This is a genomic window from Candidatus Chlorobium masyuteum, from assembly GCF_011601315.1.
In the GTDB taxonomy this organism is placed as follows: Bacteria; Bacteroidota; Chlorobiia; order Chlorobiales; family Chlorobiaceae; genus Chlorobium; species Chlorobium masyuteum.
The window spans coordinates 288,357-403,699 of the sequence record NZ_JAAORA010000002.1 but is presented as its reverse complement, the minus strand read 5'-3'; the positions used below and the strand labels follow the sequence as shown (position 1 = coordinate 403,699).

The window sequence follows — 115,343 nt, the reverse complement described above, 5'->3', positions numbered from 1 at the left end:
AAATAGTTCATTGCCCTCAACCACCGATCCTGCCGCATGCTTTGGCCGCTCAGCATTCCGAATGATCCCGGGCCTGCACTGGGCAAGCGAAGCAATGAGGTCCATCCCGGTCTCAAAGACCGCCCTGTCGGCATCACTGCCCGGCCTGAGCTGCACGACAGCCTCGACGTTGTGGGGCACACCGAAAAGTGAGCGAAGGCTCCTGATCTCGGAAACCACCTTCTGGATAAGCGTAAAGCTGCCGGTATCAATTCCGGCGAGCACCGTATCGGCAACCGGCATAGAGGACGAAGCCATGCTCTCCTCCGAAGTACGGGGAAGGATGTGGTGCCAGATTTCATCGGTAATGAAGGGCATCACCGGATGGAGCGCTTTGAGGGTTCCCTCAAGCACATGAACGGCAAGGCATACCGTCTCCTGTACCTCCCTATCCGTCAGCGCCCCTGAAAGCCTTACTTTCATGGCCTCAAGATACCAGCCGCAGTAGTCGTTCCAGAAAAAGTCATAGACATTGCGGACAATATCGTTAAGCCGGAACTGGGCAAAGGCGGTTTGATAGCGCTCAAGCATCGCGTGATAACTTGCAAGCAGCCACTCTCCTGCCAGATCGTTCTGGAGCGAGCGGGGGTCAAACTCCCGGTATACGGCGGCAAACGCTTCGGAATCAGCAAAATACTTCTCCCGCTGCATAAAGACCAGACGGGTGGCGTTCCAGATTTTGGTGGCGAAATTGCGGCCCAGCTCACACTTCTCCTCGCCGAAGAGCACATCCTGACCGAGGGGGGCAATATAGATAATGGTAAAACGGAGTGCATCGGTGCCGTAGGTATCGATCACCTTGAGCGGGTCCGGCGAGTTGCCGAGTGACTTAGAGAGCTTGCGCCCCTTCATGTCGCGGATAATGCTCGTAAAATAGACATCCCGGAAGGGGACCTCCCCTTTAAAGTAGAGTCCGGCCATAATCATTCTGGCAACCCAGAAGAAGATGATGTCGGGGCCGGTTACCAGCGTGTTGGTCGGATAAAATGCTCTGAGGTCGGCATTGTCACTGTGCAGATCGCTCCATCCGAGGGTCGTCAGCGGCCATAACCACGAAGAGAACCAGGTATCGAGCACATCATCATCCTGCACCAGCTTGTCGGTTCCTGCAAGGTGGCATGCCTCCTCGAAAGTCGCTGCAACCCATACACGTCCTTCAGTGTCATACCATGCAGGAATGCGGTGTCCCCACCAGAGCTGACGGGAGATGCACCAGTCGCGGATATTCTCCATCCAGTGGCGGTAGGTGTTGATCCAGTGCGGAGGATGGAAGCGGATCTCTCCGTCGTTGACCACCTGCAGAGCCTTTTCGGCAAGCGGCGCCATTTTGACAAACCACTGCTCGGAGAGGTAGGGTTCAACCACCACATCGGCACGTTCGGAGTAACCGACATTGTGTTCATACTCTTCGACGCGGACAAGGTTGCCGCTCTCTTCAAGATCCTTGAGAATTTTTTCACGTGCATCAAACCGGTCCATACCGCCGTAACCAAACGAATCGGTCATCCGGCCATCCTTGCCGACCACCGAGATTGCCGTCAGGTTATGGCGCTTGGCCACCTCGTAGTCATTGGCATCGTGGGCGGGGGTAATTTTAAGGGCACCGGTACCGAACTCGATATCCACATAGCTGTCGGCAATAATGGGGATATGCCTCCCCGCTACCGGCACAACCGCAAGCTCCCCGACGAGGTCCTTGTAGCGCGGATCCTCCGGGTTGACCGCAATGGCAACATCGGCAAGAATGGTCTCGGGTCTCACGGTTGCAATGGTGATGAAACGGCCGGGATGATTGACAAGCGCGTACTGCACGTAGACCAGCTTGTCACGACGGGGCTTCATAATCACCTCCTCGTCAGAGAGCGCTGTCTGCGAGACGGGGCACCAGTTGATGATCCGGGTTCCGCGATAGATCAGTCCGTCGCGATAAAGCGTAATAAAGGCGTTGATAACCGCCGTCGAAGCACTCTCGTCCATGGTGAAGAGGTTGCGCCGCCAGTCGCATGAAATGCCAAGCCGGCGAAGCTGGCGAAGAATAAGACCGCCATACTCATCCCTCCACTGCCAGACATGATCGAGAAACTCCTTTCGACCGAGATCGTGGCGGGTAACACCCTCTTTTTTCAGCTTTTTCTCCACCACCGTCTGCGTGGCTATACCGGCATGATCGGTACCTGGAAGCCAGAGCGCCTCCTTGCCGGTCATTCGGCTGTATCGGATAAAGATATCCTGCAGGGTATGATTCAGAACATGGCCGAGCGTCAGACTGCCGGTTACATTGGGCGGGGGCATCAGAACGCTGTAGGGCGTTTTTCCCTCATCCAGTACACGGGTGCTTTCGGCGTGAAAGGTGCCGAGTGCCTCCCAGTGTGAACTTCTCCACCGCTCTTCTACATCGTGATGGTTATAGGTTTTCTCAAGATTGAACAGGGTGGAGTTATCGCTCATGATAAAAAAATCGGTTACAACTGAATGCGTATAGCTGTTTAAAAAAATTCATTGCATTAATTTGGGCCTCTAATTTATTGTCGTGAGCGGTTTGAGTGCGAGGCGGACGGAGCAGAGAAACCGGAGTGTACACGAAGTACATGAGGATTTCGAGCACCGCCCAACAAAGCAATCAAATCGTGCAATAAATAAAGAGAGGTCCATAGCTTAGTCTTTCTTTTCCGGCATCGGCCGTTTCTCAAAGACCGAGTCAATGATGCCGTATTCAAGCGCCTCCTCGGCGTTCATCCAGCGATCACGCTCGGAGTCCTCCCGTATCTGCTTGACATCCTTGCCGGTATGGCGGGCAAGCAGTTCATCGAGCAGCTTGCGGATCTTCTCGATTTCACGCGCCTGGATGATAATATCGGTCTCCTGGCCATGTGCGCCGCCTGAAGGCTGATGGATCATGATTCTTGAATGTGGAAGCGAAGCTCTCTTGCCTTTGGCGCCGCTGGCAAGCAGAAAAGCACCCATGCTTGCCGCCATGCCGACACAGACGGTCGAGACATCGGGGCGGATGTACTGCATGGTGTCGTAGATACCGAGACCGGCAGAGACGCTTCCTCCCGGAGAGTTGATATAGATGTAGATATCACGCTCGGGATCCTCGGACTCAAGAAAAATGAGCTGGGCCATGATCAGTCCGGCCACATGCTCATCAATACCGTTGCCGAGAAAAATAATCCGTTCACGCAGCAGCCTTGAAAAAATATCGAATGCCCGCTCCCCGCGGCCTGAAGTCTCTATAACCATGGGAACAAGGGTATTGGTGATCCCCTGTTCTATAGCTCCGGAATACAAGGTTCTGGCATGATGCTCAAAACCGAAATTGATATTTGCCATAGTTTCCCTGACGTTTGATTTAAGTTACTCTCGTTAAAACCACCGCAAGAGATTGCAGAGCACCATTTGATTCGACTCTTTTTCAATCCCTGCCACAAAATTTTAAAATACATAGTGATAACAACAAATCAAGAACTCCGGTTCCAATTAGCAAAAAAGGATCCGTTTTCGCAAAAGGCCGGCACTTCTGTATATTCACGCTTGGAAAAATTTAACCCTTACCCGACATGCAGGTACGACTCATTGCGGTTACCACACCGCTTATCCAGGTTGATAACGTGCAGCTCACCCCTGAAGGATTGATAGCCTATTGCGCAAGAGTATCAAGCCCTCATCAGGAGACACCTGACTATCAGAAACTGCTTACCTACTGTATCGCCCACAAGCACTGGAGCGTCTTTGAGATGGTTGACATGACGGTGGAAATTGTAACTTCGAGAGCCATCTCTCCGCAGATCCTGCGCCACCGGAGTTTTCAGTTCCAGGAGTTCTCGCAGCGCTATGCACGGGCCCAGGAGATAGAGCGCTATCAGCCCCGGCGCCAGGACAGCAAGAACCGTCAGAACTCTCTGGAAGATCTGGAGAGCGAAACCGTTGCCTGGTTTGATGCGGCCCAGGAGAGGGTGGCCCGGCTGACGCTTGAAGAGTACGACAAGGCACTTGAAAAAGGGATTGCCAAGGAGTGTGCAAGAGTACTTCTGCCAATGGCAACACAGACAAAACTCTACATGAAAGGGTCGGTAAGAAGCTGGATTCACTATCTGGAAGTGAGAACGGATAGCAGCACACAGAAGGAGCACCGGGACATTGCCCTTGCAATCAAAAAGATTTTCATAGCACAGTTCCCGGTAACCGCGTCGGCGCTTGGCTGGAGCTAAATTTTCATCATGGCAAGCAGTGATGCCAGCTGGTTTTTCAGCTCCTTGCGATGCACGATCAGATCGACAAAGCCGTGCTCAAGCAGAAATTCAGCTCGCTGAAACCCTTCAGGCAGATCCCGTTTGATGGTATCGCGGATAACCCTTGGACCGGCAAATCCGATGAGCGCTTTCGGCTCACTGACATTAATGTCGCCGAGCATGGCAAATGATGCACTGATACCGCCCATGGTAGGATCGGTCATCAGGGAGATAAAGGGAAGTCTGCGTTCACTGAGGCGGGTAAGGCGGGCGGCGGTTTTGGCCATCTGCATGAGACTGAAAGCACCTTCCATCATGCGCGCGCCACCGGACTGGGCAATCACCACAAGCGGAGCGTCAAGTTCAAGGGACTTGTCAACCGCACGGGCTATTTTTTCACCGACAACAGAGCCCATTGAACCGCCGATAAACCCGAAATCCATAGCGGAGATAACAAGCGGACTGCCTCCGCACTCTCCGTGGGCATTGCGGCATGCTTCGGTTTTTCCGGTTTTTTCAATGATAGCCTGAACACGGTCCGGATATTTTTTGGTATCGGTAAAGGTGAGCGGATCGGCTGAACGGAGATGATCGTCAAATTCAGTGAATTTGCCGTTATCAAGAAGAATTGAAAAATATTTATATGGAGAGATCCTGAAATGATGGCGGCACTCCGAACAGGTGAAAAGGTGATCTTCAAGCTGTTTTTTATGGAGCATCGCTCCGCATTCATCACACTTCCACCATAAGCCTTCCGGCATATCACGCTTGTGGGTCGTACGTATTGAAGGTTTTACCCGCTGGAACCAAGCCATTTTCTGAATTTGGACTAAAGGTTATACATTAAAGCTCAAGATATAAAGTCCGCATGAGATCTCAAAGGCAGCCTGAAAGAACCATCATTACCGACACATGAACAGGGAGCTTCACCATTGCTGAACGTCAGAAAACTTCTCTCTTCGGCTGCACTCGCTGCTGCTCTGCTCTCCATCGTGACAGGCACGGCCTTAGCCGCACCATCTCCGACCACTACACTCTATCCTGATACGCTTCGACTCCCGATGCACCGCCTCGAGCTTTTCCACTCCATGCGGCCTGCAAGAAAAACGGTCGGTCTGGCACTCTCCGGTGGCGGAGCAAACGGAATCTCGCAGATCGGCGTACTCAAGGCTTTTGAGGAGGAGGGTGTTCCGATTGACTTTATCGCCGGAACAAGCATGGGCGCAATTATCGGCGGACTCTACAGCTCGGGCTACACCCCCGCTGAACTGGAAAAACTTGCTCACACGCTGCAGTGGCAATCGATATTATCTATTAACGACGATTACTCCCGCTCAAATATATTCCTTGAACAGCAGCGTATCCGCGACCGTGCCACCATAGCGATTCGTTTTGACAAACTGAAACTGCTTATTCCAAAATCGCTGAGTTCATCGCAGGCAATGACCGAAACGCTCGACCAGCTTGCACTGAACAGCATCTACAAGGCGGATGGCAACTTCTCAACACTGCCGGTCAACTACCGGGCGATATCGACGGACCTGGTCTCGGGAGTGCGCATAACCCTTACATCAGGCTCCCTCTCTGAAGCGATGAGAGCGAGCAGCACCATTCCGATTCTTTTTGAACCGGTCAGGCTCAACGGTTATCAACTGGTTGACGGAGGACTCGTGGCAAATCTTCCGGTCGATGAACTTGATTCGGTGAACGCAGGGTATAAAATTGCTGTCGATACCCATGGCTCCATGTACTCCACCAGCAGTGAGCTCGACCTGCCATGGAAGGCTGCCGATCAGGCGATGAGCATCCTGACCAAACTGCAATACCCAGCACAGCTTCAAAAAGCCGATATCGTTATTACTCCTGATCTTGACAAGCACAAGGCTACCGATTTTTCTGATATCCAGGCACTTGTTGATGCCGGATATGCAAAAGGAAAATTTCTTGCCGCAACCATCAAGCGGAGTATCGAACAGAAAACAGGCCGGGGCCCGTCGATTGCCGGTTACAGCAAAACCGTGCTCTTCCCGAAAGAGAGCCCGGAATTCCGTGAACACTATCTCATTGTATCCGGCATCATCCGCAACGCAACCGATCCCTCACAAGCCCTTCATGAGCTGCTTGAAACCGACCTCTTCACAAGCGTTCACGCAGAACTTGACCATCACCGCAAAAAAGCGGTTTTTCATCTCGACCCGCTTCCGGGAATAAAAAAGGTTTTGGTAACGGGGGGGCCTGACAAGGCAGTTACACCCGAAGAGATCACAACCGCGTTCAAGCCGGTAACAGCATCACTCTATACCAACAGAGCCGGTTCCCGTGCACTTGAATCACTCATAAAACAATACCGGGACAGAGGATTCAGCCTGGTAGCGATAGAAAGCACCACCATCGATGATAACGGGACACTGCTGATAAACCTCTCCTCGGGCAAACCAGACGGCATTACCATAGATCAGAGCCGGAACATTACCGGAATAACCGCCATAAAGAGAGAGATCAAAATTGATACCACCAAAGCGCTCCGCATGGAAAAGGCAATTGAATCTGTCGACAACCTTTATGAAACGGGCTCCTTCAACAGGGTCTCCATATCTCCGGAGTCTGCAGGAACTTCTGAGAGTAAAAACAACTCACGGCTTCGGTTTACCCTCGAAGAAAAACCCTCATCGGTCCTCCGGCTCGGGGTGCGTTATGATGAAACAAACAATGCCCAGATTCTGCTTGATGTAAGAAACGAAAACGTCGGCGGCACAACAAGCTCTGTCGGCGGCTGGCTGAAGGCAGGAAGACAGAACAGCCTCATGAATCTTGAGTTCAGCATCCCAAGGATAGGTCCCTCACACCTGACCCTCTCCTCCCGTCTTTTTTATGACCAGCATCTCTTTGAAATCCATAATCTCGAATTCTCCAGAGAGTTTTTCGGTGCCCACTCCAACGATCTGAACTATTATGGTATCCAGAAATATGGCATAAACACCGCATTCGGGGCGAGGATCAGAAAAAACGGCCAGCTCATGGTTGATCTGACCCTCCAGAACTCCCTCTCCTACGCTGCACAGCGGGGAGGCACACTTCTGAAAACAGAGCGTACGGATATGCTCTCCTTCGGCACACAGTTTACGCTTGATTCAAGAAACAACACCCTGATTCCCTCATCGGGAAACTATACCAACCTCAGATATTCCTTCACGCCATCACTGCAGGAGAGGGGTGATGTTGCCTGGCAGATATCGGGCGCCCACGAAGCAAACATTCCCCTCAAAGATAACACCACCCTGCAGCTCTCGGCGCTGATAGGTTTGAGCAGCAGCTATACACCGCTCTCGGAGAAATTTTTCCTCGGAGGACCCGGTACAACCTACAGCCGCCGATTCATCGGTTTGCGTGAAAACGACCTTCCGGGTAACAATATGGCCTCTGCAGGCATCCATATCCGCTACAAGCCCTCATTCGTCCTGCTCTTCCCGACTTCGTTCATCCTGCACTACAATGCGGGAAATGTATGGGAAAGCCGGAGTGATATTGATCTGGGCTCACTCATCCATGGAGCCGGAACCAGTATGATTTGGGAGACCCCTCTCGGACCGGCAAGATTTACCCTCTCAAAGGCATTTGCTTTTCTTGAAACAGTTCCCGGCTCCGTACCCTCATCGCTGAGATTCTCCGACACCCTTTTTTATTTCAGTCTTGGTCATGACTTTTGAGTCGAACTATTTTGTATTTTTACACGCCGGCTGGAGCTGCGGCACTACCACAATTTTCACTTCATAACAAAGGAAGCCTTTAGCGTGGAGAGAGCGAAAAGACCCCATATTCTGGTCTGTAACGATGATGGCATTGAAGGCGAAGGGATACACGCGCTTGCTGCGGCCATGAAAAAAATCGGCCAGGTGACCGTTGTTGCTCCGGCAGAACCGCACAGCGGGATGAGCCATGCCATGACTCTGGGTGTGCCGCTGAGAATAAAAAAGTTTTTCAAAAACAGCCGTTTTTTCGGCTATACGGTATCCGGAACACCGGTAGACTGTATCAAGGTTGCGCTCAGCCATATACTGCCTGAAAAACCTGACCTGATCGTCTCCGGCATCAACTACGGCAGCAACACAGCGACCAATACCCTCTACTCCGGCACGGTAGCCGCGGCACTCGAAGGGGCAATTCAGGGAATAACCTCTCTGGCTTTTTCACTGGCAACCTATGAGCATGCCGATTTCACCTATTCCGGAAAATTTGCCCGCAAACTGGTAAAAAAAGTGCTGCTTGAAGGCATTCCTCCGGACACCGTTCTCTCCGTCAATATTCCCAATGTACCGGAATCCCTGATTTCCGGGGCTGTTATCACCCGGCAGGGTCGATCCCGATGGGAAGAGAGTGCCATTGAACGAAATGACATGTACGGCAATCCCTACTACTGGCTGAATGGCACCCTTCGGTTGCTTGATGACGATATGCGCGACGATGAATTTGCCGTGCGGCAGAACTATGTGGCTATCACACCGATCTCCTGTGACATGACCAACCACAGCCTTATCGGCACCCTTGAACAATGGAACCTGCAAAAATAACAACGTGAACACCTTTCTTCTCGACTACCGCCATATCCTGACACCCAAAAAGGGATTTTCAAAGCTTTTCCGCGACTATACCTCAGAGGGTCCTGAACGTGCGGCCCTGATTGCCGACTGTTTTCACCTTGACTACCAGAAGGAGTCGGACTACTACCGTCAGCTCGGCATGCTCGGGTCGAGAAGGTTTGACCGTGATACCCTTGCCGCCATGCTTTCGCGACAGAATACCCGCTTCGGCTGCAATGAGCTTCACCTCAGGGAGATCGAAAAGCTCCGCTCGCCGCGATGTATGGCCATTGTAACCGGTCAGCAGCTCGGACTTTTTACCGGACCGCTCTATACCATCTACAAAGCCCTCACTGCCATTGTGTTTGCCGAACGCCAGAAGGTACTCTTTCCCGAATATGACTTTGTACCGATCTTCTGGCTCGAAGGTGAAGACCATGACTACGAAGAGTCTGCCCATACCGCGCTTTTCTCGGAAAACAGGGTGACTCATTTCCGCCAGGAGCCCTGGCGCCGGATGGCGGACCAGATGGTGGCCAACAGCTCTTTTGGAGAGGATATCAGCCACACCGTCGAGGAGTTTCTCCGGCTCCTGCCGGACTCCACACACAAGGAGCGTGTCACAAAAATCCTTACGGAGTGCTATTATCCGGGCAATACCTTTGAGATGAGCTTTGCATCCACCATGATGCGACTCTTCAGCGATCACCCCCTGATACTGCTTTCCACCCAGGATCCCGATTTCAAAAGGCTCTCCGCCGATATCTTCCTGAAAGAGCTCTCAACGGCGCCGGCATCATCCTATAATGTTGTTGCCCAGAGTTCCCGACTTGAAAATCTCGGCTATGCAGCCCAGACAAAACCAAGAAGCGTCAACCTCTATTTTCTTAACACACACGGACAGCGTCAGAAAATCGAGCATGGCTCAGACGACTCCTTCTCGATTACCCCCGACAGACAGCGCTACTCAAAACACCAGATCCTTGAGCTCTGTCAGGACCATCCGGAACTGTTCAGCCCCAATGTTGTTCTCCGGCCGATTGTCCAGGACTATGTTCTGCCGACATTTGCAACCATTGCAGGCCCCGGAGAGATAAGCTATCTGGCACAGTACCGTAAAAATTACGAGCACTTCGGTATCAGCATGCCGTTTATCATTCCGAGAGGCAGCTTCACGCTTGTTGAGCCGAAAATCAGCCGCATTATGGACAAGCTGCTTCAGGTAACCGGCAAACCCGGATTCTCACGAAAACAGATATACAATGCCGTCTTCAGCGACCTGCAACAGCTTAAAAAAAATGCGGTTGGTATAGCTGAAAATCCTCAGCTTGACGCCCTGTTTGAACAGAGCAAAGAGGAGATTCGCCGGACATTTGCCGCCCTCAGGCCAATACTCTCCAAGATTGATCCGACCCTTGAACCGCTTCTTGCGGCATCAACCGTTCAGTCAGAAAAAATTGTCGAAGTCATTGAACAGAAAGCCTGGAAGGCAAGCCGAAGAAAGCACGAGGAGCTGCTTGAGCAGATCCTGAAAGCCGAAACATCGCTCTTTCCGGAAGGAGTACCCCAGGAGCGGTTGATCAATATTTTCTACTATCTGAATAAATACGGTACAGAATTGATTGATACCCTGAAAAATCTGCTGAGCGGGCACTCAACAGAGTCACACATTATTGTTGAACTGTAGACAGAGCTTCACGCAAATGAACTATCCCGACACGTCGGGACTCCGTCCGCCGCGCTCTCAAACCGTGCATGACAACCATTAGCGCTGTTCATAAAACAAAAGCGGCTCACACCTCCGTCTGATCCTCTTTCTGCAGGATGTGACAGCATTTGCAAACCATGACCTGAAGCTCTTCATTGGCGGCCTCTTCACAGATTCTGTTCACTGCAGCCTTGATCTCCTGACGGTAGGGCCTGCTTTTTTGTGATTGCTGCCCCCGTTTTTTATGGATATACTGAGAAACAGCAGCAGGAGTCACGCCAAGTTTTTTGGCCGCCTGGGACTGGGTCATGCCGCTTTTCACCAGCTCAATGGCAAGGTCGGCCCTGATCTGCGGAAGATGGTACCAGACAGCTTTTTCACAGGGAAATATCACGATAAAAAATCTTGAAAATTAAAAGAAATCAGAGAAACAGCTTACCGGCTTTCAACTATGAATGACTCCATAAAAACCATCGCCAGCTGGACTGTTCTTTTGCTCATGATAATACAATTCATACCGTTACGACGCATCAACCCTCCTGTACACAGCGATCTTCAGGCTCCATCCGCAATAAAAAACTCTCTGAAAAAGGGCTGTTATGACTGCCACTCCAACGAAACCACGTGGCCGGCTCTTGCCTATATCGCACCAGCCTCCTGGCTTATATCCGGCAGCGTCAACTCCGGACGCAATGTTCTGAATTTTTCACTCTGGAACAATAATAAAATTGAAGAAACCGGCAGGCTGAAAAGAAAAATTATCAGTGTCCTCTCAAATGGCCGGAATCATCAAAACCTCTACTACTCCCTGAAACCGGAAAAAGCATTAAGCACGAAAGAGAGCCTTGCCGTGGTGAGCTGGCTTGACTCATCGTACTGATAAGCTTGAACCCGGAACTAAAAATTAAGCGCATACCCATCAGGATAAAACCCTTTGATGATCTCCACCACCGCTTCCGGACTCTCTTCAAGATAGATAAATCCAAGATCCTCTTCGCTTATATAGCCCTTCTCCTGCAGCATGGTCTCCTTGATCCAGCGGTAAAAACCATCCCAGTAGCTCTTCCCCATCAGAATGACCGGAAACCGTTCGCTTTTGCCGGTCTGAATCAGTGTTATGGCTTCAGATACTTCATCGAGCGTTCCAAAACCACCGGGCAGGGCTATGAACGCCTGCGCATATTTCAGAAACATCACTTTCCGGACAAAAAAATATTGAAAGCTGACCAGTTTATCCTGATCGATATAGCGGTTGGGATTCTGCTGGTTGGGGAGCTTGATATTGAAACCGATAGATACACCTCCGGCACTCTGCGCGCCCCTGTTTGCGGCCTCCATAACCCCCGGTCCTCCGCCGGTAATCACCGCAAACCCTTCGGCGGCAAGCAGTGTTCCGAGCTTCTCGGCCAGGAGGTACTCAGGGCTGCCTTCAGCCACTCTCGTAGAGCCGAAAACAGTTACAGCCGGACCGGCATCGGACATCGTCTCAAAACCGCTGACAAATTCCGCCATAATTTTGAAGACCCGCCAGCCGTCAACCATGAAATCACTTTCACGGGTAAACCCCGGACGTTTCGATACAGAGAGCCCGCGTTTTTTTCCTTCATCCTCTGAAGAACCTGGTGCACCTGCCATACGCTTCAACTCCTTTCAGCCGGATACTACAGTTCAAGAAAATTTCTGATGATCTTTTTCCCTTCGGCAGTCATGATCGATTCGGGGTGAAACTGGACACCATAGAGGAGAAACTCCTCCGAATCCATTCCCATAATAACCCCGTCCTCCGTCCAGGCCCGGATGGCAAGGGTAGCAGGAAGAGTCTCCCGTTCAACAATAAGCGAGTGGTACCTGGTAGCAACGAAAGGATTGTCAACCCCGGCAAAAATCCCCCGGTTGTCATGATAGACCAGAGAGGTCTTGCCATGCATGATACTGGCAGCACGCACCACCTTTCCGCCAAGCGCTGCACCGATTGACTGGTGACCGAGGCATACTCCGAGGAGAGGAATGCGACCCTTCACTTCGTGAATCAGAGGCACTGAAACGCCGGCGTCATCAGGAGTGCCCGGTCCGGGAGAGATCACAATTTTGGCCGGAGATCTTGCTATAATTTCCTCGACAGAGAGCTCATCATTGCGATAGACCTCAACCGTTTCACCGGACTCTCCGATATACTGAACAAGGTTATAGGTAAATGAATCATAGTTGTCAACAACAAGAATCATGGATATCCGCTTAAACGTTATACAAATAGCTGAAGTGTACGTTCCGTTCCGGCGACAAAACGGAACATGGCCTCATAGGCGCTGCTCATCACAACCTGCCTGCGCTCCATAACCTTTCTTGCCGTCTGAACAGCCCGCTCAATCTCATAGGGCACAAATCCGCCGTGACCTCCCCAGGAAAAAGAGGGCACCTCTTTCGGGGGAAACCCTCCATCAAAAACATTTGCCCCGGTTCCGACAACGGTTCCGGTGTTGAACATGGAGTTGATGGAGCTTTTGCAGTGATCCCCCATCAACAGTCCGAGAAACTGCATGCCGGTCATCTGTTCGCGGCCATTGAGCATAAGGGTGATCCGGCTGTAGTTATTTTTAAGATCGCTTGTATTGGTACCCGCCCCGAGGTTGCACCATGATGAGATATAGGAGTGACCGAGAAAACCATCGTGCTGTTTGTTGGCAAACGGCTCGATAATGGAGTCTTCAACCTCTCCGCCGATTCGGGAGGCGGTCCCGATAAAAACATTGCTGTATATTTTAGCCCCGATTTTAGCCCGTGACCAGGGCGACAGAAAAACGTTCTGCATCAGCACGGCCTGCGGATCCACAACCGCACCGGCACCGATGGCAACAAAACCCTCATCGGCATCAAGCACCGCACCGGCGCGTACAACCGCACCGGGACCAACATAGATATTCGAACGGTTAACAATAGCGGCCGCCGGGTGAACATCGCCTTCAATACGACCGAGTTCCAGTGTTGCGGCGTCCCGCTGCAGTTCATCGGTGTGATAGGCGATGACATCCCAGATGTTGCTGATCAGCCTGAACCCCGTAACCGCCTCCGTAACAAGCTCTGCAGCAATCCTGCGGGTATCAAGGAGGTCCGGCATCATACCGGATTCATCGGTAATGAGACTCCTCGGCACTCTGGCAAAAAGCAGATCACTGCCCTGCATATAACCCCTGCCCGGTTCAAGGGCACCATCAATAACTATCCCGGCAGCTGTCTCCTCACAAACCAGCCGGCCATTGACCAGCAGCAGATCATCCTCGACGACTCTGTTGATAACACATTCGGGGTGCTGTTCAGCATAGAACGGGGCAAGATAGCGGCGAAGATGCCAGCCAAGCGTCACCTCACCCCGGGTGAAGTGCTCAAACTTTTCGCGAAGAGAGCGGAAACCGGTATGGAGGCCGTAAACCGGCTTGAGATTGACAAGCGGCTTCAGTTCATGAACCCTGGTGTCTTCAAAAATGATAACCTGCATTCTGCAAAGGGCGTATTTTACTATTTACCGTCAGGATATTTACAGCAGCTCGTGTTACTCGATGGTGTGCAGGTAACAAAACTGTGACAAAAACGCGGCAAAAATTCGAGAAAGAAAAAACGGCTGCTGATGGTAAAGGTAAATCCAACAAACCGTAAAGTAAACAGAAAGCCAAAAATGAGGCTATTGACTAAGGTACGACAAATAGAGAAAGTTTTGCAATTTGAGCGCATCGGAAGCTGTCGGAAGGAACGCAAGACGTTACGCTTTTTTTGGCTCAGAGTCCTCTAAAAGGTCACAGAGCATCGTAATGCCATTTGGTAGGACCGATATGGCAACCCTGCCATGAATGTCATCATAGACCTCCCCGTCCATATGCATGACATCGGGTTCCGTCAGGGTGACGTCAACAGCTTTCGCCTTGCAGTAAATCACTTTAGGATCGTTGATCTGTGTTCCGTTGAGGTATTTGAACACGTAGGGGAAAAACTCGAGTTTCGTGATCCCCCTGAGAATACACACATCCAGCAAACCATCCGTGATTTCGGCATGAGGTGCAATCCGGAACTTCCCGCCCTCAACTTTACCATTCGAAACCGAAAAAGCAAAAACCGGCTCATCAAGCTCCAGAACAGAGTTTTCAAGCGTGATGGAAATCTTCATTTTCGGTGCCGAATAGCCTGCAAGCACTGTCAAAAGCGCATAGAGGTAGGCAAGCTCTCCTTTCAGCCAGGGCGCACCCTTGACACTTTTGGCAACCCTGCCGGTAAAACCGATACCGAGGGAGTTGATGAAAAAACGGTTATCAGAATTTGCGAATGCCACTCTGCCGAGATCAACCTCCCGGCTAACGGAATCAAAAAAATGGCTGATACCACGCCGCTGCCTCCTGTCAGGATTCAGGGTTTTGATAAAATCATTACCCGAGCCGAAGGGCAATACCCCGACCGTACACCCTTCGCCGGCAACAGCATTGACTACTTCATGAAGCGTACCGTCACCACCGCAGGAAATGATGCTGGTACTCTGACGGTGTTCGGCCCGGGCAATCACTCCTGCATGGCCTGCATGAGTGGTCCTGACCAAAACGGACTCCTGACTTGCAGTCACAAGGGCTTCAAGCCATTCTGACTTTCGGGAGGCCCGGCCCTTGTCAGCCGCGGGATTGAAAATAAAAAGGTAACGGGAACGGTTTGTCATCCTGAGTACATAAAAAAAACATCTGAAATTCAACTCCTCCCGGAATGCTGTGCAAGATACGGGTATTGCTCGAACATCCGCTCAAGAATCTGTTCACATGCGAGAGAGAGCTCCTCTGCGACACCTTCAAACTCCCTGAACGCTCCGTAATAGGGGTCTGCAACCTCGTCACCGGAACGGCCCTCAACAAACTCCAGAACCCTGTGTATACGGGGCTGCTCGTGAGACGGAAAAAATGTGAGGATCTCCTCATAATTCTCGTGATCCATGGTAAATATCCAGTCATACTCATGCAGATCAAGCTCCCGGACACCACGGGCCCGCACTGAAGAGATATCAATCCCAAGCGGCTGAAGCACCGCTATGGCACGATCATCAGGCGGTGAACCCTCCTGGTAACTGACCGTACCAGCGGAACTGACTGAAAAAAAGTGCCGGAGATCATGTCGAACAAGCAGATCACAAAAAACACCTTCCGCCATTGGAGAACGGCAGATGTTTTCATAGCAGATAAATACAACCCTGATTTTATTAATAATATTTTCGTTTTATTATTCAGACAAGATGATTTAATGCAATAATAAGAACAATCACTCTCCTGCAGGTAAAATCACATGCAAGTATGAATACAATATCTTGCAAAAAAAGGAAATACCGGCACTGCTCATGAAGCGATCCGCTCAACGATATCAACATGAAACTGTTGCTATCTTTATCAAACAGCGCGCAGATCACCGGTACGAAAAAGCCTCAGGGGGAGTTTTGATAACAAGCGTTTTGGACTGAAACATGAAAAAATGCCCGGTATCAAAATTGCCCGTACAGGAAAAACCTGAATGGATCTCTCCGCATAGTGAAGATGGCTATAACACCATATTCAAGTGCATCGGACACGACATCGTACTGATGTCACACCAGGCGAACAGGGATATTACTCTTGCCGGCATTAAAATCAATCGGTTTCAGGATGTGCTCACTGATCTTGAGCTGACCGATAAACCCCTCTATATCATCGCGGACTTTGAAAATGTAAGAGCCATAGCATACCGGTACAAAAAAGATATGCTCAACTTCATCTACAATTGGGGCCGCAATATCCGGCTTGCCGTACTCTACAACATACATCCCGATATCGCTATTGAGATGGAAACCTTCCAGTCTCTTTCTTCTGAAAAAACCAGGCTTCTCTGTGCTGAAAACTATAGAGAAGCCATAGAGACCGTACTCTCATTCAAATCAGGAAAGCCCTTCCCTTCCTCCCAGGAAAACAGTAAGGACAAAAGCTATGAACTGCTCAAAAACGAGTTTCTCGCCGTTACTGCCCGTATGAGTCTCCTGCAGATGACAAACCAGCAGATCAATATACCGCCTGCTGAAAACATCCTTCATCCTTTTTTCAGGGCAATTAAAAGCCTGCAGAGTGATCTGCATGCCCTCAACAAAGAACATCAGCTGCAGATGGAACAGTTGAAAACCGAATATGAAGAACAACTATCCAAAACAAATATCCGGCTGAACGCAGAGATCGAACTGAACAGACAAACGATCTGTAATCTCGATCAGGAAAAGAGCTCCCTGAAAGGGAAAATTGCCGTTCAGGAAATTGAGCTCAACAGGATATCAGCTGCTGTCAATAAAAACAGTACGGTGGCCGAGAAGCTGTGCAGCACCATTCATATACTTGACATTGACCCTGAAGTAAAACAAAAGATGTTAACGTATTGCAGGGCGCTGATGGCAGCGGAAACAGTTGAAACACGTTACATCAATCCGCCGATTGACGTAAACGATTCAGAATTTCTTCTGCAACTTCAGAAAAAATACCCTGGCCTGAATCATCGGGAACTGAGGCTCGCACTGCTGGTAAAAATGAATTACAACAACACGCAGATTGCCCGTACACTCGGCATATCTAAACGTGGTGCTGAAAGTATCCGTTACCGCATGCATAAAAAACTGGGCATCAAAAAACACCAGTCAATCAAGAACTGTCTTCTTGAGATTACAGCACCATAACATCCACTGATCATTGACGATCAGTGGCGTATAGCCTCCAGTGCGGCTCTCACTGAAATACCGGATAAAGTGATAGTTAATGGCGTGAATATCTTATAAAAAAGAGTACTTCTTAAAAAAAAGAGTAAAATATGTTCGTTTTAATGAATTTATTACACATATTACACTCACCAACACGTCAAAGCGAACGGCAGTAAAATAATGAAGACGCAGCCGGTTGGGTCCTGGATTTGAGTCTCTTAGCGTTATCGTTACAGATCAAGTCGAACATCGAAAAAAACCAGATAAGTATTACAATGACTACCCATGCAGAACTGAACAAAAAGTCCACTCTCGAATTCGAAAAAGAGATCGCAGAGCTTAAAACCCGGATTGCCACACAGGATATGGAGCTCACAAGAGTCTCGACCGCAATCGCCGAAAAAACCACAGCCCTTCGTAATCTGCTCGACCAGATATACGCTCTTGAAATAGATACCAATATCAAAAGAGAGATGACCGACTCTTGCCTGAGCCTGATCGAGACTGAAACAATTGAAAAACGCCTGAACATCGAACTGACCGAATCAGACTCTTTCTTTTTATCCAGGCTTCAGAAAAAACATCCCAACCTCAACCAGCGTGAACTGAGAATAAGCCTGTTGGTAAAACTTAACTACGACACAAGGGAGATTGCCCGTTCTGTCGGTATAACGACCAGAGGCATGGAAAGCATCCGCTACAGAATGCACAAAAAGCTTTCCCTTGGAAAACACCAGTCAATAAAAACCTACCTCTCCGATTTCGCTGTATCACTGTAAGCGAGAGCATGACATTTTATACCATAAAAAGCTTCAGGTTATACTGAGGCTTTTTATGGTTGCCTGAAAAGCCTCTCTTCCGGTGCCCCCCGACAACGAATACGAATCATATGCACCCTCGCCGATGGCGGCCAACTCCCGGTACAGTAACCGCGAGGCGTTCGGTTTTACCGAAAAAAAGTGTTAACCTAAGTGTAGATATTCTCCTTTTTTGAGGCTACCGGTAAACTCACGGCGCAATGCTGACGAGCAGTAACTCCCGAAATTTTCCTGACAGCAACAGCTGAACAACCATTGGCTCTATCCGGGTCAATCACCTATAACAGTGAACGACAGGGGGCAGGTTACTATGTCAAACCATTATGTAGGCGTTGGGTTCAGTTCCCATGCCGACTCCTTTTCTGCGGGAAAAGAAGCTGCACTTCAGGCTATAGAAAAACTCGACAGAAGTGCCAAGGTGCTTATAGTACTCGGCGCCATGCGGTTTGATCATCGTGAACTTCTGGCGGGCATCTCTTCTGTTACAGGAGATCTCCCGATGGTTGGAGGAACAACTGCCGGTGAAATTTCAACAAATGGCTTTTCAACGGGATCAGTCGTTATCATGGCGTTCGGTAATGATGATCTTGAATTTGTTACCGGTATTGGCCATAACATGAGTGCTGATGAAGCGGCATGCAGTATAGAGATGGTCCGCGATATTCTCAACAAGGTCCCGCTGCCTTCCAATGCATCCCTGCTTATTTTTCCTAATGGTATGGGGGGTGACGGCCATAAGGTTCTTGATGGCCTGCAGTCAGTTTTAGGAAAGGATTTTGAGATTACCGGCGGCTACCTTGGCGATGATGAAAGATTTGAAAGCACCTATCAGTACTATAATGGAATGGTCTACAAGGATGCCATCGCCGGACTGATGGTAATCGGAAACAACCGGTTCAGAACAGGCATCGGTGTGCGAAGCGGCTTCACCTCGATAGGCAACAGCTTTATGTGCACCTCATCTGAGGGTAATGTCGTCAAAGAGTTCGAACACACCAATGCTCTTGAACTCTACAAGGATTTTCTGGGTGAAGAGCGGGCGGCAAGACTGCCTGCCGTTTGTCTTGAATACCCGTTCGGTATCATTGACAATACCACCACCGGCAACAGTGATCACCTCTTTCAATTGCGATGCGGATTATCCGTCGATCATGATAAAGGGACGATTTCGCTCGCAGCATCCATTCCGGAAGGGAGCGAAGTAACCCTGACGACCGCCTCAAGAGGCGATATCATCAACGGAGCAAGAGAAGCTGCAGAGCAGGCCATGCAGTCGCTCGAAGGTGCAACTCCCCTGGCGGTTATTATGTTCAGTTGTGTTGGACGAAAACTGGTACTCGGACGGCGAATCCAGGAGGAGGTTGATGCCGTGCGGAATTGCATCGGTCTGGATGTGCCCCTGGCAGGATTTTATACCTATGGAGAGATCGGCCCTGTTGATAAAACAAACAGACAGCTTTCATCCGTAAAATTTCACAATGAGACCGTTGTTCTGTGGGTGCTTGGAAAAGCATAGAGAGTTGTGCCCTGCACTATAACTTTTTTCCGAAAAACAGGTCATGATAGAGACAGAATACCATAATCTGAAAAAGCGGATCAGTGAACTTGAGGCGGCCTCGCTTCGAAGCAACCGTATCGAACAGGAGCTGCGGCAGAAGCAGGCAACTCTCCTTGAGCAGAATATCAAGCTGATCAGGAAATCCATTGAACTTTCAGATATCAAGCGCCAGCTTGAAGATAATAATTACGAGCTGGGACTGTCGCAGTTAAAACTGGAAGAGGCATTAACCTCTCTGCGTGAAAGCCAGAACACGCTCAATTCTGTTCTTGTCAACAGTCCCGACACCATTATTGCCGTTGACAGCGAGCATCGCATAACCTATATCAACCGGAGCCTGCCCGGTTACCCGGACTCTCTGAGGATCGGAGAGCATCTCTGTGAACATCTCACGGAGGCTGATCACAGCAACAACTACCATAAGACCATAAACAAGGTGTTTGCTGACGGCCGGCAGGCACTTCTTGAATGTAAACTCTCGGTTCCGAACGGAGTGACCCTTGATATCGAATCCCGTTTCGGCCCATGCATGATCCAGGGAAAGGTCACCTCCGTTACCATACTCTTTTCAGATATTACCGAGCGGAAGCACATGGAAAATCAGCTTAAAAAAATGCTGAATGATCTCGAACGCTTTAACCGTGTTATGATTGGCCGTGAGCTTCGCGTACTGGAGCTTAAAAGCATTATTACCGGGCTGCGCCGTACGCTCGGGCAATATACCGGCAACATTGCCGAAACATCACCTCACAAACATGATGACCTGCCGCAGGGTTACATGATCGATTATGAGTATTTGCAGAAAGAGGAGCATGGCGAAGAGATGAATCCCGGTCAGGATATGAACCTCTTCAAGGAAAATCAGCGGGCTGTACTGCTCAACCTCATTGAAGATGCGAACATGGCAAGAAATGAGTTGCAGGAAATCAACAGAAAACTTGAAGAGAAAGTCAGGGAAGCACGAGAAGCCAATGCGGCCAAAAGCCAGTTTCTGGCCAATATGAGTCATGAGATCCGCACACCGATGAGTGGCGTTATCGGCATGTCTGACCTCCTGATTGACACAAAGCTTGATTCCGAGCAGCGTAAATATGTGAAGACCATTATCACCAGCGGCCAGAACCTGCTGGAAATCATTAACGATATTCTTGATTTCTCCAAGATTGAAGCCAACTGCCTTGAACTCGACAGTGTTGATTTTGATCTGCTCGAACTCCTTGAAAATGTCTGCGGAATGCTTGGCTTTGAAGCACAGGCCAAAGGACTTGAATTAACCATTGTAACCGGAAGAGATTTACCGCTTGCCCTTAAAGGCGATACCGTAAGAATCCGGCAGGTGCTTGTAAACCTTATTGGCAATGCCATAAAATTCACCCATCATGGCGATATTGTCGTAAGCGTGATGAAGGCGGAGGAAACCCCAACGCATGCCGTGATCCGGTGCACGGTCAAGGATTCCGGTATCGGTATAGAGCCTGAAAATATGCGTTCCATATTTAAGCCATTTATCCAGGCTGATGGCTCAACGGTAAGAAAATACGGAGGTACCGGCCTCGGTCTCTCCATCTCAAGCTATCTTGTCAATAAAATGGGCGGAGGAATTACCGTTGAAAGTGAGCCTGGAAAAGGGTCACGTTTCAGCTTTGACATCATGCTTGAAAAGCAGGATAAATCAGCGGAAATACATTTACTGCCACAGACCGGAACGGCAACTGCCCGAATCTTGATTGTCAACAGCAATCAGAATGCGCTTTCTATGCTCGGCGATCTTCTTGATTCCTGGCACTGCCAATACCGTTCAGCAGAGAGTATCGAATCATGCCTTGCATTGATCAAAAGCGACCGGAACACCGGGGACATCACGCAACCATGGACGGCAATTCTGCTTGATATCAACATCCAGAAAAACGCTGATGCATTTGATCTGCTGCTGAATGCACTGAACACGCTGAGCCCATGCCCGATCATCATGCTTGCATCAACCCTCAAGTACGGCGATATCAAACAGCATTTCGCATCAAAAGTATTCAGAATCCTGCAGAAGCCTGTCCGGCGTATGGAGCTGTTCAATGCCATCAGCGATGTGCTCAATTCCGAAAACAGGGAGAGTGAAACCCCGGATGAACTTCGCAGCATAACGGAGCAAACAGAGAAACCCGCATCAGGAATATTCAAAATCCTGCTCGTTGAAGACAGCCCGGTCAATCAGAAGGTTGCCATCTCCATGCTTCGTAAACTGGGACAATCTCCTGATCTGGCTTCAAGCGGAAAAGAGGCTTTGGTGGCAATGCACGATAAAGCATATGATCTTGTGCTGATGGATTGCCAGATGCCGGAGATGGATGGCTATGAAACAACAAGAAATATCCGGACAAACCGCCTGCTCTGCAAAACCCCTGATGTTCTTATTGTGGCCATGACCGCAAATGCCATGATCGGTGACCGGGAAAAATGCATCAACTCCGGAATGGATGATTATATCTCCAAACCGATCCGCACCTCTGATCTTGAGGCAATTCTTGACAAATATCTGCGAGAGAAGCGTGATTGATTGATTGATCGCTGAAATCACCCGCCGGTCACGCTGAAGCTTTTTACGTTTACGAACTCACGAATCCCGTACAGGGCGAGCTCACGACCGTATCCCGACTCCTTGATACCCCCGAAAGGCATTGCCGGATCCGATTTCACCATACTGTTGATAAAGCAGTTCCCGGCATCAAGCTGATCAGCAACCGCAAGCGCCCTGTCGGCACTGGCGGAAAAAACCGCCGAGCCCAGTCCGTAGGGTGTGTCATTGGCTATACGAACCGCTTCATGATCATCGTGAGCTTCAATAAGGGTTGCAACCGGCCCGAATGTCTCTTCACTATAAGTCACCATCCCCTTGCAAACTCCGGAGAGAAGTGTCGGCGGATAGAAAAATCCGCGCCCTGAAGGGAGTTCTCCGCCGCAGAGCAGCCGTGCACCCCCGGAGAGAGTCCGGAGAACCTGCTGGTGAAGCTGAAGGCGAAGATCCGCGCGTGCAAGCGGACCGACCTCAACTGCAGGGTCGAAAGGATCACCCGTCACGGAGGATTGCATCCGCTGCAGCAGAAGGTTTTCAAACTCACTGAACACTCTGGAGTGCACAATAAAACGTTTGGCGGAAATACAGCTTTGACCACTGTTCAGAAGACGGGACGCCGCACAGAGCGAAACGGCCCGATTCAAATCGGCATCATCAAGCACGATATATGGATCACTGCCGCCAAGCTCAAGAACAGTTCTTTTCAGCGCCCGCCCCGCCTTTGCGGCAACAGCACGTCCGGCAGCGGTGCTTCCGGTGAGCGATACCCCCTGCACAGAAGGATGGTCAATCATGAAACCGCTCAGACGGTCAACATCCTCAAGATCTGTATGAACTGCCCGGTAGAGATGTTCCGGAAACCCTGCATCACGGAAAAGCTGTTCAATGGCAATCGCTGAACCGGTGACATTGGGAGCATGTTTAAGCAAAACACCATTGCCGGCCATGATTGCCGGTACGGCAAACCGGAAGACCTGCCAGAAGGGGAAATTCCAGGGCATGATACCGAGCACAAGACCGATCGGCTCAAATTTAACCACACCCTTTGCTCCGCCGTCAAGCTCACTGCGTTCCGGCTTTAAAAACGACTCGGCATGCTCTGCATAGTAGTCACAAACCAGGGCTGATTTCTGCACTTCGGCAACCGCCTGTGAAAACGGCTTGCCCATTTCGAGACTTATCTGTGCTGCATGCCGCTCTTTTTCAACACGAAGAAGTGTTGCCAGCCGCTTCATCAGTTCACTGCGCCTGAAGAGGGACTCTTTTCTCCAGAAACGGTACTCCCGGTCGGCAGAAGTAATGACTTCTTCAATCCGGGCGGATGTCATAACGGAATATTCGGCAATCGGTTCTTCCGTAGAGGGATTGACGGTAATGATCATGGAACGTAAGGGTTCAAAATGGGTAAGGTGCTGTTCGATAAACAAGATGATCCGGAGCGACGGGAACCAGCTGAACCGGTTTCAGTCACTCCAGGCTGTAGTATATTGCAAGATAACTCTCATAACGTGCCGGATCAATGCCTCCTTCATGAACCGCCCTCTGGACTCCACACCCCGGCTCCCCGGTATGCGAACACGAAGAGAACGAGCAATCAGGCATAAACGCAAGAAACTCCCTGAAATAAAACCGCAGATTTTCCCTGGTGATGTCGGAAAGATTAAACTCCCGGATTCCAGGAGTATCAATCACATAACCGCCATCGGGAAGCGGGAGCATCACCGAATTGCTGGTGGTGTGTACCCCTTTTCCGGTCTTCAGGTTGGTTCTTCGCGTTTTGAGCTGTTTCTGACCAAACAGCAGATTGATCAGTGTTGATTTTCCGACTCCCGAATGGCCGCTGAAGGCAGAAAGTTTGCCGCCAAGAGCCTCCATGAGCGGCTGGAGTGAACCCTGCTCACAGACACTGGTATAAAAAACAGAGTACCCGAGTTTATGGTAAGGCGCCATCAATTCTGCAACAAGCAGGGGGTCTGCAAGATCCATCTTGTTGACGACAACAAGTACATCAAGCTGCTCGGACTCTGCAAACACCAGATAGCGATCAACAAGACGGGTGCTGAGGGGCGGATCAAAGGATGAAACAACAACAACCAGCTGATCAATATTGGCAGCGATGACCTGAATTTTCTCCTTGCTGCGGTTGCGGCGAATATCCCTTTTTCTTGTCAGGGCGCTCCGGCGCTGCTTCACCAATGTAACAACCGCTTCAAACTGCTCTGTACCGGTCTCGGTCACCTTGAGTTCAACCCGGTCACCGACAGCCACAAGAGAGGTCTCCTCATTTTCCGTCTTCGTTCCGGGATAGGTGCGGCTCCGGAACGCTCTTCCATCATCAGCAATTACCGTATAGGTTGATCCGGTCGCTTCGGTAACCAGACCGCTGCATGATCCGGGCTGCTCATTTTTCTGTTCCATAGAGTTTTACAATAACACAATAACGTATTGCCAGTTTCCCCTTGAATTATCCGATATCAGCCAAGGTAACCCTGTCCTGGTAGTAACGGAGGTAGTGCTCCCGGATAACGCCATGCTCCGGTGCCCTCAACTGGGTATCCTCTGCGATAACCCTGAAGGCAGCAATGCGGGCCGACTGCATGATATCAAAATCTCTCGTCAGATCAGCAATCCTCAGCCCGCTTAACGTGCCGGACTGCTCTTTTCCCAGGACATTGCCAACCCCCCGAATTCTTGCATCAATTTCTGAAATAATAAAGCCGTCATTTGTCGATACCATTGCCTCAAGGCGTTCACGGGCCTCCACTGTCGGCATGGAACAGATCAGAAAACAGGAGGAACTGTGTTCGCCACGACCGACACGACCCCGGAGCTGATGCAGTTGTGCAAGCCCGAAACGCTCTGCATGCTCGATAACCATAACCGTGGAATTCGGAACATCAACACCCACCTCGATAACCGTTGTACCCACAAGCAGATCAAGTTCACCCCGGCGGAACTGATCCATCACCATCTCTTTACGGTCGGGGGTCAATTGACCGTGAATCAATCCCAGACGGAGATCAGGAAATACCGAAGATGAAAGCTCCTCAAAACTCTCAACCGCAGCTTTCAGATCCATCTTTTCCGACTCCTCCACAAGAGGATAGACAATATAACCCTGCCGTCCTGCCGCTACCTCTCTGCGGAGAAAATCATAAACCTTTGTACGCTCTTTTTCATAGCATAGCGATGTCCTGACCGGGCACCGTCCGGCGGGCATCTGGCGGATAACCGATACATCAAGATCGCCGAACACCCCCATACTGAGGGTTCGGGGAATCGGAGTAGCAGTCATCAACAGCACATGGGGGTTGACACCCTTTTCACGCAGAGCTTTACGCTGAAGCACTCCGAAGCGGTGCTGTTCATCAATGATAACCAGCCCGAGCCCTGCATAGCTCACCTCCCCTTCAATCAGTGCATGAGTTCCGACAGCGATATGCACCTCTCCTGTACGGAGTGCCTCAAGGAGTGCCTGACGCTCTTTTTTTCGCTGTTTGCCGGTCAGAAGTCCAACCCGCAAGCCGAGCGGCTGAAATAACCGTTTCATCGAGAGAAAGTGCTGCACGGCAAGAATCTCGGTAGGTGCCATAAATGCCGACTGCAGGTTATTATCGGCGGCCAGCGCCATGGCAAACATGGCAACAATGGTTTTGCCTGAACCGACATCACCCTGCAACAGCCGGTTCATCGGGCTGCCGGTTTTAAGATCGCGATATATTTCACGTACAGCCTGCTTCTGGCCGTCGGTCAACTCGTAGGGAAGACTTCGATAGAGCTGCTCGGTCATAACCCCGGAGTGGGTAAAAATCGCAGCACTTTTATTTGTTCTCAACTCGCTCTGACGCAGGGCAAACATCAACTGGGCATAAAAGAGTTCATTCCACTTCATCCGGTAACGGGCAAGTTCGAGGGCTTCATGCGAAGAGGGAAAATGAATTTCACGGTAAGCCTCCCGAAGCGGAAAAAGATGATAATCTGAAAGGATAGCCGGGCTGAGATTCTCTTCACTCTTCACCCTGTACTCATCAAACGCTCGGGCAACAAGGGTACGCAACTGCTTTGAGGTAAGGCCGGCCTGCTTCATGGCATCACTTGTCGGATAGATCGGAATGATCCTGCCGGTATGGTAGAGATCAAAATCACTGATCTCCCCCTCTCCCGGCTCATGAGGAGAAGCGGTCAGGCGGTCATAATCGGGGTGCTGCATCTGTGCCTGACGTCCGAAATAACTCACCTTGCCGTGCACGGCAAGCGCCTCACCTGAAACAATGCTTCTGGAGAAAAAGCGCACTCCCCGGAACCAGGTAAGCTCAAGCTGACCCGTAGCATCACCAAGCCAGACCTTGAAGCGCGCCCGTCCCGGATGAGCGCCTTCAAGCTGTGTTTTCAGAACGGTACCCACAACCGTCACCGTTTCACCATCGGCAAGATCCCTGATGCTTTTCATGGCACTCCGGTCGAGATAACGGCGGGGAAAGTAGTTCAGGAGATCATCAACCGTCGAGATACCGATCTCTTTTAGAATTGAAGCCTTTTTTGAGCCGACACCCTTCAGATAGATTATTGATGCAGTAGCGCTCATATTAAAAGGTTGTATCTGGAGATGATTTCTTGTATATTTGCACCTTTACCATTTTACATGGCAGGCCATTTCATTTATTGTACGATAAAGTCAACGAAAGTCATGAAACAAGATATTCACCCAAAGTATACAAGCGTCACCGTCAACTGTGCAAACTGCGGCAACAGCTTTGAGACCCGTTCTACCAGACCGACCATCAAGGTTGATATCTGCAATAACTGCCATCCGTTCTATACCGGCAAGCAGACCCTTGTTGACACCGCCGGACGCGTTGAACGTTTCAACAAACGCTTCGCAAAATCCACCGCAGCACAGGCCGGCGCCAAGTAAAGGGCTCCTGTCGGCAAATCAGCACTAACCCATAGGAACAGTTATGAGTGTCAGGGATGTTGCTCAGAAAACTGAGCAGAAAATGAAAAAGACCATTGAGGCGTTTCAGCATGAAATCGCTTCAATCAGAACGGGAAAGGCAACAACAGCACTGCTTGACCGTGTCAAGGTGGAAGCCTACGGTCAGCAGATGCCGCTCAAACAGGTTGGTAATGTCGGAGTGCTTGATGTTCACACCCTCATGGTTCAGGTCTGGGACAAATCAATGGTTTCAGCAACCGAAAAAGCCATCCGTGACGCAAACCTCGGCCTCAATCCGTCCGCCGATGGTCAGAACATCCGGGTAAGCATTCCGCCTCTTACTGAAGAGCGCCGCAAAGAGTTTGTAAAGCTCACCAAAAAATTCGGAGAGGATTCAAAAGTGTCACTGCGTAATCTCCGCCGCGACATGATTCATGAGATTGAAAAACTCGAAAAGGATAAAGCCATCAGCGAAGATGACAAAAATCGCGGCAAAAAAGAGGCCGATGAGCTGCTGCACAAATCCGAAAAACAGCTTACCGATATCATGACAGCCAAAGAGAAAGAGATCATGGAAGTTTGAGCTGCATAAACAGCTACTGAACATAAAAAAAGCCGGGGAACCCCCGGCTTTTTTTATGGACTCAAACTCTATTCACTCTTCAAAGTACTCCTTCATCTTCATGAACACCTCTTTTTTGCCGAGAAGTCCGCTGATCATGCCGAGTACCGTTGCCGCTCCCGCTGCAAAAAAGAGCGGGCGGGCGGAAATATTGTTAGTATAGTAGATTGCCGGAATTCCCCGCTCTTTGGCAAAACTGTCGAGTGAGGTTGTGCCGATCACCAGATCCGGATGGTACTCCTCTACAGCCTGCATATCCTCTTCAAGATATTTGCGGTATCGGATCTCGGTTCCGAGCATGGAGAGCACCCTGTGATCCTCCTCGCCGAGCGCCATCCGCGAAATAGAGGTTGATGCATAAGGAACTTCAAGCCCGGCTTCCAGCAGAAGACGCACAACCGGCAGTTCATTGCCTTCATAACCGGCCACTATAACCTTTCCTTTAAGGTGCTTGAACTGATTAAGTACCTCTCTTGATTTCCGGGCCTCCTCTTCCGCAACAGCCTGAACCGTAGAGGGGTCAAGAGCAAGCGCCTCACCGATACGGCCTATCCACTGCGCTGTAGCGTTGGCTCCGATCGGGTTTCCCTTGACAATTTTTACCCCATGCTCTTCAAGCAGCGAAACGGATTTTTCATAAAAGGGATGCAGCACGGCACAAGCCTCGGCCTCTGCGGCCTCGATATAGTCCTCAAGCGATGTTCCGGGGAGCACAATCACCGATTCGACACCGATTTTCTGCAGCACCGATCCAATGGTCATGGCATCAACCGGAAAAATCTCTCCAAGTACCACCAGCGATTTTGCTTTTTTCGGTGCGGCGAAATTCCCGAACCGCTTTATGAGTGTGGCTACAGCAACATCCTTTGCCTCGGGATGGGTTCTGATCTGAAATGCAGGGAGGCGGACAAGCAGCACTTCAGCATTTCCGGCCTTCCGGGGCAGCAGCTCCTCGGCAATCCCGGCCGTTTCAGCAACACAGGTACTGACAACCGGAATGAACCGAACCGCAGGGTCGCGGGCGATCTCTTCAATGGTACGGCGAAGATCATCAATCATGGTTCCGCCGGAAATCTGCACATTCATCAACTCCGGAGAGATGATGGATTTGCGGGCCGCATAGAAATGGGAGACAAACGTCAGCCCGTAAAGACAACCCTGGTCGGCAGCCAGACAGACCTGAACACCGTCAATTCTTGTCAATACCCTCAGCCCGCCGAAAGCCGGACACATGGACTGCGGGTGCAACGTGCTACAACTCTTTTTCTGCATGAAGAACAACCCTCTTGATAACATGTTGGATATATGCGCTGCCAGCCGTTTTTTCAGGCAGCCTTTTAAGATGTGCTGAAGCTTCTTCTCTGCCTGAAAACCTGCCCGTCGTGACCCTGTGGTATTTCACTGCCCCGGAGAATGCAGGCCAGACAAATGCTGTAATGCCCTTTGAACGCAAAGGGCTGATCTCTTTACGGGCGGTACTCCCGGAACGGAAGGTTGCCAGTATGATCGTATAGTCCTCTTTTTCAAGAACAAGAGAGTCTGCACCCCCGCCCTGAGCGGGTGTAACCGTTTCAGAACTGACCGGAGGATTGCTGTTCGGGCTGACTGAAGCTGAGCGTTGTGAAAAAGTCGCAACAGAGAATGGAATGCTTTCAGCGAACTGTCGGCCATAAAGAAAAACAAGCAGCACTCCGGCAGCGATCGCTGCCGAAACGAGAATCAGGAAAGGCGCTGCTTTACGTCTGCTGCCGGTCGGAACCCGATCCTGCGGCAAAACAACAACCTCCTCCAGATCCTGATACTCCCTGTTCAACAGAGCTTCCAGAGTGCTCTCCGCAACAAACCCGTAACCTCCCTCCTGAAGAGTGAAACGGCCAAAACCGTTGAAAACCAGCTCCCGTTTCTCCTTGAATGCTCGGACAAGAACTTTGGCAAGAGTCCGGCCAAACCGGTTGGCATCGTCCGGACTCATCGAAACTCTCGAAACAGCTATACGCACGGTATCATCACCCCCGAAACTCCCTCGCTCGAATATCATCCTGTTACAGGGGGGAGTATAAACCGTACCGGAAACCGTAATCTTTTTAACCGGCGCAAGCTTCCTGACAGAAAATCTGCCGAGACCCTTCACGGAGAGCTTTCCGCAAGCAAGAAACTCGGCGACCATGGCGCCTAAAAAACTGTTCAGAAGAGCATGAGCCTCTTGACTTTCCATAGCAAGCAGACCCGCCAGCTCCTCAATAAAATCATGGTTGGTCATAACATCGCCCTTAAGCAATTGAGCGGTAAACGCTTTGCTGTGAATAAAAAACGAATATAACACTTCCCGCTGTAAATACGTGACCGCCTCCATATCTGACAGCTTTCTGCTGCCCATCTTCCCTGTCGCCCCGGCCAATCATCCCGCCCGCCCCTTTTTTAGCATCCCCAACAACGAGAGGGATCTCATCTTCTTTATCTGACACGCATGAGATTTCTCACCCGAGCTGCTCGGGATTCGAAATGACACATCGGAACTCTCATCCATTAAGAGCAAAGAATCAGCGGGTATTAGAGAATGATTTGTTTTATTACAGCATACATCTTTATGATCACCTATCCTGTTTGCCTGCATGAGCACAGAGATTCTTTCGGTCAGTGAGCTGACTCAGCAGATCAAGACAGAGCTTGAAATGACTTTTCCTGCTGTCAAGGTCAAGGGTGAAATATCAAACTACAAGCGGCACAGTTCGGGTCACAGTTATCTGACACTGAAAGACGATGGAGCCCAGATTCCGGCCGTCATCTGGAAAAACACCGGAATCAGGCTTGCCGTTGAACTCAGGGATGGCATCAATGTTGTGGCCGAAGGGCGACTTGAGGTCTATCCTCCATCCGGACGCTATCAGCTCATCTGTACCGCTGTGACTGCGGCCGGAGAGGGGGCTCTTCAGCAGGCATTTGCCGAACTCCTGCAAAAACTCGCAAAAGCCGGCTATTTCGCCGCAGAGCGGAAAAAGCCGATTCCCGCCATACCCGAAACTATCGCGCTCATCACCTCTTCCACAGGAGCGGTCATCGAGGATATGAGCAAGGTGCTTGAACGAAGATTTCCTGCTGCAAGAGTTCTTCTCTATCCGGTCAAGGTTCAGGGAACCGATGCCGCCGAATCAGTAGCAGCAGGTATCGCCTGGTTCAACGAAACAAAAAATCCTGCACACCGGCCGGATGTTATCATTATCGCACGTGGAGGAGGTTCACTTGAAGATCTGCAGGCCTTCAACGGAGAGGTTGTGGCCAATGCCCTTTACCACTCATCTATTCCGGTAATCAGTGCCATCGGTCACGAAACCGATCTGACCATTGCTGATATGACCGCAGATCTCAGGGCCGGAACTCCCTCGATTGCGGCCGAACTGGCCGTACCTGACACAGGAGAGCTTCTCCGCCGGATTGAGACTCTGCAGTCAAAACAGGATCGGGCGGTACAGAACAAAGTTGAGGGAGCAGAACGTCAGATCTACTCTATCTGTAGCAGCTATGCTTTCAACCGCCCTCCGCTTCAGATGGAGCAGTTTGAAGAGCGGATCACCACCCTTCTTGACCGAACGACAAAAACAATCCGGAACAGGTACACGGAAAAGGCGGAGCGCTACGCATCCCTGCTTCAGCAGCTTGCACTGCTCGATTACCGAAAAACGCTTGAACGCGGCTATGTACTGGTAAAAAAAGAGGGGAAATTCATGACCGGCATAGCAGAACTGCACCCTGACGACAGGGTCGATCTGCTCTTTCACGAAGGAACGTTGCCCGCCGTGATAAGCCGTGATCAGAAATGATTATGGATTTTAGATTTCGGATTGCTCTTCGTCGTTGTTGCTGTTGAACTCCTTTTGGTCCTATTCTTTTTCTAAAAAGCACGCACTGGACGAACACGACTGTAGTAGGACTTTGTTCCTCCACCCTGATAACCATCGCTGAAGTACTGGTACCATGCCGTATCAGAGGTCATTTCGGAGGAGCTCCAGTAGTAGTCTCCGGCAAAGGAACCGCATAGCGCCCTGTTGATGTAGAGCTGGTTCAGTTCATCCTTGCTTGGAAGAAACCAGTCACTGAAACCACCACCCCGATATGCCCGAACGATAGCTGCTGCGCTCCTGGGATAGGTTACTGCAGGATATTTCGCCAGAATCTTTGCGGTATTAGCTCTGCCCTGACCAAGTTCGTGTCTTGTATCAGAGAGTAGCTGCATAGCATAATCACTGTTATTCACGGTTTCTTCCTGTCCGGTACTCCAGCGATATACCCCCGCCCATGGTGACTTATTCCAGACATCAGTATATCGGATAACGATGTCTTCAGGAGCAGCAATCAGGCCGTGCTGGCCGGTCACATCGACGTAAAAAATGATACCTCCCCCGAACTTGTCACCAATCCTGTATGAAGCAGCCCGGGATACCTCCGACACCATCACCATACCGAAACAATAAATCAGAAACACAATCCATAATCGTATGAAAAGTGTGTTTGGTATGCTGTTCATGCTGGTTTCATAATGAAGAAGGGATAAAAACCATATCTGTCCGTTTTAAAAAATAATAATATCCTCGATAAAAAAACAGATCGCCTTCTCAAGGTGTTCTGCAGCAATCAACCGCCCCCCCCCCCCTGATAATGGCACGAACCTGTTCAAGCTCTTCAGGGGTATTGACACCGGGGTTATCAACGCTTGTTGTGATGCACCGGATTCGAAAACCATTCTCCAGCAGCCGGAGCTGCTCAAGCGACTCCTCCTCTTCAAGCATCGATGGCTGAAGTGCTGCAAATTGCTCAAGAACTGCTGCACTGAACGCATAGAGCCCTATATGACGATAAAAGGTTGTCGTCGGCATCTTTGTTCTCGTGTATGGTATCGGACTGCGTGAAAAAAAGAGCGCAAACCCCTTGCGATCCATAACGACCTTCACCACATGAGGGTCCTCAATCTGATTCCGCTCATCGGGCTGCATGGGAAAAACAAGGGTAGAGCAATCCGGGGGATTTGCAGAAAAAAATGGCTGAAGCGCAAGATCGATATTTTCAGGACTGATAAGCGGTTCATCACCCTGCAGATTGACAAAAACATCTCCGCCGGTCACTCTTGCTGCTTCAGCAATCCGCTCCGTGCCGCAGCGTGCCGAGGGCGAAGTCATAACAACTTCAGCTCCCCGCTCTTCCAGAACAGAAGCGATCTCCAGACTGTCGGTAGCTACAACAACGCGTGCTGCAAGCCGGGATTTAAGAGCCTGCCGCCAGGTACGGACAATGAGCGGTTCCCCCTCAAGATCGGCAAGCATTTTTTTTTCAAGACGGCTGGAATCAAGCCTGGCAGGAATAAGGATAACAGCTTTCATGTGGAGAGTGGAGAATCAAGAATCAAGGTTACCGGGCCGTCATTGACCAGAGCGACCTGCATGTCCGCCCCATACCATCCGGTCCTGACCGGCTTTGCAATCTGCAGGCCAACCATCCGGATAAAACTTTCGTAGAGCGGCTGAGCAACGTCAAAACGGGCTGAACCTGAAAAACCCGGCCGGTTGCCCCGGCTTGTATCGGCATAGAGTGTAAACTGTGAAACAACCAGAAGCTCTCCCTCACTCTCAGTGAGCGAAAGATTCATTTTACCCTCACCGTCATTAAAAATCCGCAAACCGGCAAGCTTGCGGCACATCCATTCGACCTCCGCCATACCGTCACCGGGAGCAATACCAAGAAGAACAAGCATACCCGGACCGATCCCGGAGTATCGAGCTTCACTTGCAGAGACACTGGCCGATAACACTCTCTGAACCACAGCTCTCATAGCGCACCTTTTTTAATCTGTTCCGCAGTTCGATGACTACGTTGGACGGTGCTCAAAATCCTCATGTACTCCCTTGTACATTCCGGTTTCTGCGCTCCGTCCGCCTTGCCTTCGAATCGCTCACGACAATTAAAAACGGTGCCTATATTTTTTAAGCGTTTACTCATAAGCGTTGAACGCCAGAGTCGCGGCTTCAAGAGTGACCCCTTCCAGCATCACGGTTTTTGTCCGGGAACTCTTCCCTGCAATAATATGCACCCGGGAGGGGGGAATATGGAAAACTTTTGAAAAAAGGTCACAACACTCCCTGTTGGCGGCATCATCCACAGGTGCCGCTTTCAGACTAACCTTCAATCCTCCGTTATAGAGACCGCATACCCTGCTTTTCGATGACCGGGGCTGTGCCTTGACGACAAAAACCGCACTTCCGTTTTTTTCGCGAAGCTCAACCATTGCAGGGTTACCCGATAACCTTGGGTACTTTGAAAAAACGATCCTGCCTCTGAGGGGCATTCTTCAGGACATCCTCCGATGTGAGCGGCTGAAGCTCAACATCCTCACGGAGTACGTTGATCTGGTCATGGATACTGCTGAGCGGTTCAACACCTTCAGTATCAACTTCATTGAGCTTCTCGATATAGTGAAGAATGTTGTTGAGCTCGCTGGTCATGACAATTGTCTCCTCTTCATTGAACCTGAGGCGGGCCAGATCGGCGATATAGGCAACATCTTTGGACGTAACCGACATAATTATTTGGTCGAAAATGTGATAAAAAACCTTTATAGTCTGCAGATCCCTATTTTCTGCTCATCCAGCCTGTTTTTCGGGCGCATCTCCATCGGTACAAAATCCCGCGTTTCCTCTCCGAGGTAGATCTGACGGGGTCTCGCAATTTTCTGCTCAGGATCCTTAACCTGCTCAATCCACTGTGAAAGCCATCCGGGTATCCTTCCGATAGCAAAGAGAACCGGAAACATATCCATCGGAAATCCCATCGCCTGGTAGATCAGACCGGAATAAAAATCCACATTCGGATAGAGCTTCCGATTGATAAAATATTCATCCTCAAGAGCAATTCTCTCCAGCTCAAGAGCAATATCGAGCAGAGGGCTGCGACCGGTCTCTTCAAAAACCTGGAAAGCGATCTCCTTGATAATTTTTGCCCTTGGATCATAATTTTTATACACCCTGTGGCCAAAGCCCATAAGACGGCCTTCCCCGCTCTTGACCGATGCAATAAACTCCGGAACCTTGTCAACCGATCCGATTTTCAGCAGCATATGGATAACCGCCTCGTTTGCACCGCCATGCAATGGCCCGTAAAGAGCCGCGCAACCGGCAGCAATTGCTGTATAGGGATCGACTCCGGAACTGGCTACAGCCCGGACGGCATTGGTTGAACAGTTCTGTTCATGATCAGCATGCAGGATAAAGAGCACATCGAGGGCACGTTCAAGCACCGGATTTGGCTTGTAGTGTATTTCAGTCATCTTGAACATCATGGAGAGAAAATTGCCGGTATAGCTCAACTCATTATCAGGCAGAACATAGGGAAACCCGAGACTGTGACGGAAGCTCATTGCCGCCAGCGTGGGTATCTTGCCTATAAGACGCCGCACCTGGAGTTTACGGGACTCTTCATTACCGATATCCTTCGCATCACGATAAAAAGTAGAGAGCGCGCCTACTGTGCCGACAAGAATCCCCATCGGATGAGCATCGTAGCGGAACCCGTCCATGAACTTGACCAGATTGGCATGGGTCATGGTATGATGGCGGATATTGTAAGTCCATACCGCCAGCCTCTCCTTGTCGGGAAGCTCACCCTTGATAAGAAGGTATGAGGTTTCCAGAAAATGGCTGTGCTCTGCAAGCTGTTCGATTGGATAGCCTCGATAACGCAAAATACCTTTATCACCATCAATGTAGGTAATACGGCTTTTGCAGGATGCTGTATTTAAAAAACCGGGGTCATAGCCCAAAAGCCCGAAATCCTCAGCAGAAACCTGTATCTGACGAAGATCCATGGTATTGATGGTACCGTTCTCAACCGGAAGTTCATAGGTTTTTCCGGTCCTGTTATCAGTAACGGTCAGGGAATTTCTTGGGTCTGTAACGGCCATGTTGATACCAATCTTGTTGATTGAAGATTACACGTAACAAAAATCAGAAACCATGCTGAAAGTGTTAAAAAACAAAGGAGTGCAGAAACATTTCTCTGTTTTCCGAACTCAATATAAACAGAAAAAAAACGAAAATACTTTTTGGATTTTAGGGTCGTGCTCTATACATTTACAACTCTTTGAATGGAGCTGTAGCTCAGTTTGGTTAGAGCGCCTGCCTGTCACGCAGGAGGTCGCGGGTTCGAGCCCCGTCAGCTCCGCAGATACATAAAAAAAGGCTTCACTCCGGTGAGGCCTTTTTTATGTGCTCAATCTACTCATCCTTTTTTGCGCTTGTCACGCACATAGATAGCCCTCGATTGTCCGTTACCGAGAACCCTCTCATCAAAATCAAACAGCTTTGTTGCTTCCAGCAACTCTCCAAGCCTGATATAACCGTAGTTTCGTGGATCAAACTCCGGAGATTGCTTGGCGATGTTGCCGCCTGTCGTTGCAAGATGCGCCCAGCCGCTCTCATCAGAGGAGGCTTCAACCGCATTTCTCAGTAACCGGACCAGACGGGTATCCTGTTTAAGCTCAGCCATCGACTTGCGTGCAATCGGTTCGTTTTCATTGAGTTTCAGGCGAAGAACCTCCGTATAGATGAACTTGTCACAAGCTGAAACAAAAGGGCCCGGGGTTTTTTTCTCTCCGAATCCGTAGACCGTCAGTCCGGACTCCCTGATCCGCGAGGCCAGTTTGGTAAAATCACTGTCACTTGACACAATGCAGAACCCCTGAAATTTGCCGGTATACAAAAGATCCATGGCATCAATAATCATGGCACTGTCTGTTGCATTTTTCCCTTTGGTATAGCCGAACTGCTGGATCGGCTGGATGGAAAACTCAAGAAGTACCTCCTTCCATCCCCGCAGTGCTGTAGTCGTCCAGTCACCGTATATTCTTTTGACATTTGCCGTTCCGTACTTGGCAACCTCAGCAAGCAAACCTTCAATAATTGCCGGCTGGGTATTATCTGCATCAATAAGAACCGCAAGCCGTTCCGTTTTCTCGACTGCCATGTCACACTCCTTTCTTTTTTTCCGATAGATGCACCTTTTTTCCGACAGCTCGTTACCCCTTAACCGTAAAGCCCTCTGCCTGAATAGTTTCCGTTATTGCAGCAAGAGTGACCTTTGACGGATCGCACTCAACCGTAACCCTGCCTGTAGAATGAGATGCCTCGGCTTCCAGAACACCGTCAAGCTCTTCAAGAGCCTCCTTGATGAGCATCTCACAACCGCTGCAGCTCATGCCGCTTACCTCTAAATCATGTTTCATGGCTCTTTTATTTCATATGATTACCGGCATTCTCGATCGATCAGATCTAAACCTTCCAAAGAATCCTGACCGCTCAAGTTACGGACACTGCCTGCAATTCTGAAATATTTCAGCCAAATCAGAAACGTATCCAAATCATGATTGGCAGATCATTCATCAAGTGATTATATTGAATTACTATGACTCCTTCACTACCCTATTCAAGGTCCGGACTGTCTCGCTTCATTGCTTGCGCTCTGCTGGCCAGCCTCACCATTTTGACATCCTGCAACCGTAAATCGGATGAAATTGCAAATCTGCAGCAGCAGGTATGGAAAAATCCTCAGGATGCCGGCGGTTTTATGCTTCTCGGCAACGCTCTGGCCCGTAAACAGCGTTATAATGAAGCAACCGAAGCATTCAAAAACGCTCTTGCCTTAAATCCCGGGCTTGATCATGCAGAACAGGCCCTGGGGACGATCGCTTTCAATCAGAAAAACTATGCCGGAGCACTGGGATATTTTCAGAAACACCTTGAACGCGCGCCAAAAGACTCAATGCGTCTTTATGATGTCGGCAATGTCTATATGCAGATGCAGCAGTATGAGAAAGCTTCCACCGCATACAGTGATGCCATAGATAACAGCGAAGCATTTGCAGAGGCCCACTACAATCTTGCAATCTGCTATATTCATACCGGCAGAAGGGCTGAAGCCGAGGCGATTTATGAATGGCTTCTTGTGAAAAACAATTATCTTGCCGTCTCGCTGCAGCGCCATTTCAATAAGGAAAAATCTGGTAGTAGTGAAAAACGGTAACCGGATTTTTTGAAAACCGGTACCGATTTTCCTTCGTTTTTTTATTTCAGGAAACTGATATTGATAACTTGTTGTACTGTTTGTTTCTGTAAGTATGAAACAAACATATTGGAGCGTTATAATGCCGACAAACGCATATGATGAGTGAGCATTACCATACCATTACACCTTCAGCGGAACTCCTGTCTATCGAAAAGGCTGTTGCAAGCCTGAAAACTGCTTTAAGCCTTTACGATGACAAGCTTGATGCGGGCAGAGATCACAAGAACCATCTTGTAACCTTCTCGCAGCCTGTTCATCCTGCAGACCTGCCAGAATGGCTCTCTGTGCAGACGATATATCCCAGAGTGTTCTGGATGAACCGTGAAAAGGATTATGCTGTAGCCGGAATCGGCATTGCTGACACCATTACGTATGACGGAGAAGGCAATAACGACGAGATGTTCAGGCAGTTCGAACGCTCCCTGGCCCGCAAAACTCCCCACGCCCGCTATTTCGGAGGGTTCCACTTCAACAACAGCGAGAGACAGGATCCAATCTGGCAGGAGTTTTCCACCTTCTCTTTTGTACTGCCACTTGTCCAGCTGACATTCGAGAACGCACACTACTCCCTTTCATGCCATCTCTGGATTGAACAGGGTGATGTTGTCATAACAAAAATCCGTGAGCTGACCGATGTGCTTGACCGGCTCGTAACCAACACCGACTGCTCTGCGTCGAAACTCCCGGAACTGCTCAACATCTCCTATAATCCGGATGAAACCCGATGGATTGAGCTTTGCAGAAAAGCGCTCCGGACGTTTACCAGCGGGGAGATGGAGAAGATAATGCTGGCACGGCAGACCATACTGGAGTTCAGTGCGACACTCTCTCCGCTCCTCTTCCTGCTTCGCTATCCCTATCCGGAAAATGCGATCTACAGATTCTACTTTGAGCCGGCTGAAAACCGGGCATTTTTCAGCTTTTCACCCGAACGGCTCTACCGCAGAAACGGCAACCAGCTCCTGACTGAAGCGCTTGCCGGAACCTGTTCGAAAGAGATGATCAAAGGCGGTGACCATCACGCTTCAGAGGCACTCCTGAATTCAGAAAAAGATATCCGCGAGCATAACTTTGTCAGGGCGATGATCTACGAAGACCTCTTCCCGATATGCAGCGAAATTGACATGGAGGAGGATGTCTGTGTTATGCAGTTGAACCGACTTGCACACCTCTATACCCGCTGCTCGGCAACACTCAAGCCGGAATTCGAAAATGACAGCGATGTACTGAAACGCCTCCATCCAACTCCTGCTGTCGGCGGCGTCCCGAAGGAGCCCGCACTTCAGCATATCATGGAGCTCGAACCCTTCAGCCGGGGCTGGTATGCCGCACCTGTCGGCTGGATCAGCCGTGATGCTGCTGAATTTTCCGTAGCCATCCGCTCGGCGCTTGTCAACGGACGCTTCACCTATCTCTACTCCGGTGCAGGACTGGTAACAGGATCGGATCCCCTCTCTGAATGGAACGAGGTTGATCAGAAAATCGGCGACATACTGACTATAACCCGTCAGGAAGCATGAACAACCGCCAGATCACCACACTCTGGAGCAGCATCATCATTGAAGAGCTGATCCGGCAGGGTGCTGATTTTTTCTGCATCTCTCCAGGCTCACGCTCAACGCCGCTCACAGCTGCCGTTGCCGGAAATCCTAAAGCCCGGTGGAAAATCTTTCCGGATGAACGCTCTGCAGCCTTCTTTGCGCTCGGGCATGCCAGAGCTACCGGAAAACCGGCTGTTCTCATCTGCACATCAGGCACCGCCGTAGCCAACTATTTCCCTGCCGTTGTTGAGGCATCCATGGACTCTCAGCCGATGATAGTGCTCTCTGCCGACCGCCCCTTCGAACTGCTTGAATGCGGAGCAAACCAGACTATCCGCCAGGAGAACATCTTCGGCAGCTATACCCGGTGGCACATGCAGCTCCCGGTTCCGTCAGCGGAGCTGCCACCGAAAGCCCTGCTCTCCACTGTTTCCTATGCTGTAGCGAAAGCTGTCGGTTCACCTCCCGGCCCGGTACACCTGAACCAGCCGTTCCGGGAGCCGCTGGAACCGGAAGCACCCGATCCGGAAGATCCCTGGCTCAACCCTCTACATGAGTGGCTTGGAAGCGCAGAACCCTCAAGCCGCACACTTTTCCCGGAAAAGCGACCGGATATTGAAGCTCTCTCGATACTGCGTGGACTGCTTGCAAAAGCTGACAGGCCCCTCATTATTGCGGGAAGCATGCAGCGCGCCGAAGAGGCGGAAGCGGTTGCCGAACTTGCCCTTGATCTTCAGATACCACTCTACGGCGATCTCTCTTCAGGAGTTCGCCTGATGAGCACAACACTTCCATGGCAGCAGGCCTTTGCAACTCCGGAATTCGCTGAACGCTTCATACCCGACCTGGTGCTCCATTTCGGCGGTCGCCTGATCGCAAAACACCCGGCAGCCGCCATCCGGAAGTGGAATCCGAAACACTATATCGTCATCAGACCAGATGCAGAGCGCTACTCCCCCGACCACAACGTAACCATGAGCATTGAGCGTTCGATTCTCCTGACCGCCAAGGCTCTCAAGGGGTGCCGCTCTGCCACTTCCGGAATCAATATGGAGCAGGCCAAAACATTCTTCCGCCACGCAGGAGAAGCCATTGACAGTGAAACCACAGGCAACCTTCCGGTAACAGAAATTTCCGCTGCACGACTGGTTTCAACGCTGATAAGCAGCAGCCAGCGACTCTTCCTCTCAAACAGCATGCCGGTCCGAGATATGGACAGCTTCGCATACAACATTCAGACAGAATGCGTCATAACCGGCATCAACCGCGGAGCAAGCGGGATTGACGGCATTATCTCAACCGCAGCCGGATTTGCCTCAGGCGGACAAAAGCCGGTGACGCTCCTGATCGGCGATATCGCCTTTCTGCACGACCTGAATGCACTCTCGCTGCTCGGCTCCATGGATGTCCCCCTGCAGATTATTGTGCTCAACAACAACGGCGGAGGCATCTTCTCGTTCCTGCCGGTTTCCAAATGCAAAGAGATCTTTGAAACCCATTTCGCCACCCCGCAAAACTACAGTGTCAAATCCGCCGCCGAAACCTTCGGTGTAGAGTACACGAATCCGAAAACAAACGACGAATTCATGGCTGCTTACACAAAAGCATCCGCCAGCCCCCGAAGCACCGTGATAGAAGTCAATGGCACAAGAGAGGATAATCTGCTCCGCCACCGCTCACTCCAGGCCAAAATCAACACCCTCGCCGCAGAATATCTTACCGGGCTGTGATCGCAAGCCGGATAATGATAAACACCACTATCATTACTGAACCGCTCAGATAGATACGGCGGATATCGTTGATTCGGTCTGGTATCTTTGGATTGAGCAGCCGTCTTGCGGAATAGATAATGACTCCATCGAAAATGACAATTGGAGGCAGATAGAGCCATTCAAGCCAGCCGAACACAAAAGGGATGGCGCTTCCTGCTATAACCAATGAAAAAATACCCGCTGCAATTCTCATTGCTCTCTCCGGGCCGAAACGAACAGCCAGCGAACGCGATCCGGTTTTGCGGTCACCCTCAACATCCAGAGCATCGGCGGCGATCTCTTCTCCAAGGTCAACAAACATGGTTGTGAGTGCAAGAAACCAGACTATTTTTTCAAAAGGATTTCCAACCATAATACCCCCGAACACAAAGGTCATTCCCACTGAAAAGCCAACGATGAGATTGCCAATTATTCCTGACTTCTTTAGCCTCCAGTTGTAGAGAAATCCGGCAATCCAGACGACCAGCACAAGAGCAAACGCCTCCACACCAATCATCCAACCGGAAAGGAAGCCGAGGAGTGCAACGACTGTGGCAAGAAGAAGCGCTTCGGCTTTTGACACAAGGCCGGAAGGCAGTGGACGGTAAGGCGCATTGATCCGATCTGTCTCGATATCGAAAAAGTCATTGAGAATAAGAGCGGTCGCCGAAATGCAGAAGATTGTCAGAAAACCAAGTGCTGCCTGACGAAAAGAAGGAAGGTATCCAAGTGCAAGGAGTTCGCCAAGGAGCGCACAGGCACCTGCGGTGCTTGAGAGTTCAAAACGGAAAAGCCGGTACAACCCGATTAATGTTGGCTTGGTCATTGCAAAAAAAGCGTAAGTGACACTTCACGCGGTCAAACCCGACTTCACAATACCCTCAGCATAAAACGGACAGGTGAAACCCCCGAATAACCTTTCTGCTGCGCTCTTCAGTGACAAACTAAATCTGAACCGATATTGTTATATTACGGCAATAAACATAGTCAATGCAAAGGGTGAATTCCCCTGTTTTCAACATTTCAAACCATTATCAATGCCAAAGATTGAGAACATTGACGCGGAATACGTAACCGATAAAAACGGGGTCAAAAAATCGGTTATTCTACCCCTGGACGATTTTTATGAGTTACTTGAAGAGCTTGAAGATCTGGCCGCTGTTGCCGAGCGCAAGGATGAACCAACAATCTCTCATGAACAACTTGTTGAAGATCTGAAAAAAAATGGGCAGCTATAGCATTCACTGGAAAAATTCCGCTGTCAAAGAGCTGAAAAAGCTTGCCAACGAGATTATTCCTGAAATTGTGAACACAGTAAATGATCTTGCAGTTGACCCATTACCACCTGGATGTAAAAAGATGCGAGGATCAGTACAAACCTACAGAATTCGTAAAGGTGATTACCGGATTATCTATTCAATCGAGCATGAACAACTCGTTATTCATGTTATAAGAGTTGGACATCGCAAAGATATTTATGAAAAGTTCAATCCTTGAGAGAAAATGGAACGTATAGTTTGTTGTGTACGTCTCCATTCCACAGATACAAAAAGCAAATACATGACTTTCCCGCATTTGCAGATCAGTAATAGTCATCTTCTTGCTGGTAACGCAAGGCAAGAACGGTAACAGTACTTTGATCCTCGATTTCGAAAAGGGCGACATAACCCGATTTTCCGTCTGAAACAAGGAGTTCACGAAGCAGTGGATTTTCGGGAAGCGCTTTACGGCAACTGAAAGGAAAATCCCTTAAAAAACCGAGTCCATTGGCAATTGCGTTGAGTGCCTCTTCAGCCGTCTTCGGATCTTTTTCAAGAAGAAATGCATAAAGCCGCACAAGATCTTCTTCGACTTCAGGAGTAAAGCGGACAGTGTACTTCAATGCCTTTTCTTTTTGGCTTCAAGGAGCATCTCATGAAGCCGATCAACTACAAGATCAGCATCCTTGTATACCCCGGTAATGCGGGCATGGTCCCGCGATGCAAGCCCCCGAGTAATGAACTCTTTCTGATTGAGCCTTCGGTCAATATTCGCCCGGATAGATGACTCAATAAATGAAGAGAGGCTTTCCCCCTGCTGCAAAACCTCTTCGGCTGCATTGCGGAGCTCGGGTTTAACGCGAAGGGATGGGAAGGATGCGCTTTTCATAATTTATCAATCATTATTCATGCATTGCAATTGCAACACAATATACTCTTCCTGAACGGATATCTGCAAACCGCTCAAACATTCACTCTTCTCCGGTTATACGAAAATAACTTCCTGCAGGTGAAAGAGCTTCATATATTGTTCCTGCAAGAGAATCTAAAGTAGAGTTAGTCATGAACGTCCCCTCATTGCTCATCGGAGACCAGGCTTTGCCGCGGATTGTGTTTTTGCACGGGTTTCTCGGGTCGGGGAGCGACTGGCTGGCTGTCGCAAGGGAGCTTGAACGGGATTACTGCTCTGTGCTGGTGGACCTTCCGGGTCATGGAGAAACGCCGATACCCAAAGTACCCAAAGAGGGCAACCCTGAGCTGTTTTTCATGGAGACCGTTGATGCCCTGGCGGCGGAGTTGAGGCGTTCTGCGGCGGCTCCCTGCTTTCTCGTGGGTTACTCCATGGGTGGGCGTGTGGCGCTTGCCCTCATGATGCGCCACCCGGATCTCTTCACAAAAGCGGTTATTGTCTCCGCCTCCCCCGGTCTCAGAACCGAAGAGGAGCAGGCTGCCCGCCGCAAAAGCGATGAAGGGATTGCCCGAAAAATCGAGAAGAACTTTGAGGGGTTCATTCAAGCCTGGTATGAGCAACCGCTCTTTGCAACCCTGAAAAACCATCCCCTCTTTCACGAGATTGAGCGCGAACGGAAAATCAACAATCCCGGAAACCTCGCTTCAGCGCTCAGGCTCCTCGGAACCGGAGTACAGCCCTCACTATGGGATGCACTGGCGCAAAACAGGGTGCCGACACAATTTTTTGCCGGTGAAAAAGACCTTAAATTCGTTGAGATTGGGCGCCAAATGGTTAATTTATGCCCTGACTCCACGCTTGAGATCTTTTCCGGCTGCGGCCATACGCTGCACATTGAAAACCGGGAGCTGTTTCTCGACCGCCTGAAAACATTTTTCAACAAGCAACAACCATCCTGATATGAGCGCTGTAAACTGGATACCGGCCGGTGAATTTACCGACATTCTCTACCATAAAGCCGAAGGAATCGCCAAAATCACCATCAACCGCCCTGAAAGACGCAATGCATTCCGCCCGCAGACGGTTGACGAAATGATCGAGGCCCTTCAGAACGCTCGCAATGACCAGGAGATCGGCGTGGTCATCCTGACCGGTCAGGGCGACCTGGCCTTCTGCTCGGGAGGCGACCAGAAAATAAGGGGAAACGCCGGTTATGATGACGGCAAAGGGGTGAACAAGCTCAACGTGCTCGACTTCCAGCGTGACATCCGCACCTGCCCGAAACCGGTCATCGCCATGGTTGCAGGCTACTCAATCGGTGGCGGTCATGTGCTGCATATGCTCTGCGACCTTACCATTGCGGCTGAAAATGCCATCTTCGGCCAGACCGGTCCGAAAGTCGGCTCTTTTGACGGCGGATGGGGTGCAAGCTACATGGCCCGTCTTGTCGGCCAGAAAAAAGCCCGCGAGATCTGGTATCTCTGCCGCCAGTACAATGCAGCTGAAGCCCTTGCCATGGGCCTCGTCAACACTGTTGTACCGCTCGATCGACTTGAAGAGGAGACCGTAAAATGGTGTCGTGAGATTCTTGCCAACTCACCGATGGCCATCCGCTGCCTGAAGGCTGCGCTGAATGCCGACTGCGACGGCCAGGCAGGCCTGCAGGAGCTGGCCGGAAATGCCACCATGCTCTACTATATGAGTGAAGAGGGACAGGAGGGCAGAAACGCGTTTGTTGAAAAACGCAAGCCTGACTTCAGCAAGTTTCCCAAAAGACCGTGAAAGCCTCCCATGTAACACTCTACAGGTATGCCATTCCCTTTACGGAACCGGTAACCGTCAAAGGCGTCAGGCTTCTGCAACGTGAGGGCATTATCCTTGCCCTCACGAGCCGGGAAAGCGGAAAAATCGGCTACGGTGAAATAGCTCCGCTTCCCGGACTGCACAAAGAGCTGTTTCAGTCCGCAGAAGCCCAGCTGGTTGAGGTGCTTGCCAAACATAACTTTGTTGCCTCCCCGATAATGCAGGAGCAGCTCTACCCTTCAGTGCGAACCGGTCTGGAGATGGCGATGATCAACCTTGAAACCGCCAATAAGGGGGGCCGTTCCGCCTTTTCGCCGTTGGAAGAGAGTGCAAAAGAGGTTCCACTCAACGCCCTGCTCTTCGGTGATACAGCAAAGATCATTGAGCGGGCAGAGCGCTTGTTCAGCCTCGGATACCGGACATTCAAGCTCAAGATCACAGCCGGAAAAACCGACGATGCCCTGCGGAGCATTGAAGCGCTTCACCGTACTTTCGGCCAGCAGATCAAACTGCGTCTTGATGCCAATCAGTCGCTTTTGATGGATGAAGCTCTCGATTTTGCCCGAAGCGCTCCTGCCGGCAGCATTGACTATATCGAGGAGCCGCTGCAGGACCCTGAACTGATCGGGGAGTTCCATGCTAAAACAGGGATTCCCTCGGCTCTTGATGAAACACTCTGGCAGAAACCTGAGATGCTCAGCTATATTCCGGTGGCCGCTCTCAAAGCGCTCATCCTCAAGCCGAACCGTCTTGGAGGGATCTCGGTGGCCCTCCATTTTGCCCGGTATGCCCAGGAAAACAGGCTGAAAGCGGTATTCAGCTCGGCTTTTGAGAGCGGAATCAGCCTGAGCTTCTATACCATGCTCGCCGCCTCGCTCTCTTCTCTGCCTGCCGCATGCGGCCTTGACACCTACCGCTACCTGGAGTACGACCTGCTTGAAACCCCGTTCGGGAGTAAGAACGGTCTGCTCGATGCAGAAACCATCTATCTGAACGCCCAGAAGGTTAACCTGCGAATGTTAAAGCGCACCTCACTATGGACCTTGTAGGCAGAGCTGCAAAACGTTTCGGCAGCGCTCCTGCAATCATGATGAAGGGAAAAAGCCTCTCATTCCTGGAGTGTGATGAGAGGGCCCGCCATATTGCCGGGCTGCTCTGCAAGGAGGGATTTCGGGCGGGCGACATAGTCGCACTGCTCTCGGTAAATACCCCCGAACTGGTCATCACCCTGCTTGGTCTGCTTAAAGCCGGAATGATTGCCGCTCCGCTCAACAGCCGGTTTCCCGAAGAGCTGATCCGGACTACCGTGCAGAACCTTCGCCCGAAACTGCTGCTGACCGGCAGCTCTGCTCAACTCCTTTACTTCGGATGCAGAACTTCGCCGCTCACCTCACTGCTTGAAGATGCCTCGCGCTTTGCCGCTGGGGAGAGCATGGTGCCACCCGAAGAGATGTCGCGCCCGGTTACCATTATTCATACCTCGGCCAGCTCGGGAAAAGCAAAAGCCGCCGTTCACACCTTTGCCAATCACTGGTACAGTGCTCTCGGCTCCGAAGAGAACCTCCCTTTCGGACCCGGAGATTGCTGGCTGCTCTCACTCCCGCTCTATCACATCGGGGGTTACGCCCTGCTTTTCAGAGCATTTGTTTCGGGTGGATGCCTTGCGATTGCAGAATCCGATGAGCCGCTTGCAAGCTCACTCGGGAACTTCCCGCTCACCCATCTCTCGCTGGTACCGACTCAACTCTACCGCCTGCTGGCCCAAAGCGAAAGCGCCCTGCGCCTGAGCCGACTGAAAGCTGTGCTGCTTGGCGGCAGCTCTGCTCCGAAGTCACTGCTTGAGGAGAGTGTACGGCAGCATATCCCCCTCTATCTGAGCTACGGCTCAACCGAGATGAGCTCACAGATTGCCACTACTCCAGGACCGATAAATAGCCCGGAACAGAACAGCGGAATGGTTCTGCCCTGGAGAGAGCTGCGCAAAGCGGCAGATGGGGAACTGCTGGTCAGGGGGGCAACCCTTTTTTCAGGATACCTCACCAACCGGGGTATTCAGCTGCAAACCGACAGCGAGGGATGGTTTCACACCAGCGATATCGGCACGCTCTCTGAAGAGGGAGTGGTGACGGTAATCGGACGCAAGGATAACATGTTTATCTCCGGAGGAGAGAACATTCACCCCGAAGAGATCGAGAAAGCGCTGATGATGATCGAGGGAATACGCGAAGCTGTTGTAGTGCCTATTCCTGATCGTGAATATGGCGAGCGGCCGGTGGCATTCATTGAGAGTGAAGAGGAAAACGCTCCCGATGAGGGAGCTATCAACCTTGCGATGAACTCGGGAATCGGTAAACTCAAAAGCCCTGTACGGTACTGCCGGGTAGAAGCGTGGAGAACCCTGCCGGGTTCGCAGAAGATTGACAGGGGGTGGTACAAACTGCAAGCTCTACCAATATCCCGCTCCTCCGGAGCTTAAAACAACCTTTCCGTCACGCTTTTCTTGCTTTGCGTTTGAGCCTGAGCACGGCAAAAGCAGCGCCAAGACCGGTCATGGGGGCATAAAACACACCTGAAAAGGCCATATTCATCAGCAGCTCCCTGAAACTCAGCTTGACTGGTGCCAAAGCAAGCTTCTCTGCTGTTACAAGTGCCTGTACCTGATCCTGTAGTTCAGGCTTCCCTTTTGCCATTTCAAGTGCCCAGTCGATGATCAGCGAGAGGCTTTCTGCTCCGGGGCGATAGTTGAACTGCTGCATCAGCAGAAAGGTTACGCTCTCGGAAAGCACCCCGCCCGCCATACCGGCAACACATCCCAGAAAAAAGGCCTCACTGTAGGGAAGACGGACCTGAAAACGGAGAATGGCGTGGTTAAGCGCAATCGTACCGGCAAGAAATACCCCGGCAAAGAGAAAAACATTCAGCAGGGTAAGATAGGGTACCGTTGTTGTCAGGAGAATGATCGCAGCACCAAGAAGAACCGTATAGAGCTTTCCTGAAAATGAGAGGGCACTTTGCGTTGAACTGTCGGCTGCCATAGAGTTCAGGAGAGCTTTTCGTTTAAAAAATCATCCATGGTATAAAATCCCGGCGTTGTTCTGTGACGCCCTGCAAGCCACTCGGCAGCTTCAACCGCTCCGGCGGCAAACCCTGCGCGGCTTTTGGCCGTATGGGAGATCACGATCTCATCCAGCTCGGAATCAATAAAGGCGGAGTGCTTGCCGAAAACTGTGCCAAGCCGTATTGCCGCAACGTGCAGCTCTTCAGGAGCAAGTTTCCGCTCATCCGACAGCTCACGCACAACCGTTGTTTTCCGCCGGTTCGCCTCAAGAATCATATCTGCGGCCCTGAGCGCTGTTCCACTTGGAAAATCAGCCTTTCCGGTATGGTGTTGTTCAGCTACAGCAATATCAAACTGCGTAAAAGGAGAGATCAGCCGGGCAGCTTCGCGAACGGTTCGGAGAAAAATGTTGACCCCGAGTGAAAAATTGGACGACCAGAGCAGCGAAGCCCCGGCATCGGAGACCTGGCTTCTGACCTTTTCGCGAACATCGTCCCAGCCGGTGGTACCGACAACAACCGGCACACCCGAACTGAGGATGGCTGGCAGATTAAGCAGAAAAGCCTCCCTTACGGTAAAATCTATGATGGCATCGCTTCCGCGAAACAGGTCGGGAGTAACGGGAGTATCGATATCAAGAACGGCGGCTATTTCGTGCCGGCCCGACTGACCGATCACTTGGGCAACCTGTGTTCCCATCCTGCCGTTGCCTACAAGGGTAAACCTCATGATTAGTGTTCTGTTGAATATTTGTCTCTCTATCCAGTGGAGCAGGAGATACTGACGACTACTCGTGATTCAGAATTTCAAGTACCCTGTCGAGATCATCATTGGAGAAATACTGGATATGAATCTCCCCCTTGCCCCCCTTCTTTTCAACTATGCGAACCTTGGTTGCAAGCTTGTCTCTCAGAAGTGACTCCAGTTGGGTAATATGCAAAGAGCGGTCCGGAGAGTTAGCCTGTGCCGGTTTGGACTGCTCCTTGAACATGCGGTTCACCAGCGTCTCTGTCTGGCGAACAGAAAGCTCATGACTGAGTACCTGCTTCCATACCTTCAGCTGCTGCTGCTCGCCGGGGAGATTGATAAGCGCCCTGGCATGACCGGACGAGATCTCCCTGTTTCGTATGCTGTCCTGAATCTGGAGGGGCAGTTTGAGAAGACGGAGAAAATTACTGACCGTTGAGCGGTTTTTTCCCACTTTCTGGGCGATCTCGTCCTGTGTCAGACGGCACTTTGTGGTGAGGCTTTTCAGGGCAAGAGCAACCTCAATGGCATTGAGATCCTCACGCTGGATATTCTCGATCAAAGCCAGCTCCAGCTTGCTTGAATCATCATGTGCCTCGATAACATAAGCGGGAATAAACTTGAATCCTGCCAGGGTGACTGCCCTCAGGCGCCGCTCTCCGCTGATAAGCTGATACCCCTCCCCGTCACGGCAGACCGTAACCGGCTGTATGACACCGTTTTCAATAATGGAGTTCTTCAGCTCTTCAAGGGCTGTTTCATCAAACTCCTTGCGGGGCTGAAATGGATTAGCCCGGATTTTCTCAATCGGCAGGCTGCCAATGGATCCGTCCCGGGCAAGCTCCTCCTGCTCCTCCCTGGAACCCGAATCAAATCCCTCATCCGGAATAAGTGCTTTCAGACCTCTTCCCAATGCATTTTTAGACATATCACCCCGCCAGCTTGCCCTGGTCAGCTACCGCTGCCGGACTTTAAATTTTTTAATATTTCCATCCCGTTCAAATATCTCCTGAGCCAGATCGAGATAATCTTTCGACCCGATACTCTGGGCGTCATAGAGCAGAGCCGGCTTGCCATGGCTCGGAGCTTCGGAAAGCCTTACATTCCTGCGGATATAGGTACGGTAGACCTTCTCCTTGAAAAATTTCTTTACCTCTTCAGCCACCTGTGTAGCCAGACGAAGCCGTGAATCATACATGGTCACCAGAACCCCTTCAATTTCAAGCTTCGGGTTCAGGTGCTTGCGAACAATGCTGATGGTGTTGAGCAGCTTCCCCAGCCCCTCAAGGGCATAATATTCGGCCTGGACCGGTATCAGCACCGAATCGGCAGCCGTAAGCGAATTAAGGGTGATCAGACCAAGCGAGGGCGGACAGTCGATGATAATGTAGTCATAAAGGGAACGGACACCCTTGAGTGCTTTCTGCATAACATACTCGCGCTCCCGCATGTTCACCAGTTCAACCTCCATACCGACAAGGTTGACATTGGAAGGAAGAACATCGAGATACTCAATACTGGACTGCTTGATGGCATCCTGTATGTTGCCACCCTTTACCATAACCTGATAAAAGGTGTTATCAATCTCGTCACCGGTCTCAATGCCAAAACCGGATGTAGCATTAGCCTGGGGATCGATATCGATCAGCAGTGTTTTAAACTCAGAAATAGCAATTGAGGCAGCTATATTAACGGCAGTGGTTGTCTTTCCAACCCCCCCCTTCTGGTTTGCAATCGCAATAACTCTGCCCATGTACTAACCAGGGAAATTTACAGCAGTTGAAGTTCAGTCATGAATTGATACATTATAATACATACATGAACTATTACAAATTATAATCGTTCGGTGGATGGAGCGGCTTGAAAAGCAATTCTATGAAATACCTACACTTGAACTTGCAGAAAAACTTCTCGGGAAAATTTTCGTCCGTACGCTGCCGGGAAATTTACAACTGAAAGCAAGAATTGTTGAAACTGAAGCCTATCTCGGTGTAGATGACGAAGCCTGCCATGCCTGGCGGGGCAGAACAGAACGAAACAGTACCATGTTTCATCGTCCGGGCACCATCTATGTCTACTTTACCTACGGCTGCCACCACCTCATCAATATCGTCAGTGAACCGGAAAACCGTGCCGGTGCGGTTCTCCTTCGGGCAATGGAACCGGTTGAAGGCATCTCCTTCATGCAGATGCAGAGAGGAAAAGCCGTGGAGAGAGAGCTCATGAGCGGTCCGGGAAAGCTTGCCCGGGCACTTCAGATTGAGCGACGTGACAACGGACGGGATCTTTTCGGTGAAGAGTTTTATCTGGAAAACGCACCCCCTGTTCCGGAAAGGATGATCGGAACCACAACAAGAGTTGGTATTTCAAGAAGCCGTGATCTTCCGTGGCGCAAATTCATCGTAAACAATCCTCACGTTTCAAAAGCAAGGATCTCCTGATGCATCAAAAAATGCAGTCTGCGTTATTGGAAAAGTTGAAAAAAAAATCCTTTTTTAGGCTGAGTTCATAACCTGGAAGGGCCTTCGAGCTCAGCCCAACCAAGTAATCGAAGCGCGGAACAAATCAATAGGGTTGCCCTTATTTAACCATCAAGCATCATGATCGGAACCCCTTTACTACCTGAAATCAGGGAACTGATCGAACAGCGCAACTTCAGCGCGCTGCAAAGAATTTTCAATGACTGGATGCCGGTTGATCTGGCAGAGCTCATCTCCGACCTGCCGGAAAACGAACAGGCAATCCTCTTCCGGCTGCTTCAGAAGGATGTGGCAACCGAGACCTTCGAATATCTTGAGCTCGACTCCCAGCAGAACCTGCTGACCGCACTGACCCAGAGAGATGTCACCCATATTCTCAACAGCATGTCGGCAGATGACCGTACAGCGCTGCTTGAAGAGTTGCCGGGAACAGTGGTTCAGGAGCTGCTGAAGCTCCTCTCGTTCAAAGAGTTCAAGATTGCCAAAACCCTGCTGGCATATGCTGAAGACAGTGTCGGCAGGCTCATGTCGCCTGACTATCTGAGTGTCAAAAAAGACTGGAACATCAATCAGGTACTCGACTACGTTCGCACCTTCGGTCATGAGAGCGAAACCCTGAACGTCATCTATGTTGTTGACGACTACGGAAAGCTCAAGGGAGAGCTGCTTGCACGAGAACTCCTGCTCTCTCTTCCCGAAAAAAAGGTGAGTGAAATCATCTCCGAAGAGAAGATCATCACCCTCACCGCCTCACAGGATCAGAAGGATGCACTTGATGCCTTCAAACGCTATGACTCGGTAGCGTTGCCGGTGGTCGACTCCAGCGGCTACCTGATAGGAGTCGTTACGGTTGACGACATGCTTGACGTGGCAGAAGAGGAGGAGACCGAGGATATCCAGAAGTTCGGCGGTATTGAAGCCCTTGAAGAGCCATACATGGATCTCTCGATTCCCCAGCTCGTTAAAAAACGGGCCGGCTGGCTGGTAATCCTCTTTATCGGTGAGATGCTGACCGCCTCTGCACTGGCCTATTTCCAGGATGAACTTGCAAAAGCAATTGTGCTTGCAACCTTCATCCCGCTGATTATCTCAAGCGGAGGAAACTCCGGTTCACAGGCCGCCACGTTGATCATCCGCTCACTCTCGCTCGGAGAGATCACCATCCAGGACTGGTGGGGCGTCATGCGCCGCGAAATTCTTTCAGGACTCGCGCTTGGTGGTCTGCTCGGCCTGATAGGAGTCTTCAGGGTTATCATCTGGGCCATGATACTCGGTCACCTGACCACGACATGGATCTATGTCGGCGTAACTGTTGGCGTATCACTGGTAGGTATTGTCCTCTTCGGCACCCTTACCGGCTCCATGCTCCCCCTGCTTCTGAAACGGATGGGCCTTGACCCTGCCACCTCATCAGCACCTTTTGTTGCCACACTTGTCGATGTCACCGGAATTGTGATATACTTCAGTGTTGCCTCCCTGATTCTGGGCGGCATACTGCTCTGAAAAAAGCCTTCTTTTCTCACTGAAAACAGCGCGGCCGTAATGCAGGAACGTGAAGCACTGGAGTTTGATATTCTGTTTGTCGGGGCGGGACCGGCAAACCTCGCCTCAGCCATTCACCTTCAGCGGCTGCTGCAACGTCAGAGCCTTGAATGCTCAATTGCGGTTATCGACAAGGGGCGCTACACCGGAGCCCACCTGCTTTCCGGAGCCATACTCGACACAAGAGCCCTTGAGGAGTTTTTTCCCGACTACAGGGAGAAGGGGTGCCCCATTGAAGCAGAAGTTATCAGTGAGAACATCTGGTTTCTCACCGGCAAAAAAAAGTTCTCCTTCCCCTTCGTTCCCGCAGCATTCAGTAACGAGGGTAATCAGCTTGTTTCGCTCAGCCGGTTTGGAGCCTGGATGGCTGAACAGGCGGATAACGAGGGCATACAGCTCTTCGACAACACGGCCGCTTCAGCTCCCTATAGTGAAAACGGACGGCTGACCGGTATCATAACCGATAACAAGGGGCTCGACAGAGAGGGCAACCCGAAAGCAAACTTCGAGCCGGGGCTTCTGCTCAAGGCAAAAGTGATCGTCATCGGAGAGGGCTCGGATGGCTCACTCCTGCGTCAGCTCGCTCAACTCTTTCCCTCAGAGCAAAACGCCGCGCCCCAGCGTTACGGCACCGGAGTCAAGGAGACATGGAGAATACCGGAAGGAGGGCTCAAACAGGGAGAGGTGCACCACATCTTCGGCTACCCCCTTTCGCCCGATACCTACGGCGGAGGGTGGATCTACGCCTTCTCTCCGACACTCATCTCTATCGGATTTGTCACCTCTATCGGTCCATCCTCCCCTGTGTGCGACCCCCACCTGAACATGCAGCGCTTCAAGCAGCACCCCCTGCTTGCAGAGATCCTCGAAGGGGGAAGCTTGATCGAATCGGGAGCGAGAACCATCACATCGGGAGGTCTTGACTCTATACCACCGCTTTGCGGCCCAGGATTTCTTGTTACCGGCGAATCAGCCGGGCTGGTGAACACGCAACGCCAGAAAGGCATTCACCTCGCCATGAAATCGGGCATCGTTGCAGCAGAGACCCTCTTTGAAGCGCTGCTTCATGATGATTTTTCTGTGGAACGGCTGAAAAGCTATGAGGAGCGGTTCAAGAGTTCATGGGCTTATGAAGAGCTTCATGCCGCACGGAACTACCGCAAAGCGTTTGATCAGGGGCTCTATACCGGTCTGCTCAACGCAGGGCTGCAACTGAAATTTCCCGGCCTCTCGATTGCGACAGGTATCGCTAAAAACCGTGATGAGAAAACAAAAAGTGGCGCAAAAAAGCTTCAGCGCTTCATGCTTGAAAAAGAGGGGTTCAAACCTGACGGCATACTCACCTTCAGCAAGGATCAGAACCTCTATCGCTCAGGCACCATGCACGAAGAGAATCAGCCCTGCCATCTTGTTATAAAGCCTGAAGATATTGCCGCGATCTGCCTGAAAAGATGCAGAGAAGAGTTTGCCAACCCTTGCCAGCACTTCTGCCCGGCTTCAGTCTACGAAATCGTCACCGAACCGCAGCCTGCGCTCAAACTCAACCCATCAAACTGCCTGCACTGCAAAACCTGTGAAATCGCCGACCCCTACGGCATCATCACCTGGACCACCCCCGAAGGCGGCGGCGGCCCCGGCTATAAACTGAGCTGATTCAGCCTGAACTTCCCCGTAAGAAAACTTTGTTATTATCGTTTACATAACTTTGTTATTCCCTGAATTCTAAGGCGTAATGGCATGCTTAAAAAGAAGATAAGTAAGGGTAGATATCTTTGTTTTGTGCTACCAATATCGCGTCCCTACGGGACTGGAATTCATAATTCTTTCAATGCCGTAGGCATGGCATATTGGTAGAAATCAGCGTAACCCTCATTCCCCCATTTCTTTCTTTCAAACCCGGAAAATCAGGTAAAAAAGTAACTCTGAAATAAAGCATCATTTTTCATATCCATTCTTTGTCGTACAGCATTTTGGTTCATTGACAGCAAAAGGTAGACCAATAAAATAAAAGGTTAGACACGTTCATGCCAGTGCATAAAATATAAACTGCCGAACTCAGCAACTGTCATTGCATCACAAAGCATTTGGGGGTGAAGCTGGACAGGTTTCGAGGCTTCTTCATCTTCGAATGAATGAAGAAAAACTGTGGATGCAGTACCGAGTGACGCTTGTTCAGTGCGAATTTCATCAAATCTGTCGAGCTGACTTTTATTCAGACACTCGAACTTCTCTTTTTCCAGTGCATTGATTCGTTGAGCCTCATCCTGAGTAAGCTCAGATGGGGGAATGTAAAGTGGAATTCGGTGCGCCAAGGAATCCCGATAATTTTTCAAATAGTCGTTGTGCCAAGCAACTATTGTTGTAGATGTCAGGTAGTCGCTTAAAACTTTTGGGAGGTGTTCTTGGGTACTCCTCAGGAACATCCCGATTTTTCTACGATCACCTATTACTTTTACCAAATCATGCCTAAAGACATATGCCCATGCGAGATTCTCGAAAAAACCATATAGGTTCATCACGAAAGCATGAAGACTTATCTGAACCTCTTCGAGAGCTTCAGATGTGATCGGCTTTGTTGCGTCGGGCGGAAATTGCTTGAACACATTGGAAAGACAACCACGTAACAGCCTAACCCGCCTTTCAGCGCCATGAAGCAAATATTCTCTAGCTCTGGTATTTCCCACACTATTTCCGGCTTGACAGGTTTTAATATAAATTTCCACCAAATCCGCCTGTACCATGGAGTGTTCCTGTTGAAGTTTGTCAACAGCTGTTAATTGATAGACCATGGCGTTGATTCCAGAAAACACCTAAAATTGCTTAGACTGATCTGCCTGTTTCAGACGAAGCAGACACTTTCAAAATCATATCAACAGGACTGCGAACACTTGTCAGCACTATCCCGGAAATACTTCTGTTAATGTAACTAACCGCCTGAGGTTATCAAAAATATACACCATCACTGCCGGGCGAAACGGAAAAAGTGGTGTGCCGGATAAATCGGGAAAAAGATGTAAGTTTCAGCCAATTCGGTTTCGCACTCAAAACCACGATTGAGATTTTGACAAATTAATTGACCCGCAGGAGTTACCTACACGAGAATGAGGAACTTACAGTCACTTCTATTAATTGTCATGAGCGGTTTTGTTTTCAAGCCCCGGAGGGGCGAAATATTGGTAGCACAGTCCCGATGCAGTCGGGGCTGGTAAAGGATTTCGAGCACCGCCCAACGAAGCAATCGAATCGCGCAATAAATTAATAGTGGTGACTTATGAGTGAAAAGAAGAAAGTTGTTGTCGGCATATCCGGCGGAGTGGACTCTGCAACGACGGCCTGCCTGCTTAAAAAAGCGGGCTATGCGGTTACGGGACTGAACATCAGGGTGCTTGACTCTCTTGAGGATAGCCCCTCACTCCAACCCTCTCCGCTCATCATCAGCGACCATCCCGATTTTCAGATTCCGGTGCTGACGCTCAACCTCAGCCGGAAGTTCAGGGAGGATGTGATCACCTACTTTCATGATGACTATCTCGGAGGCCGGACACCGAACCCCTGCATGGTCTGCAACAAGAAGATCAAATGGTTCGGGCTTTTTGAAGGGCTGAAACTGCTCGAAGCCGACTTTATTGCTACCGGCCACTTTGCCTCCACCTCATTCAGCGATGGCCGTTCCCGGCTCTATAAAGGCGTTGACCCGGAAAAGGATCAGAGCTATTTTCTCTGGATGCTCTCGCAGAGCGACCTTGCCAAAACCCTGCTTCCGCTCGGTGAGTTTCTCAAACCGCAGGTGCGCAGCATGGCCCGTGAATTCGGCGTCAGGGCGGCGGAGAAAAAAGAGAGCCAGGAGATCTGTTTTGTGCCGCAGGACGACTACTGCAGCTATCTGGAGGGAGCAATACCCGGCCTTACAGAAAAGGTTTCAGGCGGTGAGATTGTGGACGAAGCAGGCAACGTTATCGGGAAACACCGGGGCTACCCCTTCTACACCATCGGCCAGCGCCGTGGTCTCGGAGTTGCGGCCAAAGTACCGCTCTATGTCACAGAAATTGACCCGGAACACAACCGAATCCATGTTGGCCAAAAATCATCGCTCGAAACAACCAAGCTCATCGCTTCAGGGCTCAACTGGATCGGGATTGAAGAGCTGAACGCGCCAGTCACTGCTCTGGGGAAAATCCGCTATCGGGATAAAGAGACCCCGTGTGCCATTGAGCCTCTCGCAGACAATGCTGCTTCGGTTACCTTTGATGCACCGAAAAACGGTGTTTCAACCGGACAGGCTGCGGTCTTCTACCGGGAGAGCGAAGTGCTCGGCGGAGGATTTATTACCAAAGTCATTCACGAATCCAATCAGTAAACTGTAATCTTTCCTATGCTTCAACGAAAAGAGCTCTCACTCTCCTACATGGAACAGGCTCCGGAAAAACTGGAAAATGCACCACTCGTTCTTATGCTGCACGGCTACGGCAGCAATGAAAAAGATCTGATCCAGATCGCTCCCGCGCTTCCGCCCGAATTCCGCTACATCAGCCCCAGAGCACCCCAGGTTATGGATTACGGCATGTACGGATGGTTCCCGCTGGAGTTTACCCAGAACGGCATTATTGTTGATCATGCCGCCGCAGAGCGGGCCCTGTATCAACTGATCGGCTTCGTCAAAGAACTTATTGATGAGTACCGACCGGCAGGAGAGAAGGTGTTTCTGATGGGATTCAGCCAGGGCACGGTGATGAGCTACCTGACCGCATTCAACGCTCCGGAACTGCTCCACGGAGTGATTGCACTCAGCGGTCAGCTCCCCGAAAAAAATATGCCGACCGAAAAAGCCCTGCTTCTCCTGCGCAAGATTCCTTTTCTCTTGATGCACGGCCTCTTTGACGAAGTGCTGCCGATTGCCAAAGGACGTGCCGCGAATGCATGGCTTGAGCAGAATATTGATAAGCTGATCTATCGGGAGTACCCGGTTGCGCATCAGATATCGGACAGTGGCATAGAACTGATTCGCTCATGGCTGGAAGGGCACCGCGATTAAATTGGTAGCACCTCCGGGGCTTAAGAATAAAACCGTTCACGAAAAGTAATCACTACACATTGAATTAGAGAGCGCACCGGAAAGTGAGTGAAATCTGTGCCTTCGTCACAGCCGGAGCAGGCAGATTTATAGAGTTAATCGTATATTGGCAACCTGTATCCTCTTTTTCAAAAAAACGCAGTCATGCATAAAGAATGAAAGACACTCTCTTTACCCTGCTCGAAAAGCGTATCCTTGTTCTCGATGGTGCAATGGGCACCATGATCCAGCGCCATAAATTACAGGAAGAGGACTACCGGGGCGCGAGGTTTGCCTCCCACTCGCATCCGCTTATGGGTAACAACGATATTCTTGTTCTCACACGCCCCGACATCATCTATGCACTGCACTGCGACTTTCTTGAAGCAGGATCAGACATTATAGAGACCAACACCTTCAATGCCAATCCGATCTCCCAGTCAGACTACAGTGCTGAACATCTGGTAAAGGAGCTGAACGTAGAAGCGGCAAAGCTTGCACGAAAAGCGGCGGATGAGTACACTGCGCGAACTCCTGATAAACCCCGTTTTGTTGCCGGCTCAATCGGCCCGACCAACAAAACCCTCTCTATGTCACCGGATGTCAACAATCCGGGATACCGGGCTGTCAGCTTCGAGGAGGTGGTCGATAACTACACCCTCCAGCTCGAAGGGCTCATGGAGGTTGGCGTCGATATGCTGCTTGTTGAAACAGTTTTTGATACCCTGAACTGCAAGGCGGCACTCTTCTCCATCGAAGAGTTCTTCAATCGCACCGGGCTCCGCATCCCGGTCATGGTCTCCGGAACGGTAGTGGACGCAAGCGGACGTACCCTCTCCGGCCAGACCACCGAGGCCTTCTGGATCTCCATCGCCCACATGCCCGACCTGCTCTCCATCGGCCTTAACTGTGCCCTCGGTTCAAAGCAGATGCGCCCCTTTATCGAATCAATTTCAGGTATTGCCGAAAGTCTGGTGAGCGTCTATCCGAATGCTGGTCTGCCAAACGAGTTCGGAGAGTATGACGACTCTCCGGAGTATATGGCTGCGCAGATTGCCGACTTTGCCACCTCCGGCTTTGTTAATATTGTAGGCGGATGCTGCGGCACTACCCCCCAGCATATCAAGGCGATTGCCGAGGCGGTCAAAGGGCTGACTCCGCGCCCGCGCCCCGTAAAAAAACATGAGTTGCAGCTATCCGGTCTTGAACCGCTCTTTGTCAACAGCACAACCGGCTTCATCAATGTCGGCGAACGAACCAATGTAACCGGCTCGAAAAAGTTCGCACGGCTCATCAAGGAGGGCAACTACGACGAAGCGCTCTCCATTGCCCGCCAGCAGGTGGAGAGCGGCGCACAGGTGATTGACGTCAACGTTGACGAGGGCATGCTTGAGAGCGAAAAGGTGATGAAAGAGTTCCTCAACCTTATCGCCTCCGAACCCGAAATCTCAAGGGTTCCGGTGATGATTGACAGTTCAAAATGGTCGGTTATAGAGAACGGCCTGCAGTGCGTTCAGGGCAAAAGCATTGTCAACTCCATCAGCCTTAAAGAGGGTGAAGAGCTTTTCCGTGAGAGAGCGAGAAAAGTATTGCAGTATGGTGCTGCAACCGTTGTTATGGCTTTTGATGAAAAGGGACAGGCGGATAGTCTGGAACGGCGCAAGGAGATCTGCAAGCGTGCCTATGACATTCTTGTTGATGAGGTGGGCTTCCCGCCTGAAGATATTATTTTCGACCCCAATGTACTGACCGTTGCCACCGGTATTGAGGAGCATAACAACTATGCTGTTGACTTTATTGAGTCGGTCCGCTGGATCAAAGAGAACCTTCCCTATGCAAAGGTTTCGGGAGGAATAAGCAACGTCTCCTTCTCTTTCCGGGGCAACGAAGCGGTCAGGGAGGCGATGCACGCAGCGTTTCTCTACCACGCAATCAAAGCCGGGCTCAATATGGGCATCGTCAATGCCGGCCAGCTTGCCATTTATGAAGATATTGAACCGGAACTGCTGCTGCGTGTCGAGGATGTTCTGCTCAACCGCCGTGAGGATGCAACTGAACGACTGGTAAGTTTTGCCGAAACCATACAGGGTGGCGGCGAGAAAACCGAAGCAAAAGCGGCCGAGTGGCGGAATGCCCCGGTTGAAGAGAGGCTCCGCCATGCTCTGATCAAGGGAATTGTCGAGTTTATCGAAGAGGATACCGAAGAGGCCCGCCAGCTCTACCCGAGCCCGCTGCAGGTCATAGAAGGGCCGCTGATGAATGGCATGAACGCCATCGGTGATCTCTTTGCCGAGGGCAAGATGTTCCTCCCGCAGGTGGTTAAAAGCGCACGCGTCATGAAACGCTCGGTAGCCTGCCTCATTCCCTACATTGAAGAGGAGAAAGCCAAAAACAAGGATACCCGTGCCGCAGCAAAAATATTGCTTGCGACCGTGAAAGGTGACGTGCATGATATCGGCAAGAACATTGTCGCCGTTGTGCTTGCCTGCAACAACTACGAGGTTGTGGATATCGGCGTCATGATGCCCTGCGAAAAGATTCTTGAAGCCGTAGAGCGTGAAAAGGCTGACCTGCTCGGCCTGAGCGGACTCATCACCCCTTCGCTTGACGAGATGGTGCATGTTGCTCGTGAAATGGAGCGGCTTGGTATGAAGATTCCGCTGCTCATCGGAGGTGCCACCACCTCAAGAATGCATACGGCAGTGAAAATTGCACCGGTCTATTCAGGAACAGTGGTTCAGGTGCTTGATGCCTCGCGAAGTGTTCCGGTGGTCAACAGCCTGCTCAATCCGGCACTCAGCCCGGATTACATCGCAAAACTCATTGAGGAGCAGACCGGACTGCGGGAGAGTCACGCTTCACGCTCATCGGCAAAAAGCTACATCTCACTTGCCGAAGCACGAAGCAACACCCCTTCGCTCAAGTGGGACAGCTCTGCCGTTTACAAGCCGCTCAAGCCGGGCATCACCCTGCTGGACAATGTTACAGTAGAAAACCTGCGCCCCTATATTGACTGGACTCCCTTTTTCATGGCGTGGGAAATGCATGGCCGCTACCCGCAGATTCTTGATGATGCGAAGTATGGCGTTGAGGCAACAAAACTCTTCAATGATGCCAACGCCCTGCTCGACAGAATAGCAGGCGAAAAGATGCTCGGCCTGAAAGGTGTTGCCGGTATCTTCCCGGCCAACAGCACAGGGGATGACATTGCTGTCTACAGTGACGAGAGCCGCACAACCCTGCTCGGAACCCTCCACACACTCCGCCAGCAGGAGAAAAAAGCGGGCGGCGAACCGAACCTTGCGCTTGCCGATTTCATCGCACCAGTCAATTCAGGTATTAAAGACTACATTGGCGGTTTTGCCGTCACGGCAGGGCTCGGAATAGAAAAGGCACTCAAACAGTTCAGCCTGGAGCAGGACGACTATCACAAAATCATGATGCAGGCACTTGCCGACCGTCTGGCTGAGGCATTTGCCGAGATGCTGCACGAAAAAGTGCGCCGTGAACTCTGGGGTTATGCTCCCGATGAAGCGTTCAAACCCGAAGAGCTCTCGGGGGAAAAATACCAGGGCATCCGCCCGGCGCCAGGTTATCCTGCCTGCCCGGATCATACCGAAAAAGCAGAGCTCTTTACCCTCCTGAATGCCGAAGTGAGCACTGGAATCACCCTGACTGAAACCTTCGCCATGAATCCGGCAGCTGCAGTCAGCGGAATCTACTTCGCTCATCCGGCGGCAAAGTACTTCATGCTTGGAAAAATCAGCAGGGATCAGGTTGAGGATTATGCCCGACGCAAAGGGATGAGCCTCGCGGAGGCTGAAAAGTGGCTGGCGCCCGTACTTGACTACGAACGCGACTAAAGCTTCATCATCGGCAACGGACTGAAGGGATGGCTTTTGAATCGTTCAACGGCAAGCTGCACAAGCTTTCTGTGGAATCCGGCATTGGGGAAGGCCTCAAGCACATCGGTCACAAAATCATCCTTCAGCCTGAAGCGGAGCAATCCGCCCGTCATATCTATCCAGTCCGCTTTCCGGAACAGTTCAACCAGCCACTCCGGATGCTCCTTGTATCGGGTCAGCTTGTGATGCTCCCCGATCATGGCCTCTATTTCACTCTGCCAATCGCCTTTACCGTTTTTTTCAAGATAGCTACGGGCAAGAAGCTGTGAAGCGGGCAGATAGTCAAAACTCTTCTCTGTCCAGATGCCGAGATCATGAAAAAAGACCGCAACGGCAATTTTATCCAGGTCAACCTCCCGCTTCCTTGCAAGGGCACAGCAGAAGTTGAAAACCCTCAGACAGTGGTTCCGGTAAGCATCGTAATCCTCCCCCAGCACCTCCTGATAACCGGAAAACAGATCGTCAAGCAAAAGAGAATTTATAACGCTCGTTGTATCATACATATATATGCCGCATTACCGTGTTTTTTTATTACCTATAATATATGTAAATATAGGGTTTATAGCCGGCTTATCAGCGATATGAGATGGTGTTACACTCATGAATCCGGCAGAGATTATCCCCCCCTGTTGTTTCTGGTAAAAAATAACAGTGACTGTCATAACAAGAGCTCTGGCAATCGACGCGGGATGATCTTGCAAGTAACGCAGAGGTTGCATCTACAGCCGGAATAATGGCTTTGGTAAAGCATAAAGATTAGTATTTCTGATGCAGATACTTAAAAACAAAGCCAGAGAAATTATAGAGCATGCCGAGCCGAATCTCGGCGTTGTAGGCCTTTTCGGCTTTCTCGGATATCCGGTTTATTATCTCATTTGGACCTATATCTTTCCTCAACCTTACGAGAATCTGCCGCTGCGCATTTTCTGCGCCTTCATCAGCATCCCCTGGGTACTCTACCGGTTTATTCCCAAAAAGCTGAAAGATATTTTCCCCGTCTATTTTTTCATTTCGCTCTTTATTGTTATTCCTTTCTTTTTCAGCTTTATGATGCTGAAAAACGAATTCTCAGTGGTATGGGCAATGTCCACTATGGCCGGTTTATTCCTGCTGACACTGCTTATTTCAGACCGGATCCTGGTCAGCATCATGACCGGAGCAGGATTCATGGCTGCCTATGTCACGGTTCTGACGCTTGACGGCAGGGTCAGCTTCACCTACTTCATACCTGAGTACATTCCTATTTTCATCTTCTCCATTGCAGGAAGCATTATTGCCAGCCATAAGCAACAGCAGGCCTACAAGTCGAAAATTGCTCTCATGAAAAGCCTGAGCGGCAGTATCGCCCATGAGATGAGGAACCCGCTCAATGCCATTACCAATGCCATTGCTTCTGTACAAAACACACTGCCCGTAAAACCGGGTGTTGATGCCGCAGCTAAAAGCTACTACCGTTTGAGCCATTCCGGACTCATCAATATTCATAATATCATTGAGGATAGTTCGCACACGCTGAGCAGTGCAAACAAGATCATTGACTCCATCCTCACCAGCCTGCAGGGCGGAGAGGTGGTTGTTGATGAATTTATCCGGATCAAATCCGAAAACGCAATTGAAACCGCACTGAGCAGATTTCCTTACAATGATGTCAAAGAAAAAAAGGTAATCAGCTTCGAAAAATGCATGAACTTTGATTTTCTGGGAGATCGTGATCTCTTCTTCTTTGTCATCTTCAATCTGCTTAAAAATGCTCTTTACTATAAGGATAGAAATAACTTCCATATATCGATCACTACTGATGTAACCGCTTTGTCGAATATCATCAGGGTCAAAGACAATGGGCCGGGTATAAAAGCAAAAAATATTGAGCAGATTTTTGAGAGTTTTTATACGTCCAACAAAAAAGGAGGGAATGGCCTGGGTTTATCCTTCTGCAGAAGGGTGGTTGATTCGTTCGGAGGTACTATCGTCTGTAACTCAAAGGAGGGGGAGTGGACTGAATTCACCATAACTCTGCCAAAGTATTATTCCAAAACCGTTCGGGAGATTAAAAGAAACATCCTTCGTAAAAAAAGGATTCTTGTAACCGATGATGACAGCAGCAACCGCCTGATTATCTCAAAATATCTTTCGGAACTGCATTGTCAGATCGATCAGGCAGAAAACGGTCTCCAGGCAGTCGCGATGGTTTCAGAAAAACGGTATGACCTCATTTTTATGGATTTCGAAATGCCGTTTCTTAACGGAGATCGTGCTGTTAAACTTATCCGTTCGGCACAGAACATCGATCCGTCACTTGCTCTTCATTATCGTGACGTACCGATTGTCGGCATTACTTCTCTGCCGATGCCCGAGGCAACAGAAAGAGCCGAAAGAAACGGAATGAATGAAGTACTTGCAAAACCGGTGAGCGTTGCAACCACAAAAAAAATTATTGAAAAATACTTTTTTTCCGATGCCTCACCGGACAGGTATGAATCCGAAATAACCGTCAGCAACAAAAGAATTCTTCTGGTTGATGATAACGAGACAAGCCGAAGAATCATGAGGGCCCTGCTTGAAAACTATGGCTACCACATCGAGCAGGCATTCAATGGCAGGGAAGCCCTCTCGTTGCTTGAAAAAGAGGATTTCGATCTGATTCTCATGGATGTGGACATGCCGGTTATGGACGGTATTGAAGCAACAAAAGCCATCAGGAGCGGTAAAAATTTCTTCCGTTTTCGCGCCGGTAAAACCATACCGATTATTGCAATCACAGGAAATAACGATGAACAGAGCTCCCGAAATCTGAAGGAGGCCGGAGTAGATTTTCATCTCTGCAAACCGGTCTTCAAGGACAAGCTTATAGCAACCATTAACGTTTTACTGAAAAACAATATTCAGGAGGAGAAACCAATGATCAGTAATACACACTTTGAATCAGAACAGAAGGGTTCCGACTTCTGGACAACAATACAGAGTGAAAAAATTCTTGACAGTGCAATTATCGATGAGTTGAGAGAGATAGGCGGAGATGAATTAATCGTAACGCTTTTCGAAACCTTTATTGATGATGCAGAGAAATTCACTGCCGGTCTTGATGAAGCTGTAGGTAATCAGGACTTGAAACAGTTTGATCATCTCATTCATACTCTCAAAGGTACCTCAGGAAGTATCGGTGCCCATAAAATGTATCTGCCATAAATGAGTTTTCCCGAAATGCAGCATGGCCTGACAACAGCTCATGGATGGAGGAACTGAAAAACGTCTATGCGGAAACCATAAAGGAGCTGAAAAATTACATGCATATTTTAGCCCAACACGCCTCCCGGCAAAGCTGAGTTGATGAGTAATCACGTTGCAGAAAAGCAACCGCAAACGCTGTTGAACCACTAAAAGCTTACATCCGCAAGCACTCTCCGCCTCGTTTTAACCCTCATATTTCGCTGCCAGGGCAACAACTGACCGGGTAACGCTTCACTGTTCCGGAAGAAAGTGTTATAACGCTAATTATCAAAACATTCTGTATCTTCATTTCATCATATTTTATCATATTTTGCACCGGTCTGCCGGATGGATTATTATTCCTGTTCCGATTTGATCGCCGAAATATGCCGATGGTGAACGATGATGAAGAGTTCACATGGTTTTCATGTATGACAAGGTTAAGGAGAAGTACCCGGAAGCAGTACGATAACCTCTATCATCCTGAACCATTATGACGGCTGAATGAATTATAAACAGAGTATGATCTGATGATCAGGAACCCCGGTAAACTATCTGCGGGGAAGATAATTCTATAATTTAAATCGCTTCCAACAGAGTACTTTTCTTACAATGAACTGCTGCCGATAAAGCACGGGCCAATCCAGATGAGGTAAGCAATGAGCAGGACAGGTTTGCCCATTCCCGATTTTCTTGATGCGCGACTGCTCGCCTATGAGGAAGCATCGATCAAAACACGCAAAAACGGAAAACCCCTCGTACTCGGCAAAAAACCGCAGCCGGAATCTATTATCCTCCAGAGTAATGATTATCTGAGCATTTCAAGCCACCCTCAAGTTTTACAGGCGCAGATAGCAAGACTCGAACAGGGACGCCATGAAATGGTCATGTCGGCGGTTTTTCTCCATGAGGACAGCGACAAATCACTCTTTGAAAATGCAATGGCCGGGTTTGCCGGGTTTGAACATGCAATTTTATGCCAATCCGGATGGGCGGCCAATGTAGGTATCATGCAGACCATTGCCGACCAGAATACTCCTGTCTATATAGATTTTTTCACCCATATGTCACTCTGGGAAGGGGTCAAAACATCCGGTGCCCCTTTTTACACCTTTATGCACAACGATGCCGCTCATCTTGAAAATCTGGTAAAACAGCATGGCCAGGGCATTATTGTTGTGGATGCTCTCTACAGTACAACCGGAGATATTGCCCCTCTTACCGAAATCATCGATATCGCCAATCGTCACAACTGTCTCTCCCTCGTTGATGAATCACACTCTCTGGGTACGCATGGGCCCAGGGGAGCCGGGTTGGTGGCCTCACTCGGCCTGACCGACAGGGTACATTTCATAACCGGGAGTCTTGCTAAAGCCTTCGCCGGCAGAGCAGGCATAATTCTCTGTTCAAAACGATTTGCCGACTATTACCCCTATGCAGCCTTTCCTGCAATTTTCAGCTCAGCTCTTCTCCCTCATGAAATAGCCGGTTTGTCTGCAACCCTCAACGTGATTATCAACAGTGACGACCGGAGAAAAAAACTGCATGATAATGCACTTTTTTTCTTAAACGGACTGGAGAGTCTTGGCTATTTTCTGGCCAGCCAGTCACAGATCATCTCACTTGAACCAGGAAGTGAACCCCAAATGGAAATATTGCGGGATGCGCTGGAAGATCGAAATGTATTCGGCTCCGTATTCTGTGCGCCTGCAACACCGAAAAACCGCACGCTCATGCGTTTTTCACTCAATAGCGACATGGAAATCAACGAACTGCAGCAGGTACTCGACGTCTGCGCATCAATAAGAGATGAGGTAGGTATGCGGGAATGGAAGTCAACCAAAAGGAAAAAAACCTGACAGGGCTCTTGTATCACATCTCCCTCAGAGTGACGGCAAGGAGCCGGTCATAATACCGTGAAGCTCTTCTGAAGGTTAGCCAGATACTGATCAATCAGGGAGGTAAACTCCATTACCACCAGAGGGGAGATGATGATCTGCAGAAACGAGGGGAAATCAACCATCAGTTCACCTTTTGTTTTCAGCACTATCGCGGTTCCATCCTCTTTCTGCCGTATTGCCCACTCCCCTTCGACCTTCGCATTGCCGACTCCGGCAACAGAAGTCCATACGATTTTCCGTGAAACCGCATCGGCAGAGTAGCAACAGGCATAGATGGTCTGCTGCAGCGTGTAGCTGCCGATACCGATCTTTTCCATCTCCCAGCGAAAGGTATTGGAACCAAGATCAATAAACCGGTCAACTTTCGGAAAATGGGAGGCAGAACGGGGAACATCGGCAAGCAGAGCGAACACCTTATCGGTTGTAGCCGGAGTTTCAAACGCCCGCTCTATATTGATCTCGACAGAAAATGACATAGGGGCACTTCGGTTAATTTGTTCCGCGATTTCCCGATTCACCGGGATCGCACTCAAGCCGCTCACAACAAGGCTTAGCGGTGCCCTCAGAAGTGCCGATGCTTACAATTGGGGAAGGGGTTTATCCAGAGCTTTCAGCACAGCACTATCTCTGTTGTAGACATCATCAAGAAAAACAATCTCATCACCTTCGGCAAAAGCTGTCAGATAGAGGATAAACACCGGAATCCGTTTCGGCAAATAGACCGTTGCTGTTTTACCGCTATTGATTGCGGCCTGAATCCTCTCCCTGCTCCATTTCAGACTGTCCTGAAGAACCAGCCTGGCGAGTTCCTGGGGATTTTCAACCCTGATGCACCCGGAACTGAAGGTTCTGCTGCTCTTTTCAAAAAGATCCTTGGTCGGAGTATCATGCAGATAGACCGTATGGCGATTCGGGAGCATAAACTTGATCCGTCCCAATGCCCCGTGATCTCCGGCAGTCTGCTGCAAACGGTACGGGAAATTTGCTCCTGTGTATTGTGACCAGTTAACCGATGCCGGACTGACAACGGCACCATTCCGGTCAAGGATGTTCAGCTTTTTCCTGCTGAGATAGGCACTGTTTTTGCGGATAGCCGGCAGCACATCTTTCGACAGTATGGTCGGAGGTACAACCCAGCGTGGATTAAAAACAATATACTGCATATCCGCCTTGAAGACAGGCGTTTCACGATAGGGCTGCCCGACAATGACCCTGGTTCCCCAGCGGTTACGACCATGTTCAACATAACGCAGGGAGAATTCCGCAATATTAACCATTATATAGGTCGGTTCAAGGTCGTTCATAAACCATCTGCACCGCTCCATATTTATACGGATCTGTTCAATACGACGCTCGACAGGCAGATTCATGGCCCTGAAGGTTGCGGGCCCGGGCACACCATCCGCAACCATTCCGTTCCGCTTCTGAAACCGCTTGACTGCCTCAACCATTCTTTTGTCATAGATCCTTGCTGTATCAGCGACAGTAACCGTCATGTCACCGGAAACAACAAGGCGTTTGCGCAACGGCAATACTCGATTGTCCGTGACACCCTCTTTCAGACCTGTCAGATCGGGCACAACCGGCCAGCCGCCATCTTTGGCAAGAGCACGATTCCGGATCAGCCCTTTTCTCAATTGAAGGTACTCGGAGTGCTGTGGACGAAGTTCCGCCAAAACAGCGGCAATCCGTTCAGCAGTCACAGCATTCTGAAGCCTGTACTCCAGGGCTGTGCTTCTGTGAAAATCATTGATATTCCAGTTTGGATCAAGGCTGACGGGATCAACCTTGCCGTAACGGAGATGAGTTGCAAGTGTGAGAAATGCATCGCTCAAAAGAAGGTCGCAGTTAGCCTCCTGCTGGGGCGTCTGGGGTGGCTGATTGTAAAATACCCTGAGCGCCCTGATGTGGTAATCCGCAGGATCAAGACCATCATCGGCAGCACTTTCTATGGCTGTGATCAGCTCGGTAATCATCGTCCGTTTTATCCAGACAGGCCTGTATCCCCGTGCAGCATAGAATCGGGCCAGCCGGTTCCGGAACGAGATCCCTTCCACCAGAGAGAGCTCTGCGCCCTGCACTGTTTTACGGGTCAAGTAACTGCGGATATGCTCTGTGACAGGTTCAGGAACTACACTCTTCTGCCGAATAACAGTATTCTGCGTTTGTGGTTGAAGAGTAACCTTCTGAGGTGCGGGCGCCCTTACCGGAACCGGTTGAACAGGACTGAATGCAAGCCAGACGAGAAGAATACCAATCATTCGTAACTCAATACATTATGAAAATGGATCGAAAACACTCTCTTGAAGGGCAAGATCGGGATTGAGCACGGTTGACTTGAGCGCATAGTCCCTTCCACCCTGATAGATAAACATGCAGCTCCCGCCTTTTATCAGGTTAATCACCTGCTGAAAAGCCTCAAAAGAGAGCGCGGGACACCCCTGACTTCTGCCAAGACGGCCATGCTTCCTGATATAATCGTAGGAGACATAATCTGCACCATGCATCACAATACTTCTCATTTCAGCATTATCGTTAATCCCCGGCTCCATTCCAAGAAGCCTGAGAGAATAACCATTCTTGCCGTCATAGGTATTTCCTGTGGTATAAAAACCGAGACTGCTTTGATTGGAACCAGGTTGATTGGAAAAACTCTGTGCATAGTTTTCACCGCTGCCGCTGCCATGCGCAACCAGACCGGAATAAAGCAGCCGTCCCTCATTGACATCAATAACAAAAAGCCTTTCCTCGACCGATGGAAGGTTAAAATCTATCACCGTAAGAATACCGTCACGGGATACCTTTCCCTGCTCCCGGAGGGAATAATAACCGGAAAGCGCCATACTGAGCAGCTTTGGATTTATACGGTTCCGGAGGTCAGGAGATCGGGAGAGCGATGAAAAGTTTTTCAGGAAAGGATTTGTCAGGGAGTCTCCCTTCACAGGAGAGAGTAGCATAAGCATCATCAATAACGCAGATATCAATCGAATCATAAGCAACCTCAATCGGAGTTAAACCGGAGCCATCAATGCTCGCCGGCATATGCATAAAAAAACCAACCCGGGTATGCAAAACACGGAACGTCAGATAAACATGAAAAACAAATACGTAACCAAAACCCCTGATTAAAAGGGACAGTTATTGCTCTTTTTACCGGAGAACAGAAGAAAGGAAAACAAAAAATATTCAGTCAAGATAATATTTATTTCGGCAGGTTCAAATCATCCTCTATTCCCGGCCAAACCAACTCTTTCCCGGATTCTCTTTCAGCGCGAATTTATGCTCATCTGACAGGAGCAGTGATAAAACGCCAGCGTGAGTTGATGGTTACCGAAATCTCCTGATCAGCAGGGGCCAATTCTGTACTTGCGGGTGCCGGGGCTGCCCTCATGGCTACCGCCTCCATATATGGTCGTTCCTTGTATGAAGGCTGGCCTAAGCTGACTTCGATCAACTGCCCAAGACGTCCTCCTGCCGCACGGGCCATAATTTCACCCTCCCTGCGGGCATTGCCAACAGCTGATGCAAGTGCTTCCTGGCGAAGGGCATCATAACGGCTTGATGAAAACATAATATTCTGAACCTCACTGGCCCCGGCCTGCACCACAGCATCTATAACCCTGCCGATGCTCCCCAGAGCACGCACCCTGACCTTTATGGAGTGCCTTGCCGTGTATCCTTTCAGGATGTTTTTCGAAGTTGACGGCTCCCACTCCCACTTTGGTGAAACCGTAAAACCTGCCGTCACTGCATCCTCGGATGCAACACCGGCCCTTCGCAGCGCATTCTGAACCGCCTGATACTTTTCAGCAGTATCGGCCGCAGCCCTGTCTGCACTGTTTGCGTCCGACTTGATCTCCGCAATAAACTCAGCCATATCCGGCTTTACCGATACCACTCCTGACGCCGATACCACAACCTGACTCTCTTCAGCATGAGCCGAAAAAGGAAAAACAGAGTGCAGAACAAGCAGGCTTGCCGCAACAATACTCAGCCTCTTTTTCATAGTTATCCTCAAATTCAGTGATTGAATATCTTAGCAACAAATCGCCACTCTAAATGGTCATGAACAGTTTAATGTTCAAGCTCCGGGCACACAACCTACCACTCGGATGAATAGAGCCCGATAATCTCCTTGTATGCTATGGCAACTGCACAGGAGGACACGGGAATCGTTACCAGAAGGCCGACGCCGAGCGCAAGCGCACCACCGAGATTCAGCAGGGCAATCAGACAAACAAACCAAAAAATCGCCCACCACTCTCTGGTAACAATTTTGCGGCTTATCTCCATTGCCTGCCAGAAATCCATCCGGTAATCAACAACAAGAAACATCGCAAACATATAACCTACAGCAAGATAGATTCCGGGCAGAATAAGCAGCACAAGACCGACTGCAACCAGAATCCCCATGGCCAGACTCGCAAGAAAAAGAGGCAGGAAGTATTTGAAACCAATAAAAAAGTCTGAAAACTGAATCTCCTGTCCACTCATCCTCTTGAAGGCCGCAATCCCGAAACCGGCACATAACGGCGCTGTAAGTGATGAGAAAATCATTGATCCGCCTCCATTCGACATCGAACTTAATGCCGAAATCACAAACACAACAAGGGTGAACCCTACAAATTCACCAATGTTCAGCCGGAACATCTCCCAGCCCTTGCGAATATATTCAGAAGCAGTAACCTCGTATCCCTCATTGATCTGGCGATCAAACAGCACGGGATCGACTTTAACGCCGAAATCAAAAGCAGCCATAATACTCTCCTCTTGTCAGGATTATTGAACTACCATAAGGGTAATTTCGACATCAAGTGATGTAACAGAACAGATGGGTTTACTTACGGACAACCGGACACCACCAAAATGTACTGATAATATACAATGAATTCCTGTAAGCTGCACATATTCATCCAGATCATCATCTCTGGTCATGCGGCCATCTGCATCAGGACTAACAATTCTTCTGAAAAGGAGCGATCCGGGCTAAAGTAGCCGGGGGGCGGCAGAACGTTTGCTCAAAGCATATACAGAATAGTGCTCTCGAGTAACGATGATTTTGTGGAAATAAAAAAAGGGCAGCGAATACTGCCCTTTTTCAAAAAACCGATGTTTAGTTGTTGTTGGATATACTGAAATGGTTACCATCTAAATCATTGGCGGCAACACCGACAAGGGTAACCTGCATCTCTACTGTTGTCGCATCACCATCATTATCAACCCAGACTACAGTATTTCCTTCCCCGTCATCAAAATAGCTGATCCCGTTTGCGACAAGATGGTTTTGAGATGCAAAATAAGTGGCAGTGGAGAAAGACTGACTACCACTTTTAACACTATTGGCATCTATTGCTTTGAAATCCAGCTTGTCATTAGCTACATCGAAGTCATAAATGACATCGCCGGTATCATGCAAATCAATGTATTTAAAAGTGTTAGAGCCACCACTACCACCATGGAGCGAGTCAGCACCATATCCGCCATAGATAGTGTTGTTGCCTCCATCACCATAGATAGAATCGCTGCCGCTGCCGCCATAGATGGTGTCGTTGTTCTCATTGCCATGAATCAGGTCGTTTCCGGAACCTCCATAAATGGTATCCTTTTCTGAGCCTCCGTTGATCGTATCATCACCGGCCTGACCATAGAGATTATCATCACCGCTTCCACCATTGATCGTGTCATTGCCCTCCTTTCCATACACCGTATCTTTACCGGCTAATGCATCAATGGTATTTGCCCTGGAGTCACCAGTCAAAGTCTGGTCCTCCTTTGTCCCGTTTATAGAGAACGGCTTGTCTCCTGACAAGTCATAATCCTTTGGATCTCCGGTACCGGTATAGGGTGACGGAGCATCAAGAATGTTCTGCACATGCACCGTGAGGGTTTGCGTATCTCTACCGCCATGGCCATCGGCAACCTGCACATCCACCACGTAGGCGTTATCACCGTCAGTGCCACCGATATCCTGCGGATTTTCATGGTCGGGAGCAGAAACAAAGCTCAATACCCCATGATTATCAATGGCAAACCGGGCAAAGTCGGTACCGGTAGTTTGAAGAATGCTGTAACTCAGCGTGTCATTATGATCAGGATCGCTGGCGTTCACCGTAGTCACTGCCGTCTGATTCTCATTAACATTAACAGAATTCAAAAGTCCGGTGATCGAGGGGTCGTCATTTGTGCCTGTTACGGTGATGCTCAGTGTGCTGCTGCTTGTCGCTCCCTGATCATCCGTTACCGTGTAGGTTGCTACAACATCCTTCGTCTCACCTTCGGCCAGCGACTGGTAGGCTGCGTCAGAGCTGTAAAAGCTGTAGCTGCCATCGGCATCCATTGTGAGACCGGCAACCGGAGCATTCAGCTCGTAGCTGGCTGTTGCACCTGCATCAGCATCGCTTGAAATTACCGCTCCGGTTACCGTTGCATCTTCTGTTACTGATGCAACAGCGGTTTCTGCTACCGGTGCATCGTTGCTACCCGTTACCGTGATGCTCAAGCTGTTGCTGCTTGTTGCACCATGATCGTCCGTTACGGTGAAGCTTGCGACAACTTCCTTCGTCTCGCCTGCTGCCAGTGACTGGTAGGCTGCATCGGAGCTTTCGAAGCTGTAGTGGCCATCGGCATCCATCGAGAGACCGGCTACCGGAGCATCAAGAGTATATGCTGCTGTCGTACCGGTAACATCTGCATCGCTCGACGTCACATTGCCTGTTACCAGTTCGCCATCTTCTGTTGCGGAGTTTACTGCAACTTCAGCTACCGGTGCATCGTTCGTTCCGGTCACCATAATGGTCAAGGTGCTGCTACTTTTTGCTCCCTGATCGTCCGTTACCGTGTAGGTTGCTACAACATCCTTCGTCTCACCTTCGGCCAGCGACTGGTAGGCTGCGTCGGAGCTGTCAAAGCTGTAGCTGCCATCAGCATTAATCGTGAGACCGGCTACTGCTGCATCAAGCTCATAGCTTGCCGTTGCTCCTGTATCGGCATCGGTTGAGCTTACTGCTCCTGTAACGATGCCATTATCCTCACTTGCTGAAGCTGTTGCGATTGCTGCTACCGGTGCATCGTTGGTGCCTGTGACCGTTATGGTCAGTGTGCTGCTGCTTGTTGCTCCCTGATCATCTGTTACCGTGTAGGTTGCGACAACATTTTTCGTCTCGCCTGCGGCAAGCGACTGGTAGGCTGCGTCGGATGGATTGAAGCTGTAGCTGCCATCGGCATTAATCGTGAGACCGGCTACCGGAACATCGAGTGAGTAGGCTGCTGTATGCATGGCATCGGCATCCGTTGAAGTAACATAACCCGTCACCACTGCACTGCCTTCCATTGCGGAGTTTGTCGATAGTGCGGCGACCGGCCCATCATTCGTTCCGGTTACGGTGATCGTCTCTGTCTGCGTAACAGAAGCTCCTTTTGTATCAATGACACTGTAGCTTACAAGAATGGTCATTGATTGACCAACAGCAAGGTGGTTGAAGACTTCGTTGGCAGGATCAACAGTCAGCGTGCTGCCGCTCAAACTTACTCCGGCCGGAGGTGTGCTGCTGGCCAATGAACTGTCAACGCTGTAGGTAACGATGCTTCCGACGCTCAGCGTATCAGCCGTGTCGACATCACTCGCACCGCCAAGCAGGTTCAGGGTGTAGGATGATGAACCTTCGGCTGCCGTAGAGAGCAGCGCACCTGCCACCGTTGGTGCATGGTTGACAGCACCACCCTGTTTATGCTCCGACTCCTCATGCTCATCGCTTTCATGATGATCATCATCACCATGATGTGAATCGTCGTTATCGTGATGATCACCCTCCCCGTGACGCGAATCGTCGTTATCTCGATCCCGGTTGTTTTCGTTCCTGGAGCCTTTCGGCGATTCATCAACACCTTTTAACGTCACTACAATCTCTTTGGTTGTCCCGTCAGCAGTTTTAACGGTAAAGGTTTCAGTTGCGTTCGCCTTCTCTCCTCCAAGTTCCTGAAGTTTTGCATTGTCCGCAGTGTAGCTCCACGAACCATCTTTACGGATACTGAACTGTCCGTATTCGCCCTTCACAGAGTTCTGTGCAACAAAGGTGGCTGCACTGTCAATATCACTCGCACTCAGCTTCCCGTTAATACCATAACTACCGCTGTCTTCAGTGATGAGACCTGTGCTTGTACCCGAAATAACAGCAGCATCGTTCACCGCGGTCACATTGATCTTCAGGCTGCTGGCTGAACCCGTTTCACCCCTGGCATTCAGAACTTTAAAGCCGATTGATGTGTAATCCTTCCCGTTTTCATCCTTGTCCGGAACGAACATCAATTTACCTGCGGCAATATCAGCAGCCGAAATCACCTGTTTGGCCGCAACATCCACCCAGCTTGTCCCGTTGAAATATTGCAATGATCCGTTACTCTCAGGTGTCGTTATCTGAACTCTGAGCGGATCACTCGCAACAGGATTATAGTTTTTAATGAAGTCGGAAATTTTAAGGATAAGGGAAGTGTCTTCAAGAGTTATGACACTCGAACTGTAGGCATTGTTGGCGGTACTCATAATATGCTCCTTTCTGTTATACAAGAGTTTATGTGATTGGTATTAAAAAAACTGAATCAGTCGGCCTTACAGGGCAAAATCATAGTCAAACTCATCAGGCGGATATATAAATAACATATACATGACTATATTTTATATATATCACTGCACATCAATACGAAACAAATGTATACGAAATAGCTATACACTAATGCTCATTAACACAATCTGAATCCGAGCTTCCAAAAGCGATAATTGTGTCTTTTTATTGCTCTACCTATTTGAAATTTCATCTGATAACCGCCTCAAAAAAGCCATTTATTCCTTTATTTTTAAACGGCTTATAATTTTACAATGAAACCGGGCACTTATTTCAAACAGATCGAATCACTTTATGCTCAATTAAAAATTCTATTAAGCGGATTTTCGTAACAAACATTTTGAATCAAAAAAACATACTAATGCCAACCACTCGAAAAACATATAATAGATCAGCACAAAAATATCAAGCAACTACTATGCCATACCGATTCAGTCCTGTTTCCTTCAATAATAATGAGCGATATCGTATCAGTTTGATGCACAGGTGTTTCAAAAAAAAGTGTATCACTGCAACACTCAACAGCAGATAAAACCGGGAGGAATTAAAAAAGGGGGCACAGAGACATCGTAACGAACAGCAAGTTCGTTACAACATGCAGACAAGGATGCAGAAAGAGTGACTATATAGAGCTGCGTATATATTCGCAGCTAAAGAGCATGCGACTGAAGAGCAATTGATTCAGGGGCTGTTGAGGAGGAAGGGAAAAAACTTTGGGTGTTGAATTTGCATAAAAAAGCGGCAAGGGTATGATCGCGGCGAAGAACAACAACGGCTCCGTCCTGCCATGCTCCGTTTTCCGCATACCATTGACTTTGAGGCGAATCACCCTGATTCTGATGAATGTTGTGAACTCCGTTTCCGGTCCGGAAGGGTTCACCGAATATGAAGAGCTTCCTGGCGTGCATAAGCAGGGGTTCAAGATCCCTGAATGCCGCAAAACCAGTCCCGTATTTCCAGGCTTCACAGAGAGAACATTCCGGTTCCGGACTCTTTTTTTCCGTGGCTCCAGACGTATGGGTAGCTGAAATACAGGCACAAGTGGGCTGAAGTTCCGGAGTACGATAGTAATCCAGGGCACCGGAACCCGGCTCTGAATCAAGAGGATGCCATCCATCCGGCAGGCGAAGAAGAGAGTCAAAAGCCTGGGGCAAAAGCTCTATAACCCGCCATTGAATCCCGTGAGCATCCCTTTTGCTGTCAAGATCTACCGGACAACGAAAAACTCTTTTTCCGGCCTGCACCTTCAGATTGCAGTGGTAGTATTTTCGCCTGCTGAAAGGATGATCGCAATAATATTTGTAGAGGGTGCCGACCAGAACACCATAGCCATCGAAAAGAGCCATAGCGATTCGTTTGCATGAATCCGGGTTATCGGAAAACGATAAGAGAAGTTACGCAACTGCCACAGAGAAGCAAGCCGGAATTCTGACAACGGAACCTTTGGATGACTTCATGCGGTTTATCTCATCGAGGTTGTTACTTTTAGGCACAAGAAAACCTGAACCGTTCATGCATGCATAACCGCCCTGTTGACATGAAAGCCATCAATACGGTAAGAGTGCTCGCCGTTGACATGGTGGAAAGAGCAAACTCGGGTCACCCCGGGATGCCGCTCGGAGCTGCTCCGATGGCCTGTGTGCTCTTCACAAGGATCCTCAACCACAATCCTGCCAACCCCCGCTGGCTGAACCGGGATCGCTTTGTCCTTTCAGCCGGACACGGTTCAGCCCTCCTCTATGCACTGCTCCATTTGAGCGGATATGAGCTGAGTCTGGATGATCTCAAAGCCTTCCGCCAGTGGGGGAGCAAAACCCCCGGCCATCCCGAGTATGGCCATACTCCGGGCGTTGAAACCACAACAGGCCCCCTCGGACAGGGAATTGCCACTGCGGTCGGTATGGCCATCGCTGAACGACACACTGCCGCGCTTCTGAACCGCGAAAAGCTCAAACTGATTGACTACTGCACCTATGTCATCTGCAGCGATGGTGACCTGATGGAGGGAATAAGCAGCGAAGCCTCTTCTCTGGCCGGTCATCTGAAACTCGGCAAGCTGATCTGTCTCTACGACAGCAACAGGATTTCCATTGAAGGCTCAACCCGACTCGCCTTTACAGAAAATGTCGGAGAACGTTACCATGCTTACGGCTGGCATGTTGAACATCTTGACGGCAACGATCCTGAGGCTATAGAAGAGGCCCTGATCCGCTCAAAAAATATCACCGACCGCCCGTCGCTCCTCATTGCAAAAACCAATATCGGCTATGGAAGCCCTAACAGGCAGGACAGTGCCACCGCTCATGGTGAGCCTCTCGGTGAGGAAGAGGTGAAACTGCTGAAAAAAGTGTTCGGCTTCCCCGAAGAAAAATCCTTTTATGTTCCACCCGAGGTTCAGAACGAGTTTGACCGGGTAAAAACGAAGGGAAGTATTCTGGAAAAAGAGTGGATAGAGTTAAAGCACGAGTATCAGCGGGAGTTTCCGGATTTATGGGGTGCGCTTGAAGAACGGCTTGCCCGACGAATGCCGGAGGGGTGGAGAGAGCTGATGCCGGAATTCGACTCATCTGCCGGATTGGCAACCCGCCAGGCATCAAAGAAGATTCTCGAAAAACTCGCCGGAAAAATCCCTTTCCTTACCGGAGGTTCTGCCGATCTGGCCCCCTCCTGTGGAACCCTGCTCAAGGATACTATTGACTTCAGCCCTGAAAATCCGAACGGTGCCAACCTCCATTTCGGCGTCAGGGAGCATGCCATGGGGGCAATTATTAACGGCATGGCTCTGTCGGGCATCATCATCCCGTACGGCGCAACCTTTCTCGTCTTTGCGGACTATATGAAACCCGCCCTTCGAATTGCGGCATTGATGAAGGCTCACTCCATCTTTCTCTTCACGCACGACAGCATTGCTCTCGGTGAGGACGGACCAACACACCAGCCGATTGAACAGCTCGCCATGCTGAGAGCACTGCCCGGCTTTACGGTGCTGCGTCCGGCCGATGCCAATGAAACAAAAGCCGCATGGAAAGAGGCGCTAACGGCAAGAGCGCCTGTGGCTCTCATTCTCTCACGGCAATCGCTGCCGGTACTCGACGAAACCCGTTTTCCTGTCTCTGCAGGAGTTCCGAAAGGGGGATACATCCTCGCTGACTGGCATCGGGAACCACCCTCACCTGAAAAAGCAGCCATACTCATCGCAACCGGAGCGGAAGTGCATATCGCCCTTGATACGCAGCGACTGCTTGAAGCGGAAGGTATACCTGTCCGGGTAGTCTCGATGCCATCAACAGAGCTTTTTGACTTTCAGCCGGAGGCATACAGAAACACAGTACTGCCACCGGAAATAACGAACAGAGTAGTCATTGAAGCCGCATCACCGTTCGGATGGCACAAGTATGCCACAGAGAGAGGAAAAATCATCGCTATAGATCACTTCGGAGCATCAGCCCCCGGAATCACTACGCTCAAGGAGTTCGGGTTTACCGCTGATCATGCCGCAGAAACAGTAAGAAAACTGATCAAGGGAAATGGCAACAGATGAACAACCAAAAGCAAGAGAAGAGTTTTTACCGTGGAAGCGCCGCCGCTATGACGGAACATGCCGCAGCGCTCATCATCACCGAAGCTTACCACTCAATTGCTGATCACGGGCGATTCTCTCTTGTGCTTGCAGGCGGCAACTCTCCCCGTTCGCTCTACCGCCAACTGGCCTATGGTATAGAGACCGGATGCCTTGAACATTATGGCCTCCGGCTGCCTGACGGGGAACAAACCGAAAAAAACGGGCAATTCACGCTTATGCCCTGGCAGCAGACATGGATCTTCTGGGGGGATGAACGATGCGTACCTCCCGGTCATCCGGAAAGCAACTACAGAATGGCGGAGGAGACACTGCTTCTTCATTCCCCTCTTCCTGTTGACCATCTCTTCAGAATACCTGCAGAACAGGCTGATGCCGGACGGGCTGCCGAAGCGTATGAAACCGCAATCCGCTCTTTCTTTTCTATCCCCGGTCATCCTCATACACCGGAGAATGTTCCGGCTTTTGACCTTCTCCTGCTCGGCCTCGGCGAGGATGGCCATACTGCATCCCTCTTTGCCGGCAACGTTCAGGCACTTCAGGAATCAATGCGTTTGGCTATAGCCGTGGATGCACCGAATGGAAACCCTCCGGGAAAGCGAATAACCATTACCCTCCCGCTGATCAATCATGCCCGGAATGTTCTCTTTTTCACTTCCGGCAAAGCAAAAGCCCGACTGGCGGAAAAAATATATCGCAAAGAGGAGTGCGACCTGCCGGCATCCCTTGTCTCCCCCGTTAACGGGCGACTCTTCTGGTTTACCGCTCAGCCATAGATTCGCTGCGCCACATCAGGTCCTCCCGAGTGAACAGGGTATAAAGAGGGTGCCTGTCCGCCGATTGCCTCCCGTATGGAGTCTATAATAGCCCACGAGTATTCGACACTGTCCTGACGGATAAAGTTCATCTGCTCGCCTGCCATGGCGTCAAGCAGCAGTCGGTGATAGGGCGTCAAACCTGAATCGGAAAAAGAGGTTCTGTAATCGAATTTCATATAAACGGGATCAGTGATCACCTCTTCTCCGGGGCGTTTTGCTCCAAACCGCAGTGCGATGGTCTCTTCGGGCTGAATCCGCAGAATCACCTGATTGGCCGTATAGCTGCAGCTATCGGCCATACCGAAAAAGTTTTGGGGAGGGCACTTGAACGTAATAACGATCTCGGTCACTGTTTCAGCAAGGTTCTTGCCTGCCTTTACAAAAAACGGAACATCTTTCCATCGCCAGTTGTCAATTAAAAACTTTACCGCCGCAAAGGTCTCAACCTTCGAATCGGCAGCAACATTTTTTTCGCTGCGATAGCCTTCATACTGACCGAGAACAACTGATGTTTCAGCACTGTCAGACGAAAAATGACGGATCGAACGAAGTACCTTGGCTTTTTCATCACGCACAGCATCAGCAGAAAAATCAACAGGCGGCTCCATGGCCACAGCGGCAAGCAGCTGAAGGGCATGATTCTGCATGATATCGCGCAAAAGCCCGGTCTCTTCATAAAAAGAGCCCCGATCACGGATACCGAACTCCTCCGCAATCGTAATGGATACATTGGCTATGTAGTGGCGGTTCCATAACGGCTCAAAAATCCCGTTGGAAAAACGAAAGACCATGATATTCTGTACCGTCTCCTTGCCGAGATAGTGATCAATACGGAACACCCGCTCTTCGCTGAACACCTCACCAATCACACGGTTCAGTTCCCGCGCCGTCTGCAGGTTCCGGCCGTAGGGTTTTTCAACGATTATTTTGCGCCATCCGCCGCAGAAAACGGTTTTCTCTCCAAGTCCGGCACTTTCAAGGTTCCGCACAATAACCGGGGCAAGAGCAGGTGGTGTCGCGAGATAAAAAAGAAGATTCGAGCAGATACCCCTCTCTCCGGAGACATCCATCAGCTCGTTGTGCAGAGCATGATAACCGGCAACATCCTCAAGATCGACTCTGACATAAAAGAGCTTTCGGCTGATCTTAAGAAAGGCCGCCTCATCCTGGACGGTTTCGGGCGAGAATCGTGCAAGCTTTTCATGCACAAGGGAACGAAACTCCTCATGAGAGAGCTCTGACCTCCCGACCCCGATAACGCGAAACGCCTCCGGCATCTCTCCCCAAAGAGCCAGTTCACAGATTGAGGGAAAGAGTTTGCGGGCAGCCAGATCACTGTTTGCTCCAAAAATAACAAGGGTAAAATTATCGGGTTTTGCCTGCATGAGGGCTCCTTTATGACTTGCCGGAAAAGCTGTGGCCGCCAAACTCATGGCGCAGTGCTGCCACAACCCTGTCGGAAAGATTATCATCAGAGCGGGAGCGGAAACGGCTGAAAAGTGAGGCTGAAATCACCGGAATAGAGACTTCATGCTCCAGAGCGGCTTCAACAGTCCAGCGCCCCTCACCGGAATCAGCGATTCTGCCGCTGAGGGTGTCAAGAGCGGGATCCTTCTGAAAAGCACGGACTACCAGATCCATCAGCCAGCCCCGGATAACCGAACCATTCGCCCACACTTTTGAAACCTCATGAAGGTCATAGTCATAACCGCTTGATGCAAGCAGATTGAACCCTTCACCCATAGCCTGCATCATACCATACTCAATGCCGTTATGCACCATCTTGGCAAAGTGTCCGGAGCCGGATCTGCCCATATAGCCGTAACCGTTTTCAACGCAGAGATCTTTAAGCAGCGGCGCGATAAGCTCATAAGCTCCCCTGTCACCACCGACCATAACACATGCACCGTTCAACGCTCCTTCAAGCCCGCCACTGGTACCTGCATCAAGAAAATGAATGCCATACTCACCAAGATATGCCGCCCGCTTCACGGAATCGACATAATGAGAATTGCCGCCGTCCACAACAATATCACCCTGCTCAAGCAGTGGCAGAAGCCGCTCTATGGTCGTATCGACAGGCAAACCGGCCGGCACCATAAGCCAGATGAGTCGCGGAGAATCGAGCATACCGGCGAGCTCCTCAACAGAACCTGCTGCAACAGCACCTTTTTCAGCAAGAGCGAGAGCCGCGTCATCAGCAAGATCATAGACAATAAGCTCATGACCGCACTGAAGAAGATGCTGCGCCATATTGAACCCCATTTTCCCGAGACCGATAACCCCTGCCTTCATAATTCCACATCATCATTATGTTAAACAGATCCTTGACCACCATCATCCTCGCACCACCCGGAAGCCTCTACTCTCTTTTTAAAACGCAGGTAACTTGCATTTAAATCCCGAAGGCGTTCATCAATACCGGTTAAATCGCCCGACCTGGCCCCCTGCTCTATTATAGCGGCACTCCTGCTCAGTTCCTGACCTCCAACTGTCGCTGCGGCACCTTTAATCGTATGCGAAAGGATACGGATTCTCTCGGTGTCATGCTCTGACGCAGCTGTCTGAAGCTCTGTAATCTGAAGAGCAGCTTCAATAAGAAACTGGCCAATGATAATAAGGATAATCTCCCGGTCATTCTGTAGGCGGAAAAGAACATCATCGATCAGAAAGACATCATCGATTGAAAGCGCATCCGCACCAGCCTCCTTTGAACTCTCCCGGACAAACAAACCGGGAAAATAGCGTTCGAGAATCGTCTGGAAATCGGATTTTTTCAGCGGCTTTGCCATAAAGTCATCCATACCCGCTTCATAGCACCTCTCCCGGTCTCCTTTCATGGCATTTGCTGTCATGGCAACAACAGGAATATCCGGAGAACAGAGCAGGGTGTGATCCGTCCGAATACGGCGGGTAACCTCATAACCATCTATTTCAGGCATCTGGCAATCCATAAATACCAGATCATACCTCTTTTGACGCATGGCATCAATTGCCTCCCTTCCGTTGGCGGCAACATCGGGAAAACAGCCGAGTTTACCGAGCATGGAAAGAGCTACTTTCTGATTGACAACGCTGTCTTCAGCCAGAAGAACATGCAGGGGAAGCTGCTCCGGAGTCACAGCCCCCCCCGAAGAAACATTACTATTTGCTGATTGCTTCTTGACCATAAAGCAGGGAAATTACAGTTGGAGCGGCATGGTACCGCATGCACTTCACTACCATGAAATTGGAGGGGAGTTCAGGTTGTCAACACATTCCGGAAACACATCGCTGAAATGCAGTAACGTAACCCAATCCCGGCTGAACCTCCGCTGCTACAACCCGGCAGGAGCGGTTGACTGCATGACCAGTTTGCTGTAGTGGTCTATAACAACACCGTTAACGGTCGACCATGATTGGGCTTCGGCATAGGCAAGCCCGAGGGATCTCAGCTCGCTGTACCGCCCGGAATGCTCGTGTAACTCACGGCATTTTGTAAAGAAATCCTCAACATCACCGGCACGGGCAACAACTCCGCCTCCCGATCTGTCAATAATATTTCTGCAGCCGCCGCCATCAGAGACAACTGCCGGAAGTCCGGATGCGAGCGCTTCGAGGGCAACATTGCAAAATGCCTCCGTAGTTGAAGGGAAAAAAAAGATATCACCGCTTGCATAAGCCTCCGGGAGTGCAACTCCGGTAAGATAACCGGTAAAAATTGCGTCAGGCATTCTTTCTCTCATCTCCTCTTCTGCAGGGCCGGACCCAATGAGAACAAACTTGACACTCCTGGCAAAGCCCGACTCCATAAACCGGTCATAAACCCGCATAACAACCTCTATATCCTTATAAAGCACAAATCTTCCTGCATAGACAATAACACTCTTGCCGGATGCATCCCACGCTTCACGAAGTTTTTCGGAACGGCGCAATGGGTCAAAAAGCTCCCGGTCTATGCCCCTCGACCAGATTTCGACATTGTTGATATTCTTGTCAAGCAGTTTTCGCCGGACACTCTCGTTAGGAGCAAGAACCACATCACAGTTGTTGTAAAACCATGTCAGATATTTCCATGCATATTTTTCGGCAAATCCAAGATGGTAATAACTGAGATAAGAGGGGAAATCTGTATGAAATGCTGATGCCACCGGCAATGATCTCTTTCGGGCATAGAGAAGAAAGGCTCTGCCGATAATATCCGGAGTCGAGATGTGTACAATATCAGGCGCAAACTCGTCAAGCTGCCGCATTGTTTCCGCATTGAAAAACCCGATTTTGTAGTCAGGATAGAGCGGAAGTGGTACCGCTGGCATTTTATGAACCGTCAATCCATTATGATTATCCCGGCTCGACACATCAGGAGACCAGACGGTAAGCTCATGGCCGTTTTTCCTGAATGAAGCCACAAGCTGATAGATCGATTTTACAGCACCATCTTTGTCCTTGACATAGGTTCCCGAGTATAAGGCAATCTTCATAAAGGGAGAAACAAAACAACTATAGAGCAATGCAATTGTCATGACAACGATATCATGACAACCTTTTCCCAAGCTTCAGGCTGACATCAAGGAAGGTAACATTTCCTGCTGAAAAATCCAGTTTGACCGCTCCATTCACTTCACATCGAGAGCAAGCCGTGCAACTTCAGGATGAACCAGCCGTTTGTAATCTTCATAGGAGAGCCGCAAAAGCTCATTATGTGACCCGGCATTGAATGCGATTTCATCATCATCCTCAAGTTCTTCTGCAACATAAACATCCATGCCATAGAGATTGCCAAAGGGCGGCATAGCTCCAATTTCGCATTCGGGAAACAGGCCGGCAAACTCCCGCTCTCCTGCGAGCTCAACATCCCGCGTTCCTGTCACTTCCCGTAAACGCTCGAAATCAAGCTGACGTGAAGCAGGCAGAACCACCATAGCCATAGTGCCGTTTATACTGACTATGACCGTTTTGGCAAGCTCTTTTCCCGGAACATGAGCCGCCGCTGCAATTTCCTGTGCTGTATACGCCGGAGAGTGGCTGAGCACAAAATACCGGACTGCATGACTGTCAAGGAACTCCCTTAATTTGCGGATAGGCATTGCAACCTCACTTTTTTTAGCGGTTCACTACAAAACACCGGTAAAAGCCGGATTTGCGTACTGCTCCAGACGGTCGGTCCTTCGACTCTCTAAAAAAAATCTTATCCTCAAACTATCCCGGGCATACTGAAGTTCCTGCCACGGTAGAGACGTTGTACTCCTGAAAAAATCCATTCAAATTCAGTAAAATGCTCAGTCAGGCGACAGGACACCCGAAGCCGGCTCTTTTCAGAGTCCGATTCTCAAACCAACCGATACATTATGACTGCCGATACCATAACGGCTGTTTCCGGTAAGCTGTGGATCGGAAGCTGAAAAATACCGGTACCTGGCATCAACGTTAACCAGAGGCGAAACACTGAATCCTGCTCCGGCACCTACCTGCCAGGCAAACACACTGTCGCTGACCGTCTTGCCTGCTCCGTTATCATCATTGAACTCTGCCACACCAAGACCGGCAGTTACAAACGGTTTTACCTGCGCGAGCGGCAGCTCAAGATCATAATAGCCATTGGCCATATAGGTCGTCATGGAGATATCCGCAACAGAATTTTTGAGCGCATTTTTCTGATACCCGAGCTCAGCTTCAAGACGGTATCTGCCTCGGTCAAGACCCGCTGCACCGGCAAGAGCATAACCGGAATCATAGGATCTGTCAATAGAGCTCAGCATGGCAAGCCCGCCGGAAAAACTCGCATAGGGCATGGCAGCTTCGGCACTCCGGCCTGAAGCTGCAAGTGAAAGTACTCCAAGCACTATGCCATAAAATCTCTTCATCACTAATGGTTCTCCGTTACAACGTTAAAGAAACATGGACTTTTAGCGGTAAGGTAACACTTTACAGAGAGCTTGCCAAGCTATGGAGCTACCGGCCTACCCCCAACCCATCCGCTCAAGGCTGGCAGAGCAGCAGTGTAACCCGCCTCCATGAGATCCTTTACCTGGCTGAAATCAAGAAGGCTGTATCCCGAAAGATCCGGTTGAATCGATAAATCCGCTTCTGCAATCTGTATGGCAGTTGTGTTGATGATGGTACTGTAGAAGGCATTGAGCAGCAGATCAATGATGTTATCGGGCTTTTTATAGCAATGGAAAGCAAGCAGATCAATGCAGATAACCGATTCAGCGCCGCCTTCGATCAGCGGAGAAACCGGAACATTTTCCATAAGAACCCCATCGACAAGCAACTTCCCTTGATAATCTACAGGCTTGAAAACACCCGGAATACAACTGCTTGCCATTACGGCCTGAGCCACATCGCCTTCGGTAAAAACAAATTTCCGGCCCGCTCCGATATCTGTAGCTACAATGGCAAGCGGAATCAGGGCATCTCTGATATCCCGTTTTCCAAGCAGCTCAGTGACCATCGTGCCGAATTTTTTGTTGGACAGAAGTCCGAACTGAGAAAGAGCCAGACCCGAAAGGTCAAGCCAGTTGATCTCAAGGGCGATATCACGTATCTCTTCCCAGCTTTTTCCGAAAGCGTAGAGTGCCGCGATAAATGCTCCTATACTGGTACCGCTGACCATGGAGAGTTGAATGTCGAGTTCATTTACAGCCCTGAGTACTCCGACATGGGCGGCACCGAGCACCGCTCCACCACCAAGCGCAAGCGCTGTTTTTTTCATAATTTTCTCATCAAAACCGGTTTTAATGTTCAAAAGAGCACTCTGATTATCCTGCCACCGCTCCCTACTGGAAGTGGGTAACAAGCATTTTAAGCAACCGGAACTTCAACCTGCCGTAGGGCGGGTAGCGCAGAGCGGGATCAGGGTAGAGTGAGCGCTCCAGAATACTCCGCTGAAAAGAGAAGGTGTCAAAGCCTGCCCTGCCGTGATAAGCACCAAATCCGCTGCTGCCGAGACCGCCGAAAGGAAGATGGTGCATGCTCGCCTGAAAGAGCAGATCATTAATACAGACTCCGCCCGACCTGGAGTGCAGCAACACCCTCTCCTGCACGCTCTTGACTGAAGAAAACAGATAGAGTGCAAGCGGTGCTTTTTCTCGCCGGATGCAGCTCATTGCTTCTTCCATACCGGTATAGGCAATAACCGGCAGAAGAGGACCGAAAATCTCCGACTGCATGAGCGCGGAATCCATAGAGGCTCCCTGCAAAATAGTCGGAGGGATGTAACGCTCACTATGATCGGTGAAAACTCCTGCAGATGGCACCGAACCTGCAAGCAGCTTTTCAAGCCTTAAAAAATTATATGCATTTCCGATACGGGGGAAATCCGGACTTGAACGGGGATCATCACCGTAAAAATCGGCAAGCGCCTCATGCATATGCCTGATCAGCTCAGCCTCACTCTGTTGCTCGACCAGAACATAATCCGGTGCAATACAGGTCTGGCCGGCATTTAAAAACTTTGCCCACACAATACGCCGTGCAGCTACCCGGAGATCGCCCGATCCATCCACAATACAAGGGCATTTCCCGCCAAGTTCCAGCGTCAGGGGCGTCAGATGTTTCGCCGCAGCATGCATGACCTCCCTGCCGGTCATCCGGCTTCCGGTATAAAAAATATAGTCAAACCGCTCTTCCAGCAGGGCACGGGACTCTTCAACACCACCCTCAACAACACAAATCGCACTCCGGTCAAGATAATCTCCAAGCCCTGACGCAATAACCGCTGATGTATGCGGCGCATGTTCCGAAGGCTTCACGACCGCACAGTTACCCGCAGCAATTGCGCTGATGAGCGGAGCAAGCGTAAGGTTCAGGGGATAGTTCCATGCGCCGATGATCAGCACAACGCCATATGGTTCACGGCAGTAATAACCTGTTGCCGGCTGATAGATGAGCGGAACAGCAACCCGTTGAGGCTTCATCCATGATTTCAGATGCTTCAAGGCAAAGCGGATTTCACTCCGGAGGTATCCCGTTTCAGTCAAAAAAGTCTCTGCCGCTGATTTTCTGAAATCTGCATGGAGTGCCGAGGCTATCTCTTTTTCCCGTTCAACAAGAAACGTTTCAAGCGCCAGCAGTTGTGACCGCCTCCATGAAAAATAGCGGGTGGTGCCCCCCTCAAAGGTGGTACGCAATACCGAAGGAACAGAATCCCCCATAACAGATTGTGATAACCAGGTTCAACCCCTGCTTTCAGAAAAAGCGTCATGCCGGGGCTGTAGAAAACAATGTAATGAAATCAGAGAAATCAGCCCGACTCTCGCACACACTGTTTGCCGGATGGAATCCTGTTCGGTACATTACGGTTTCATACAAACATGACACAACCGCCTGCAACACTTATTACGCAACTATGGAATGGATCACCCAGCCGGAAGCATGGATCGCCCTTGCAACCCTTACGGCGCTTGAAATTGTTCTCGGTATTGACAACATTATCTTTATTTCGATTATAGTCGGACGGCTGCCGAAAAACCAGCAGCAGAAGGGAAGACTTATCGGCCTTGGTCTGGCCATGTTGACCAGAATAGCTCTGCTGCTCTCAATCACCTGGGTTATGGGGCTCACTGCCGGCCTTTTCAGCGTTCTTGAGCACCATGTTACCGGCAGAGACCTTATTCTGATCGGCGGCGGTCTCTTTCTGCTGGCAAAAAGCACCCAGGAGATCCACCAGAGCCTTGAGGGATCGGAAGAGGAGAAAAAACGCACTTCAGCCGGCAGCTTTGCCGTCACCATGCTTCAGATAGCCGTCATCGACATTGTTTTTTCGCTTGACTCCGTCATCACTGCGGTCGGTCTTGCCAAAGATGTGGAGGTGATGATCATCGCCATCATGATCTCGATCGGCATTATGATGGTTGCCTCAAAATCCATCAGTGATTTTGTCGAAGAGCACCCGACCATCAAAATGCTCGCCCTGAGTTTTCTTATTCTTGTCGGCGTCACCCTGCTTGCCGAGGGTGCCGGTTTTGAGATACCAAAGGGGTACATCTATTTTGCCATGGCCTTTTCCGTTTCGGTTGAAATGCTCAACATCCGTCTCCGCAAAAAACCCGCAACACCGGTACATCTGCATCCGACCATGAATATTGACGGGGAGAACGCTTAAAAGGCGTGCTATGGTTAGAACAGTTGCCCGTATCTAAAAAGGGGCTGAATTGCAGTAGTTGAAACCTTCGCAAACGTTATAACGGTTGCGGAGGTTTTGTATTTTAAAAAGGAATGCCGCGACCAGGATCAACCCAAACAGGAGCGATCACGATGTCTCTTCCCGAAAAGCTCTCTCCGGAAAAACTTTACAAAACCTGTAACCCCGGAGAATTCAGCTTCCGCAATACGGCCGATCTTGACGGCCCGATAAAAGCCACCGGCCAGGAGCGGGCCTTTGAGGCCATAGCCTTCAGCATGGGTATAAAGCATGACGGCTTCAATTTGTTTGCCCTCGGACCAAACGGCACCGGAAAACAGACTGCAATCATGCAATTTCTTGCAACGATTGCCCCTCTCGCACCGGTACCATCCGACTGGTGCTATGTCAACAACTTTAAGCAGCCGAGACACCCCGGGGCATTGAAACTTCCGCCTGGAAAAGCCGCCACACTTTCCCGTGATATGGAACACCTTGTCGAGGCACTCTTAACCGTTATACCCTCTGCATTCAGCAGTGAAGAGTATCAGGTTCAGGAAAAGAATATCCGCGAAAAATTTCAGGAACATCAGTCCGAAGCCTTTGAAGATCTCGAAAAAAAAGCTGCTGAACAGCATATTGCACTGATAAGAACTCCCGCAGGATTCGCCTTTGCGCCCGAAAAGAACGGAGAGGTACTCAAGCCCGAAGAGTTTATGACTCTCAACAAAAAGGAGCGGGAGGCAATAGAGAAGGAGATCACAAACCTGAAATCGGCCATGCAGCTCATTATGGTCCAGATCCCGAAATGGCAGAGGGAAACACAGGAAAAAATCAATGAGCTCAACCGCAACATTGCCAATTTTGCGGTCAAACCCCTGATGGCTGAACTCAAAAACAGCTATGCCTCACTCAGCGAGGTTATCGAATATTTTGAGACGCTGGAAAACGACATCATTGAAAACTTCGATCAGTTCCTTGAAAAAGAGCCCGATCCAAGAGAGATGCTGCTCGGGCTCTCTACCGGAAAATTTCAGCAGAAAGGCGCCCTGCTCAACCGTTACCGGATCAACGTCATAGTTGACAACAGCAAGAGAGAGGGTACTCCGGTCGTTTACGAAGACAAACCCGCCTGCCAGAATCTGGTCGGGGACATTGAACACATCTCGCAGATGGGCACCCTTCTCACCGACTTTACGCTGATCAAACCGGGTGCCCTGCATCGGGCAAACGGGGGCTACCTGCTGATTGATGCAAGAAGACTGCTGCTTGAGCCTCTGGCCTATGAAGCGCTGAAAAAAGCCCTGAGAACACGCCAGATTCGCATTGAATCACTGGCCCAGCTCTACAGCCTTGTCAGCACGGTATCGCTTGAACCGGAACCTATTCCGCTCGATATCAAGGTTATTCTTATCGGAGAGCGACAGCTCTACTATCTGCTCAACGTCTACGATCCTGACTTCAGTGAACTATTCAAAGTCGCCGCAGATTTTGAAGATGAGCTCCCCTTTGACGGTGACGGAAAGCTTGCCTACGCCCGCATTATCAGCGCCATCGCCAAAACGGACAAACTCCGTCATTTTGACCGTGGTGCGGTGGCAAGAGTGATTGAGCACGGCAGCAGGATTACCGGCGACTCCACAAAACTGAGTGCGCACCTGCAGAGCATCAGCGATCTGGTCCGGGAAGCAGACTACTATGCCGCATCGGCCAAAAGAAAGCTCGTGAAAGCAGCCGATGTTCAGAAGGCGATTGACGCAAGAGTGCTGCGCTCTTCCAGAATCCAGGAAAAGATCAGGGAGGCAACCCTGAAAAACTCTATCCTTATCGATACGGAGTCGGAAAAAGTCGGCCAGATCAATGGACTGGCTATCTACTCACCCGGAGGTCAGAGCTTCGGACACCCCGGAAGAATAACGGCAAGAGTCCGGCTCGGTAAGGGAGAGGTTATTGATATTGAACGGGAAGTAGAGATGGGCGGACCGATCCACTCAAAAGGAGTCCTGATCCTCTCAGGCTTTCTCGGGGCAAGATTCGCCATCGATCAGCCGCTCTCACTCTCCGCATCCCTTGTGTTCGAGCAGTCATACAGCGGAGTGGATGGCGACAGTGCATCGTCAGCCGAGCTGTATGCACTGCTTTCGGCCCTCTCGGGAGTACCCATCCGGCAGTGGTTTGCGGTAACCGGATCGGTAAACCAGTTCGGTCAGGTTCAGGCAATCGGCGGAGTCAACGAAAAAATTGAAGGGTTTTTCGATCTCTGCAACGCAAGAGGACTGAGTGGAAAACAGGGTGTACTGATACCAGCTTCAAATGTTGACAACCTCATGCTCCGAAGCGATGTGGTCAATGCAGCAAAAAAAGGGCGTTTCTCCATCTATCCGGTGACCCATATTGATGAAGGCATCGAGTTGCTGACCGGCGTTCCGGCTGGCGTATTGGATAAATCCGGAAACTACCCCCCCGGTACCGTCAATGGCATGGTTGTAGCGAAGCTGAAGGAGATGGCAGAAAAAATCAGAAAATTCACAGCATCGTCAAGTGAAGACGAAGATTAACCATGCACAGGAACAACAATGAAACTCCTGATACCATCGAAAGAGCATACTATACGCTTCCGCCATATCACCGTAGCCCTCGACTGTTCGGCGCACAGCAACGCATCGCTCAACGCCGCAGCAGAACTTGCCCGTCTGATGCAGGCGGATCTTACCGGTATTTTTGTCGAAGATATCAATCTGTTCCGGATGGCCGATCTACCCTTCAGCCATGAAATCCGCATGTACACGGCCGAACCGGAAAAAATCGACACCGTTCAGCTGGAGCGTTCAGTAAAACTACAGGCAAGAGAGGCTGAGAGTTCCCTGCAGCGTGTCGCAGGAGAGTGCAACGTGGAGTACTCATTCAGGGTTTGCCGGGGAGTGGTGCCCGCAGAGGTAATCGCCGCTGCGCCTGATGAGGATCTCCTTGTGCTTGGCCGCAGCGGACGTTCGCCCTCATGCCGCAAAGGGCTGGGTTCAACAGCAAGAAGAGCCCTTGCCGAGGGGAAAAAGCCACTCCTGCTCATGAGGCCCGGCTTCTCGGCAAGCGAAGGATCTCTGCTCGTACTCTATGACGGATCGGAAGGGGCTCATCTCGCACTCTCGACAGCAATCAGCCTTAAAAACCCCGGCAACACGCTCCATCTGCTTCTGCTCGCAGAGAGCTATGAAGAGAGCCTTGAAATGGAGAGGGCACTCAAACAAGAGAGAGTACTCACCAATACTGCTGTGGAGTACCATCATCTGCCGCTCAAAAACGGAAAAACAGTTGTGCGCTACATCCGCATGGCAGCTTCCGGACTGCTCATCCTCAGCGACCGGATGAAGCTCCCAAAGGAGAGCGTGCATGAGCTGGTCCGTGAAATTGACTATCCGGTTCTGCTCGTTTGATATACATTAATCAAGCAGCATCCGCTCTATTAATATGGCCGCGGAGACCGAAGCGTTAAGCGATTCAACCCGCGCCTTTTTTCCTGCATGCGGTATCCGTACAAGCCTGTCGGAAAGTGCCTGAACCTGCTCACTCACCCCGTTGGCTTCATTGCCGATAACCAGCACCTGTTTTTCAGGCCGGGCGCTGAACTCCCTGAAATCCTTTCCCTCAAGCGAAGCGGAAATAATACAATAACCAAGCGCCTTAAGCCGATTGAGTTCATCGGCCACATGTTCAACCCTGTAATGAGGTATGGCATAAATGCTTCCGGCTGAAGAACGAACGGTTTTTGCGTTGTACCGGTCAACGGTTCCTCCACTGCAGATCACGCCGTCAGCTCCGAACCAGACCGCTGTTCTGAGTATGGTTCCCACATTGCCGGGATCCTGAACATCATCAAGCACAACAATAAAGGAGGCTCCCTTTTTTCCTTCACCGAAGGGCTCCGGATCGGGCAGCTGTCGAAAAACACCGAACACACCCTGAGGAGTTGTGGTCTGGGCAAGTTGTGAACACTCTCTGTCACTTATCGAAAAAACTTTCCCCCGGAAGACTTGAGTAAATTCAATATCATCCGGCTGCGTTTCACGAATCAGAAGGGCAACAAGCATCTCTTCATCCGGAAGGTTCCGGCAGAGTTCGGTGACGGTGCGAAGCCCTTCTGCAAGAAAAAGCCCCTCCCGCTCCCGCTGTTTTTTCTGATGGAGTCTTGTATATTTGCGCAGTTTTTCCTTGCTGAGCGGCTCCCGTTCCTGCCGCTTCATGCGTTCGTACCCGGTTTTTTCAGCTTTGAAAAAACCGCCTTGGGGTCATGCGAAAAATCCGATGGCATCGTGCCGGTTCGCTTTGAAAGGGCTTCACTGTCAAGCTCAACACAAAAGCCGTCATCGCCTTCACTCTCTGTACTGCTCATGCTTCGCTGGATATAGAGATCAAAACTCTCGCTGTCAAGCGAAAAACCGTCGATGACACACTCTTTTTCACCAATACTGCCGGTTTCATCCCGGTTTTTGAGGCACTCCGCTTCAGCCATCTCACTGATCCGCTGAATCACCTCCTCTCTTGAAAAACCCTCACCCCTGCCAAAACCGGCTTTGGCCAACTGCCTCCTGAATGCTGCATCATCAAGCTGCTCCAGCGCCCGGAGAAGGGTTCCGAAACCGCCATACATCCGGGCAACCTCCCTGATCATCCCGTCAAGTGAATCAACATTGAGCGATGGATTTTTGGGGTCGCTTCCAACAGGCACCGGAGCCTCAGCTCTCACCTTTGCACTCCGCGAAACAGGCTCACCCATAAACTCATCGTCAACCGAGTAATCCTTCAGACGATCCTGCATGACTCCGGCACTTTTCTGCCGCAAACGGCGCATTGAAACAGACTCAATCTCCGGCCGCTCCCGTAACAGAAGCTTTGCAACAATCACAATACCCGTCAGCGCAACCGCAACGATAAACGTGAACAGTATCAGCTCAAGCCGGAAGCCATAAAGCGTTACAACCAGTAGCTCGGCAGCAATGAGTCCGGCAAAAAGAAAAAGCAGAAGTTTCAGAAAAAATCGTTCCTCCATATCATTCAATACCCTCGAATTATACCGTTAAAAGCTTTAAAAGAAAGAAGAACCGGAACCGGTAACACTACAAATCCCTGCCGGTTCTGACCATTCAGTAAATGTACATGTTATTTTTTCAATCAAGTCTGAAGGCAGGGGTATTTTTCGATCCATGCCTTCAAAAACCGATCCTGTTCCTTTTTTCTGACAGCATATTCATTCTGCCCTATATGAAAGTTTCCGGCTCTTTTGGTTTCAGGAAGACGGACAGAACCCGGCATATCAAAAAATCGATCATGAACAAAACATGATTGACGAACATAACTCCAGACAGAGTCCCGCAAAAACCACTGGTCAATGTTGGGTGTTTCAACCGCTCTGGAGGTGTAGCCATCAGCCAAAGCCGAGAGTGATGGCAGAACTCCTGCCACACCACCCCACATACCCGCCAGCATCAAATCCGTATGCGTCCACCAGTCTCTCATGACATGGAACCATTTATCGGAATTCAGCCATTCTTGAACGGCTCCGGCTTCACGCATACCAATAACCGAATCCACATCGCGAACCATAAAGTAGCCAACAGAAGGATCATCTGCCACGGCAAACCGCCAGCACAGTCTGGTTTTAAAATCAGCGTAGGAAGGTTTTATAACAACCTTCCCGTTCAGTATCTGCAGCAGCTCAAGAAATGGTTGCGGCACGGAATTATCAACATAAAACCGAAGCTCCCAGTCAGGATAAAACTCTGGTGCCAGAAGCAGATTACGGAGTGCTCCGCGTAAATATCTATGGTTGGTTCCCCACAGGGAGAAGGCAATAACACTCTTTTTATCATCTTTCGAGGCAAACGTTTGAGGTTTCCCCTTCGGAAGTGACCAGTTTTCAGGCAGGGATTGCGCGGCACGATCCTTGAGCTCAAGCGATTTTGTTCCTGCTCGACGGGCACTGGTGAATTGACCAAGATTAGCGTATGCATTTGCCAGAATATCGTAAGCAAGGCTGTTGGCCGGATCTTTTTTTATTACCTCTTTAGCACGTTTGACGGCATCCTCGCTCTTCCCTGAACGGGAGTGACAAACCGCAGTATTGAGTAAAACCTGTAAATTAGACGGGGTGCGGGCTCGCTGCTGCTCAAGAATCGTTGCGGCTGACTGATAATCATTGACAAGAAAAAAATAATAGGCCAGCTGTAACACCAGATCAACCGGCTTTTCCTCCGACTGAATGGCATTGATTTCGCCGATGGTTTCCTGAATAGCTTCAGCACGGTTATTGCCTAACCATTTTTGATGTGCGGATGCATTCCATCCGGAAGGAATAGTGGTAGTTGCCATATCGGGAATATTTCTTTGTAATACTGCGTAACCCTTTTGTGGACATACCCGGCACTTCGGGGTCCGGCTCACCTTAAACTCAAAGGGCAGTTCAGCAAATTTACAAGATATCGTTCAAATAGCAGGCGTCAAACTACAGATCAGCCTCACCATGTCCATATTCTCCCTGAAGCAGCGTCGAAGCAAAAGGAATTTTGCCATAAGATGATCGCCTCAATGACAAAGAGAGCTCCATTTTTCTTTATCCTGATAAAAACATAAAAGGGGAGAGGCTGCGCGTCAGTGGCCTCTCCCCTTTTGTTAAAAAAAGCTATGCAGGCAAAGCGTCTTCACCCAGGCTTCAACTGGCGCTTGGTGGCCTCACACTCAAGTTGCGGAATCTGGTTGTATTTTCCTTTCTTCAGGTCTGCACGAATTTTGACCAGAAGATCTGCACGCGAAAGAGAGTTCTTGCAGGCATACATCTGCTTGCAGAAATAGTAGGTGAATGCGCCATGCCAGCCCCCGGCAATATTGGCATCGGCACTTGTCTGGTCGGCACGGCAGGCTGCCCAGAGGATGTTATGAACCATACCTTTTTCAAGCAATCCGTGACGGAGTCCGCGAGATTTCTTGGTGTCCACCTCAAGGAATGCTTTAAGAGAAGGCGGCGGAAGATAGCGCGGAGTTCGGTCAAGCAGCATGTCAATCGCTTTCAGACCGGTACCGCTGTGGCAGGTATCGAGATAGACTTCCAGAAGCACCGTTGAAGGCAGTTGAATGAAAAGATCACGCAATTCATCATCAAGGATAATGTGATTCTTGTCCCACTGGCTGCCTGACTGGGCAAGGTCATAAGTGCAGAACGCCTCATCAGCCCGATCCGGTTCGTCACCACTCAGATCCGGCACCTGTGTGCCATGACTGGAGAGGCTGAAGAGCAGATAGGTATACTTCCCAGCATTTGCTCCATCCACCATCTCTTTAAGACTGTTGATAATGGCAGCTTTGGTTGCCTGGGCATCCGTCAGCACCGTGATATCGCCTTTTTTAAAACCAAGCAGTTTCTGCAAAAGCGCTGACATCTCGTTGGCGTCATTCACACAGCCCTGCAACGCAGCACTTGGAAAGTTCTTGAATTGATTGATTCCTACACACAACGCCTTTTTTTTCGAAGCGGCCATAGCTATCCTCCTTTATGGTGAGCTGACATGATGAAAAAAGAGACCCGGCAACCAGCAGGTCGAGCCATTTTAACAATACATGATTACTGAAAAACCGTTTGACTCGATTTCAACAAGTTTCTGCTGCTATAAAGAGGGTCGTAACTGATTTCGCGTGAGAAATGCAGAAGTTTTGAGGAGTGAAGGCTGATAGCTCACCACATCAAAACACCGGTTTGCGATATCAGTTGTAATATAGAGTGCCTGTTAACGAAATCAAATGCAGTATGCCGATCTGTCTTATAATGGGTGATAGCCCATACAAATAATAGAAGGTCTCTCGTTCATCAGACTGTTCGTTCTGCTCCAGCAAAGCATTGTGGTAAAAACACTTCCGGGTTAAAAGGCTTGACCCGGAGATTCAAAGTGCATTATTCAACGAATCTCCGGGTCACTGCCGGGGAATGTCAAGCCGTTTTCCAGTCAAAACCAACTACTTTTCCATTAAGCTCATCCGGCACGAAATAATAGTGATCAGTTGGGGTATGAATCCCCAGGAACTTGGCCTTCCAAAACACAAAATGAGCTGAATCGGTAAATTTACTGATCGCAAGCTTTATTGTTTTTGGGCCATGGTCTGCATCCTGGGTTTCAACCAAACCAATACTTTGGTCATAACCACCGGAAATGGTGTCCACTGCTTTCCACCAGGTGACTGCCTGAGCGGTACTGAGACTGATAGTGATATAGCCGACCTCTCCGGCACCGTAGGTCAAGGCAACGTCATCACCATCAACTTTGATCGTAGTGTTTTTGTGGGGCAGAGCAAAGATTGCCATGGTAGTGTCCTTCTTTTTTTATTAATTATTTTACTAAAAAACAACATGTTACAGATTAATTCGCGTTTTCTGCGAATCAATGCGTTATATGCTGTTTAACCTCATTATTTCACAACAGATAAATTTACATCTATTATCACAAAATAAAACACTCCATACGCATCATTTTCACTTCTTATAGAAACAAAAAAGGGAAACCCCTTCCTTGAAAAGGGGAGGTTTACGGCTAATGAATCGAGACATATTGCGAGACAAAAAAACCGATCAAAATACGTTACGCTTGTGTGTATTTTGTGTCAAGCCGGAAGGCTGGATGAAGCGGCTTCTGAGGTTGCACACGAATATTATGCCCAGGCGACGGATGGAGGGCATCCGCCGCTCTGCTTCATGACGATGGATTCACTTTACATTTTCTTTGGTTCCGCTGCTTGATACGGCGAGCATGATGCCAATACCAACTGCTATGATGACCCCGATAGCTGTCCAGACAGTCCCGACAGTCTCAAGAACATCCAGTTGCCAGAGTGCAGCAAGCACTCCGCCCATCAAAATCACATAACCAACAAGGTAAATACCTGTCCATTTCATAACCATCCTCCCATTGAGTTTATCATGAATTCACTCCTCTACATCTGCACCCGTTCGCGTTATCGTACAAACTGTCACATACATCATGAGTTCTAAACCATCCGCGCCTCCTGAGAGTTCAGCATGGCAGCAGAGTGCGCTATCAGCAAAACTCCGTTGCCGTTTATTGGTCAAGGTAAAGGTCAGGATTTAAAGTCCGGTTGAGACGGTGGGAGAGGAAACACATTCAAAAAAAGTGCCGGTATGCAGGGATATCTCTGGCGGGATGATGTGAGTTGTTATGTATTCAGCTTTTTCAGCAGCCAGGCCATATTCTGCCCGAGAACCTGCATGGTGTGCAAACCATCACTGTCTTCCGATACCTCCCCTTTGTCGAATCCGATACCGGTATTCCAGTAGCAGGAGCCCGGCACAACCATCTCCTCAATCAGGAAGAAATCCGTAATGGCATTATAAACATTGAGCGCTCCCTCACGACTGGACGACACAACAGCCGCGCCAACCTTGCGTCTGATATCCGCTCTTCAATGATCAATATTTCGAACCAAACTCAAAGCTTCTTCACGTAAATTTTTTAATGACGGAGATATACCGTTGACATTATAAGAACACCCTTCAGGAAAGCGGTATAATGCATTATCGCAGAACTGACAAGCACCAGCACTCCGAGCAAAATGCCCTCGCTCAGTGTCAACCACGAGATTACCAGCAATATATTCTTGGTACATACAGCGCGAAACCAATTCTATCGGATCGTAGTGATGTTCCATAAGCACTTGCCAAGCATCATCACCAATTTGCTCTTGTTTAGGAGCGGCAGGCCGATCAATAAAAACCAACATGCTGCTTTTGTCAAAGTTCTCTTTGGTAAATGGTTCTAACTGCTCAACCTGCTTAGGATATATCCTACAAAATGACATCCATTGTTCAGGCGAAAAACGACTCTGTTTTTCGAAATTTGTAGCATAAGAGAAGTGTGGCGCGATGACTATTCTTGCATCAATTACTCCGTTTTTAGTTTCTGTTTTCAGTCGATAGTTGCCCGTTACACAAGCATCCAGTATCTCGTATGTATCTGCATTAATATTGATTTCCGGAATTATTTGCACTTTGAATCTTTGCTGAAACATATTGAAGGCTCTCAGCCCAGCAAAAACGACCATAAGTGGCTGAGTTTGAAGTAATTGCTGCGCCAGCCAACCACGCTTATGCACACATTCATCAATAATACCTGTTTGCGCTTCAGCAGTAAACCAAGAGTCCCAACCAGGACTTGCGCATGCCACCATATCAGCTTGACATACATCCTCGCCTAATCTTAAATCCGAATCTTGCAATGCAATACCTGCCATCTCTTTAAACTGTTTCAGAATATCTCGGAAACGTTTATAATAGCCCACTTCTTCCTGAATCAACTCGGCAATCTCACTCTCAGGCAAATCAATCCTGGCTGCAATAACAGCGCCTTCCATAAAAAGCTGTTCTTTGTCAAAAAAAACTTCATACTCTCGACTCAGATTAAAACTTTGAGCAGGAAAATCATTGTACTTCAACTCTATCGTCAACTGCTCATCAAGTTTGGATCGACTTATGCTAATTATGCTACCTGATCTGACAGCTTTAACTTCACTACCCGGAACAATATGACTACGGATAAAATCGAGCGAAAAACGTTCCTGATAAAATGATCGCTTACGAAAGTAGTGCGCAAATTGTCCGACATCATCAAAGTATGGATAAGTCCATGCTGCGCCTAAAGTGCCAGGCCAATATGCAGTCAAATTCGGATTTATTCCAATAGTCATGATCGGAGCTTTGCGGCAACCGCTCATCAACTCTGGTAGTTGGTACCGACATCCATTACTGAGAACTTGATGAATTCTTGTTTCATCTTGATTGAGTTGTCCAGCGAAAAACGGTTCAATCCAATCGAATGAGGGAAATGGGCCATAATGTTGGTTAAACCATCGACAGGCATGGTTGGTATCATAAGTGCTTCTAAGAGCACGACAAGTCATCACTTCCCAAGCCAACTGAACTTCTACAGGCATACACGCTACAATTTGCTGATCACTCATGTTGTTACCTCTCAACTTTTTAGTGCTTGGGGTTTATCGGGATGTGCGGGGTTGGCCCGGAAACAACTACATCGTAAGGTGAACCAGAGGCGCAACGTGTCTGATAAACTGCCCCTGGTGGTCTCCGGATAAGCAGATTGGTATAATGAACATGAAGCCGTTGAAGCGGATCAGGTGCTCCCTGCTTAAGATAGTGTTTTGCTCCCAGGCGCAAATTGACTCGTTCATTCATGGATGCATTTTCAAGAGTGCCTACACCCACCCACTCCCCGTTATTTTCATCCTGATAGTAACCACTGAAAAAGCGCCCCCTCCGTTCTAGACGCAGGCGACCTCTCAGAGAAGCCCCGGAACCCACATCACCCAGATACCAGTTTCCGTACCATTCATATACACCTGCTTGAGATGTGTACTTCATAATGCGGAAGCCATCACCCTCTTCCCGCTCCATTGAGACAAATGGAGCGGCACCATGGGTATCAAATGCATGATTCTGCCAGTGCATTTCAGGATTTTGCCATACACCTTCATGATGATAATAAGCAGGAAAAACATCCTGATTGATCACTGCAAGTACCATCATATTTGCTATTGCGGGATTATCGTAGGTAAAGTCAACATCCACAACAAACTCTTTGTCGAGTGAAAACTGACTTACAACTCCAGCGCTAGCATAAGTTTTCCCTTCAATAACATCAATGTGCAAGCCATTGTCAGCATATGCTGAAGCACAAAAGACCTTTTCGTTATACTCTTCTATCCCAAGCATAGGACGCATGATATGATGACCGGAAGAGACGCCTGCAACCCAACGGCGAGTATCGATAATTTTGCCATTCCAATCTTCTTTCATAGAAGTTACCAAGCCACCATTGATCTCTCGGAATGCAGTCACATCAGAACTGATAATGAACTGATCAAGATTAATCTCTTTTTTTGCAATAACCTTTAATCTGCCATGCAGCATAGAGCGCAATAGTTTGACCTGATCATCACTTTCAACTAACAGAGTGGGCATCTGCCTTGAATAATTCGTAAACAGCCTTTCAATTGATTCAGCAATAGAATAACGCTGCTCAATAGTTTGTTCAGAACGTCCGGGTTTTAGCAAATAACCAACATTATCCTCCAGACGTAGCAACAGATCCTCAAGTGTAGTAGGGTGAATAAAACGGTGCAATGTCGGCGATTTTTGCCATGGATAATCTTTTCCAACAGAAAAAAAAGCACCCGTATCAGCCTGATATACAGATGCCCAATCGAGTGATTCGATATGACCCTGTATATCGGTTTGTTCAGCAAGGTTATCATGACGAAAAAGAACCAATACACCATCAGAAGTGCGCTGTATGGAAAGAAGCAAATGATCTGCGCCAGCAGTGTAAGCTGAGAGACAGGATTCTAAAGTATGATCTGGTAAATGGGCAGAATTTCCACCATCAGCGATTACTATTTTAGATTTATGTTCCATTTTATTGGCGCCTTTATTTGCTTAAACTAAAACTGAGCTTGATTCTCCTAATCTCAAGAGTTGTAAATGGCAAACGGATTTAAACCTTTATGTGACTAACTGCCTTAATAGTATCACTGTCAATAGACTCAAACCCGACTCGCATCGGTTTCGAGTCTGACAATGCGCGTTCAAGCTTGCCTAACATGTCGCGACAATCACTGTTCTTCTTCATGATCCGATAGAAACGGGCTGACTCCAGAAATGTGATTTCAACAAAGTCAGCATCATCGTTACACCGGATATTGGCCACTGTCATATCTCGGAAATAAAACTTTTTTTTCATTCCCTTCTATATTGCTGTTCATTGATATATCCCGGTCAAGCAAAGTTTACAGCATAATTACAAAATCTTCACAACAACAGAAGTGTCATGTCATGCATATAAAACGTGTGGCTCTTTCTCCTGCCGTGCGCCGATTTTTATACATGACATGAACTATAGCGCCTATGGACAAGTTTGTAAATTCTGATAAGCTATTAGAGTGGAATCAGTTGACACATAGTTATTATCCGTACCATATTGCGTGCCAGCATAATTAGCAGGCCAATATGCTGATCCCGGCTGAATGGAGTACATTGAGACCTTCGCGTTCGGCGCACAGGTTGTGTTTGCCTGTGCCGAGAGCCAGGTGCTTAGAGTTACAGGTTTGTCGAACATACCCGGATCTATAACCATGGCCTGGGTAAAGGTAAATTTCCCCAACTTGACAACTACGCGAATGAGTGGAGCAACGTGATACCACCAAGTCACGCAACAACCTCCCCACATAGACGCCTTTACAGCCAGTGTATCGTTACCACTATTTGCAAAACTAAAGACTTTTTCACAGCAGTAATGGTACTTGGTGGTAATTATCCAGCGCATTTTATGGGCTCGGGCATAACAACCATCCCGGACATACTGAAACGGGATACAAGGATTGACCGCGTACGGTCCGGGCAGATGGCACGATTGTTGAGCGCAGTAGTCGAATATCTCCTTTGCTTTCAGATAATTAGGAACAACCTTTGTACAGAGTTTAAAAACAGGGGGTTTAAGGTAATGATCAACAATATTAAAGGTAGAGTGATCGATTTTTGAAAGATCAATAGCCTTTGGTTTTTCCGGGTTCTCAAGCCTGAATATTTTCGATAAAAACTCTTTTACTTCAATATCGGATGGCGCAATAATTTTATTTATAAGATTATTGCGCGAATCAATTGCCACCTTTATCGGCCTGTTTTTGCCAAGCACTGCATTGATTTTCGCAATTGCCGACTCATCACCTTTGAGAGTTCTCCCGAGTTCGAATATTCGGGGGCTTTCGTTAAAAAGAAAGTCCTTGATTGTGCCATCCGAGGACTTGCGAACAGCGGCGACCGTAAAGAGATTCTCAGATGCCATATATTCTTCCTCCTGCTATTTGATTTAACGGGTTAAAAAACTTGGCCGAAAACTTTAATTCTTTTGCCTATAAGGGTAAGCTAACCGTTAACACAAATTGATATAGCCTTCAACTGTACTGATGCTGTATGTGTTCGTAATGAACTTCGCGTGAGGATTGCAGATGTTTTGGGCGTTGATGGCTTAACGGAGAGCTGGCCAAATAAACGAAACAACTACTTGCGATTATAGAAGTAATATACACTGCATATAAGCGTAAATCAAACGGGATATACAAAATTTACATCTATCAGGTAAGGTAAACGTGAGTTGTTATTTATGCAGTTTTTTCAGCAGCCAGGCCATGTTCTGCCCGAGAACCTGCATGGTGTGCAAACCATCCTTGTCTTCCGATACCTCCCCTTTGTCGAATCCGATACCGGTATTCCAGTAGCAGGAGCCCGGCACAACCATCTCCTCAATCAGGAAGAAATCCGTAATGGCATTATAAACATTGAGCGCTCCCTCACGACTGGACGACACAACAGCCGCGCCAACCTTTCGCCTGAACATGTTACCATTGGCACACCCGACAGCTCCGGCACGGTCAATCAGTGCCTTGATTTCTGTGGTAACGTTGGCAAAATAGGTAGGCGACCCGATGATGATGCCGTCTGACAGCACCATCTTTTCAATACAACTGTTGATAATATCGTCATCAATAACACACCGCTGATTTTTGCTCTTCCAGCACTCATTGCACGCCGTGCATCCCCGGACAAGTTCTCCGCCGATGCGGATAATCTCCGTTTCTATCCCTTCTTTCTGAAGCTCATCCAGCACACAACTGACGAGAATATGCGTATTACCCCCCTCCCGCGGACTGCCATTTATCGCGACTACTTTCATCTGTTGTCCATTTTTGATAACGCAACAGTTATTAGCCCTGTTACACCCAGGAACTCCGTTCTTGTGAAATTTGCTTGTCAATTTCTTCTTGTGAACGGGTACCGACAGGCTTGAAATCCATTATCCAGCGGACAGCATCCGCATTATGCTTTCCGGATGTTTTTTGAACCAAAGTCTGGTACTCAGACTCAAGCATAACTACTGCTGCCGGTTGATTGTGCTTCAGAATATGCACAGGCCCGAAAGCAAGCGCTTCCTCGATTGCAACAATGCCGCGACGCTTGAGTTCAACTGCACTGAGTGTATTCATGGTTATGTCATTTTCAGCTATTCCTTGTTCAGTAACGCAGAAATATACAGAGTTTCAAGTACTTTTTTGGCTTCGAGCTCTTAAATGACTTTTCCCTGCCTGCGCTTTATGACAGTCATAAAAAGCCACTTCGTTTTGTCAAAAAAACGTATTGCAGATTAACTCGTCAAGGTAAAAAGTTAACCGAAAGATCGGAGTCCACCGGCATTGTGCCCGATATAACAATGAAGTATCCTTCCACAGACATTCTCAAGATTACGGAACTATGAGCAAAACCCATCAGAAAAACACCGTTTTGTAATATCAGATCACTGGCTATCACCTGGAAATGTACGCAGCAACAAGGAATCCGATAGTGCCAAGAATAATCGCAAAAAGAGATGAAAGAGTAAGTGCCAACAATGGATGTAGTTTAATCACATCTGCTATTTGGTAATACAGACGCTTCTTGATTCCCTGTATTTCCTTTTTAACGGTGGCCAAGAACTCATTTGGCACTTGATCCCCGCTGGCAGCAACGCAACAAGACTCACAAAGTATAGGATTGTTAGATGAAAATATTATATCTGTTTTTATACCAGCCATATCAAAAACACACCCTTTGGTTTCGTGGTGTGCAAAACTGGCCAACTGCAACATTGAAGGAAGCACTCTTTTTCTGGTATACATCAAAGCGCATCCATATATCAATCTCAATACTGCATTCTCCAACGGAATATTGTATGAACGAAGAGAATCGGCTATTTCAAAGAATGACATGCACGCCACATTATTTGCAAGTCTCCTAAAATAATAGTTGTCTTGCAAGGGAACGTTAAGAATGTAAAACGTCATTTTTGCAGCTTCTATGACTGGGGCCTTTGCTAAAAGCACTCTATCAGAGTACCCCCAACTTGGTAGATCAGAATCACCATTAAGTGTTATTGTATCTATCCGCCCTTCATGAATCTCCCATAGATCTGACTTCCATCTCAGGATCCTGTCTGTATCTAAATCAGGAGCTTTGTGGCCAAGAATACGCAAACAAATCGTCAGTTTCATATTGTGTCCATAAACCGTAATTTAGCTTTCAACTCCCTCAATTTCATTATTTCACAATAAAATAACAAGAAATATACGTCCGCATATCAGAAGGGACAGTACTCTGCCCCGCATCGCTTCTTTTCGTTATATTGCCCGATAAGGCATCATTCACCAATAAACCGATCCACCCATGGCCATGACCGTCGAGATCAAAAACGGCAAGCTCTGCATAGAGATTGACCTTGAAAAGCCCACACCCTCTTCGTCAGGCAAAACACTTGTGGTTGCAAGCACTCGCGGCAATGCTGTCACCGAGGTGATGGTTGATGGAAAGCCGGTGACCATAGGCCTGAACGCCTACATCAAAAAATAAATCCCTTATTGATAGAACTTACATGAGCACCGTTTTTTCCAATCCCCAGCGTCTCTTTTCAAGAGCGGAGGTACTCTCCAATCCAAGCCCTGTCGCAAAAACACATGGCGTCTACGCACTCTTTTTCAAGGAGATTCCTCCGGGTGTGCCCGTAGATGGATGCCTGACTCACGAAGGGCTGACCCTGCTCTATATCGGAAGTTCTCCCGACAAGAAAGGGGAGAAATATGCAACGCAGACTATTCAGCAACGGGTTCGCTACCACTTCAACGGTAACGCCGACGGTTCCACACTGCGCCGTTCTCTCGGCATCCTGCTCGCAAAAAAGAGCGGATTCCCGCTCAGAATGGTTGGCAACGGCAAAAAGATGACACTCACCAAAAAGGGCGAGGAGTGGCTGGACCGGTGGATGGAGGAGAACACCTTTGCTGCCTGGGTGGAAAATGACAAACCATGGGATCTTGAGCATCAGCTCTTTCATGCCATCCCGCTACCGCTGAACATCCAGGGTAACAAGCATCATCCCTTTGCGGCAGAGCTTACCCGATTACGGGCAGAGGCAGTGACAAACGCAAAATATGCGCCGGTAGCCGAGTAGGAAGAAGCGCGGTTACCCTTTCTTCGGAAACTTCAGCAGCTCAAACAGAAAGCCGAACATGCCGGTGATGCCGTGCAATGCGTTGCTGAACCATTGTCCAAGGTGCTGAAAAGCCTCAAGCGTATGCCCTCCGGTAAGCTGGAGATATGCAGCATAGAGCACCAGAATGGCGGCGACGACAATAAAGAGTCGCATGATCCTTCTCAGAAAGGAGAAGACGATGATGATCGAAATAATGACGGCAATAACAAATATAACCGGGTGTGCGACGAGATAGGCAACTGCTTTTTCCATTCCTGATCAAACATTTATATGGACACAACCTTACCGTTTTATTTATCAGCCCTGTAGGGGCGAAATATCGGTAGCGCAGGGTGCAAACCCTGGGTTGATGGATGCGTTTCATTCATTGTAAATAATCCTGCAAGATAGCCGCAATCTTGTGCGACGGCGATGCTCCGGCAAGCCGGTCACGGGCGGCAAGCAACTCGTGACGCATCGAGGCGGCAAGCTCCGGACTGTCGAGAATCATCCCTGCCTGACGGGAGATCTCCGGACCGTTAGCTTCATGCTGGATAAGCTCCGGCACCGCTCTTTCGCTGCTCAGAAGCCCTTTGGCCACAATATTGGCAAGTGAGATGTTTTTCAGCTTGACCAGCCTTCGGCCGATCATGTAGTTTAGCGCTCCGGTCCTGTAAACCACCACCATCGGGCAGCCGAAACAGAGTGTTTCAAGGGTCGCGGTGCCTGAGGTAACAAGAGCCACGTCACTGTACTGCATCACTTCATAGGCGGCGCAGTTGACAACCGTAAGATCGCTGTACTCCTTCATGATACTGTAGGCTGCGGCATCAAGATGCGGTGCACGGCCGAGCAGAAAAACGACCCGGTATTTCCGGTTAAGCAAACGGGCGGCTTCGAGCAGTTCGGGCAGAATGAGGGAAAGCTCCTGCTTGCGGCTCCCGGGGAGAAGGCCTACCAACCTCGTGCCGGGCTGGATCCCATGGCTCCCGGTAAACAAATCCTTTGAAGGAAGCGAAAGTTCAGCCAGCTCTTCAATAACCGGATGGCCGACAAACTCCGCATTGATCTGGTGACGGCGGAAAAAATCCACTTCGAAATCAAAAATAACGAGCAGCCGGTCGATGTAGCGGCGGATCGCCTTGACCCGCCCCTCTTTCCAGGCCCATACCTGCGGAGAGACGTAGTAGATGACCGGTATACCAAGTTCATGAAAAAAGCGCGCCATGACAAGGTTCATACCCGGATAATCGACAAGAAATGCAGCTCGGGGTTTTTCGCGGCGTACCGCCTCCTTGAGGTCACGAAAAACCCTCCGGAGAAAGAGCGAATGCTTGAGCACATCGACAAAACCCATGATGCTCATCTGTGCTGTATCGTAGAGCAGCTCGGCGCCGAGAGTGCGAAGTTTCTCGCCGCCGATGCCAAAAACCCGGATGTCAGGTTCAGCCTTCAGCAGTTCGCTGATGACTCCGGCAGCATGCAGATCTCCGGATACCTCTCCGGCCAGGACAAAAAGCTTGATGGGCATCAATAACAATAGCTAAAAACAATATTCTGAATCCGTTACAGGCTTTTCCGATTAATCGCGACACCTATAATTGGATCAACCGCAAAGAAACCGTATTTTGCGCTTTATTTTTATTGCAACTCCCGCCGGAGTTTTCATTCCCATTATATCAAAATCAATAAATAGAATGCAAGTTAAATTCGGAACTGATGGATGGCGCGCAATTATAGCCAAGGATTATACATTTGATAACCTTAAACTTGCAGCACTTGCCTCTGCACGCTACTTTCTCAGGCATCCAAACCGGGCAAAAGGAGTATGTGTCGGCTACGATACCCGCTTCATGTCAAAAGAGTTTGCTGCATATACCGCCGAGGTCTTCTCGTCACAGGGACTGAAGGTCTACCTCTCCGACAGTTTTGCCTCCACTCCGGCTGTCTCTCTCTATACAAGAGAAAAACAGCTTGCCGGAGGAATTGTGATCACCGCTTCACACAATCCTGCAATCTATAACGGGTTCAAGGTAAAGGCCTCCTACGGCGGCCCGGCCCACCCGGAAGTCATTACGGAAATCGAAAGCTACCTCCCGCTCGTGGACCCGGCAACAGAGATCAAGGCTGATAACAAGCTGATCGAACTGGTTGATATGAAAGGGTTTTATGTGAGCTATCTGAAAAGCCGCATTGACCTGCCGCTCATCCGTGAATCAAGACTGAAAATTGCCCATAATGCCATGTTCGGTGCAGGGCAGGATCTCATCAAGAACCTCTTCGACGAGTCGATGGTCAACTGCTACCACTGTAGCCTTAACCCCGGCTTTGGTGGCATCAACCCTGAACCTATGCCGCAGTATATCGAAGAGTTCATTGAGTTCTTCAAGGAGGTTGAGACTGATGTAGCGATTATCAATGACGGTGATGCAGACCGGATCGGTATGCTCGACGAAAACGGAGAATTTGTTGATTCCCATAAACTCTTTGCCATAATTCTGAAAGATCTGGTCGAGGAGAAGCACCAGCTGGGTGAAGTGGCAAAATCCTTTGCACTGAGTGATATCATCGACAAGATCTGCCGCAAAAACAATCTCATCCTTCACGAGTTGCCTGTGGGCTTCAAGCATGTCAGCAAACTGATGACCACCAATGATATCCTTATCGGCGGCGAAGAGTCGGGCGGCATAGGCATCACCTCGTTTCTTCCGGAACGCGACGGTGTCTATACCGGGTTGCTGGTTCTCGAGATGATGACCCGCAAGGGAAAAACCCTTTCGGAGCTGGTGCAGGAGCTCTACGATGAGTATGGATTTTTCTGCTTCAGTCGCCACGACCTGCATGTCAGCGAAGAGAAAAAGCAGGCAATAATTGCAAGGGCATCTGCCGGAGATCTTGAAACCATTGCCGGTTACAAGGTGCTGAAATTCAACGATCTTGATGGCTATAAATATCACTTTGAGGGAGGATGGATGATGATCCGCCCATCAGGCACCGAGCCGATTCTGCGTCTCTACTGCGAAGCGGACTCCCGGGAGAAGGTAGAGAAGGTGCTTGCCTTTGCGGCAAAACTGGCCTGAACCAGCTCCGACATCCAACATAACACCCAGGGCCCTGAACTATCGGGGCCTTGGCTTTACATGCGAAAGTCGAGTCTGCATTTTTTTTCAACTATCCGCGCATGAATTCAGGGCACTCAACGTCCAACATGCAACAGGTTCTTGAAACCAGATAGCAGATCAGGTTCAATGCAGTGATGAATGATAGAGCAGATGCGACAATTGCCGCAAAGGCAGAAACAAGGTCATTTCAGAAATCGGGTATGACGTCAAAAGAAGAGCTTTTCAGAAGCCTTGTTGCCGAACATCAGGAGATGGTGATCAATACCTGCTACCGGTTTGTCTTTAACCGTGAAGATGCCGAAGATCTGGCCCAGGATGTCTTTGTAGAGGTGTTCCGTTCCCTTGAACAGTTCCGGGAAGAGTCAAAACTCTCAACCTGGATATACCGGATCGCCGTAACCAAATCACTCGACCACCTGCGCAGAATAAAAAGAGTCAAGCGGTTCGGCACCTTGAAAAGAATGATCGGCGTTGAGGACCCTTCGGCAGAACTTCCTGCTCCATTCAGTGAAAATCCTGCCGAAGCACTGGGTGAAAGCGAACGGGCAACAATACTACAGGATGCACTCAACCGGCTGCCCGACAGCCAGAAAGCGGCCTTTCTGCTCAGCAAGCAGGATGGATTCAGCAATCAGGAGATTGCCGATATCCTTAAAACGTCGGTATCCGCCGTAGAGTCACTGATTCACAGGGCAAAAAAAAACCTGCACGACAGGCTCTATAGCTATTATCAAAACCATTGATTTTTTTGGAGGATCGCACAAGGTTTTCAGAAACCTGTCGTCGAACTCAATGAAACAGGAATGAATGATGAAACAGCAGAACGAAAACATAGAGAGAGAGGTCGGAAAAACCCTGCAGCTGCTTGATGAGCTGAAACCGCTTGAGGTGCATCATCTTTTCAGAGTGCGGCTTATGCAGAGGGTTGAGGGTGAGTTCGGCGAGGGATCGAAAAAAGGGAGCCCTGGTTTCAGTCGCTACTTTGATGTCAGGCTTGCCTTGATGGCGCTGCTTCTTGTCATCAATCTCAGTACTGCGCTGCTCTCACTCAAAAGTAATACGACACAGTTCGGTGCGGGAATCAGCGAACTGCTTGACAATATGGGTGATGACTATACAACCCAGGAATTTGCCTACTACGACCAGACAGCAACGCAATCAGCTGATACAGGAACGGATAATAACCCGGCACAATAACGTGCTCCGGCGTGTTGGCTGAAAGAACGATTTTTACACGTCACTGATGAATATGAAACCTTCTAATAAGACAAATAGAGAAACGATGAAAAAGAGCATGATGATGATAATGGCCGCCGGGCTTCTCGGATTCAGTACAGCTTCGGCAGCACCTGCAACAGATTCAAGCCGTCCTTCGGATGCCGATACAGCCTCTTTTCGGGGTACGATGTGCAATCCTCCGGTTAACGGACAAAACGGGGGACAGAATCAATGGCAGCAAAATGGCTACTGTCCAGGACCGAATGGGCAGATGCAGCGGATGAGAAAACCGGGGGCAAGAGGAATGCACTTCGGAGCACGAGCCTGTCAGCAGCAGCTCAAGCTTGATGATCGCCAGAGCGAGCAGATGGCAAAGCTCCAGAAAAAACATTTCGAGCTTATGGCTGCCGAACGCCGGGAGCTGACAACACTGAATCGGGAGCTTCGCACAGAGTCACTCAAAAGCAGCCCTGACAGAAAAGTAATTCAGCGTCTCTCGGAACAAATTGGCAGAAAGCATGCAGAGCTCGCACGCCTTAAAAGCCGCCATATCTCAGAAGTTGGTTCAATACTGAGCCCGTCACAGCGCATTGAAATGCAGAAGATGACCGAGAGTCGTCCGATGCGCGGCAATTGCGGCACGAAGTGCCTGTAAGCAGACCGGCTCCTGATTTTCCCCCGGGAATGTAACGTCAATTCCCGGGCAACCTGATTTGATGATACCATGAATTTTCTTACTTCAAAGAGAGTTGTCACAACACTGGTCGTTTTTCTTGTGCTGCTCAATATCGCCCTGTTGGGATTTCTCTGGCGGCAGAACAGCTGCACCTTGCAACCAGCCGGCACCGGAACCCGCCAATTCCATCGTCAGAATCCCTTTACTCTGCCGCTTGGTCTGAGTGAATCGCAAACCGTCAGTTTCCAGCAGCTCCGCCAGAAACATTTCCGTAACGTACAGCCGGATATGGAGGCGATCGGCGTGCTGAAAAAACAACTGGTGGAAGAGGCTCTGAATGATAAGCCTGACAGTGGAAAGATCTCGACTCTGGCCGCCAAAATCGGTTCGCACCAGGCTTCCATAGAGAGAGAGCTTGCCCTTCATTTTCATGAGCTGGCCAAAATATGCAAGCCGGAACAGCGGGATTCACTTAAAAAAGTACTTGATCGTATCGCCACAAGAAGATTCTCCGGCAGTAGAGAACGAGGGGGCTTCAACCACCCGACAGGTCAGGGGCGGTTTCATCCCGAAGGTCAGGGCGGCCCGAGATAACGCTACCTCCCGAATTTCCCCCTCACCCGGATGGCAACAAGTGCGGCCTCTTCACGAAAGAGCAGCACGGCACAGACAAGATAGAGAAGGAGCAGTCCGGCGTTAAACACAATTGCCGAACCTGCCAGAGGTACAGCGGATGGAAACATGCTCTGAAACCAGGCCAGGGCAACGCCCGCAGCAAGAAAGAGGCCCAGCTTGAGCCAGTCATGGCTGACAGGAAAGAGCCTCAGTGAGTACCATGCCATGACAAGGCACATCGTTAATGTACCGGCAACAATAGCATAGGCGGCTCCATCCATACCGCCGAGAGGAATGAGCCACCAGCAGCAAAGGGCGGTCACCGCAGCCCCTGAAAAGGTTACAACAGGCAGATAACGGGTATTGCCGGTAATAAGCAGACCTGCAGAGAGATTGGTGGAGACCATATCAAACACATAGCTTAAAAATATCCAGGGCAGAACCGAAAGACCTATCCAGTATCGGGGAGGAAGGAGATAAAAGCTTCCCCCGTAGTGATAGCGCACAAGGTCGGGAACAAACAAAGATGCGGCAAGCGCCAGAAACATGGTAAAAAGGGTAGAGATACTCAGGATATGCCGGAAAAGCTGTTTGGCATCAGGATCCTTCGAATGCTGAAGGAAAAAGGGCTGCCAGGCAAAACGGAACACCTGGATAAAGAGCTGAAGCACCACGCCGAATGCTGCAATTCGTCCATAGATACCTACAATATCCGAAGCCTCGAAACCTTTGCCATATATCCTTTCAATTTCCGCTGGTGATATCCTGATCAGAATGTTCCGGTCAATGAGGTGTATCAGAAGTCCGGCAATCCCGGTCGGAACATAGGGAAGACCGATACGCAGCATTTCACGCAACTGCAGAGTTGAGAAAAAGAGCCTGAACTGCTGAAAAACGGGCACGACAAAAATCAGACTGACTAAAGAACCGAATGCCTCTGCAATAAAAACACCGTGCAGCCCGGCATTGAACTGAAGAATAAGCAGAAGAGCACTGATGACAACGGCAATAACCCCGCCGACTCTTGCCATGGCAAATTGCAGCGCCTTTCTTTTGAGACGAAGTTCAGCAAAGGGTATGACCAGAAGGGTATCAAGCCATAAAATCAGTGCCGCATAGCGGATAAATGGAAAGTCAGAAGCCGACAGGCCTATCAATCGGGAAAGTTCGGGGGCAAAAAGTGCTATCAGCAGGGCAAAAAGGGTCGAGGTAAGAAAAAGAGAGATAAACGCTGTTGAAAAAAGCCGGGTTTCATCACTCTCCCTGTTGGCAGAATCAGAGGCAACCTTGAGATATGAGGTCTCAAGCCCATAGGAGAAGAGAACATTGGCGAGCGCTATGTTGGCATAGACAATGGTCTGTATACCATTATCGAATGTCGTCAGCTTGTTTGCGTAAAGGGGAACCAGAAGATAATTGAGACTGCGGGCGAGAATGGAACTCACACCGTAGATAACCGTGTCCTTGAAAAGAAGTTTCAGCTTTGAAAACATGCAGTAAACAGATCAGAACACCTTAAACCGTATCATGAGTTGTGTCGGACGCACCATTGCCATTACTGGCCGCCTTGCGCAACCGGAGTGCCTCCTCGTCAATCTGAAACCTGCCATCTTTTTGAATGACTGGTATTTTTGAAATCACATCCCTGAGGTGGCGCTGAGCCTCCTGCTGATGCTGTTTGAGTTTTTCAAGTTCATCCCCGTAGAGACCGACCGGATTATCCTTGTCAATCAGCGTATCGCGCAGTGACTCTATATGCAGATTCTGCTCCCTTTTCATATACCCGACAAACCTGGTAAAGAGAAAAGCAAAGACGGCAAATAATATCCAGGATAAAAACATCAGAACAACCCAACTCATACACAAAAAGCTTTATGATTAGCAAAGCAACTCATAATTGTTCAATTTAGCCGATATTACAGTTTATAAAAACAGAAACCGATCATCTTTTCGTCATTTGAAGCTACAATTTTTCTGGCAACTATGAGCGAAACTTTAGCGAACCTGCATATAACAGAAACCGGCAAATCAATACTCATTCAGGAAGCACGGGCAATTCAGATGATAGCAGAGCGCCTTGACAGCCGATTTTCAGGTGCTGTTGAGCTGCTTGCATCGTGCAGCGGAAAAATCATCATCTCCGGTATGGGCAAATCCGGCATAATCGGCCAGAAAATTGCTGCAACCATGGCATCCACCGGATCGACCGCTCTTTTTCTTCACCCGGCAGATGCAGCTCACGGTGACCTGGGGATTGTCAGTCGTGGTGACGCTGTCATCTGCCTTTCAAAAAGCGGCACTACCGATGAGCTGAACTTTATCGTGCCCGCTCTGAAAGAGATAGGGGTATCAATCATTGCCATGACCGGTAACCCGCGTTCATTTCTTGCACAGAATGCCGATATCATGCTCGACACGGGTATCGAAAAGGAGGCCTGCCCATACGATCTTGCTCCGACCACGTCAACCACAGCCATGCTTGCCATGGGAGACGCGCTGGCCATTGCCCTCATGCAACGGAAAAATTTCACCCAGCGGGATTTTGCACTGACCCATCCCAAAGGATCACTCGGACGCCGTCTGACCGTAAAGGTTTCAAGCGTCATGGCCAAAGAGAGTGCTGTCCCCGTTGTACATGAAGAGGCTTCTGTGACCGAACTTATCCTTGAAATGACCTCAAAACGGTATGGTGTAAGCGCGGTTGTTAATGAAGAGGGGCGACTCACCGGCATATTTACCGACGGTGACCTTCGTCGCCTGGTTCAGAATGGCACAGAGTTTCTCAGCCGCACCGCCGGTTCGGTCATGACACCGAATCCGAAAACCGTTACAACGACAACCCTTGCCAAGGAGTGCCTTGATATCCTTGAAACCTACAGGATAACTCAGCTTATGGTGTGTGACAGTGAACATCGGCCGGTCGGGCTTGTGCACATTCACGACCTGATTACACTGGGGCTGTGAGGGGATATTAGGGGAAGAGTATTGAAGAGCAGGACAAATGGGACGTATAGAAGAAAGAAGAAGTTTTTAACAAGGATCTTTTGTCCGCAAACAAAAAAGACGCCGGTAATCAAGTTATTATCTTGTCCACCGGCGTCCACTTTTGTCCATACTTTCTTCGTCCACTCAGTCCACTTTGATTCTCTTAGCGACCAAGAGCCTTGAGCATGGCTTCACCGAGATCTGCCGGGCTGTCAACAACATGAATGCCTGCGGCTTCCATCGCTTTTATCTTGTCTTCAGCCGTTCCTTTTCCACCTGAAACAATTGCTCCGGCATGCCCCATCCTGCGGCCGGGAGGCGCAGTACGACCGGCAATAAATCCTACAACCGGCTTTTTGAAATGTTTGCTGATATACTCTGCAGCCTCCTCCTCGGCACTTCCGCCAATTTCACCGATCATGACAAGACCTTCTGTCTCCG

106 protein-coding genes, 1 tRNA gene and 1 pseudogene (2 of these 108 cut by a window edge) are annotated in these 115,343 nt (G+C 49.6%); 43 read left to right on the top strand and 65 right to left on the bottom strand.

What is annotated here, in order from left to right; all coding sequences use genetic code 11:
• Together G9409_RS05475 and clpP are read right to left on the bottom strand one after the other, a co-directional pair.
• Positions 1-2,487, bottom strand: the 5' portion of a protein-coding gene (locus G9409_RS05475; protein ID WP_166807800.1) for a valine--tRNA ligase. 225 nt of this gene lie to the left of the window's left edge; only the first 2,487 of its 2,712 coding nucleotides appear in the window; the start codon lies at positions 2,485-2,487; the stop codon falls past the left edge of the window.
• 207 nt (positions 2,488-2,694) lie between these two features.
• Positions 2,695-3,372 (bottom strand): ATP-dependent Clp endopeptidase proteolytic subunit ClpP, encoded by a 678-nt coding sequence (gene clpP, locus G9409_RS05470; RefSeq protein ID WP_006365338.1) that lies wholly within the window; start codon positions 3,370-3,372, stop codon positions 2,695-2,697.
• Between the two features lie 227 nt (positions 3,373-3,599).
• On the opposite strand from clpP, the gene thyX reads away from it, so the two are divergent.
• The gene (gene thyX / locus G9409_RS05465; RefSeq protein ID WP_166807799.1) at positions 3,600-4,250 is read left to right on the top strand and encodes an FAD-dependent thymidylate synthase; all 651 of its coding nucleotides are present in this window, start codon (positions 3,600-3,602) and stop codon (positions 4,248-4,250) included.
• Here the strand turns inward: thyX and accD are convergent.
• Complete coding sequence (gene accD, locus G9409_RS05460; protein WP_166807798.1) at positions 4,247-5,086, bottom strand: acetyl-CoA carboxylase, carboxyltransferase subunit beta; 840 nt, start codon at positions 5,084-5,086, stop codon at positions 4,247-4,249. The genes thyX and accD overlap by 4 nt on opposite strands.
• Positions 5,087-5,203: 117 nt before the next feature.
• Here accD and G9409_RS05455 point away from each other — a divergent pair, with 117 nt between their 5' ends.
• The 3 genes from G9409_RS05455 to bshC all read left to right on the top strand — a co-directional run bounded on the left by G9409_RS05455 (position 5,204) and on the right by bshC (position 10,535).
• Positions 5,204-7,978, top strand: coding sequence for a patatin-like phospholipase family protein (locus G9409_RS05455; RefSeq protein ID WP_166807797.1), 2,775 nt, complete (start codon positions 5,204-5,206; stop codon positions 7,976-7,978).
• A gap of 84 nt (positions 7,979-8,062) precedes the next feature.
• A complete protein-coding gene (surE, locus tag G9409_RS05450; protein ID WP_166807796.1) occupies positions 8,063-8,839 on the top strand; it encodes a 5'/3'-nucleotidase SurE in 777 nt (258 codons plus the stop codon).
• A 4-nt stretch (positions 8,840-8,843) separates the two neighbouring features.
• A complete protein-coding gene (gene bshC, locus G9409_RS05445; RefSeq protein WP_166807795.1) occupies positions 8,844-10,535 on the top strand; it encodes a bacillithiol biosynthesis cysteine-adding enzyme BshC in 1,692 nt (563 codons plus the stop codon).
• Positions 10,536-10,641: 106 nt separating this feature from the next.
• Here the strand turns inward: bshC and G9409_RS05440 are convergent, their stop codons facing one another.
• Complete coding sequence (locus G9409_RS05440) at positions 10,642-10,950, bottom strand: transcriptional regulator (RefSeq protein ID WP_166807794.1); 309 nt, start codon at positions 10,948-10,950, stop codon at positions 10,642-10,644.
• 57 nt (positions 10,951-11,007) lie between these two features.
• On the opposite strand from G9409_RS05440, the gene G9409_RS05435 reads away from it, so the two are divergent.
• Positions 11,008-11,436 (top strand): heme-binding domain-containing protein, encoded by a 429-nt coding sequence (locus G9409_RS05435; RefSeq protein ID WP_166807793.1) that lies wholly within the window; start codon positions 11,008-11,010, stop codon positions 11,434-11,436.
• A gap of 17 nt (positions 11,437-11,453) precedes the next feature.
• Here the strand turns inward: G9409_RS05435 and G9409_RS05430 are convergent, their stop codons facing one another.
• From G9409_RS05430 to G9409_RS05410, 5 genes are all read right to left on the bottom strand, one after another.
• Entirely contained in the window at positions 11,454-12,191 is a 738-nt protein-coding gene (locus tag G9409_RS05430; RefSeq protein ID WP_006365346.1) for an LOG family protein, read from the bottom strand.
• 26 nt (positions 12,192-12,217) lie between these two features.
• A complete protein-coding gene (locus G9409_RS05425) occupies positions 12,218-12,781 on the bottom strand; it encodes an aminodeoxychorismate/anthranilate synthase component II (RefSeq protein WP_166807792.1) in 564 nt (187 codons plus the stop codon).
• A gap of 17 nt (positions 12,782-12,798) precedes the next feature.
• Positions 12,799-14,049: a GlmU family protein gene (locus G9409_RS05420; protein ID WP_166807791.1), complete on the bottom strand. Its 1,251-nt coding sequence runs from the start codon at positions 14,047-14,049 to the stop codon at positions 12,799-12,801.
• Between the two features lie 261 nt (positions 14,050-14,310).
• The gene (locus G9409_RS05415; protein WP_166807790.1) at positions 14,311-15,249 is read right to left on the bottom strand and encodes a diacylglycerol/lipid kinase family protein; all 939 of its coding nucleotides are present in this window, start codon (positions 15,247-15,249) and stop codon (positions 14,311-14,313) included.
• Positions 15,250-15,278: 29 nt separating this feature from the next.
• The gene (locus G9409_RS05410; RefSeq protein WP_328700120.1) at positions 15,279-15,761 is read right to left on the bottom strand and encodes a low molecular weight protein-tyrosine-phosphatase; all 483 of its coding nucleotides are present in this window, start codon (positions 15,759-15,761) and stop codon (positions 15,279-15,281) included.
• Between the two features lie 277 nt (positions 15,762-16,038).
• On the opposite strand from G9409_RS05410, the gene G9409_RS05405 reads away from it, so the two are divergent.
• The 4 genes and pseudogenes from G9409_RS05405 to G9409_RS05390 all read left to right on the top strand — a co-directional run bounded on the left by G9409_RS05405 (position 16,039) and on the right by G9409_RS05390 (position 22,213).
• On the top strand, positions 16,039-17,265 hold the full coding sequence (locus G9409_RS05405) for a helix-turn-helix transcriptional regulator (protein ID WP_166807789.1): 1,227 nt from the start codon (positions 16,039-16,041) through the stop codon (positions 17,263-17,265).
• A 308-nt stretch (positions 17,266-17,573) separates the two neighbouring features.
• Positions 17,574-18,065, top strand: a pseudogene (locus G9409_RS05400) (helix-turn-helix transcriptional regulator); the annotation flags it as partial.
• Positions 18,066-18,414: 349 nt separating this feature from the next.
• Complete coding sequence (locus G9409_RS05395) at positions 18,415-19,620, top strand: FIST signal transduction protein (RefSeq protein WP_166807788.1); 1,206 nt, start codon at positions 18,415-18,417, stop codon at positions 19,618-19,620.
• 43 nt (positions 19,621-19,663) lie between these two features.
• Positions 19,664-22,213, top strand: coding sequence for a PAS domain-containing hybrid sensor histidine kinase/response regulator (locus G9409_RS05390; protein ID WP_166807787.1), 2,550 nt, complete (start codon positions 19,664-19,666; stop codon positions 22,211-22,213).
• Between the two features lie 17 nt (positions 22,214-22,230).
• Here the strand turns inward: G9409_RS05390 and G9409_RS05385 are convergent, their stop codons facing one another.
• The 3 genes from G9409_RS05385 to recG form a co-directional block, all read right to left on the bottom strand.
• Positions 22,231-23,613, bottom strand: coding sequence for an NAD-dependent succinate-semialdehyde dehydrogenase (locus tag G9409_RS05385; protein ID WP_166808033.1), 1,383 nt, complete (start codon positions 23,611-23,613; stop codon positions 22,231-22,233).
• 85 nt (positions 23,614-23,698) lie between these two features.
• Entirely contained in the window at positions 23,699-24,649 is a 951-nt protein-coding gene (gene rsgA, locus G9409_RS05380) for a ribosome small subunit-dependent GTPase A (RefSeq protein ID WP_166807786.1), read from the bottom strand.
• 46 nt (positions 24,650-24,695) lie between these two features.
• Positions 24,696-26,816, bottom strand: coding sequence for an ATP-dependent DNA helicase RecG (recG, locus tag G9409_RS05375; protein ID WP_166807785.1), 2,121 nt, complete (start codon positions 26,814-26,816; stop codon positions 24,696-24,698).
• A gap of 102 nt (positions 26,817-26,918) precedes the next feature.
• Between recG and rpmE the strand changes: the two genes are divergently transcribed.
• Together rpmE and frr are read left to right on the top strand one after the other, a co-directional pair.
• Positions 26,919-27,146 (top strand): 50S ribosomal protein L31, encoded by a 228-nt coding sequence (gene rpmE / locus G9409_RS05370; protein ID WP_166807784.1) that lies wholly within the window; start codon positions 26,919-26,921, stop codon positions 27,144-27,146.
• A gap of 43 nt (positions 27,147-27,189) precedes the next feature.
• Positions 27,190-27,750 carry a ribosome recycling factor gene (frr, locus tag G9409_RS05365; protein WP_166807783.1) on the top strand — a complete coding sequence of 187 codons (561 nt, stop codon included), beginning with the start codon at positions 27,190-27,192 and terminating at the stop codon, positions 27,748-27,750.
• A 72-nt stretch (positions 27,751-27,822) separates the two neighbouring features.
• On the opposite strand, the gene bchY is transcribed toward frr, so the two are convergent.
• Genes bchY through G9409_RS05350 form a run of 3 tightly spaced genes read right to left on the bottom strand, consistent with a single transcriptional unit; the run spans position 27,823 to position 30,254 of the window.
• Positions 27,823-29,061 (bottom strand): chlorophyllide a reductase subunit Y, encoded by a 1,239-nt coding sequence (gene bchY, locus G9409_RS05360; RefSeq protein ID WP_166807782.1) that lies wholly within the window; start codon positions 29,059-29,061, stop codon positions 27,823-27,825.
• A complete protein-coding gene (locus G9409_RS05355; protein ID WP_166807781.1) occupies positions 29,042-30,049 on the bottom strand; it encodes an SPOR domain-containing protein in 1,008 nt (335 codons plus the stop codon). Before G9409_RS05355 ends, bchY begins: the two co-directional genes overlap by 20 nt.
• A 10-nt stretch (positions 30,050-30,059) precedes the next feature.
• Positions 30,060-30,254: a hypothetical protein gene (locus G9409_RS05350; protein ID WP_166807780.1), complete on the bottom strand. Its 195-nt coding sequence runs from the start codon at positions 30,252-30,254 to the stop codon at positions 30,060-30,062.
• 147 nt (positions 30,255-30,401) lie between these two features.
• Here G9409_RS05350 and xseA point away from each other — a divergent pair, with 147 nt between their 5' ends.
• On the top strand, positions 30,402-31,607 hold the full coding sequence (gene xseA, locus G9409_RS05345; protein WP_166807779.1) for an exodeoxyribonuclease VII large subunit: 1,206 nt from the start codon (positions 30,402-30,404) through the stop codon (positions 31,605-31,607).
• A 71-nt stretch (positions 31,608-31,678) separates the two neighbouring features.
• Here the strand turns inward: xseA and G9409_RS05340 are convergent, their stop codons facing one another.
• The 6 genes from G9409_RS05340 to G9409_RS05315 all read right to left on the bottom strand — a co-directional run bounded on the left by G9409_RS05340 (position 31,679) and on the right by G9409_RS05315 (position 35,734).
• Positions 31,679-32,269 carry an Lcl C-terminal domain-containing protein gene (locus tag G9409_RS05340; RefSeq protein WP_166807778.1) on the bottom strand — a complete coding sequence of 197 codons (591 nt, stop codon included), beginning with the start codon at positions 32,267-32,269 and terminating at the stop codon, positions 31,679-31,681.
• Between the two features lie 130 nt (positions 32,270-32,399).
• A complete protein-coding gene (gene kdsB, locus G9409_RS05335) occupies positions 32,400-33,161 on the bottom strand; it encodes a 3-deoxy-manno-octulosonate cytidylyltransferase (protein ID WP_166807777.1) in 762 nt (253 codons plus the stop codon).
• Positions 33,158-33,610 carry a D-aminoacyl-tRNA deacylase gene (gene dtd, locus G9409_RS05330; protein WP_166807776.1) on the bottom strand — a complete coding sequence of 151 codons (453 nt, stop codon included), beginning with the start codon at positions 33,608-33,610 and terminating at the stop codon, positions 33,158-33,160. Before dtd ends, kdsB begins: the two co-directional genes overlap by 4 nt.
• Before the next feature lie 159 nt (positions 33,611-33,769).
• A complete protein-coding gene (locus G9409_RS05325; protein WP_166807775.1) occupies positions 33,770-34,063 on the bottom strand; it encodes a DUF167 domain-containing protein in 294 nt (97 codons plus the stop codon).
• Between the two features lie 7 nt (positions 34,064-34,070).
• On the bottom strand, positions 34,071-34,358 hold the full coding sequence (gene gatC / locus G9409_RS05320) for an Asp-tRNA(Asn)/Glu-tRNA(Gln) amidotransferase subunit GatC (protein ID WP_166807774.1): 288 nt from the start codon (positions 34,356-34,358) through the stop codon (positions 34,071-34,073).
• A 32-nt stretch (positions 34,359-34,390) separates the two neighbouring features.
• Positions 34,391-35,734: a citrate synthase gene (locus tag G9409_RS05315; protein WP_166807773.1), complete on the bottom strand. Its 1,344-nt coding sequence runs from the start codon at positions 35,732-35,734 to the stop codon at positions 34,391-34,393.
• A 185-nt stretch (positions 35,735-35,919) separates the two neighbouring features.
• Here G9409_RS05315 and G9409_RS05310 point away from each other — a divergent pair.
• A tRNA-Asp gene (locus G9409_RS05310) sits at positions 35,920-35,994 on the top strand.
• A gap of 57 nt (positions 35,995-36,051) precedes the next feature.
• On the opposite strand, the gene G9409_RS05305 is transcribed toward G9409_RS05310, so the two are convergent.
• Positions 36,052-36,795, bottom strand: coding sequence for an NYN domain-containing protein (locus G9409_RS05305; protein ID WP_006365368.1), 744 nt, complete (start codon positions 36,793-36,795; stop codon positions 36,052-36,054).
• A gap of 52 nt (positions 36,796-36,847) precedes the next feature.
• Positions 36,848-37,054 (bottom strand): heavy-metal-associated domain-containing protein, encoded by a 207-nt coding sequence (locus tag G9409_RS05300; protein WP_166807772.1) that lies wholly within the window; start codon positions 37,052-37,054, stop codon positions 36,848-36,850.
• Between the two features lie 179 nt (positions 37,055-37,233).
• Here G9409_RS05300 and G9409_RS05295 point away from each other — a divergent pair, with 179 nt between their 5' ends.
• The 3 genes from G9409_RS05295 to menD all read left to right on the top strand — a co-directional run bounded on the left by G9409_RS05295 (position 37,234) and on the right by menD (position 41,164).
• Positions 37,234-37,851, top strand: a complete 618-nt coding sequence (locus G9409_RS05295) for a tetratricopeptide repeat protein (protein WP_166807771.1) — start codon at positions 37,234-37,236, stop codon at positions 37,849-37,851.
• Positions 37,852-37,988: 137 nt separating this feature from the next.
• The gene (locus G9409_RS05290; RefSeq protein WP_166807770.1) at positions 37,989-39,413 is read left to right on the top strand and encodes an isochorismate synthase; all 1,425 of its coding nucleotides are present in this window, start codon (positions 37,989-37,991) and stop codon (positions 39,411-39,413) included.
• Complete coding sequence (menD, locus tag G9409_RS05285; RefSeq protein WP_166807769.1) at positions 39,410-41,164, top strand: 2-succinyl-5-enolpyruvyl-6-hydroxy-3-cyclohexene-1-carboxylic-acid synthase; 1,755 nt, start codon at positions 39,410-39,412, stop codon at positions 41,162-41,164. Before G9409_RS05290 ends, menD begins: the two co-directional genes overlap by 4 nt.
• On the opposite strand, the gene G9409_RS05280 is transcribed toward menD, so the two are convergent.
• Entirely contained in the window at positions 41,151-42,011 is an 861-nt protein-coding gene (locus G9409_RS05280) for a UbiA family prenyltransferase (RefSeq protein ID WP_166807768.1), read from the bottom strand. The genes menD and G9409_RS05280 overlap by 14 nt on opposite strands.
• 211 nt (positions 42,012-42,222) lie before the next feature.
• Between G9409_RS05280 and G9409_RS05275 the strand changes: the two genes are divergently transcribed.
• Entirely contained in the window at positions 42,223-42,423 is a 201-nt protein-coding gene (locus G9409_RS05275) for a hypothetical protein (protein WP_166807767.1), read from the top strand.
• Entirely contained in the window at positions 42,410-42,682 is a 273-nt protein-coding gene (locus G9409_RS05270; protein WP_166807766.1) for a type II toxin-antitoxin system RelE family toxin, read from the top strand. Before G9409_RS05275 ends, G9409_RS05270 begins: the two co-directional genes overlap by 14 nt.
• An 85-nt stretch (positions 42,683-42,767) precedes the next feature.
• Here G9409_RS05270 and G9409_RS05265 read toward each other — a convergent pair whose 3' ends face one another.
• Complete coding sequence (locus tag G9409_RS05265; protein ID WP_166807765.1) at positions 42,768-43,067, bottom strand: type II toxin-antitoxin system RelE/ParE family toxin; 300 nt, start codon at positions 43,065-43,067, stop codon at positions 42,768-42,770.
• A complete protein-coding gene (locus G9409_RS05260; RefSeq protein WP_166807764.1) occupies positions 43,064-43,333 on the bottom strand; it encodes a YlcI/YnfO family protein in 270 nt (89 codons plus the stop codon). Before G9409_RS05260 ends, G9409_RS05265 begins: the two co-directional genes overlap by 4 nt.
• A gap of 173 nt (positions 43,334-43,506) precedes the next feature.
• On the opposite strand from G9409_RS05260, the gene menH reads away from it, so the two are divergent.
• From menH to menE, 4 genes are read left to right on the top strand one after another with little or no spacing between them, the layout of a single operon-like run.
• Positions 43,507-44,313, top strand: a complete 807-nt coding sequence (gene menH, locus G9409_RS05255; protein WP_166807763.1) for a 2-succinyl-6-hydroxy-2,4-cyclohexadiene-1-carboxylate synthase — start codon at positions 43,507-43,509, stop codon at positions 44,311-44,313.
• 1 nt (position 44,314) lies between these two features.
• The gene (menB, locus tag G9409_RS05250; RefSeq protein WP_166807762.1) at positions 44,315-45,136 is read left to right on the top strand and encodes a 1,4-dihydroxy-2-naphthoyl-CoA synthase; all 822 of its coding nucleotides are present in this window, start codon (positions 44,315-44,317) and stop codon (positions 45,134-45,136) included.
• Positions 45,133-46,206 carry an o-succinylbenzoate synthase gene (gene menC / locus G9409_RS05245; RefSeq protein WP_166807761.1) on the top strand — a complete coding sequence of 358 codons (1,074 nt, stop codon included), beginning with the start codon at positions 45,133-45,135 and terminating at the stop codon, positions 46,204-46,206. Before menB ends, menC begins: the two co-directional genes overlap by 4 nt.
• Positions 46,194-47,633 carry an o-succinylbenzoate--CoA ligase gene (gene menE, locus G9409_RS05240; RefSeq protein WP_166807760.1) on the top strand — a complete coding sequence of 480 codons (1,440 nt, stop codon included), beginning with the start codon at positions 46,194-46,196 and terminating at the stop codon, positions 47,631-47,633. The genes menC and menE overlap by 13 nt, the downstream gene beginning before the upstream one ends.
• 13 nt (positions 47,634-47,646) lie before the next feature.
• Here the strand turns inward: menE and G9409_RS05235 are convergent, their stop codons facing one another.
• The 4 genes from G9409_RS05235 to G9409_RS05220 are packed head-to-tail and all read right to left on the bottom strand — an operon-like array spanning position 47,647 to position 50,715.
• Entirely contained in the window at positions 47,647-48,192 is a 546-nt protein-coding gene (locus tag G9409_RS05235) for a hypothetical protein (protein WP_166807759.1), read from the bottom strand.
• Positions 48,193-48,197: 5 nt separating this feature from the next.
• Positions 48,198-48,944: a 4-hydroxy-tetrahydrodipicolinate reductase gene (gene dapB, locus G9409_RS05230; protein ID WP_166807758.1), complete on the bottom strand. Its 747-nt coding sequence runs from the start codon at positions 48,942-48,944 to the stop codon at positions 48,198-48,200.
• Between the two features lie 58 nt (positions 48,945-49,002).
• Positions 49,003-49,890, bottom strand: coding sequence for a ParB/RepB/Spo0J family partition protein (locus tag G9409_RS05225; protein WP_166807757.1), 888 nt, complete (start codon positions 49,888-49,890; stop codon positions 49,003-49,005).
• 27 nt (positions 49,891-49,917) lie between these two features.
• Positions 49,918-50,715, bottom strand: coding sequence for a ParA family protein (locus G9409_RS05220; RefSeq protein ID WP_166807756.1), 798 nt, complete (start codon positions 50,713-50,715; stop codon positions 49,918-49,920).
• 97 nt (positions 50,716-50,812) lie between these two features.
• On the opposite strand from G9409_RS05220, the gene G9409_RS05215 reads away from it, so the two are divergent.
• The 3 genes from G9409_RS05215 to G9409_RS05205 all read left to right on the top strand — a co-directional run bounded on the left by G9409_RS05215 (position 50,813) and on the right by G9409_RS05205 (position 54,637).
• The gene (locus G9409_RS05215; RefSeq protein ID WP_166807755.1) at positions 50,813-51,403 is read left to right on the top strand and encodes a DNA-3-methyladenine glycosylase; all 591 of its coding nucleotides are present in this window, start codon (positions 50,813-50,815) and stop codon (positions 51,401-51,403) included.
• A gap of 159 nt (positions 51,404-51,562) precedes the next feature.
• A complete protein-coding gene (gene mgtE / locus G9409_RS05210; protein ID WP_166807754.1) occupies positions 51,563-52,945 on the top strand; it encodes a magnesium transporter in 1,383 nt (460 codons plus the stop codon).
• A 39-nt stretch (positions 52,946-52,984) separates the two neighbouring features.
• The gene (locus G9409_RS05205) at positions 52,985-54,637 is read left to right on the top strand and encodes an electron transfer flavoprotein-ubiquinone oxidoreductase (protein WP_166807753.1); all 1,653 of its coding nucleotides are present in this window, start codon (positions 52,985-52,987) and stop codon (positions 54,635-54,637) included.
• A 359-nt stretch (positions 54,638-54,996) separates the two neighbouring features.
• Here the strand turns inward: G9409_RS05205 and G9409_RS05200 are convergent, their stop codons facing one another.
• Positions 54,997-55,773, bottom strand: coding sequence for a hypothetical protein (locus tag G9409_RS05200; protein WP_166807752.1), 777 nt, complete (start codon positions 55,771-55,773; stop codon positions 54,997-54,999).
• 482 nt (positions 55,774-56,255) lie between these two features.
• Between G9409_RS05200 and mnmA the strand changes: the two genes are divergently transcribed.
• The 3 genes from mnmA to metH all read left to right on the top strand — a co-directional run bounded on the left by mnmA (position 56,256) and on the right by metH (position 61,897).
• Positions 56,256-57,341, top strand: coding sequence for a tRNA 2-thiouridine(34) synthase MnmA (mnmA, locus tag G9409_RS05195; RefSeq protein WP_166807751.1), 1,086 nt, complete (start codon positions 56,256-56,258; stop codon positions 57,339-57,341).
• A gap of 15 nt (positions 57,342-57,356) precedes the next feature.
• Positions 57,357-58,016, top strand: a complete 660-nt coding sequence (locus G9409_RS05190) for an alpha/beta hydrolase (RefSeq protein ID WP_166807750.1) — start codon at positions 57,357-57,359, stop codon at positions 58,014-58,016.
• 194 nt (positions 58,017-58,210) lie between these two features.
• Entirely contained in the window at positions 58,211-61,897 is a 3,687-nt protein-coding gene (gene metH / locus G9409_RS05185; protein ID WP_166807749.1) for a methionine synthase, read from the top strand.
• On the opposite strand, the gene G9409_RS05180 is transcribed toward metH, so the two are convergent.
• Positions 61,894-62,442, bottom strand: a complete 549-nt coding sequence (locus tag G9409_RS05180) for an HD domain-containing protein (protein ID WP_166807748.1) — start codon at positions 62,440-62,442, stop codon at positions 61,894-61,896. The two genes, metH and G9409_RS05180, sit on opposite strands and share 4 nt — an antisense overlap.
• A 265-nt stretch (positions 62,443-62,707) precedes the next feature.
• Here G9409_RS05180 and G9409_RS05175 point away from each other — a divergent pair, with 265 nt between their 5' ends.
• Both G9409_RS05175 and cqsA read left to right on the top strand, forming a co-directional pair.
• Positions 62,708-65,125, top strand: coding sequence for a response regulator (locus G9409_RS05175; protein WP_235923237.1), 2,418 nt, complete (start codon positions 62,708-62,710; stop codon positions 65,123-65,125).
• 680 nt (positions 65,126-65,805) lie between these two features.
• Positions 65,806-67,005 (top strand): alpha-hydroxyketone-type quorum-sensing autoinducer synthase, encoded by a 1,200-nt coding sequence (cqsA, locus tag G9409_RS05170; protein WP_166807747.1) that lies wholly within the window; start codon positions 65,806-65,808, stop codon positions 67,003-67,005.
• Between the two features lie 47 nt (positions 67,006-67,052).
• Here cqsA and G9409_RS05165 read toward each other — a convergent pair whose 3' ends face one another.
• From G9409_RS05165 to G9409_RS05135, 7 genes are all read right to left on the bottom strand, one after another.
• Positions 67,053-67,523 (bottom strand): SRPBCC family protein, encoded by a 471-nt coding sequence (locus G9409_RS05165; protein ID WP_166807746.1) that lies wholly within the window; start codon positions 67,521-67,523, stop codon positions 67,053-67,055.
• 102 nt (positions 67,524-67,625) lie between these two features.
• A complete protein-coding gene (locus G9409_RS05160; protein ID WP_166807745.1) occupies positions 67,626-69,308 on the bottom strand; it encodes a L,D-transpeptidase family protein in 1,683 nt (560 codons plus the stop codon).
• A gap of 15 nt (positions 69,309-69,323) precedes the next feature.
• Complete coding sequence (locus tag G9409_RS05155) at positions 69,324-70,040, bottom strand: murein L,D-transpeptidase catalytic domain family protein (protein WP_076790647.1); 717 nt, start codon at positions 70,038-70,040, stop codon at positions 69,324-69,326.
• Positions 70,041-70,330: 290 nt separating this feature from the next.
• Entirely contained in the window at positions 70,331-71,053 is a 723-nt protein-coding gene (locus G9409_RS05150) for an SIMPL domain-containing protein (protein ID WP_166807744.1), read from the bottom strand.
• Positions 71,054-71,148: 95 nt separating this feature from the next.
• Positions 71,149-71,805 (bottom strand): hypothetical protein, encoded by a 657-nt coding sequence (locus G9409_RS05145; protein WP_166807743.1) that lies wholly within the window; start codon positions 71,803-71,805, stop codon positions 71,149-71,151.
• Positions 71,806-72,160: 355 nt separating this feature from the next.
• The gene (locus tag G9409_RS05140; RefSeq protein WP_166807742.1) at positions 72,161-75,586 is read right to left on the bottom strand and encodes a VCBS domain-containing protein; all 3,426 of its coding nucleotides are present in this window, start codon (positions 75,584-75,586) and stop codon (positions 72,161-72,163) included.
• A 729-nt stretch (positions 75,587-76,315) separates the two neighbouring features.
• A complete protein-coding gene (locus tag G9409_RS05135) occupies positions 76,316-77,011 on the bottom strand; it encodes a YukJ family protein (protein ID WP_166807741.1) in 696 nt (231 codons plus the stop codon).
• Positions 77,012-77,181: 170 nt separating this feature from the next.
• Here G9409_RS05135 and tkt point away from each other — a divergent pair, with 170 nt between their 5' ends.
• Positions 77,182-79,206 carry a transketolase gene (gene tkt / locus G9409_RS05130; protein ID WP_166807740.1) on the top strand — a complete coding sequence of 675 codons (2,025 nt, stop codon included), beginning with the start codon at positions 77,182-77,184 and terminating at the stop codon, positions 79,204-79,206.
• Positions 79,203-80,021 carry a 6-phosphogluconolactonase gene (gene pgl / locus G9409_RS05125; protein ID WP_166807739.1) on the top strand — a complete coding sequence of 273 codons (819 nt, stop codon included), beginning with the start codon at positions 79,203-79,205 and terminating at the stop codon, positions 80,019-80,021. The genes tkt and pgl overlap by 4 nt, the downstream gene beginning before the upstream one ends.
• Here pgl and zwf read toward each other — a convergent pair.
• The 8 genes from zwf to G9409_RS05085 all read right to left on the bottom strand — a co-directional run bounded on the left by zwf (position 80,012) and on the right by G9409_RS05085 (position 88,198).
• On the bottom strand, positions 80,012-81,448 hold the full coding sequence (gene zwf, locus G9409_RS05120; protein ID WP_166807738.1) for a glucose-6-phosphate dehydrogenase: 1,437 nt from the start codon (positions 81,446-81,448) through the stop codon (positions 80,012-80,014). The two genes, pgl and zwf, sit on opposite strands and share 10 nt — an antisense overlap.
• Before the next feature lie 10 nt (positions 81,449-81,458).
• Positions 81,459-82,358: a phosphogluconate dehydrogenase (NAD(+)-dependent, decarboxylating) gene (gene gnd, locus G9409_RS05115; protein WP_166807737.1), complete on the bottom strand. Its 900-nt coding sequence runs from the start codon at positions 82,356-82,358 to the stop codon at positions 81,459-81,461.
• A gap of 20 nt (positions 82,359-82,378) precedes the next feature.
• The gene (locus G9409_RS05110; RefSeq protein WP_166807736.1) at positions 82,379-83,233 is read right to left on the bottom strand and encodes a response regulator; all 855 of its coding nucleotides are present in this window, start codon (positions 83,231-83,233) and stop codon (positions 82,379-82,381) included.
• Between the two features lie 147 nt (positions 83,234-83,380).
• The gene (locus tag G9409_RS05105; RefSeq protein ID WP_166808032.1) at positions 83,381-84,523 is read right to left on the bottom strand and encodes a glycosyltransferase family 4 protein; all 1,143 of its coding nucleotides are present in this window, start codon (positions 84,521-84,523) and stop codon (positions 83,381-83,383) included.
• 135 nt (positions 84,524-84,658) lie between these two features.
• Complete coding sequence (locus tag G9409_RS05100) at positions 84,659-85,129, bottom strand: aminoacyl-tRNA deacylase (RefSeq protein WP_166807735.1); 471 nt, start codon at positions 85,127-85,129, stop codon at positions 84,659-84,661.
• A 228-nt stretch (positions 85,130-85,357) separates the two neighbouring features.
• Positions 85,358-85,906 (bottom strand): outer membrane protein, encoded by a 549-nt coding sequence (locus tag G9409_RS05095; protein WP_166807734.1) that lies wholly within the window; start codon positions 85,904-85,906, stop codon positions 85,358-85,360.
• Positions 85,907-85,986: 80 nt separating this feature from the next.
• Positions 85,987-86,757, bottom strand: a complete 771-nt coding sequence (locus G9409_RS05090) for a patatin-like phospholipase family protein (RefSeq protein ID WP_166807733.1) — start codon at positions 86,755-86,757, stop codon at positions 85,987-85,989.
• 64 nt (positions 86,758-86,821) lie between these two features.
• A complete protein-coding gene (locus G9409_RS05085) occupies positions 86,822-88,198 on the bottom strand; it encodes an aldehyde dehydrogenase family protein (protein ID WP_166807732.1) in 1,377 nt (458 codons plus the stop codon).
• 194 nt (positions 88,199-88,392) lie between these two features.
• On the opposite strand from G9409_RS05085, the gene G9409_RS05080 reads away from it, so the two are divergent.
• From G9409_RS05080 to G9409_RS05070, 3 genes are all read left to right on the top strand, one after another.
• Positions 88,393-89,148, top strand: a complete 756-nt coding sequence (locus tag G9409_RS05080; RefSeq protein WP_166807731.1) for a TerC family protein — start codon at positions 88,393-88,395, stop codon at positions 89,146-89,148.
• Between the two features lie 152 nt (positions 89,149-89,300).
• The gene (locus G9409_RS05075) at positions 89,301-91,724 is read left to right on the top strand and encodes a Lon protease family protein (protein WP_166807730.1); all 2,424 of its coding nucleotides are present in this window, start codon (positions 89,301-89,303) and stop codon (positions 91,722-91,724) included.
• Positions 91,725-91,742: 18 nt separating this feature from the next.
• A complete protein-coding gene (locus tag G9409_RS05070; protein WP_166807729.1) occupies positions 91,743-92,597 on the top strand; it encodes a universal stress protein in 855 nt (284 codons plus the stop codon).
• 6 nt (positions 92,598-92,603) lie between these two features.
• Here the strand turns inward: G9409_RS05070 and G9409_RS05065 are convergent, their stop codons facing one another.
• The 13 genes from G9409_RS05065 to G9409_RS05005 all read right to left on the bottom strand — a co-directional run bounded on the left by G9409_RS05065 (position 92,604) and on the right by G9409_RS05005 (position 105,312).
• A complete protein-coding gene (locus tag G9409_RS05065) occupies positions 92,604-93,404 on the bottom strand; it encodes a TrmH family RNA methyltransferase (RefSeq protein WP_166807728.1) in 801 nt (266 codons plus the stop codon).
• On the bottom strand, positions 93,401-94,210 hold the full coding sequence (locus G9409_RS05060; RefSeq protein ID WP_166807727.1) for a hypothetical protein: 810 nt from the start codon (positions 94,208-94,210) through the stop codon (positions 93,401-93,403). Before G9409_RS05060 ends, G9409_RS05065 begins: the two co-directional genes overlap by 4 nt.
• A gap of 122 nt (positions 94,211-94,332) precedes the next feature.
• Positions 94,333-95,529, bottom strand: coding sequence for a tetratricopeptide repeat protein (locus G9409_RS05055; protein ID WP_166807726.1), 1,197 nt, complete (start codon positions 95,527-95,529; stop codon positions 94,333-94,335).
• Positions 95,530-95,858: 329 nt separating this feature from the next.
• On the bottom strand, positions 95,859-96,692 hold the full coding sequence (locus tag G9409_RS05050; protein ID WP_166807725.1) for a caspase family protein: 834 nt from the start codon (positions 96,690-96,692) through the stop codon (positions 95,859-95,861).
• A gap of 446 nt (positions 96,693-97,138) precedes the next feature.
• Entirely contained in the window at positions 97,139-97,510 is a 372-nt protein-coding gene (locus G9409_RS05045) for a hypothetical protein (RefSeq protein ID WP_166807724.1), read from the bottom strand.
• A gap of 399 nt (positions 97,511-97,909) precedes the next feature.
• The gene (locus tag G9409_RS05040) at positions 97,910-98,098 is read right to left on the bottom strand and encodes a hypothetical protein (protein ID WP_166807723.1); all 189 of its coding nucleotides are present in this window, start codon (positions 98,096-98,098) and stop codon (positions 97,910-97,912) included.
• Between the two features lie 278 nt (positions 98,099-98,376).
• On the bottom strand, positions 98,377-98,586 hold the full coding sequence (locus G9409_RS05035; protein WP_208019667.1) for a hypothetical protein: 210 nt from the start codon (positions 98,584-98,586) through the stop codon (positions 98,377-98,379).
• A 36-nt stretch (positions 98,587-98,622) separates the two neighbouring features.
• Entirely contained in the window at positions 98,623-100,176 is a 1,554-nt protein-coding gene (locus G9409_RS05030; RefSeq protein ID WP_166807722.1) for a hypothetical protein, read from the bottom strand.
• Between the two features lie 19 nt (positions 100,177-100,195).
• Positions 100,196-101,647, bottom strand: a complete 1,452-nt coding sequence (locus tag G9409_RS05025) for a glycerophosphodiester phosphodiesterase (protein ID WP_166807721.1) — start codon at positions 101,645-101,647, stop codon at positions 100,196-100,198.
• Positions 101,648-102,134: 487 nt separating this feature from the next.
• Positions 102,135-103,073 carry a protein-glutamine glutaminase family protein gene (locus G9409_RS05020; RefSeq protein WP_166807720.1) on the bottom strand — a complete coding sequence of 313 codons (939 nt, stop codon included), beginning with the start codon at positions 103,071-103,073 and terminating at the stop codon, positions 102,135-102,137.
• Positions 103,074-103,385: 312 nt separating this feature from the next.
• Positions 103,386-103,961: a flavodoxin family protein gene (locus G9409_RS05015; RefSeq protein WP_166807719.1), complete on the bottom strand. Its 576-nt coding sequence runs from the start codon at positions 103,959-103,961 to the stop codon at positions 103,386-103,388.
• Positions 103,962-104,001: 40 nt separating this feature from the next.
• Positions 104,002-104,271: a type II toxin-antitoxin system Phd/YefM family antitoxin gene (locus G9409_RS05010; protein ID WP_166807718.1), complete on the bottom strand. Its 270-nt coding sequence runs from the start codon at positions 104,269-104,271 to the stop codon at positions 104,002-104,004.
• A 318-nt stretch (positions 104,272-104,589) separates the two neighbouring features.
• On the bottom strand, positions 104,590-105,312 hold the full coding sequence (locus G9409_RS05005; RefSeq protein ID WP_166807717.1) for a hypothetical protein: 723 nt from the start codon (positions 105,310-105,312) through the stop codon (positions 104,590-104,592).
• 172 nt (positions 105,313-105,484) lie between these two features.
• On the opposite strand from G9409_RS05005, the gene G9409_RS05000 reads away from it, so the two are divergent.
• Both G9409_RS05000 and G9409_RS04995 read left to right on the top strand, forming a co-directional pair.
• Complete coding sequence (locus tag G9409_RS05000; protein ID WP_006367239.1) at positions 105,485-105,667, top strand: hypothetical protein; 183 nt, start codon at positions 105,485-105,487, stop codon at positions 105,665-105,667.
• A 22-nt stretch (positions 105,668-105,689) separates the two neighbouring features.
• Complete coding sequence (locus tag G9409_RS04995) at positions 105,690-106,265, top strand: GIY-YIG nuclease family protein (RefSeq protein WP_166807716.1); 576 nt, start codon at positions 105,690-105,692, stop codon at positions 106,263-106,265.
• A gap of 12 nt (positions 106,266-106,277) precedes the next feature.
• Here G9409_RS04995 and G9409_RS04990 read toward each other — a convergent pair whose 3' ends face one another.
• Entirely contained in the window at positions 106,278-106,559 is a 282-nt protein-coding gene (locus tag G9409_RS04990) for a hypothetical protein (protein WP_166807715.1), read from the bottom strand.
• Positions 106,560-106,671: 112 nt separating this feature from the next.
• Complete coding sequence (lpxB, locus tag G9409_RS04985) at positions 106,672-107,817, bottom strand: lipid-A-disaccharide synthase (protein WP_166807714.1); 1,146 nt, start codon at positions 107,815-107,817, stop codon at positions 106,672-106,674.
• A 166-nt stretch (positions 107,818-107,983) separates the two neighbouring features.
• Here lpxB and G9409_RS04980 point away from each other — a divergent pair, with 166 nt between their 5' ends.
• From G9409_RS04980 to G9409_RS04960, 5 genes are all read left to right on the top strand, one after another.
• Positions 107,984-109,366 (top strand): phosphoglucomutase/phosphomannomutase family protein, encoded by a 1,383-nt coding sequence (locus G9409_RS04980; protein WP_166807713.1) that lies wholly within the window; start codon positions 107,984-107,986, stop codon positions 109,364-109,366.
• Between the two features lie 176 nt (positions 109,367-109,542).
• The gene (locus G9409_RS04975; protein WP_407926791.1) at positions 109,543-110,151 is read left to right on the top strand and encodes an RNA polymerase sigma factor; all 609 of its coding nucleotides are present in this window, start codon (positions 109,543-109,545) and stop codon (positions 110,149-110,151) included.
• 64 nt (positions 110,152-110,215) lie between these two features.
• Positions 110,216-110,605 (top strand): hypothetical protein, encoded by a 390-nt coding sequence (locus tag G9409_RS04970; RefSeq protein WP_166807712.1) that lies wholly within the window; start codon positions 110,216-110,218, stop codon positions 110,603-110,605.
• 85 nt (positions 110,606-110,690) lie between these two features.
• Positions 110,691-111,281 (top strand): Spy/CpxP family protein refolding chaperone, encoded by a 591-nt coding sequence (locus G9409_RS04965; protein ID WP_166807711.1) that lies wholly within the window; start codon positions 110,691-110,693, stop codon positions 111,279-111,281.
• Between the two features lie 69 nt (positions 111,282-111,350).
• Positions 111,351-111,896 carry a Spy/CpxP family protein refolding chaperone gene (locus G9409_RS04960; protein WP_166807710.1) on the top strand — a complete coding sequence of 182 codons (546 nt, stop codon included), beginning with the start codon at positions 111,351-111,353 and terminating at the stop codon, positions 111,894-111,896.
• A 2-nt stretch (positions 111,897-111,898) separates the two neighbouring features.
• Here the strand turns inward: G9409_RS04960 and G9409_RS04955 are convergent, their stop codons facing one another.
• Positions 111,899-113,410, bottom strand: coding sequence for a lipopolysaccharide biosynthesis protein (locus tag G9409_RS04955; protein WP_166807709.1), 1,512 nt, complete (start codon positions 113,408-113,410; stop codon positions 111,899-111,901).
• Positions 113,411-113,432: 22 nt separating this feature from the next.
• Entirely contained in the window at positions 113,433-113,777 is a 345-nt protein-coding gene (locus G9409_RS04950) for a hypothetical protein (protein WP_166807708.1), read from the bottom strand.
• A gap of 123 nt (positions 113,778-113,900) precedes the next feature.
• Between G9409_RS04950 and G9409_RS04945 the strand changes: the two genes are divergently transcribed.
• A complete protein-coding gene (locus tag G9409_RS04945) occupies positions 113,901-114,881 on the top strand; it encodes a KpsF/GutQ family sugar-phosphate isomerase (RefSeq protein WP_208019666.1) in 981 nt (326 codons plus the stop codon).
• A gap of 184 nt (positions 114,882-115,065) precedes the next feature.
• On the opposite strand, the gene sucD is transcribed toward G9409_RS04945, so the two are convergent.
• Positions 115,066-115,343, bottom strand: partial view of a succinate--CoA ligase subunit alpha gene (sucD, locus tag G9409_RS04940; protein ID WP_166807707.1) — the 3' portion only. The gene runs 622 nt beyond the window's last position; only the last 278 of its 900 coding nucleotides appear in the window; its start codon lies off the right edge, out of view — the gene reads right to left on this strand; the stop codon is at positions 115,066-115,068.

What these genes read in the sequence shown, in the direction of transcription:
- G9409_RS05165 (WP_166807746.1), bottom strand. Translation starts at nt 67,523, where the DNA reads ATGTCATTTTCTGTCGAGATCAATATAGAGCGGGCGTTTGAAACTCCG.
- pgl (WP_166807739.1), top strand. Translation starts at nt 79,203, where the DNA reads ATGAACAACCAAAAGCAAGAGAAGAGTTTTTACCGTGGAAGCGCCGCC.
- G9409_RS05205 (WP_166807753.1), top strand. Translation starts at nt 52,985, where the DNA reads ATGCAGGAACGTGAAGCACTGGAGTTTGATATTCTGTTTGTCGGGGCG.
- G9409_RS05175 (WP_235923237.1), top strand. Translation starts at nt 62,708, where the DNA reads ATGCAGATACTTAAAAACAAAGCCAGAGAAATTATAGAGCATGCCGAG.
- G9409_RS05295 (WP_166807771.1), top strand. Translation starts at nt 37,234, where the DNA reads ATGACTCCTTCACTACCCTATTCAAGGTCCGGACTGTCTCGCTTCATT.
- tkt (WP_166807740.1), top strand. Translation starts at nt 77,182, where the DNA reads ATGCATAACCGCCCTGTTGACATGAAAGCCATCAATACGGTAAGAGTG.
- dapB (WP_166807758.1), bottom strand. Translation starts at nt 48,944, where the DNA reads ATGAGGTTTACCCTTGTAGGCAACGGCAGGATGGGAACACAGGTTGCC.
- G9409_RS05085 (WP_166807732.1), bottom strand. Translation starts at nt 88,198, where the DNA reads ATGGGGGATTCTGTTCCTTCGGTATTGCGTACCACCTTTGAGGGGGGC.
- G9409_RS05305 (WP_006365368.1), bottom strand. Translation starts at nt 36,795, where the DNA reads ATGGCAGTCGAGAAAACGGAACGGCTTGCGGTTCTTATTGATGCAGAT.
- G9409_RS04955 (WP_166807709.1), bottom strand. Translation starts at nt 113,410, where the DNA reads ATGTTTTCAAAGCTGAAACTTCTTTTCAAGGACACGGTTATCTACGGT.
- G9409_RS04970 (WP_166807712.1), top strand. Translation starts at nt 110,216, where the DNA reads ATGATGAAACAGCAGAACGAAAACATAGAGAGAGAGGTCGGAAAAACC.
- mgtE (WP_166807754.1), top strand. Translation starts at nt 51,563, where the DNA reads ATGATCGGAACCCCTTTACTACCTGAAATCAGGGAACTGATCGAACAG.
- G9409_RS05300 (WP_166807772.1), bottom strand. Translation starts at nt 37,054, where the DNA reads ATGAAACATGATTTAGAGGTAAGCGGCATGAGCTGCAGCGGTTGTGAG.
- G9409_RS05045 (WP_166807724.1), bottom strand. Translation starts at nt 97,510, where the DNA reads ATGGCAATCTTTGCTCTGCCCCACAAAAACACTACGATCAAAGTTGAT.
- G9409_RS05110 (WP_166807736.1), bottom strand. Translation starts at nt 83,233, where the DNA reads ATGGTCAAGAAGCAATCAGCAAATAGTAATGTTTCTTCGGGGGGGGCT.
- G9409_RS05025 (WP_166807721.1), bottom strand. Translation starts at nt 101,647, where the DNA reads ATGGAACATAAATCTAAAATAGTAATCGCTGATGGTGGAAATTCTGCC.
- G9409_RS05070 (WP_166807729.1), top strand. Translation starts at nt 91,743, where the DNA reads ATGAAACTCCTGATACCATCGAAAGAGCATACTATACGCTTCCGCCAT.
- G9409_RS05235 (WP_166807759.1), bottom strand. Translation starts at nt 48,192, where the DNA reads ATGGCAGCCGACAGTTCAACGCAAAGTGCCCTCTCATTTTCAGGAAAG.
- G9409_RS05325 (WP_166807775.1), bottom strand. Translation starts at nt 34,063, where the DNA reads ATGGTTGAGCTTCGCGAAAAAAACGGAAGTGCGGTTTTTGTCGTCAAG.
- menB (WP_166807762.1), top strand. Translation starts at nt 44,315, where the DNA reads ATGAGCGCTGTAAACTGGATACCGGCCGGTGAATTTACCGACATTCTC.
- kdsB (WP_166807777.1), bottom strand. Translation starts at nt 33,161, where the DNA reads ATGAAAGCTGTTATCCTTATTCCTGCCAGGCTTGATTCCAGCCGTCTT.
- G9409_RS04990 (WP_166807715.1), bottom strand. Translation starts at nt 106,559, where the DNA reads ATGGAAAAAGCAGTTGCCTATCTCGTCGCACACCCGGTTATATTTGTT.
- G9409_RS04960 (WP_166807710.1), top strand. Translation starts at nt 111,351, where the DNA reads ATGAATTTTCTTACTTCAAAGAGAGTTGTCACAACACTGGTCGTTTTT.
- G9409_RS05260 (WP_166807764.1), bottom strand. Translation starts at nt 43,333, where the DNA reads ATGAAAAGCGCATCCTTCCCATCCCTTCGCGTTAAACCCGAGCTCCGC.
- menD (WP_166807769.1), top strand. Translation starts at nt 39,410, where the DNA reads ATGAACAACCGCCAGATCACCACACTCTGGAGCAGCATCATCATTGAA.
- G9409_RS05160 (WP_166807745.1), bottom strand. Translation starts at nt 69,308, where the DNA reads ATGATTGGTATTCTTCTCGTCTGGCTTGCATTCAGTCCTGTTCAACCG.
- G9409_RS05315 (WP_166807773.1), bottom strand. Translation starts at nt 35,734, where the DNA reads ATGGCCGTTACAGACCCAAGAAATTCCCTGACCGTTACTGATAACAGG.
- rsgA (WP_166807786.1), bottom strand. Translation starts at nt 24,649, where the DNA reads ATGGAACAGAAAAATGAGCAGCCCGGATCATGCAGCGGTCTGGTTACC.
- accD (WP_166807798.1), bottom strand. Translation starts at nt 5,086, where the DNA reads ATGGCTTGGTTCCAGCGGGTAAAACCTTCAATACGTACGACCCACAAG.
- G9409_RS05395 (WP_166807788.1), top strand. Translation starts at nt 18,415, where the DNA reads ATGTCAAACCATTATGTAGGCGTTGGGTTCAGTTCCCATGCCGACTCC.
- G9409_RS05090 (WP_166807733.1), bottom strand. Translation starts at nt 86,757, where the DNA reads ATGAAAAAAACAGCGCTTGCGCTTGGTGGTGGAGCGGTGCTCGGTGCC.
- bchY (WP_166807782.1), bottom strand. Translation starts at nt 29,061, where the DNA reads ATGCAGAAAAAGAGTTGTAGCACGTTGCACCCGCAGTCCATGTGTCCG.
- menH (WP_166807763.1), top strand. Translation starts at nt 43,507, where the DNA reads ATGAACGTCCCCTCATTGCTCATCGGAGACCAGGCTTTGCCGCGGATT.
- G9409_RS05030 (WP_166807722.1), bottom strand. Translation starts at nt 100,176, where the DNA reads ATGAGTGATCAGCAAATTGTAGCGTGTATGCCTGTAGAAGTTCAGTTG.
- mnmA (WP_166807751.1), top strand. Translation starts at nt 56,256, where the DNA reads ATGAGTGAAAAGAAGAAAGTTGTTGTCGGCATATCCGGCGGAGTGGAC.
- G9409_RS04995 (WP_166807716.1), top strand. Translation starts at nt 105,690, where the DNA reads ATGAGCACCGTTTTTTCCAATCCCCAGCGTCTCTTTTCAAGAGCGGAG.
- G9409_RS05105 (WP_166808032.1), bottom strand. Translation starts at nt 84,523, where the DNA reads ATGAAGATTGCCTTATACTCGGGAACCTATGTCAAGGACAAAGATGGT.
- G9409_RS05060 (WP_166807727.1), bottom strand. Translation starts at nt 94,210, where the DNA reads ATGGAGGAACGATTTTTTCTGAAACTTCTGCTTTTTCTTTTTGCCGGA.
- recG (WP_166807785.1), bottom strand. Translation starts at nt 26,816, where the DNA reads ATGAGCGCTACTGCATCAATAATCTATCTGAAGGGTGTCGGCTCAAAA.
- G9409_RS05275 (WP_166807767.1), top strand. Translation starts at nt 42,223, where the DNA reads ATGCCAAAGATTGAGAACATTGACGCGGAATACGTAACCGATAAAAAC.
- G9409_RS05200 (WP_166807752.1), bottom strand. Translation starts at nt 55,773, where the DNA reads ATGGTCTATCAATTAACAGCTGTTGACAAACTTCAACAGGAACACTCC.
- metH (WP_166807749.1), top strand. Translation starts at nt 58,211, where the DNA reads ATGAAAGACACTCTCTTTACCCTGCTCGAAAAGCGTATCCTTGTTCTC.
- G9409_RS05150 (WP_166807744.1), bottom strand. Translation starts at nt 71,053, where the DNA reads ATGAAAAAGAGGCTGAGTATTGTTGCGGCAAGCCTGCTTGTTCTGCAC.
- G9409_RS05425 (WP_166807792.1), bottom strand. Translation starts at nt 12,781, where the DNA reads ATGATTCTTGTTGTTGACAACTATGATTCATTTACCTATAACCTTGTT.
- G9409_RS05075 (WP_166807730.1), top strand. Translation starts at nt 89,301, where the DNA reads ATGTCTCTTCCCGAAAAGCTCTCTCCGGAAAAACTTTACAAAACCTGT.
- G9409_RS05005 (WP_166807717.1), bottom strand. Translation starts at nt 105,312, where the DNA reads ATGAAACTGACGATTTGTTTGCGTATTCTTGGCCACAAAGCTCCTGAT.
- lpxB (WP_166807714.1), bottom strand. Translation starts at nt 107,817, where the DNA reads ATGCCCATCAAGCTTTTTGTCCTGGCCGGAGAGGTATCCGGAGATCTG.
- G9409_RS04965 (WP_166807711.1), top strand. Translation starts at nt 110,691, where the DNA reads ATGAAAAAGAGCATGATGATGATAATGGCCGCCGGGCTTCTCGGATTC.
- G9409_RS05015 (WP_166807719.1), bottom strand. Translation starts at nt 103,961, where the DNA reads ATGAAAGTAGTCGCGATAAATGGCAGTCCGCGGGAGGGGGGTAATACG.
- G9409_RS05390 (WP_166807787.1), top strand. Translation starts at nt 19,664, where the DNA reads ATGATAGAGACAGAATACCATAATCTGAAAAAGCGGATCAGTGAACTT.
- rpmE (WP_166807784.1), top strand. Translation starts at nt 26,919, where the DNA reads ATGAAACAAGATATTCACCCAAAGTATACAAGCGTCACCGTCAACTGT.
- G9409_RS05095 (WP_166807734.1), bottom strand. Translation starts at nt 85,906, where the DNA reads ATGAAGAGATTTTATGGCATAGTGCTTGGAGTACTTTCACTTGCAGCT.
- G9409_RS05010 (WP_166807718.1), bottom strand. Translation starts at nt 104,271, where the DNA reads ATGAATACACTCAGTGCAGTTGAACTCAAGCGTCGCGGCATTGTTGCA.
- G9409_RS05420 (WP_166807791.1), bottom strand. Translation starts at nt 14,049, where the DNA reads ATGCAGGTTATCATTTTTGAAGACACCAGGGTTCATGAACTGAAGCCG.
- thyX (WP_166807799.1), top strand. Translation starts at nt 3,600, where the DNA reads ATGCAGGTACGACTCATTGCGGTTACCACACCGCTTATCCAGGTTGAT.
- G9409_RS05225 (WP_166807757.1), bottom strand. Translation starts at nt 49,890, where the DNA reads ATGTCTAAAAATGCATTGGGAAGAGGTCTGAAAGCACTTATTCCGGAT.
- G9409_RS05280 (WP_166807768.1), bottom strand. Translation starts at nt 42,011, where the DNA reads ATGACCAAGCCAACATTAATCGGGTTGTACCGGCTTTTCCGTTTTGAA.
- gnd (WP_166807737.1), bottom strand. Translation starts at nt 82,358, where the DNA reads ATGAAGGCAGGGGTTATCGGTCTCGGGAAAATGGGGTTCAATATGGCG.
- clpP (WP_006365338.1), bottom strand. Translation starts at nt 3,372, where the DNA reads ATGGCAAATATCAATTTCGGTTTTGAGCATCATGCCAGAACCTTGTAT.
- G9409_RS05100 (WP_166807735.1), bottom strand. Translation starts at nt 85,129, where the DNA reads ATGCCTATCCGCAAATTAAGGGAGTTCCTTGACAGTCATGCAGTCCGG.
- G9409_RS05180 (WP_166807748.1), bottom strand. Translation starts at nt 62,442, where the DNA reads ATGTATGATACAACGAGCGTTATAAATTCTCTTTTGCTTGACGATCTG.
- G9409_RS05270 (WP_166807766.1), top strand. Translation starts at nt 42,410, where the DNA reads ATGGGCAGCTATAGCATTCACTGGAAAAATTCCGCTGTCAAAGAGCTG.
- G9409_RS05430 (WP_006365346.1), bottom strand. Translation starts at nt 12,191, where the DNA reads ATGGCAGGTGCACCAGGTTCTTCAGAGGATGAAGGAAAAAAACGCGGG.
- zwf (WP_166807738.1), bottom strand. Translation starts at nt 81,448, where the DNA reads ATGCAGGCAAAACCCGATAATTTTACCCTTGTTATTTTTGGAGCAAAC.
- G9409_RS05415 (WP_166807790.1), bottom strand. Translation starts at nt 15,249, where the DNA reads ATGACAAACCGTTCCCGTTACCTTTTTATTTTCAATCCCGCGGCTGAC.
- G9409_RS04980 (WP_166807713.1), top strand. Translation starts at nt 107,984, where the DNA reads ATGCAAGTTAAATTCGGAACTGATGGATGGCGCGCAATTATAGCCAAG.
- G9409_RS04950 (WP_166807708.1), bottom strand. Translation starts at nt 113,777, where the DNA reads ATGAGTTGGGTTGTTCTGATGTTTTTATCCTGGATATTATTTGCCGTC.
- gatC (WP_166807774.1), bottom strand. Translation starts at nt 34,358, where the DNA reads ATGTCGGTTACGTCCAAAGATGTTGCCTATATCGCCGATCTGGCCCGC.
- G9409_RS05220 (WP_166807756.1), bottom strand. Translation starts at nt 50,715, where the DNA reads ATGGGCAGAGTTATTGCGATTGCAAACCAGAAGGGGGGGGTTGGAAAG.
- G9409_RS05435 (WP_166807793.1), top strand. Translation starts at nt 11,008, where the DNA reads ATGAATGACTCCATAAAAACCATCGCCAGCTGGACTGTTCTTTTGCTC.
- xseA (WP_166807779.1), top strand. Translation starts at nt 30,402, where the DNA reads ATGAGCACAGAGATTCTTTCGGTCAGTGAGCTGACTCAGCAGATCAAG.
- G9409_RS04945 (WP_208019666.1), top strand. Translation starts at nt 113,901, where the DNA reads ATGAGCGAAACTTTAGCGAACCTGCATATAACAGAAACCGGCAAATCA.
- G9409_RS05145 (WP_166807743.1), bottom strand. Translation starts at nt 71,805, where the DNA reads ATGGCTGCTTTTGATTTCGGCGTTAAAGTCGATCCCGTGCTGTTTGAT.
- G9409_RS05065 (WP_166807728.1), bottom strand. Translation starts at nt 93,404, where the DNA reads ATGAAGCGGCAGGAACGGGAGCCGCTCAGCAAGGAAAAACTGCGCAAA.
- G9409_RS05020 (WP_166807720.1), bottom strand. Translation starts at nt 103,073, where the DNA reads ATGGCATCTGAGAATCTCTTTACGGTCGCCGCTGTTCGCAAGTCCTCG.
- menE (WP_166807760.1), top strand. Translation starts at nt 46,194, where the DNA reads ATGGACCTTGTAGGCAGAGCTGCAAAACGTTTCGGCAGCGCTCCTGCA.
- G9409_RS05135 (WP_166807741.1), bottom strand. Translation starts at nt 77,011, where the DNA reads ATGGCTCTTTTCGATGGCTATGGTGTTCTGGTCGGCACCCTCTACAAA.
- G9409_RS05080 (WP_166807731.1), top strand. Translation starts at nt 88,393, where the DNA reads ATGGAATGGATCACCCAGCCGGAAGCATGGATCGCCCTTGCAACCCTT.
- G9409_RS05405 (WP_166807789.1), top strand. Translation starts at nt 16,039, where the DNA reads ATGAAAAAATGCCCGGTATCAAAATTGCCCGTACAGGAAAAACCTGAA.
- G9409_RS05000 (WP_006367239.1), top strand. Translation starts at nt 105,485, where the DNA reads ATGGCCATGACCGTCGAGATCAAAAACGGCAAGCTCTGCATAGAGATT.
- G9409_RS05355 (WP_166807781.1), bottom strand. Translation starts at nt 30,049, where the DNA reads ATGACCAACCATGATTTTATTGAGGAGCTGGCGGGTCTGCTTGCTATG.
- G9409_RS05155 (WP_076790647.1), bottom strand. Translation starts at nt 70,040, where the DNA reads ATGATTCGATTGATATCTGCGTTATTGATGATGCTTATGCTACTCTCT.
- frr (WP_166807783.1), top strand. Translation starts at nt 27,190, where the DNA reads ATGAGTGTCAGGGATGTTGCTCAGAAAACTGAGCAGAAAATGAAAAAG.
- G9409_RS05190 (WP_166807750.1), top strand. Translation starts at nt 57,357, where the DNA reads ATGCTTCAACGAAAAGAGCTCTCACTCTCCTACATGGAACAGGCTCCG.
- G9409_RS05040 (WP_166807723.1), bottom strand. Translation starts at nt 98,098, where the DNA reads ATGAAATGGACAGGTATTTACCTTGTTGGTTATGTGATTTTGATGGGC.
- G9409_RS05215 (WP_166807755.1), top strand. Translation starts at nt 50,813, where the DNA reads ATGGAGCGGCTTGAAAAGCAATTCTATGAAATACCTACACTTGAACTT.
- G9409_RS04975 (WP_407926791.1), top strand. Translation starts at nt 109,543, where the DNA reads ATGAATGATAGAGCAGATGCGACAATTGCCGCAAAGGCAGAAACAAGG.
- G9409_RS05055 (WP_166807726.1), bottom strand. Translation starts at nt 95,529, where the DNA reads ATGGCAACTACCACTATTCCTTCCGGATGGAATGCATCCGCACATCAA.
- dtd (WP_166807776.1), bottom strand. Translation starts at nt 33,610, where the DNA reads ATGAGAGCTGTGGTTCAGAGAGTGTTATCGGCCAGTGTCTCTGCAAGT.
- G9409_RS05140 (WP_166807742.1), bottom strand. Translation starts at nt 75,586, where the DNA reads ATGAGTACCGCCAACAATGCCTACAGTTCGAGTGTCATAACTCTTGAA.
- G9409_RS05290 (WP_166807770.1), top strand. Translation starts at nt 37,989, where the DNA reads ATGATGAGTGAGCATTACCATACCATTACACCTTCAGCGGAACTCCTG.
- G9409_RS05050 (WP_166807725.1), bottom strand. Translation starts at nt 96,692, where the DNA reads ATGGCCGCTTCGAAAAAAAAGGCGTTGTGTGTAGGAATCAATCAATTC.
- cqsA (WP_166807747.1), top strand. Translation starts at nt 65,806, where the DNA reads ATGAGCAGGACAGGTTTGCCCATTCCCGATTTTCTTGATGCGCGACTG.
- G9409_RS05385 (WP_166808033.1), bottom strand. Translation starts at nt 23,613, where the DNA reads ATGATCATTACCGTCAATCCCTCTACGGAAGAACCGATTGCCGAATAT.